Source organism: Shimia fortis (assembly GCF_040225985.1).
GTDB lineage: Bacteria > Pseudomonadota > Alphaproteobacteria > Rhodobacterales > Rhodobacteraceae > Shimia.
In genome coordinates, this window is the sequence record NZ_JBBPEU010000004.1 from 168,087 (window position 1) to 276,378 (window position 108,292).

97 protein-coding genes and 2 riboswitches (1 of these 99 running past the window's edge) are annotated in these 108,292 nt (G+C 61.0%); of the genes, 43 read left to right on the forward strand and 54 right to left on the reverse strand.

Annotated elements, in window-relative coordinates:
- Window positions 1-150: the 5' portion of a tryptophan--tRNA ligase gene (gene trpS, locus WNE31_RS08775; protein ID WP_349979359.1), read on the reverse strand. It extends 888 nt beyond the left edge of the window; the window shows 150 of its 1,038 coding nt (coding positions 1-150); the start codon lies at window positions 148-150; its stop codon lies beyond the left edge, outside the window.
- A 72-nt stretch (window positions 151-222) separates the two neighbouring features.
- Here trpS and WNE31_RS08780 point away from each other — a divergent pair, with 72 nt between their 5' ends.
- Window positions 223-909 (forward strand): rhomboid family intramembrane serine protease, encoded by a 687-nt coding sequence (locus WNE31_RS08780; protein ID WP_349979360.1) that lies wholly within the window; start codon window positions 223-225, stop codon window positions 907-909.
- A gap of 73 nt (window positions 910-982) precedes the next feature.
- Here the strand turns inward: WNE31_RS08780 and WNE31_RS08785 are convergent, their stop codons facing one another.
- The 4 genes from WNE31_RS08785 to WNE31_RS08800 form a co-directional block, all read right to left on the reverse strand.
- A complete protein-coding gene (locus WNE31_RS08785; RefSeq protein ID WP_349979361.1) occupies window positions 983-1,495 on the reverse strand; it encodes an HdeD family acid-resistance protein in 513 nt (170 codons plus the stop codon).
- 90 nt (window positions 1,496-1,585) lie between these two features.
- Window positions 1,586-3,130, reverse strand: a complete 1,545-nt coding sequence (gene murJ / locus WNE31_RS08790) for a murein biosynthesis integral membrane protein MurJ (RefSeq protein ID WP_349979362.1) — start codon at window positions 3,128-3,130, stop codon at window positions 1,586-1,588.
- Complete coding sequence (locus WNE31_RS08795) at window positions 3,127-5,886, reverse strand: [protein-PII] uridylyltransferase (protein WP_349979364.1); 2,760 nt, start codon at window positions 5,884-5,886, stop codon at window positions 3,127-3,129. The genes murJ and WNE31_RS08795 overlap by 4 nt, the downstream gene beginning before the upstream one ends.
- A 10-nt stretch (window positions 5,887-5,896) precedes the next feature.
- Window positions 5,897-7,066 (reverse strand): penicillin-binding protein activator, encoded by a 1,170-nt coding sequence (locus WNE31_RS08800; protein WP_349979365.1) that lies wholly within the window; start codon window positions 7,064-7,066, stop codon window positions 5,897-5,899.
- A 95-nt stretch (window positions 7,067-7,161) separates the two neighbouring features.
- On the opposite strand from WNE31_RS08800, the gene rsmI reads away from it, so the two are divergent.
- The 4 genes from rsmI to WNE31_RS08820 all read left to right on the forward strand — a co-directional run bounded on the left by rsmI (window position 7,162) and on the right by WNE31_RS08820 (window position 10,366).
- Entirely contained in the window at window positions 7,162-8,019 is an 858-nt protein-coding gene (gene rsmI / locus WNE31_RS08805; protein ID WP_349979367.1) for a 16S rRNA (cytidine(1402)-2'-O)-methyltransferase, read from the forward strand.
- Window positions 8,020-8,027: 8 nt separating this feature from the next.
- Window positions 8,028-8,420 (forward strand): YraN family protein, encoded by a 393-nt coding sequence (locus tag WNE31_RS08810; protein WP_349979368.1) that lies wholly within the window; start codon window positions 8,028-8,030, stop codon window positions 8,418-8,420.
- Window positions 8,421-8,495: 75 nt separating this feature from the next.
- Window positions 8,496-9,431 (forward strand): glutathione synthase, encoded by a 936-nt coding sequence (gshB, locus tag WNE31_RS08815; RefSeq protein ID WP_349979369.1) that lies wholly within the window; start codon window positions 8,496-8,498, stop codon window positions 9,429-9,431.
- 8 nt (window positions 9,432-9,439) lie between these two features.
- Entirely contained in the window at window positions 9,440-10,366 is a 927-nt protein-coding gene (locus WNE31_RS08820; RefSeq protein WP_349979370.1) for an alpha/beta hydrolase, read from the forward strand.
- On the opposite strand, the gene WNE31_RS08825 is transcribed toward WNE31_RS08820, so the two are convergent.
- From WNE31_RS08825 to cobU, 4 genes are all read right to left on the reverse strand, one after another.
- Window positions 10,332-11,846, reverse strand: a complete 1,515-nt coding sequence (locus WNE31_RS08825; RefSeq protein WP_349979371.1) for a YifB family Mg chelatase-like AAA ATPase — start codon at window positions 11,844-11,846, stop codon at window positions 10,332-10,334. The two genes, WNE31_RS08820 and WNE31_RS08825, sit on opposite strands and share 35 nt — an antisense overlap.
- 82 nt (window positions 11,847-11,928) lie before the next feature.
- The gene (locus tag WNE31_RS08830; RefSeq protein ID WP_349979373.1) at window positions 11,929-12,804 is read right to left on the reverse strand and encodes a glutathione S-transferase; all 876 of its coding nucleotides are present in this window, start codon (window positions 12,802-12,804) and stop codon (window positions 11,929-11,931) included.
- Between the two features lie 59 nt (window positions 12,805-12,863).
- Window positions 12,864-13,439: a histidine phosphatase family protein gene (locus WNE31_RS08835; protein ID WP_349979374.1), complete on the reverse strand. Its 576-nt coding sequence runs from the start codon at window positions 13,437-13,439 to the stop codon at window positions 12,864-12,866.
- Window positions 13,436-13,957 (reverse strand): bifunctional adenosylcobinamide kinase/adenosylcobinamide-phosphate guanylyltransferase, encoded by a 522-nt coding sequence (cobU, locus tag WNE31_RS08840; RefSeq protein WP_349979375.1) that lies wholly within the window; start codon window positions 13,955-13,957, stop codon window positions 13,436-13,438. Before cobU ends, WNE31_RS08835 begins: the two co-directional genes overlap by 4 nt.
- 80 nt (window positions 13,958-14,037) lie before the next feature.
- Between cobU and WNE31_RS08845 the strand changes: the two genes are divergently transcribed.
- The 6 genes from WNE31_RS08845 to WNE31_RS08870 all read left to right on the forward strand — a co-directional run bounded on the left by WNE31_RS08845 (window position 14,038) and on the right by WNE31_RS08870 (window position 20,649).
- Window positions 14,038-14,916: an RNA polymerase factor sigma-32 gene (locus WNE31_RS08845; RefSeq protein ID WP_349979376.1), complete on the forward strand. Its 879-nt coding sequence runs from the start codon at window positions 14,038-14,040 to the stop codon at window positions 14,914-14,916.
- Window positions 14,913-15,713 (forward strand): ChaN family lipoprotein, encoded by an 801-nt coding sequence (locus WNE31_RS08850; protein WP_349979377.1) that lies wholly within the window; start codon window positions 14,913-14,915, stop codon window positions 15,711-15,713. Before WNE31_RS08845 ends, WNE31_RS08850 begins: the two co-directional genes overlap by 4 nt.
- A gap of 70 nt (window positions 15,714-15,783) precedes the next feature.
- Window positions 15,784-16,977: a bifunctional phosphopantothenoylcysteine decarboxylase/phosphopantothenate--cysteine ligase CoaBC gene (gene coaBC / locus WNE31_RS08855; protein WP_349979378.1), complete on the forward strand. Its 1,194-nt coding sequence runs from the start codon at window positions 15,784-15,786 to the stop codon at window positions 16,975-16,977.
- Window positions 16,978-17,027: 50 nt separating this feature from the next.
- On the forward strand, window positions 17,028-17,489 hold the full coding sequence (gene dut / locus WNE31_RS08860) for a dUTP diphosphatase (protein ID WP_349979379.1): 462 nt from the start codon (window positions 17,028-17,030) through the stop codon (window positions 17,487-17,489).
- Window positions 17,489-18,538 carry a HesA/MoeB/ThiF family protein gene (locus tag WNE31_RS08865; RefSeq protein WP_349979380.1) on the forward strand — a complete coding sequence of 350 codons (1,050 nt, stop codon included), beginning with the start codon at window positions 17,489-17,491 and terminating at the stop codon, window positions 18,536-18,538. The genes dut and WNE31_RS08865 overlap by 1 nt, the downstream gene beginning before the upstream one ends.
- A 98-nt stretch (window positions 18,539-18,636) precedes the next feature.
- Entirely contained in the window at window positions 18,637-20,649 is a 2,013-nt protein-coding gene (locus WNE31_RS08870) for a M3 family metallopeptidase (RefSeq protein WP_349979381.1), read from the forward strand.
- Between the two features lie 24 nt (window positions 20,650-20,673).
- Here WNE31_RS08870 and WNE31_RS08875 read toward each other — a convergent pair whose 3' ends face one another.
- The 8 genes from WNE31_RS08875 to WNE31_RS08910 form a co-directional block, all read right to left on the reverse strand.
- Window positions 20,674-21,246 (reverse strand): NYN domain-containing protein, encoded by a 573-nt coding sequence (locus tag WNE31_RS08875; protein WP_349979382.1) that lies wholly within the window; start codon window positions 21,244-21,246, stop codon window positions 20,674-20,676.
- 11 nt (window positions 21,247-21,257) lie between these two features.
- The gene (locus tag WNE31_RS08880; RefSeq protein WP_349979383.1) at window positions 21,258-22,754 is read right to left on the reverse strand and encodes a phosphomannomutase/phosphoglucomutase; all 1,497 of its coding nucleotides are present in this window, start codon (window positions 22,752-22,754) and stop codon (window positions 21,258-21,260) included.
- A gap of 20 nt (window positions 22,755-22,774) precedes the next feature.
- Window positions 22,775-23,608 carry a 3-deoxy-8-phosphooctulonate synthase gene (kdsA, locus tag WNE31_RS08885; RefSeq protein ID WP_349979384.1) on the reverse strand — a complete coding sequence of 278 codons (834 nt, stop codon included), beginning with the start codon at window positions 23,606-23,608 and terminating at the stop codon, window positions 22,775-22,777.
- A 3-nt stretch (window positions 23,609-23,611) separates the two neighbouring features.
- Window positions 23,612-25,306, reverse strand: coding sequence for a KpsE/RkpR family capsule polysaccharide export protein (locus WNE31_RS08890; protein ID WP_349979385.1), 1,695 nt, complete (start codon window positions 25,304-25,306; stop codon window positions 23,612-23,614).
- Entirely contained in the window at window positions 25,284-25,943 is a 660-nt protein-coding gene (locus WNE31_RS08895; protein ID WP_349979386.1) for an ABC transporter ATP-binding protein, read from the reverse strand. The genes WNE31_RS08890 and WNE31_RS08895 overlap by 23 nt, the downstream gene beginning before the upstream one ends.
- A gap of 235 nt (window positions 25,944-26,178) precedes the next feature.
- On the reverse strand, window positions 26,179-27,426 hold the full coding sequence (locus WNE31_RS08900) for a Na+/H+ antiporter NhaA (RefSeq protein WP_349979387.1): 1,248 nt from the start codon (window positions 27,424-27,426) through the stop codon (window positions 26,179-26,181).
- 139 nt (window positions 27,427-27,565) lie between these two features.
- Window positions 27,566-28,600, reverse strand: a complete 1,035-nt coding sequence (locus tag WNE31_RS08905; RefSeq protein WP_349979388.1) for a permease — start codon at window positions 28,598-28,600, stop codon at window positions 27,566-27,568.
- Window positions 28,593-28,937, reverse strand: coding sequence for an ArsR/SmtB family transcription factor (locus WNE31_RS08910; RefSeq protein WP_349979389.1), 345 nt, complete (start codon window positions 28,935-28,937; stop codon window positions 28,593-28,595). The genes WNE31_RS08905 and WNE31_RS08910 overlap by 8 nt, the downstream gene beginning before the upstream one ends.
- Before the next feature lie 105 nt (window positions 28,938-29,042).
- Here WNE31_RS08910 and WNE31_RS08915 point away from each other — a divergent pair, with 105 nt between their 5' ends.
- Together WNE31_RS08915 and WNE31_RS08920 are read left to right on the forward strand one after the other, a co-directional pair.
- On the forward strand, window positions 29,043-29,624 hold the full coding sequence (locus WNE31_RS08915) for a uracil-DNA glycosylase family protein (protein WP_349979390.1): 582 nt from the start codon (window positions 29,043-29,045) through the stop codon (window positions 29,622-29,624).
- Entirely contained in the window at window positions 29,621-30,415 is a 795-nt protein-coding gene (locus WNE31_RS08920) for an SseB family protein (RefSeq protein ID WP_349979391.1), read from the forward strand. Before WNE31_RS08915 ends, WNE31_RS08920 begins: the two co-directional genes overlap by 4 nt.
- Window positions 30,416-30,437: 22 nt before the next feature.
- On the opposite strand, the gene WNE31_RS08925 is transcribed toward WNE31_RS08920, so the two are convergent.
- From WNE31_RS08925 to WNE31_RS08965, 9 genes are all read right to left on the reverse strand, one after another.
- On the reverse strand, window positions 30,438-31,367 hold the full coding sequence (locus WNE31_RS08925; protein WP_349979392.1) for a 2-hydroxyacid dehydrogenase: 930 nt from the start codon (window positions 31,365-31,367) through the stop codon (window positions 30,438-30,440).
- An 89-nt stretch (window positions 31,368-31,456) separates the two neighbouring features.
- Window positions 31,457-32,596: a rod shape-determining protein RodA gene (rodA, locus tag WNE31_RS08930; RefSeq protein WP_349979393.1), complete on the reverse strand. Its 1,140-nt coding sequence runs from the start codon at window positions 32,594-32,596 to the stop codon at window positions 31,457-31,459.
- A complete protein-coding gene (gene mrdA / locus WNE31_RS08935) occupies window positions 32,593-34,539 on the reverse strand; it encodes a penicillin-binding protein 2 (protein ID WP_349979394.1) in 1,947 nt (648 codons plus the stop codon). The genes rodA and mrdA overlap by 4 nt, the downstream gene beginning before the upstream one ends.
- The gene (locus WNE31_RS08940) at window positions 34,536-35,075 is read right to left on the reverse strand and encodes a rod shape-determining protein MreD (RefSeq protein ID WP_349979395.1); all 540 of its coding nucleotides are present in this window, start codon (window positions 35,073-35,075) and stop codon (window positions 34,536-34,538) included. The genes mrdA and WNE31_RS08940 overlap by 4 nt, the downstream gene beginning before the upstream one ends.
- Window positions 35,068-35,988, reverse strand: coding sequence for a rod shape-determining protein MreC (gene mreC / locus WNE31_RS08945; protein WP_349979396.1), 921 nt, complete (start codon window positions 35,986-35,988; stop codon window positions 35,068-35,070). The genes WNE31_RS08940 and mreC overlap by 8 nt, the downstream gene beginning before the upstream one ends.
- 67 nt (window positions 35,989-36,055) lie before the next feature.
- Window positions 36,056-37,096 carry a rod shape-determining protein gene (locus tag WNE31_RS08950; protein ID WP_349979397.1) on the reverse strand — a complete coding sequence of 347 codons (1,041 nt, stop codon included), beginning with the start codon at window positions 37,094-37,096 and terminating at the stop codon, window positions 36,056-36,058.
- A gap of 261 nt (window positions 37,097-37,357) precedes the next feature.
- Window positions 37,358-38,899 (reverse strand): arylsulfatase, encoded by a 1,542-nt coding sequence (locus WNE31_RS08955; RefSeq protein ID WP_349979398.1) that lies wholly within the window; start codon window positions 38,897-38,899, stop codon window positions 37,358-37,360.
- A gap of 313 nt (window positions 38,900-39,212) precedes the next feature.
- Window positions 39,213-40,787: a 2-isopropylmalate synthase gene (locus WNE31_RS08960; RefSeq protein ID WP_349979399.1), complete on the reverse strand. Its 1,575-nt coding sequence runs from the start codon at window positions 40,785-40,787 to the stop codon at window positions 39,213-39,215.
- Window positions 40,788-41,099: 312 nt separating this feature from the next.
- Window positions 41,100-42,443, reverse strand: coding sequence for an MORN repeat-containing protein (locus WNE31_RS08965; RefSeq protein ID WP_349979464.1), 1,344 nt, complete (start codon window positions 42,441-42,443; stop codon window positions 41,100-41,102).
- Window positions 42,444-42,660: 217 nt separating this feature from the next.
- Here WNE31_RS08965 and WNE31_RS08970 point away from each other — a divergent pair, with 217 nt between their 5' ends.
- Complete coding sequence (locus tag WNE31_RS08970; RefSeq protein ID WP_349979400.1) at window positions 42,661-44,319, forward strand: NAD+ synthase; 1,659 nt, start codon at window positions 42,661-42,663, stop codon at window positions 44,317-44,319.
- 82 nt (window positions 44,320-44,401) lie between these two features.
- On the opposite strand, the gene WNE31_RS08975 is transcribed toward WNE31_RS08970, so the two are convergent.
- The gene (locus tag WNE31_RS08975) at window positions 44,402-45,364 is read right to left on the reverse strand and encodes a 1-phosphofructokinase family hexose kinase (protein ID WP_349979401.1); all 963 of its coding nucleotides are present in this window, start codon (window positions 45,362-45,364) and stop codon (window positions 44,402-44,404) included.
- Window positions 45,365-45,378: 14 nt separating this feature from the next.
- Window positions 45,379-46,311 (reverse strand): MBL fold metallo-hydrolase, encoded by a 933-nt coding sequence (locus tag WNE31_RS08980; protein ID WP_349979403.1) that lies wholly within the window; start codon window positions 46,309-46,311, stop codon window positions 45,379-45,381.
- 213 nt (window positions 46,312-46,524) lie between these two features.
- On the opposite strand from WNE31_RS08980, the gene gltX reads away from it, so the two are divergent.
- Complete coding sequence (gene gltX / locus WNE31_RS08985; protein WP_349979404.1) at window positions 46,525-47,850, forward strand: glutamate--tRNA ligase; 1,326 nt, start codon at window positions 46,525-46,527, stop codon at window positions 47,848-47,850.
- 118 nt (window positions 47,851-47,968) lie between these two features.
- Here gltX and WNE31_RS08990 read toward each other — a convergent pair whose 3' ends face one another.
- On the reverse strand, window positions 47,969-48,535 hold the full coding sequence (locus WNE31_RS08990) for a gamma-glutamylcyclotransferase family protein (RefSeq protein ID WP_349979405.1): 567 nt from the start codon (window positions 48,533-48,535) through the stop codon (window positions 47,969-47,971).
- Window positions 48,536-48,629: 94 nt separating this feature from the next.
- Here WNE31_RS08990 and WNE31_RS08995 point away from each other — a divergent pair, with 94 nt between their 5' ends.
- The 4 genes from WNE31_RS08995 (at window position 48,630) to gcvP (ending at window position 53,853) form a co-directional block, all read left to right on the forward strand.
- The gene (locus WNE31_RS08995) at window positions 48,630-49,076 is read left to right on the forward strand and encodes an RrF2 family transcriptional regulator (RefSeq protein ID WP_349979406.1); all 447 of its coding nucleotides are present in this window, start codon (window positions 48,630-48,632) and stop codon (window positions 49,074-49,076) included.
- Between the two features lie 84 nt (window positions 49,077-49,160).
- Window positions 49,161-49,247: riboswitch (glycine riboswitch) on the forward strand.
- Window positions 49,248-49,325: riboswitch (glycine riboswitch) on the forward strand. It abuts the riboswitch before it with no gap.
- Between the two features lie 85 nt (window positions 49,326-49,410).
- Window positions 49,411-50,535, forward strand: a complete 1,125-nt coding sequence (gene gcvT / locus WNE31_RS09000; protein ID WP_349979407.1) for a glycine cleavage system aminomethyltransferase GcvT — start codon at window positions 49,411-49,413, stop codon at window positions 50,533-50,535.
- A gap of 22 nt (window positions 50,536-50,557) precedes the next feature.
- Window positions 50,558-50,917 carry a glycine cleavage system protein GcvH gene (gcvH, locus tag WNE31_RS09005; protein WP_349979408.1) on the forward strand — a complete coding sequence of 120 codons (360 nt, stop codon included), beginning with the start codon at window positions 50,558-50,560 and terminating at the stop codon, window positions 50,915-50,917.
- Window positions 50,918-51,027: 110 nt separating this feature from the next.
- Complete coding sequence (gene gcvP, locus WNE31_RS09010; protein WP_349979409.1) at window positions 51,028-53,853, forward strand: aminomethyl-transferring glycine dehydrogenase; 2,826 nt, start codon at window positions 51,028-51,030, stop codon at window positions 53,851-53,853.
- Between the two features lie 61 nt (window positions 53,854-53,914).
- Here gcvP and WNE31_RS09015 read toward each other — a convergent pair whose 3' ends face one another.
- Both WNE31_RS09015 and WNE31_RS09020 read right to left on the reverse strand, forming a co-directional pair.
- Window positions 53,915-56,440, reverse strand: a complete 2,526-nt coding sequence (locus WNE31_RS09015) for an ABC transporter permease (RefSeq protein ID WP_349979410.1) — start codon at window positions 56,438-56,440, stop codon at window positions 53,915-53,917.
- A complete protein-coding gene (locus WNE31_RS09020) occupies window positions 56,437-57,120 on the reverse strand; it encodes an ABC transporter ATP-binding protein (protein ID WP_349979411.1) in 684 nt (227 codons plus the stop codon). The genes WNE31_RS09015 and WNE31_RS09020 overlap by 4 nt, the downstream gene beginning before the upstream one ends.
- A gap of 19 nt (window positions 57,121-57,139) precedes the next feature.
- Between WNE31_RS09020 and WNE31_RS09025 the strand changes: the two genes are divergently transcribed.
- Entirely contained in the window at window positions 57,140-57,802 is a 663-nt protein-coding gene (locus WNE31_RS09025; RefSeq protein ID WP_463407427.1) for an arylesterase, read from the forward strand.
- 72 nt (window positions 57,803-57,874) lie between these two features.
- On the opposite strand, the gene WNE31_RS09030 is transcribed toward WNE31_RS09025, so the two are convergent.
- Complete coding sequence (locus WNE31_RS09030) at window positions 57,875-58,081, reverse strand: cold-shock protein (protein ID WP_349979413.1); 207 nt, start codon at window positions 58,079-58,081, stop codon at window positions 57,875-57,877.
- Between the two features lie 307 nt (window positions 58,082-58,388).
- Between WNE31_RS09030 and WNE31_RS09035 the strand changes: the two genes are divergently transcribed.
- Window positions 58,389-59,711: an NAD(P)-dependent oxidoreductase gene (locus WNE31_RS09035; RefSeq protein WP_349979414.1), complete on the forward strand. Its 1,323-nt coding sequence runs from the start codon at window positions 58,389-58,391 to the stop codon at window positions 59,709-59,711.
- 19 nt (window positions 59,712-59,730) lie between these two features.
- Window positions 59,731-61,035, forward strand: coding sequence for an NAD-dependent dihydropyrimidine dehydrogenase subunit PreA (gene preA, locus WNE31_RS09040; protein WP_349979415.1), 1,305 nt, complete (start codon window positions 59,731-59,733; stop codon window positions 61,033-61,035).
- 228 nt (window positions 61,036-61,263) lie between these two features.
- Here preA and WNE31_RS09045 read toward each other — a convergent pair whose 3' ends face one another.
- Together WNE31_RS09045 and WNE31_RS09050 are read right to left on the reverse strand one after the other, a co-directional pair.
- Complete coding sequence (locus WNE31_RS09045; RefSeq protein ID WP_349979416.1) at window positions 61,264-61,881, reverse strand: TetR family transcriptional regulator C-terminal domain-containing protein; 618 nt, start codon at window positions 61,879-61,881, stop codon at window positions 61,264-61,266.
- Window positions 61,882-61,946: 65 nt separating this feature from the next.
- Window positions 61,947-62,582, reverse strand: coding sequence for a TetR/AcrR family transcriptional regulator (locus WNE31_RS09050; RefSeq protein WP_349979417.1), 636 nt, complete (start codon window positions 62,580-62,582; stop codon window positions 61,947-61,949).
- A gap of 141 nt (window positions 62,583-62,723) precedes the next feature.
- On the opposite strand from WNE31_RS09050, the gene WNE31_RS09055 reads away from it, so the two are divergent.
- From WNE31_RS09055 to trxC, 7 genes are all read left to right on the forward strand, one after another.
- Window positions 62,724-63,974, forward strand: coding sequence for a Zn-dependent hydrolase (locus tag WNE31_RS09055; protein ID WP_349979418.1), 1,251 nt, complete (start codon window positions 62,724-62,726; stop codon window positions 63,972-63,974).
- 97 nt (window positions 63,975-64,071) lie between these two features.
- Window positions 64,072-65,529, forward strand: a complete 1,458-nt coding sequence (gene hydA / locus WNE31_RS09060; RefSeq protein WP_349979419.1) for a dihydropyrimidinase — start codon at window positions 64,072-64,074, stop codon at window positions 65,527-65,529.
- Window positions 65,530-65,601: 72 nt separating this feature from the next.
- The gene (locus WNE31_RS09065; protein WP_349979420.1) at window positions 65,602-66,387 is read left to right on the forward strand and encodes an ABC transporter ATP-binding protein; all 786 of its coding nucleotides are present in this window, start codon (window positions 65,602-65,604) and stop codon (window positions 66,385-66,387) included.
- A complete protein-coding gene (locus WNE31_RS09070) occupies window positions 66,387-67,274 on the forward strand; it encodes an ABC transporter permease (RefSeq protein ID WP_349979421.1) in 888 nt (295 codons plus the stop codon). Before WNE31_RS09065 ends, WNE31_RS09070 begins: the two co-directional genes overlap by 1 nt.
- The gene (locus tag WNE31_RS09075; RefSeq protein WP_349979422.1) at window positions 67,271-68,110 is read left to right on the forward strand and encodes an ABC transporter permease; all 840 of its coding nucleotides are present in this window, start codon (window positions 67,271-67,273) and stop codon (window positions 68,108-68,110) included. The genes WNE31_RS09070 and WNE31_RS09075 overlap by 4 nt, the downstream gene beginning before the upstream one ends.
- Window positions 68,111-68,153: 43 nt before the next feature.
- Window positions 68,154-69,143 (forward strand): ABC transporter substrate-binding protein, encoded by a 990-nt coding sequence (locus WNE31_RS09080; protein WP_349979423.1) that lies wholly within the window; start codon window positions 68,154-68,156, stop codon window positions 69,141-69,143.
- A 131-nt stretch (window positions 69,144-69,274) separates the two neighbouring features.
- A complete protein-coding gene (gene trxC, locus WNE31_RS09085) occupies window positions 69,275-69,706 on the forward strand; it encodes a thioredoxin TrxC (protein ID WP_349979424.1) in 432 nt (143 codons plus the stop codon).
- A gap of 1 nt (window position 69,707) precedes the next feature.
- On the opposite strand, the gene WNE31_RS09090 is transcribed toward trxC, so the two are convergent.
- Window positions 69,708-70,859 (reverse strand): geranylgeranyl reductase family protein, encoded by a 1,152-nt coding sequence (locus tag WNE31_RS09090; protein WP_349979425.1) that lies wholly within the window; start codon window positions 70,857-70,859, stop codon window positions 69,708-69,710.
- Between the two features lie 86 nt (window positions 70,860-70,945).
- On the opposite strand from WNE31_RS09090, the gene WNE31_RS09095 reads away from it, so the two are divergent.
- Entirely contained in the window at window positions 70,946-71,338 is a 393-nt protein-coding gene (locus WNE31_RS09095; RefSeq protein ID WP_349979426.1) for an acyl-CoA thioesterase, read from the forward strand.
- Here the strand turns inward: WNE31_RS09095 and WNE31_RS09100 are convergent.
- The 3 genes from WNE31_RS09100 to WNE31_RS09110 all read right to left on the reverse strand — a co-directional run bounded on the left by WNE31_RS09100 (window position 71,335) and on the right by WNE31_RS09110 (window position 73,463).
- On the reverse strand, window positions 71,335-71,928 hold the full coding sequence (locus WNE31_RS09100) for a sugar transferase (protein ID WP_349979427.1): 594 nt from the start codon (window positions 71,926-71,928) through the stop codon (window positions 71,335-71,337). The genes WNE31_RS09095 and WNE31_RS09100 overlap by 4 nt on opposite strands.
- The gene (locus WNE31_RS09105; protein WP_349979428.1) at window positions 71,922-73,067 is read right to left on the reverse strand and encodes a DegT/DnrJ/EryC1/StrS family aminotransferase; all 1,146 of its coding nucleotides are present in this window, start codon (window positions 73,065-73,067) and stop codon (window positions 71,922-71,924) included. The genes WNE31_RS09100 and WNE31_RS09105 overlap by 7 nt, the downstream gene beginning before the upstream one ends.
- Before the next feature lie 147 nt (window positions 73,068-73,214).
- Window positions 73,215-73,463, reverse strand: coding sequence for a hypothetical protein (locus tag WNE31_RS09110; RefSeq protein WP_349979429.1), 249 nt, complete (start codon window positions 73,461-73,463; stop codon window positions 73,215-73,217).
- Between the two features lie 336 nt (window positions 73,464-73,799).
- Between WNE31_RS09110 and WNE31_RS09115 the strand changes: the two genes are divergently transcribed.
- Entirely contained in the window at window positions 73,800-74,000 is a 201-nt protein-coding gene (locus WNE31_RS09115; RefSeq protein WP_349979430.1) for a YgaP family membrane protein, read from the forward strand.
- A 697-nt stretch (window positions 74,001-74,697) separates the two neighbouring features.
- On the opposite strand, the gene WNE31_RS09120 is transcribed toward WNE31_RS09115, so the two are convergent.
- The 3 genes from WNE31_RS09120 to ettA all read right to left on the reverse strand — a co-directional run bounded on the left by WNE31_RS09120 (window position 74,698) and on the right by ettA (window position 76,972).
- Window positions 74,698-74,913 (reverse strand): hypothetical protein, encoded by a 216-nt coding sequence (locus WNE31_RS09120; RefSeq protein ID WP_349979431.1) that lies wholly within the window; start codon window positions 74,911-74,913, stop codon window positions 74,698-74,700.
- A gap of 16 nt (window positions 74,914-74,929) precedes the next feature.
- A complete protein-coding gene (locus WNE31_RS09125; RefSeq protein WP_349979432.1) occupies window positions 74,930-75,139 on the reverse strand; it encodes a hypothetical protein in 210 nt (69 codons plus the stop codon).
- Window positions 75,140-75,304: 165 nt separating this feature from the next.
- On the reverse strand, window positions 75,305-76,972 hold the full coding sequence (ettA, locus tag WNE31_RS09130) for an energy-dependent translational throttle protein EttA (RefSeq protein WP_349979433.1): 1,668 nt from the start codon (window positions 76,970-76,972) through the stop codon (window positions 75,305-75,307).
- Window positions 76,973-77,161: 189 nt separating this feature from the next.
- Between ettA and WNE31_RS09135 the strand changes: the two genes are divergently transcribed.
- Window positions 77,162-78,121 carry a hypothetical protein gene (locus WNE31_RS09135; RefSeq protein WP_349979434.1) on the forward strand — a complete coding sequence of 320 codons (960 nt, stop codon included), beginning with the start codon at window positions 77,162-77,164 and terminating at the stop codon, window positions 78,119-78,121.
- Here the strand turns inward: WNE31_RS09135 and WNE31_RS09140 are convergent, their stop codons facing one another.
- The gene (locus WNE31_RS09140; protein ID WP_349979435.1) at window positions 78,122-78,997 is read right to left on the reverse strand and encodes a bifunctional helix-turn-helix transcriptional regulator/GNAT family N-acetyltransferase; all 876 of its coding nucleotides are present in this window, start codon (window positions 78,995-78,997) and stop codon (window positions 78,122-78,124) included.
- 114 nt (window positions 78,998-79,111) lie between these two features.
- On the opposite strand from WNE31_RS09140, the gene WNE31_RS09145 reads away from it, so the two are divergent.
- Window positions 79,112-79,711 (forward strand): nicotinate-nucleotide adenylyltransferase, encoded by a 600-nt coding sequence (locus WNE31_RS09145; RefSeq protein ID WP_349979436.1) that lies wholly within the window; start codon window positions 79,112-79,114, stop codon window positions 79,709-79,711.
- On the opposite strand, the gene WNE31_RS09150 is transcribed toward WNE31_RS09145, so the two are convergent.
- Complete coding sequence (locus tag WNE31_RS09150; protein WP_349979437.1) at window positions 79,704-80,549, reverse strand: DMT family transporter; 846 nt, start codon at window positions 80,547-80,549, stop codon at window positions 79,704-79,706. The two genes, WNE31_RS09145 and WNE31_RS09150, sit on opposite strands and share 8 nt — an antisense overlap.
- 86 nt (window positions 80,550-80,635) lie before the next feature.
- Here WNE31_RS09150 and dacB point away from each other — a divergent pair, with 86 nt between their 5' ends.
- Entirely contained in the window at window positions 80,636-82,126 is a 1,491-nt protein-coding gene (gene dacB / locus WNE31_RS09155) for a D-alanyl-D-alanine carboxypeptidase/D-alanyl-D-alanine endopeptidase (RefSeq protein ID WP_349979438.1), read from the forward strand.
- Between the two features lie 88 nt (window positions 82,127-82,214).
- Here dacB and WNE31_RS09160 read toward each other — a convergent pair whose 3' ends face one another.
- Both WNE31_RS09160 and WNE31_RS09165 read right to left on the reverse strand, forming a co-directional pair.
- Entirely contained in the window at window positions 82,215-82,655 is a 441-nt protein-coding gene (locus WNE31_RS09160) for a tellurite resistance TerB family protein (RefSeq protein WP_349979439.1), read from the reverse strand.
- 51 nt (window positions 82,656-82,706) lie between these two features.
- A complete protein-coding gene (locus WNE31_RS09165) occupies window positions 82,707-83,159 on the reverse strand; it encodes a cupin domain-containing protein (protein WP_349979440.1) in 453 nt (150 codons plus the stop codon).
- Window positions 83,160-83,250: 91 nt separating this feature from the next.
- On the opposite strand from WNE31_RS09165, the gene WNE31_RS09170 reads away from it, so the two are divergent.
- The 4 genes from WNE31_RS09170 (at window position 83,251) to WNE31_RS09185 (ending at window position 88,802) form a co-directional block, all read left to right on the forward strand.
- On the forward strand, window positions 83,251-84,150 hold the full coding sequence (locus WNE31_RS09170) for a LysR family transcriptional regulator (RefSeq protein WP_349979441.1): 900 nt from the start codon (window positions 83,251-83,253) through the stop codon (window positions 84,148-84,150).
- Between the two features lie 114 nt (window positions 84,151-84,264).
- The gene (locus WNE31_RS09175; RefSeq protein ID WP_349979442.1) at window positions 84,265-85,908 is read left to right on the forward strand and encodes a lysine--tRNA ligase; all 1,644 of its coding nucleotides are present in this window, start codon (window positions 84,265-84,267) and stop codon (window positions 85,906-85,908) included.
- A gap of 106 nt (window positions 85,909-86,014) precedes the next feature.
- A complete protein-coding gene (locus WNE31_RS09180) occupies window positions 86,015-86,410 on the forward strand; it encodes a DUF4864 domain-containing protein (RefSeq protein ID WP_349979443.1) in 396 nt (131 codons plus the stop codon).
- Window positions 86,411-86,519: 109 nt separating this feature from the next.
- Window positions 86,520-88,802, forward strand: a complete 2,283-nt coding sequence (locus WNE31_RS09185; protein ID WP_349979444.1) for a glycosyl hydrolase family 28-related protein — start codon at window positions 86,520-86,522, stop codon at window positions 88,800-88,802.
- Between the two features lie 12 nt (window positions 88,803-88,814).
- Here the strand turns inward: WNE31_RS09185 and WNE31_RS09190 are convergent, their stop codons facing one another.
- The 6 genes from WNE31_RS09190 to WNE31_RS09215 form a co-directional block, all read right to left on the reverse strand.
- Entirely contained in the window at window positions 88,815-88,991 is a 177-nt protein-coding gene (locus tag WNE31_RS09190; protein ID WP_349979445.1) for a glyceraldehyde-3-phosphate dehydrogenase, read from the reverse strand.
- A gap of 58 nt (window positions 88,992-89,049) precedes the next feature.
- Entirely contained in the window at window positions 89,050-90,048 is a 999-nt protein-coding gene (gene gap, locus WNE31_RS09195) for a type I glyceraldehyde-3-phosphate dehydrogenase (protein WP_349979446.1), read from the reverse strand.
- A 149-nt stretch (window positions 90,049-90,197) separates the two neighbouring features.
- Complete coding sequence (locus WNE31_RS09200; RefSeq protein ID WP_349979447.1) at window positions 90,198-91,583, reverse strand: cryptochrome/photolyase family protein; 1,386 nt, start codon at window positions 91,581-91,583, stop codon at window positions 90,198-90,200.
- A 75-nt stretch (window positions 91,584-91,658) separates the two neighbouring features.
- On the reverse strand, window positions 91,659-92,051 hold the full coding sequence (cueR, locus tag WNE31_RS09205; RefSeq protein ID WP_349979448.1) for a Cu(I)-responsive transcriptional regulator: 393 nt from the start codon (window positions 92,049-92,051) through the stop codon (window positions 91,659-91,661).
- Between the two features lie 3 nt (window positions 92,052-92,054).
- Window positions 92,055-94,511, reverse strand: coding sequence for a heavy metal translocating P-type ATPase (locus tag WNE31_RS09210; RefSeq protein WP_349979449.1), 2,457 nt, complete (start codon window positions 94,509-94,511; stop codon window positions 92,055-92,057).
- A gap of 100 nt (window positions 94,512-94,611) precedes the next feature.
- Window positions 94,612-95,610 (reverse strand): helix-turn-helix domain-containing protein, encoded by a 999-nt coding sequence (locus WNE31_RS09215; protein WP_349979451.1) that lies wholly within the window; start codon window positions 95,608-95,610, stop codon window positions 94,612-94,614.
- 175 nt (window positions 95,611-95,785) lie between these two features.
- Here WNE31_RS09215 and WNE31_RS09220 point away from each other — a divergent pair, with 175 nt between their 5' ends.
- The 3 genes from WNE31_RS09220 to WNE31_RS09230 all read left to right on the forward strand — a co-directional run bounded on the left by WNE31_RS09220 (window position 95,786) and on the right by WNE31_RS09230 (window position 99,639).
- A complete protein-coding gene (locus WNE31_RS09220) occupies window positions 95,786-96,244 on the forward strand; it encodes a (2Fe-2S)-binding protein (RefSeq protein WP_349979452.1) in 459 nt (152 codons plus the stop codon).
- Between the two features lie 2 nt (window positions 96,245-96,246).
- On the forward strand, window positions 96,247-98,487 hold the full coding sequence (locus WNE31_RS09225) for a xanthine dehydrogenase family protein molybdopterin-binding subunit (protein WP_349979453.1): 2,241 nt from the start codon (window positions 96,247-96,249) through the stop codon (window positions 98,485-98,487).
- Between the two features lie 108 nt (window positions 98,488-98,595).
- Entirely contained in the window at window positions 98,596-99,639 is a 1,044-nt protein-coding gene (locus WNE31_RS09230) for a hypothetical protein (protein ID WP_349979454.1), read from the forward strand.
- Window positions 99,640-99,647: 8 nt separating this feature from the next.
- On the opposite strand, the gene WNE31_RS09235 is transcribed toward WNE31_RS09230, so the two are convergent.
- Together WNE31_RS09235 and WNE31_RS09240 are read right to left on the reverse strand one after the other, a co-directional pair.
- Window positions 99,648-100,256: a trimeric intracellular cation channel family protein gene (locus tag WNE31_RS09235; RefSeq protein WP_349979455.1), complete on the reverse strand. Its 609-nt coding sequence runs from the start codon at window positions 100,254-100,256 to the stop codon at window positions 99,648-99,650.
- Between the two features lie 101 nt (window positions 100,257-100,357).
- Window positions 100,358-103,798: a pyruvate carboxylase gene (locus WNE31_RS09240; protein WP_349979456.1), complete on the reverse strand. Its 3,441-nt coding sequence runs from the start codon at window positions 103,796-103,798 to the stop codon at window positions 100,358-100,360.
- A gap of 236 nt (window positions 103,799-104,034) precedes the next feature.
- On the opposite strand from WNE31_RS09240, the gene WNE31_RS09245 reads away from it, so the two are divergent.
- A complete protein-coding gene (locus WNE31_RS09245) occupies window positions 104,035-104,496 on the forward strand; it encodes a rhodanese-like domain-containing protein (protein WP_349979457.1) in 462 nt (153 codons plus the stop codon).
- Here WNE31_RS09245 and WNE31_RS09250 read toward each other — a convergent pair.
- Window positions 104,493-105,626: an alpha-hydroxy acid oxidase gene (locus WNE31_RS09250; protein WP_349979465.1), complete on the reverse strand. Its 1,134-nt coding sequence runs from the start codon at window positions 105,624-105,626 to the stop codon at window positions 104,493-104,495. The two genes, WNE31_RS09245 and WNE31_RS09250, sit on opposite strands and share 4 nt — an antisense overlap.
- 141 nt (window positions 105,627-105,767) lie before the next feature.
- Between WNE31_RS09250 and WNE31_RS09255 the strand changes: the two genes are divergently transcribed.
- Window positions 105,768-108,203: an ATP-dependent helicase gene (locus tag WNE31_RS09255; RefSeq protein WP_349979458.1), complete on the forward strand. Its 2,436-nt coding sequence runs from the start codon at window positions 105,768-105,770 to the stop codon at window positions 108,201-108,203.
- Window positions 108,204-108,292 lie beyond the last annotated feature (89 nt).

The following is a 108,292-nucleotide window of genomic DNA, read 5'->3' on the forward strand; positions in this document are numbered from 1 at the left end:
GTAAACGGTTTCGAAACTGCCTTCGTTCTGCATGTCGACAAAGCGCTTCATCGCGCCAAGGTAATTGCCCAGCGTCAGGCCGCCCGAGGGTTGAATCCCGGAAAAGACGCGTGGGGTAAAGGTGGAGGACGTTTGGACCGCCTCGTTCATGATGTTTCTCCGTCTGGATTTATAGCTGCCGTTGCCTTACCCATGACCCAAATCGCCGTCAAGGAGAGCAGTATGTCCGTGCCCGATCACAACAGCCCCGTGAACCCCCTGCCGCCAGTCATCGTGGCGCTGTTCCTGCTGATCGCGGGGGTCGAGGTCACATTCTGGCTGGGGGCGCAGGGGATGGTCGGGGATGCCTCGGCCATTGGCTGGCGGATTGCTGCCTTGCAGAAATACGCCTTTTCCGGCGAAATCTTTGACTGGATGCTGTCCAGCGGAGTCTGGCCACCTGAGCACGTGATGCGCTTTGTCACCTACCTGTTCGTGCATGGCAATTTCACCCATGCTGCCTTTGCCTGCGTGATGCTTCTGGCGCTGGGCAAGATGGTGGGCGAGGTCTTTTCGGCCATCGCCACGCTTGCGGTGTTTGTGGTGTCGGGGATTGTCGGGGCGCTGGTCTTTGCCGTGATCCTGTCCACACCGGCCCCGCTGATCGGGGCCTATCCGGGCGTTTATGGGCTGATCGGGGCCTTCACTTTTTTGCTTTGGACACGGCTTGGGCAGATGGGCGAAAATCAGGCCCGCGCCTTCAGCCTGATCGGGTTTTTGGTGGGGCTGCAACTCTTGTTCGGGCTGATCTTCGGCGGCAATGGCGACTGGGTCGCCGATGTGGCCGGATTCGCGACCGGATTCCTGATGTCCTTTTTCCTCGTGCCCGGCGGCTGGCAAAAAATTCGCAGCAAGATCCGGCATGACTGATCCAGACCCCTGAACATTAAAAAAGGCGCAGGTGTGAAAGCCTGCGCCTTTTGCGTTTTCCGTGTCGTTGAAATCAGGCTTTGATCTGTTTCACCGCAAAAGCCATGGCGATCATGCTGATGCCGTTCGACAAAAGCTCGACCGCCAGAAGCGTGCCAAGAGCCACGACGGCAGACCCCGGAATGTTGGTCAGAACCATGCCACCCAGGATCAGCGAGATCACGCCGGACAGGACCACGGCCCATTTCATGCCGCCTTCAATGCCGAAGCCGAAGATGATCTTGAACACGCCCGACATCACGAACATGATCCCGACCACGATGGTCAGCGCGATCATGCTCGACAGCGGTTCGCCGAGGATGTTCACACCAAGGAACACCGCGATGATCCCCAGCAAAAGACCCCAGATCTTGCCACCCCAGCCTTCGGCGCCAAAGGCGGCAAAGACTTGCAGAATACCCAATATCAGGAACGACCATCCCGCGATGGCGGTCGCGACCAGCGAGGCACCAAACGGGTTTGCCAACGCGACAAACCCTGCGACCACCGACAGAAGGCCGGCGATCAACATGATAATCCAATTCATAGTACTTCCCCTCGAATTGTTGATCCCCCGAGCAAACGCCGGAAAAGGGCGTTTGGCAACAAAAACGCAAGGTCGTCGCGCAGGTTTTTCTCAGGTGTTGCGACGCGAGGCGCGTTTGAAATCCGAGATATGGAAGGCACCGATGAGGTGACCCACTCCGAAATAGGTGATGCTGCCTGACAGGATCAGCAACGCCAGCGCCAGCACACGCCAGTAATCCGTGCCCAGCATCGGCCCCAGCACAATCGTGGCCAGCCAAAGCTCTGCCCCCATGACGACCGAGGCCACACAAATCCGCGGCAGTCGTTTCTGGAACCGCGCGTCAAAGCGGGCGACATATCCCATCGGCTGCGCGCCACGCAAAAGGAAGGCCACCATCACCCACCCTGCCAGAGTGGTGGCAATGGCGGGTGCAACCCAGCCGATGAAAGGGGCGAGGCCAATCGCCACAACCGCATTCACAATCATGGCCCAGACCGCATAGCGAAACGGGCTTTTTGTATCCTCGCGGGCAAAGAACAGGGGCTGAAGAATTTTCTGCAACACAAAGGCGGGTAGCCCAAGGCCGTAGATCGCGACTGCGACCGCAATTGCCGCCGTGTCATCCGAGGTTGCCAGACCTCTTTCGAACAGGACTGATACTAGTGGCATCGGAATAACCATCAGCGCAATGGCACAGGGGATGGTCAGCGCCAGGGCGATTTCGCCCGCGCGGGAAAACGCAGTGCGCGCGCCTGCCTCGTCATGGGCCTTGAGCCGGCGCGACAGGTCCGGCAAGAGCACGATCCCTACAGCGATGCCGACGACACCCAGCGGCAGTTGGTACAGACGGTCCGCAGTATAAAGCCAGGCCACCGCGTGCTCAAAGTAGGAGGCGACTTGCTGACCGACCAAAAGGTTGACCTGCACGACTCCGCCGGCCAAGGCCGCTGGGACCGCCACCTTGACGAGATGTTTCATGTCGGGCGACCAGCGGGGGCGCTGCAAGGTCATCGGGAATCCGGCCTTGGCGGCCGCGACCCAGACCAGAAGCAATTGCGCGACACCGGCCACTGGGATCATCCAGATCAGGGCGCGCGCTACATCCCAGCCCGCATATTGCGCCGTGAGAATCCCGCCTACAAGCAGCACGTTCAGCAAAACCGGCGCTGCCGCCGCGGCGGCAAACCGCCCCGTGGCGTTCAGGATGCCCGAAAGCAAGGCCGCCAACGAGATGAACAGGATATAGGGAAAGGCAATGCGGCCAAACTCGACCGAGAGATCAAACTGTTCCTGCCCTGAAAACCCCGAAGCCAGCCCCCAGACCAACCACGGCATGGCGACCTGTGCCAGCAAGGTCAGCACAATCAGGATTGTGGCCAGCCCGGCAAAGGCCTCTCGCGCGAAACCCAGTGCGTTTTCTTCGCCTTCGAGGCGCTTGGAGAACATAGGCACAAACGCCATGTTGAAAGCGCCCTCGGCAAAGAACCGGCGGAACATATTGGGCAGGCGGAAGGCCACGACATAGGCTTCGTAAAGCGGCCCCGTACCAAGCATGGCAAAGATCAGTGCATCCCGCACGAACCCCAACACGCGGCTGGCCATTGTCCAGCCGCCCACCGTCAGAAAACCACGGATCAGGCGGATCTGTTTCACGAATTGGCCCTTTCGGCACCTTCTTCGATCGCCTCGCGCAGTTTTTTCTCAAGCGTGCGCTGCTTGTTCTGGGCGTGGAATTTCAGGCCGAACATGTCCTTGACATAGAAACTGTCGACAACCTGTTCGCCGAAGGTCGCGATCACCGCGCTGGCGATATAAACGTTGTTGTTGGCCAGCGTGCGGGTCAGGTCGAACAACAGGCCGGGCCGGTCGCGGGTGTCCACCTCGATGATAGTGTAAATTTCGGACCCTTCGTTATCGAAGGTGATCGTGGTTGGCACGCGGAACGCCCGTTCGCGCTTCTTGATCACATCGCGCGAGCGCATGGCCTCGGTCGCGATTACCTCGCCTTTGAGCGTCTTATGGATCATCTGCTCCAGACGTTTGAGGCGGCTTTTCTCGTAGGGTTTGCCCTCGATATCCTGAATCCAGAACGCGGCGGTGGCATAGCCATCCTTTGAGGTGAAGGTGCGCGCGTCCACGATATTGGCCCCGACAAGGGCCAGCGCCCCGCACATCCGGCTGAAAATACCGGGGTGGTCGGTCATTGCGAAACAAGCGCGGGTGGCGTCGCGGTCATCGTCCGGGTGCAGGTCGATACGGATTTCATCATCCTCGATCCCACGCAGAAGTTCGGCAAAGACCTTGTGCGCCGTCACATGCAGACCCTGCCAATAGGGGTCATAGTGGCGGCCGGTCTCTTTCTTGATGTCCTTGGGTCTCCAGTCCGAAAGTTCGGCGCGCAGGCGTTTCTTTGCCTCGGCACCGCGGGTTTCGCGCGTCAGCGCCTCCATGCCGTTTTCAAGCACGCGGCGCGTCTGGTTATAAAGGCTGCGTACCAGCGTGGCCTTCCAGTTGTTCCATGTATCCGGCCCGACGCCGCGGATATCGCAAACGGTCAGCACGGTCAGCAGGTTCAACCGGTCCACTGTCGAAACCGCCTTGGCGAAATCGCGCACTGTGCGCGGATCGGCGATATCGCGTTTCTGCGCGGTATCCGACATCAGCAGGTGGTAGCGCACCAGCCACTCGACCGTGTCACAATCGGCCTTGCTCAGACCAAGGTTCGGCGCGACTTTGCGCGCGATCTGCGCCCCTAGGATCGAGTGGTCAATATCCCGGCCCTTGCCGATGTCATGCAGCAGCATCGCCACCATCAGAACCTTGCGGTTGACCCCGTCCTTGATGATGCCCGAGGACACGGGCAATTCGACCTGCAACTCTTCGCGCTCGATCTGGGCATAGTTCGAGATCACCTGGATCGTGTGTTCGTCCACCGTGTAGGAATGATACATATTGAACTGCATCATCGCGACGATGGGTTCGAATTCTGGGATAAAGGCCGACAAAACGCCGAGTTCGTTCATGCGCCGCAGCGCGCGTTCCGGGTTGCCGTGCTTGAGCAACAGCCCGAGGAAAATCCGGCGCGCCTCTTTGTTGGCGCGCATGTCGTCATCAATCAGGTGCAGGTTGGCCGTGACAAGCCGCATCGCGTCCGGGTGAATCAGAAGTCCCGTGCGCAACCCTTCCTCGAAAAGCCGAAGAAGGTTCAGCTTGTCTTCGAGAAACGCCTCTTCGTCGTCGATGGCAAGGCGATTGTGAATGACCTTGTAGCCCTTCTTGATGCGGGGGCGCCGCCGGAACAGGCGTTCGTAGAGGGGGGCCGCCTTGGCGTGGTCGGCCTCCAGCTTGGTCAGAAGGATGCGGGTCAGGTCGCCAACCGATGTGGCATGCCGGAAATAGTCCTGCATGAAGTGTTCAACAGCGCGGCGCCCGCCTTTGTCGGCATATCTCATGCGTTCGGCCACATCGACCTGAAGGTCAAAGGTCAGTTGTTCGACAGGACGTTTCGACAGGATGTGGATGTGCCCGCGCACGGCCCAAAGAAAATTGTTAGCCTGCGCAAAACGGTCATATTCATCGTCGCGCAGCAGTCCCTTTTCCAGAAGGTCACTGGAGTTCTGAACATGGTAGACGTATTTCGCGATCCAGAACATGGATTGCAGGTCGCGCAAGCCGCCTTTGCCCTCTTTCACATTGGGCTCGACCATGTAACGCTCGCCCTGTTTCTTGTGGCGATTGTCACGTTCTTCCAGCTTGGCTTCGATGAACTCGCGTTCTGACCCCTTGAACAGGTCCGCCTCGAGCCTCTGGTCCAGTTCGTTGGACAGAGCCTCGTCCCCGCGCAGAAACCGGTGCTCAAGCAGTGCGGTGCGGATGGTAAAATCCTCGGCACCAAGACGCAGGCAGTCTTTGACCGTGCGCGAGGCGTGTCCGACCTTGAGCCTCAAATCCCACAGAATGTAGAGCATCGATTCAATGACACTCTCGGCCCATGCGGTGATCTTGTAGGGCGTCAGGAACAGCAGGTCGACGTCGGACTGGGGCGCCATTTCTCCGCGTCCATAGCCGCCCACTGCCATCAGGGCGATACGCTCACCCTCGGTCGGGGTTGGCAGCGGGTGCAGCCAGGTCGTCGCGACATGGAAGGCCGCGCCGACAAGGCAGTCGGTCAGCCACGTGTACGAGGTCTTCATCTCGAGCGCGTCAAACGGGTGTTCGAGAAACGCCGCCTCGATGGCCGCGTTGCCGGATTTGCGCGCCTTTTGCAGAATCGAGACCACCGCAGCCCGCAGCGCCATGGCGTCCGTTGTGTCGCCCGCCACGCGGGCCAACTCGGCACCGATTGCGGCCCGGTCAAAGATGTCGTCTGTGGGGCAGATCAGATCTGCCGCCGGATCAGGAAGATTCATCGGGTTCCGATCAGAAGCCGATTCCGCCGAAACTTGTTGGGGCTGGGTCAATGACAACCACCTTCTTGTCGCGCACAGTGGCTACCGCCAGTCCGCGTTCGTTTGTACCGTCGGCATGAAGTCGGAAGATTCCGTTCACACCCTGAAAACCTGCACCCTGTGTCAGGGCGCTTGTTGTCAATGCATCGCTTTTGCCTGCCTTGACCAGAGCACCGATTGCCGCAATGCCGTCATAGGCAAGGCCGCCAACCGGGTGAGGCAGGCCGCCATAGGCCTGTGAATAACGTTGCTGGAACTGTTGTGTCTTGATCGGATCGGGCATCGCGAACCACCCGCCCTGAACCCCCGGCAATTCCAGCGTTTGCGGCGGGATATCCCAGCGCGACAGGCCCACATACTGGATCGTGGTCTGGTCGATCCCGGCCTCTGGCAAAAGTTGCGAAAACAGGGGCAGCGCGCCCGAGGTCTGGGCCGTCAGAAACAGCGTATCCGCCTGACCGCCCGTGACGGTGGTCTTGACCTGGTCCACGGCGGCGATCACGCCTTGCTGCGAAAACTGATAGGCAACCGTTCCGACGTTATTCAGCCGTGAATTGGCGATTGCCTGGTTGGCCGCATTGCGGGCCAGCTGGCCGCTGACGGTGTCGGCATGCACGGTCACGACCCGCGATTTGCCCTGCTTTGAGGCAAAAGACATCAGACGGTCTGCGGTATTGTCGAAGGTCGGCCCCAGAACAAAGACGTTACCCCCTGCGATGGTCGTGTTGTTCGAGAAGGACAGGACATTGATGCCTTTGCCGGCCACGGCCACGCCGGCGGCATTGGCAGCTTCGCCATACAGAGGGCCGAGAATGATCTTTGCGCCTTCGTTCACTGCTTGTGCTGCAACCTGCTGGGCTACATCGGCGCGTCCTGCGGTGGCATAGACCCTCAGATCGATTTGAACGCCACTCAGGTCTGAAATCGCCAGGCGCGCGGCATTCTCAAGGCTTTGTGCCAGAACCGCATCCCCCGAATCGGCCGATCCTTTGGGCACCAGAAGGGCCACCGGCACCGGTGCCGAGGTGTTCACCGAAGGCCCGCCGCCGACCGTGGGTTCACAGGCGGCCAACCCCAGAAGGGCAAGGGCTGCGACAGCCCCTTTCAGAAATGTGCGGGCAGGGTTAAAACGGTTGAACATAAAACTCTCCTAACTCCCTTTTGGGGCGTGTTGCCGGATTGGGCGGCGGTCCTGTTGGTCGGGAATAATAAACGTCAGAAAAAGCGGGTCCAGCTTTGAATCACCAAATCCTGAGATTGCAACCGGGGTTGCACTTTGTCGCAACACCGATTGGTACGGCGCGGGATATCACGCTGCGCGCGCTTGATATTCTGGCCAGCGCCGACGTGATCGCCGCCGAGGATACGCGGTCGATGCGTCGCCTTCTGGAAATTCACGGGGTGCCGCTCGGGGATCGGCCTCTTGTGTCTTATCATGACCACTCGGGCGCGAAAGGACGTGAAAAACTGCTGTCTTTGCTCGCCGAAGGGAAATCCGTCGCCTATGCGTCCGAGGCCGGCACACCGCTGATTGCTGATCCGGGGTTTCACCTCTCGAAAGAGGCGCAAGAGGCTGGTCACACCGTGACCTCGGCCCCCGGGCCTTCGGCGATCATCACCGCGCTGACACTGGCCGGTTTGCCGACAGATGCGTTTTTCTTTGCGGGGTTCCTGCCCAATGCAAAGGGCGCGCGCCGTTCTGCGCTCGAGGCGGTCAAGGACGTGCCGGGCACGCTGGTTTTTTACGAATCCCCTAAGCGGGTTGGAGAGATGCTGCGAGATGCGGCCCGCGTTCTGGGCGGCCAGCGTGCTGCCGTCGTATGCCGCGAGTTGACCAAGAAATTCGAAGAGGTGCGGCGCGGCACGCTTGAAGGGCTGGCCACGGACATCGACGGGGCGCTCAGGGGCGAGATCGTTGTTCTGATTGACCGGTCCTCTGGCGAGGACGTGGCCGAAGGAGATATTGAAGAGGCGTTGCGCGGTGCGCTCGAAAACATGTCGGTGCGGGATGCGGCGGATAGTGTTGCCAAAGCCTTTGGCGTGAATAAACGGAAAATTTATCAATTGGCGCTTACCCTCTCTGCAAAGAAATAGGAGAGCCCATGTCACACCCGCCCCAAGCGGATGGTCAGACCCAGGCCCGGCAGGATCGGGGGCGGCAGGCATGGCATGCGGGGCAGGCAGCGGAACATGCAGTGGCCCGGCACTATGAACGCGCTGGATTGTCTATTGCCGCGCGCCGATGGCGCAAGGGCGGCGGGGAACTCGACCTCGTGATGCGCGATGGTGACAGTCTGGTCTTTGTCGAGGTCAAGAAATCCCGTGATTTTGATCGCGCGGCGGCCTCTCTCTCGGCGCGCCAGATGGCGCGGTTGCACGATGGGGCGGCCCTGTTCCTGGCCGGGGAATCCCTGGGTGAACTGACCGACTGTCGCTTTGATGTTGCGCTGGTCAACGCCCATGGCGAAATCTGCATCGTTGAAAACGCTTTCTGACAGGGCATTGCAAGGGGGCGTAGCTTGGGCCATGTAAGGGGCAACACCTGCATGAACTTGGCCAAAGGACTGCCCATGAAAATCGCCTTCCAGATGGACCCGATCGGGTCGGTCGACATCAACGCCGACAGCTCTTTCCGTATCGCCGAAGAGGCGCAGGCGCGCGGCCACGACTTGTTCTATTATTCGCCGGATCACTTGGCGTATGAAGAGGGGCAGATCACTGCCAAGGGCCACGCGATGACCCTGCGCCGCGAACAGGGCAACCATGTTGATCTGGGGCCGATGACCCATGTGAACCTGCGGGATTTTGATGTGGTCTGGTTGCGTCAGGACCCGCCGTTCGACATGCATTACATCACCTCGACCCATCTTCTGGACCGGCTGGCGCCAGACACGCTGGTGGTGAATGATCCGTTCTGGGTTCGGAATTACCCTGAAAAACTGCTGGTGCTGGATTTTCCCGACCTCACACCGCCCACCACGATTGCGCGCGATCTCGACACGATCAAGGCTTTCAAAGAGAGACACGGCGATGTCATCCTGAAGCCGCTTTACGGCAATGGGGGGGCGGGCGTGTTCCGTCTGGATGCCAATGACCGTAACCTGACATCGCTGCATGAATTGTTCACAGGGTTCAGCCGCGAGCCGCTGATCGTGCAGAAATTCCTGCCAGATGTCAGCAATGGCGACAAGCGCGTGATCCTTGTTGATGGCGAACCCGTGGGCGCGATCAACCGCGTGCCCGCCGCTGGCGAAACCCGCAGCAACATGCATGTGGGCGGCCGTCCCGAGAAAATCGGGCTGAGCGAACGCGATCTGGAAATCTGCGCCGCCATCGGGCCGTTGCTGAAACAAAAGGGCCAGATTTTTGTCGGGATCGATGTGATCGGCGACTATCTGACCGAAATCAACGTGACCTCGCCCACCGGCATTCAAGAGCTTGAGCGCTTTGACGGTGTGAACATCGCCGAGAAGATCTGGCAGGCGATCGAGGCCAAACTGGCCTGAGCGCCGCGATGAGTTGGCAAAAAGGACTTCTGAACACCAGTCTGCGCTGGATGGAGAAACCTCATTTGGCGCGGGTGCAAAGCCCCGTCTTTCTGCGCCGCAGTGCGGATGCAAAGGCGGCCTTCTGGTTTCATCCGCCGCGCGGCACGCGCTATTCCGTGAAGACGATTCCGACCGCGGCAGGTGATTTGCCTATCACCCAAGCCGTACCGCCGCATGCGAAGGCAGGGCGGGTGCTGCTTTATGCGCATGGGGGCGGGTATGTGTTTGGCTCGGCACGCACTCACCGGGCGCTGGTGGCACAGATCTGTGCGCGGATCGGGGCGGTCGGAATGCTGCCCGATTATCGCCGCGCGCCGGAGCACATCTTTCCAGCCGCGTTTGACGACCTGCGCGCCGCCTATGATCATTTGCTTGCCTCGGGGATCAAATCTGAAAACCTTCTGCTGGCTGGCGACAGTGCGGGCGGAGGGCTGGCGCTGGGGCTGCTAGGCGATCTTCTGAAACGGAACCACTCCTTGCCGGCGGGCGTTCTGGCCCTGTCACCCCTGACCGACATGACCTTTTCTGGCGACAGCTTCATTAGAAACCGCCACCGCGAGGCCCTGTTGCCCGCACATCGTGCGCGCGAAGCTGCTGAAATGTACCTGCAAGGCCATGATCCGACCGATCCGCGCGTGTCGCCTCTTCTGGCCGACTTTCGCGGGGCGCCACCGGTGTATCTGGCGGCGGGCACGACCGAGATCCTGCGGGATGACAGTTTGCGAATGGCAGAAACCCTGCGGGCGCAGGGCGTGAGGGTCGTGATGGAGTTGCAAGAGGATCTGCCCCATGTCTGGCCTCTGTTTCACGGGCTGCTGCCCGAGGCGCGCCAGACGCTTGACCGGATTGCAGGCTGGGTCAAACCTCTTTGGACATCTGCAGGCGGAAGCTGACCGCCTCGGCGACATGGGGGCGGCGCACGTCCTTGCTGCCCTCAAGATCGGCGATAGTGCGGGCGACGCGCAGAACACGGTGGTACCCGCGCGCGGACAGGCCGAATTTCTCGGCGACTTTCAGCAGGAACGACCGCCCTTCGGCATCTGGCGCTGCCACTTCTTCCAGCGCGGCGCCGTGAATGTCGGCATTGACGCGCGCGCCCTTGACCGTTGCGTAGCGCCGGGTTTGCAAGTCACGCGCGGCCGCCACGCGGGATGCCACCATGGCCGAGCTTTCGCCATCAGCGGGCAGATCTAGATCGCGATAGCTGACCGGGGGCACTTCGAGACGCAGGTCGATCCTGTCCATCAAGGGGCCGGAAATCCGCCCAAGATAATCCTCACCGCAATTGGGGGCACGCGAACAGGCGCGGGCAGGGTCGTACATCTCGCCGCAGCGGCAAGGATTGGCGGCGGCCACCAGAAGAAACCGGCAGGGATAACTGACATGGGCATTGGCGCGCGCCACCATCACGGTGCCTGTTTCAATGGGTTGGCGCAGGGTTTCCAAAACTGCGCGGGAGAACTCGGGCAATTCGTCAAGGAATAACACACCATTGTGGGCTAGACTGATTTCGCCGGGGCTGGCCCGCCGCCCGCCGCCCACAATCGCCGCCATGCTGGCCGTGTGGTGGGGTTCGCGAAAGGGCCGTGTGCGCGAGATGCCGCCCTGATCCATCAACCCCGCGACAGAATGGATCATCGAGGTTTCCAGTGCCTCTGGTGGAGACAGCGGCGGCAGGATGGTCGGTAGGCGCGCGGCCAGCATGGATTTGCCCGATCCCGGGCTGCCTTGCATGAAAAAATGGTGGCGTCCGGCTGCGGCAATTTCGAGCGCACGTTTGGCGCGCTCTTGTCCTTTGACATCCCGCAGGTCGCTGGCGGCGGCGGCGGCGGTCACCTCGCCGGGCTGGGCGGGGGGCAGAGGGGATTGTCCGGTGAAATGGCGCACCACTTCGGCCAAACTCTTGGCGCCGATCACCTGTGTATCACCCACCCATGCGGCCTCGGCGCCAGATGCTTCGGGGCAAAGCAGGATCCGGTTGCCTTCGGAGGCGGTCATGGCCGCAGGCAGCGCGCCGGTGACGGCCACCAACGTGCCGTCAAGCGACAGTTCACCAAGCGATACAGTGCTTTCTGTCGCGTCCTCGGGGATGATTTGCAGCGCGGCCAGGAGGGCCATCGCCACGGGCAGGTCAAAATGGCTGCCCTCTTTGGGCAGGTCAGCCGGGGACAAGTTTACCGTGATCCGCTTGGAGGGCAGCGCGATCGCCATGGCGTTTAGCGCGGCGCGCACCCGGTCGCGCGCCTCGGACACGGCTTTGTCCGGCAGACCGACGATGGAAAAGGCCGGCAAGCCGGGGGTTACGGCGCATTGCACCTCGACCTGATGGGCATCGACCCCTTCAAAAGCAACGGTATAGGCACGCGCGACCAATCGGAAACTCCCTGACCCCTTGCCCAAGGGTTAACGAGCCATGGTTAGCAAATCGTAAACCTGTCAGTGTTCGCGGTCGGCTTTAACCTTGGTAAATCGCCATGAACGCAGGCCAGGCGGCAGGGTCAGCCACGGTTTTGTCGCGGCAGAACCGGTTGCAGAACCCGATCCTGCGCCCGTCGATTTCCAGAACATGTGTCACCGGCGCGCCCGAATATGGACATGTGTCGTTTTCCGCTTGGTCCCCTTCGACAGCCTTGGCCTGCAATGGAACCGGCCCGGGCCACTTGGTCACGGTAAAGGGCTTGGCATACCAAGGCAGGGTCTCGCCCCGTACCAGCCCCATCGCGCGCCATTGGCGAAAAGCGGTGTCGTTCAGGTGGGTCTGCACATAGGCGGCGGCTTGCAGTCCGACCGGCAGGTTATACCCCGCAATCCGCGCCGCTACCGGGGCGTAAAAGGCATCGACCGCAGAATACGTTCCGAACAGCCACGGTCCGTCCTGAGCGCGGGTCGCAAAGGCGTGCGCCCAAAGGGTTTCGATCCGTGTCACATCCGCAAGAACATCTTCCGAGGGGGCGCTGTCGGCATAGGCGGTGCGCAGGTTCATCGGGCAGTCCCCACGCAGGGCCCCGAACCCGGAATGCATTTCTGCGGTCAGGCTGCGGGCCGTAGCGCGATCACGTGTGTGGTCGGGCCAAAGTGCAGCCTTGGGATGACGCGATGCCAGTTCTTCGGCAATGGCAAGTGAGTCCGATACGATTGCACCGTCCGGCATGATGACGGTTGGCACGGTTTTGGCCGGGGCAAATTCGGCCAGTTGATCGGCGACCGCCGCCTCTCCGGCAAAATCGAGCATGCGCGCGCTGCGTGCTATGCCGAATTTTTCAAACAAGAGCCAGCCACGCAAGGACCAGGATGAATAGGCGTAATCGCCAAGAATCAGTGTATAGGACATGGTCAGAAGCCTAGATTATTATGAATCATCACCAAAGTGAATGTTATTTATGGAGCCTATCATAAAACGTGATTTATTTTTTCGGCTTCCCAAGTGGGCAGTGTTCGCAAGATAGAAACGGAAAGGTTGTCGATCTTGTGCCCGAATGCCTCGGATCCGGTCATCTGCTCGGCACGGGCGATCTGGGTCAGGATCGCGCCAAAATGGGCCACAATGACAAGGTCACGCCCCGCATGTGCGGCCATCAAGCGATCCACCGCAGATGAGACACGCCGCACCACTCCGTTCCAGCTTTCGCCACCCGGCGCGGCGATATCGCCGGGCGTTTCCCAGAAGGCGCGCACATGATCGGGGTGGGTTTCATTCACTTCGACCCAGCGTTTCAACTCCCACTCTCCGAAATGAATTTCCCGCAGATCTGGATCATGTGGCAGGCGGACCCGATCGCGCTGGATCGCATCCGCAGTATGCACCGCGCGTACCAGGTCGGAACTCACCACCAGCGCATCTTTTGGCAGGGCCGCCTCAAGACGATCCAGTGCGGCGGTGTCGGACAGGTCGGCGGGCAGGTCCGACCAGCCCACCATGGATTTCGCATGTGTCGGCCCGTGGCGGACAAGGTAAAGGTGGCTCATGGCAGGGTTCCTTTCAGGACAAGTGGCAGGCCCGCTACGACAAACACGGCCAGATCGGCGCGGGCGGCAAGGCGCTGGTTCAGCTTGCCCTGCAGATCGCGGAATTGGCGGGCAAGCTTGTTTTCCGGCACGATCCCCATGCCGACTTCGTTCGAAACCACGACGACCCGTCCCTTGCAAGAAGACAGCGCCTCAAGCAGCCGCTCGGTTTCCTGTTCGATATCGTGTTCTGCAAACAAATGATTGCTTAGCCACATGGTCGCGCAGTCAAAAAGAACCACGTGATCCTCGGGCACATCCCCAAGCGCGCGGGCGGCTTCAAGCGGGCTTTCTACGGTATGCCAGTCTGGCCCGCGCATGGCGATATGGGCGTCGATCTTGCCGCGCATTTCCTCGTCAAACGCCTGTGACGTCGCGAGATAGATACGGGCCGCGTCGTTTTCCAGCACGAGCTTTTCCGCGAAGGCCGATTTGCCCGAAGCGGCCCCCCCAATCACAAAAGTCAAATGCGGTAGCAATTTTTTTCCGTCCGAAAGTGATCCAAGCCGAAGCAGGGTGCGTAATTCATGACAAAAGCGCAAGGAGGAAGGAAGACGTCATGGCACTGCAATCACCACAGACCATCAATATGACTCGCCGCATGATGCGCGCAGAAATGCTCGACGCCGAGACCGAACAGCAACTGGCCCGCGCGTGGCGCGACGAACGCGACCACGCCGCGTTGAACCGTCTCGTTCAGGCTTATATGCGGCTTGCCATTTCGATGGCATCCAAGTTCCGCCGGACCGGCATCTCGCAATCCGACCTGATCCAGGAAGCCTCGCTTGGCCTTATGAAAGCTGCTGACAAATTCGACCCAGATCGGGGTGTGCGGTTCTCGACCTATGCGGTCTGGTGGATCCGCGCCGGGCTTCAGGATCACGTGATGCGCAACTGGTCGCTGGTGCGCACCGGTTCGACCACCTCGCAGAAATCGCTATTCTTCAACCTGCGCCGCGTGCGTGCCCAGATCGAACGCGAGGCCATGGCCGCAGGCGAACATCTCGACAGTTATCAGATTGCGGAACGTATGGCGTCCGAAATCGGGGTGTCTATCTCGGACACCCAGATGATGATGGGGCGCCTGTCGGGGGCGGACATGTCGCTGAACGCGCAGCAATCGACCGAGGAAAACGGACGCGAGTGGATCGAACTTCTCGAAGATGAAAACGCGATTGGCGCGGAAAGCGTTGAACGCCGTCAGGATGGCGCCTATCTGAGCGAGCAACTCGCCAAAGCAATGGAGAACCTGACCGAGCGCGAGAAATACATTCTGCATGAACGCCGCTTGGCCGACGAAACCCGCACGCTGGCGAGCATCGGTGAAGAGATGGCGCTGTCCAAGGAACGTGTCCGGCAATTGGAGGCCAGCGCCTTTGCCAAGATGCGCGCAGCTCTTGAGCGACAGGGGGTTGGGGTGCATGACTTAGTGTCATGAAGCACCTGATTCTGGCGATTGCCGTCGTAAGTTCCCCAGCTTTGGCCGATGAGATCACGCCCGATCTGGTCGCGGGACTGCCCCCTGTCGACATCCTCTACCTGGGGGAGTTGCACGATAATCCGTGGCATCATGAAACACAGGCCGCCGTTGTTGCCGAAATGGCTCCGGCGGCCATTGTGTTTGAAATGCTGACTCCGGACATGGCCGGGCGCGTCGCGTCCGATTTGATTGGCAACAAGGATAAACTACAGGCCGTGTTGGAATGGGATCAGAGTGGCTGGCCTTCATTCGACATGTATTACCCGATCTTCGCGGCTGCATCGGGTGCGGCGTTTTACGGCGCGCAGGTCCCACGCGACGCCGTGCGGGCGGCAATCATGGACGGGGACGTGATTGATGCATTCGGACCAGACGCGGAACGCTACGGTCTGACCGATCCGCTGCCCTTGGAAGAGCAGCAGATGCGCGAGGCCAAACAGTTCGAGGCACATTGTAACGCCCTGCCGGAACACATGCTGCCTGGCATGGTTCTGGGCCAACGGTTGCGCGACGCGACCATGGCACAGGTCGTTGACCGGGCCCTTGCCGATACTGGCGGACCGGTCGTGGTCATCACGGGCAACGGGCATGCGCGTCTGGACTGGGGGGCGCCTGCGCTTGTGTCATCCGGTGCCACGCAGCGCAGCATCGCGCAGGTCGAAGCCGCGCCTGATGGGCCGGTGCCTTACGATTTTTACATCGTGACACCCGCCACAGACCGCGCGGACCCGTGCCTTGCCTTCAAGAAGGAATAGCGCCTGCCTGCTTGTGCGTTGGCGCGCCGCAGACTAGGGTCGGACAGACCTTATCCCAAGGGATGCCAAGATGCTGACAGATAAACGCATTCTCCTGATCATCGGGGGCGGAATTGCCGCCTATAAATCGCTGGACCTGATCCGCCGCCTGCGCGAACGCGGGGCTTGGGTCACGCCGGTCTTGACCAAGGCGGGGCAGGAATTCGTGACGCCGCTGTCGGTGTCGGCCCTGGCGGGCGAGAAAGTTTACCGCGATCTGTTCGACCTCACGGACGAGGCCGAGATGGGCCATATCCAGCTTTCCCGATCGGCAGATCTGATCGTCGTGGCGCCAGGAACGGCCGATTTCATGTCCAAGATGGTCACTGGGCAGGCCAATGACCTGGCCTCGACGCTGGTTCTGGCGACCGATACGCCGGTTCTGGTGGCGCCCGCGATGAATGTCCGCATGTGGGAGCACCCCGCGACGCGCCGGAATGTTTCGACCTTGCGTGGCGACGGGGTGATGTTCGTCGGCCCGAACGAAGGCGACATGGCCTGTGGAGAATTTGGTCCGGGGCGCATGTCCGAACCGCTTGAAATCGTGTCGGCCATTGAAACCGCACTGGCCGAGGGCCCCCTGACCGGGCGGCGCATCCTGGTGACTTCGGGGCCGACCCATGAACCGATTGACCCCGTGCGCTATATCGCGAACCGGTCGTCGGGTGCGCAGGGCAGTGCCATCGCGCGTGCCCTGACCACGATGGGTGCGGACGTGATTTTCGTGACCGGCCCGGCCGATGCAGAACGCCCCGAAGGCGCCCATGTCGTCGAGGTGGAAACTGCCGCGCAGATGCTCGAGGCGGTGCAGGCGGTTCTGCCGGTCGATGCTGCCATCTTTGCCGCCGCCGTGGCGGACTGGCGGGTAACAAGCGCGTCGGACAGCAAGATCAAGAAACAGGCCGGCGCGATCCCGTCGCTCGACTTTGCCGAAAACCCCGACATCCTTGCCACGGTCAGCCAGATGGCCGAAGGGCGGCCGGGTCTGGTCGTGGGGTTTGCCGCAGAAACCGATGACGTGATTGCCAATGCCACCGCAAAGCGCGCGCGCAAGGGGTGTGACTGGATCGTTGCCAATGACGTTAGCCCCGAGACTGGAATCATGGGCGGCAGCGAAAACGCCGTGACCCTGATTTCCGATGCAGGGGCCGAACATTGGCCGCGCATGGGCAAGCACGAGGTCGCACATCAACTGGCTGAACGTATTGCCGAACAGCTTGGGTGATGTATCTGGTCTGGTGGACCTGCGTTTCCAGCACGGGAAAGGACTGAGACTTGGTGGAAATCTGCCTGACATGGCTTGAGGACGCGGACCGGTCCGTCGCCTTGCCGTCTTATGAAACCGCAGGGGCGGCGGGGGCAGATGTGCGCGCCAATTTTCCCGCGTCCGAACGCAATGGCCTGACCCTGCAACCGGGCGCGCGTGCGCTGGTGCCCACGGGTCTGCGGATCGAGATACCGGCAGGATACGAGGTGCAGGTCCGCCCGCGCTCGGGGCTGGCCCTGAAACACGGCATCACACTGCCCAACACTCCGGGCACCATCGATAGCGATTATCGCGGCCCCCTTGGGATCATCGTCATGAATGCCGGCAATGCGCCCTTTCACATCGAACATGGCGCGCGTATTGCCCAGTTGATCGTGGCGCCGGTGTTCCAGGCATCCTTTACAGTGACAGAAAAACTGAGTGAGACCGAACGCGGCAGTGGCGGATTCGGCTCGACCGGGGTGGGCTGATGTTGTTGGTGTTCATCATGGCGGGCGTGCTTTACGGCATTGGCGCGGTCATGGGCGCGCCGAAGTCCGCGCGCTGGACGATGATCTTTATCCTTTATCTTGCCGTGCTCGGGGCCAACCTAGTGCTGCCCGAGGGCAACGGGCTGCGTATGGCCACAGGGGAGAGTCCTGCGCTCTGGCTCATGATCGGCGGATTTGTGGCGCTGGCGCTGGTGTATGGCGCGGGCTTGAATTGGTTGCGGTCACGGGCCCAGCCTGCGGAGGCCCCTGACGCCCCGGAAGACGACCGGTTGTTCAGCGACACGGAGTTGAACCGCTATGCCCGCCATATCGTTCTGCGCGAGATTGGCGGGCTTGGGCAAAAGCGGCTCAAGGATGCGCGGGTTCTGGTGATCGGGGCAGGGGGGCTGGGCTCGCCCGCGCTGCTTTATCTTGCGGCGGCAGGCGTCGGGACGATCGGCGTGGTCGATGACGATGTGGTGGACAATTCCAACCTGCAACGGCAGGTGATCCACAAGGACGCAGGGATCGGAACGCCCAAGGTGTTCTCGGCGCAAGAGGCCATGCAGGCCCAGAATCCGTTTATCACGGTGCTGCCCTATAACCGGCGCCTGTCGGCCGAAGATGCCAGGGTCTTGATCGCCGATTATGACCTCGTGTTAGATGGCACCGACAATTTCGACACGCGGTATCTAGTGAACCGGGCTTGCGTCGCTGCGGGCAAACCGCTGATTTCCGGCGCGCTGTCGCAATGGGAAGGGCAACTCAGCGTGTTTGACCCTGCCAACGACGCCCCGTGTTACCAATGCGTGTTCCCCGAGGCCCCGGCTGCGGGTCTGGCCCCGAACTGCGCCGAGGCCGGGGTTCTGGGGCCGTTGCCCGGCGTGATCGGCACGATGATGGCCGCCGAGGCAATCAAGCAGATCACGGGCGCGGGCATGGTTCTGCGCGGCGACATGCTGATCTATGACGCGCTTTACGGAGAAACCCGCAAGATCGCGATCAAAGCCAATCCGGCCTGTCCTGTCTGCGGCAGAGACACGGCCTGAGATCGGCCTGCGCGACGCTCTGAGAACGTAATTTCCGAGCAGTCTGGCGTTGAACATATCCTGCAGGCGCTTAGGTTGATTTGCAAAGGAGAACCTGCATGACGAACCCGCTTTTGTCCGACTGGAGCACGCCGTTTTCGCTGGCCCCGTTCGACGCCATTTCAGACGATGATTTTGCCCCCGCGCTGGACGTGGCCCTTGCCACCCACACGGCAGAAATCGCGGCCATTGCCGAAAACCCTGACGCCCCCAGTTTTGCCAACACGATCGAGGCGATGGAGGCCGCTGGCGAAGATCTCGACAAGGTCCTGTCAGTGTTCTTCACCGTGGCCGGTGCCGACAGCAACCCACAGCGCGAGGCATTACAGCGCGAATTTTCCCCCAAACTCGCCGCGCATTTCTCGGCGATTTCCTCCAACAAGGCGCTGTTCCGCCGCGTGGCCGCCGTCTGGGAGGCGCGCGATGGTCTGGGGCTGGACGACGAACAAGAGCGGGTTTTGATGCTGACACATCGCGGCTTTGTCCGTTCGGGGGCTGCGCTGGAAGGGGAAGCCGACACGCGGATGCAGGCCATTATGGGCCGGCTTGCGGAACTGGGCACAGCCTTTACCCAGAATCTACTGGCGGATGAACGCGACTGGTTCATGCCGCTGGCCGAAGGGGATCTGGAAGGGCTGCCAGGGTTCGTGGTCGAGGCTGCGCGTGCCGCGGGCAAGGAAAAGGGCGCAGGCGGGCCGGTGGTGACCTTGTCGCGGTCGCTGATCGTGCCCTTCCTGCAATTTTCGCCCCGCCGTGACCTGCGCAAGAAGGCCTTTTCCGCCTGGGCCGCGCGTGGCGCCAATGGCGGCGAGACCGACAACCGCGCGATCACTGCAGAAATTCTTGCCCTGCGCGCAGAACGCGCCAAACTGCTCGGCTATGACAGCTTTGCGGATTTCAAACTTGAAACCGAAATGGCAGGCACCCCTGCGGCAGTGCGCGAGCTGTTGATGGCGGTCTGGGAACCGGCCAAGGCCCGTGCCGAGGCCGATGCCAAAATTCTGACCGACATGATGCATGCCGACGGGATAAACGGCGATCTCGCCCCGTGGGACTGGCGCTATTATGCCGAGAAGCGGCGCAAGGTCGAACATGATCTCGATGAGGCGGCACTCAAGCCCTATCTGCAACTCGACCGGATGATCGAAGCCGCCTTTGCCTGTGCCAACCGCCTGTTCGGGCTGGAATTCGCACCACTACAGATCACACTGTATCACCCGGATTGCCGTGCGTGGGAAGTCACCCGCAACGGCGAACATGTGGCGGTGTTCATCGGAGACTATTTCGCGCGCGGTTCGAAACGGTCGGGGGCTTGGTGCTCGGCGATGCGTTCACAAGCGAAATTCCCCAAGTTTCAGGCCCCGGTGGTCATCAATGTCTGCAACTTTGCCAAGGCGGACCCGGCCCTGTTGTCCTATGACGATGCGCGCACCCTGTTCCACGAATTCGGCCACGCCCTGCATCAGATGCTGTCAAACGTGACCTATGAACGGGTCTCGGGCACGTCGGTCGCGCGAGATTTCGTCGAACTGCCGTCGCAGCTTTATGAACACTGGCTGGAAGTGCCCGAGGTTCTGTCCGAATTCGCCACCCATGCCGAGACCGGTGAGCCCATGCCGCAGGACATGCTCGACAAGGTTTTAGGGGCGGCCAATTTCGACATGGGGTTCCAGACTGTTGAATACGTTGCCTCTGCGCTGGTGGATCTGGCCTTTCACGAAGGGGCGGCCCCCGCCGATACGATGGCAAAACAGGCCGAGGTTCTGGACAGCATCGGGATGCCCGCGGCGATCACCATGCGCCATGCTACACCGCAATTTGCCCATGTCTTTTCCGGTGATGGCTATAGCTCGGGCTATTACAGCTACATGTGGTCCGAGGTTATGGACGCCGACGCCTTTGCCGCCTTTGAAGAGGCAGGTAGCGCCTTTGACCCCGAAACCGCGAAATCGCTTGAGGACAACATCCTTTCAACCGGTGGCTCGGTCGAGGCGGAGGACCTGTATAAACAGTTCCGTGGACGGTTGCCGGGGGTCGATGCCTTGCTGAAAGGGCGGGGGCTGGCGGCCTGATCGGTTGCCAGTGGTGCGTTACCCTTACGGGGTGGTTTTCAGATAGGGTGCACCGTTCTGAACACCGCCCCGGATCAGTTTTCCCGCTCTGGCCACTTCGGAAAAACTGTCCTGCCAGTCGCGGAAACGGTCATTGGTGATGATCGGGGCGTCCATGTCCCGCGCGGCCTGTAACAGGAATTCGTCCGCAGGAGTGCCTTTGGGCGAAACCATGACCTGTTTCACCGGCAAGTCCAGAAGGCGTGCCATCGCTGCATCGCCCAAAAAACGGTTAGACAGTTTATAGCCAACATTCGCATCAAAGATGACGCCGGGCCGATACCCCTTGGCGCGCAGTGCCTGAACCAATTGGTCGACAACCGCGATATTCGGCTTTCCATCCTGCCAATGCATGACGTTGGACCCGTCGATCAGGATGGGTTCGCTGGGGGCAGATCTGCGCTTGCTGAAAACCGCGCGCAGCCAGATCGCAGCACACAGCGCCGCCAGACCAATCAGGATCGGTTGCTGCGATGCCTCCCACTCGGGATCGAGGGGAGGCATCAAAACCGCCAGCATGGCACAGGCCACGCCGATCACGAGCCAAAGATGACCCATGGTGTCGGGCCTCAGATCGTCTGGTCGTAGTCGCCAACCTGGTCTTCGGTGCGGATGACCGCGTCGATATCGGCAAAGATCGCGCGCATTTCAGCTTCGCTCTCCGAGCTTTCACAGACCACCACAAGGTTCGGCGTGTTCGACGAGGCCCGCACCAGACCCCACGATCCATTGTCCAGAATGACACGGGCGCCATTCACAGTGACAACCTCTTTGATAGCGCGCCCTGCAAACGTCTCTCCGGCTTCGTGCTTGGCGACCAGTTTCTGTACCAGACGATCAAGCACGTCGTATTTCTCGGTATCGGCGCAATAGGGCGACATGGTCGGGGTCGACCAGGTTTTCGGCAGGGCCTTGCGCAGATCCGACATGGACATATCGGGGTTGCGGTCCATCAGTTTGCAGATTTCCACGGCCACGCGCATGCCGCAGTCATAGCCACGCCCCACGGGTTCCGCGAGGAAATAGTGGCCAGATTTCTCGAACCCGGCGAGGGCGCCGATTTCCTTGACCCGACGCTTCATGTGGCTGTGGCCGGTTTTCCAGTAATCCGCCGTCACACCGTGTTTTTGCAGCTCGGGATCCGAGGCAAACAGGCCGGTCGATTTCACATCCGCCACAAAAGTGGAATTCGGATAGAGTTTCGAGAGGTCACGCGCCATGATGACACCCACCTTGTCGGCAAAGATCTCTTCGCCTTCGTCATCGACCACGCCGCAACGGTCGCCGTCGCCATCAAACCCCAGCGCGAAATCCGCGCCCGAGGCTTTGACGCTGTCCGACATGTCGTGCAGCATTTCCATCGCTTCGGGGTTCGGGTTGTAATGCGGGAAGGTGTAATCCAGCCTGTTGTGGCTCTCGACCACTTCGACACCGATCCGTTTAAAAATTTCCGGCGCGAAGGCCGCCGCCGTGCCGTTGCCCGTGGCGCAAACGACCTTGAGCGGACGGGACATTTTGAAATCACCGACAAGGTCGTCGATATAAGCTTCTTTCACACCGTCCACGAATTCATACGAACCGCCGGCGACCTCTTCCCAGTCGCCGTTCAGCACGATGTCACGCAGTTCGCCCATTTCGTCCGGTCCATGGGTCAGCGGGCGGTCAAAGCCCATCTTCACCCCGGTCCAGCCATTGGGGTTGTGCGACGCGGTGATCATGGCGACGGCGGGCACGTCCAGGTGGAACTGGGCGAAATAGGCCATCGGCGACAGGGCAGGTCCGATATCCTTGACGTGGATCCCCGCGCGCATCAGGCCCTGGATCACGGCCAGTTTGATCGACAGGGAATAGTCGCGATAGTCGTTGCCAACCGCGATCACGGGCGCGATCCCGCGGCGGCGCATCTGCGTGCCCAATCCCATGCCAAGGGCAGTCATGCCGGGCAGGTTGATTTCCTCGGGGAAACGCCAGCGGGCGTCGTACTCGCGAAAGCCGGTCGGCTTGATCATCGGGTCGCGCAGAAATTCCCAGGTGTTCGGCGTCACCGTGGCAGCAGGTTTGGTCATTAGGTATCTCTTTAATTCGGTCAGATGTGAATCGGGTTTGCTTTAGCCAGCCTGTCAAAGGCCATCAACGTGTCAATTAGCGCGGGCATATGATGCAAATGTATCATGTTGGGCCCATCCGAGGGGGCGTTGTCCGGGTTTTCATGGGTTTCGATGAAAACGCCGGCAATTCCAAGAGACACTGCCGCGCGCGCCATCACCGGTGCAAATTCACGCTGCCCGCCGGAAGATCCGCCCTGGCCGCCCGGTTGTTGCACGGAATGGGTTGCGTCCATGATCACCGGATACCCTGTCTGCGCCATGCGGGGCAGGCCGCGCATATCGGTGACAAGGGTGTTATAGCCAAAAGACGTGCCGCGTTCCGTCAGCAGGATCTTGTTATTGCCGGTGCTTTCCACCTTGCTCACGACATTGTCCATGTCCCACGGGGCCAGAAACTGCCCCTTTTTTACATTCACGGCGGCGCCGGTCTGGCCCGCAGCCAGCAACAGGTCGGTCTGACGGCACAGGAAAGCAGGGATTTGCAGGATGTCGCAGACCTCGGCCGCCGGGGCGCACTGGGCCTCGGTGTGGACATCGGTCAGGACTGGCACCCCAATTGCGTCTTTCACGCCTTGCAGAACCTTCAGCCCCTCGTCGATGCCAAGCCCCCGTTTGCCAGAGACACTGGTCCGGTTGGCCTTGTCGTAAGACGCCTTGAACACATATTGCGCGCCGGCGGCATCGCAGGCTTCTTTCATCTTGCCCGCGATCATCTGCGCATGATCGGCGCTTTCAAGCTGGCACGGTCCGGCAATCACGGTCAGCGGCAAGTCGTTCGCCACCTTCAGGTTGGCAATATCGATGTGTTTCATTGTCTACGAAGATACCTGTTCACGAAGGATCGAGGCCGTTAGCGAAATCATCAGATAGATACCCGAGAAGATCAGGAAGGCCAGAACCGTGTTCTCGAAGGCCCGTGGATAACTCGGGTCCTCTGAGGCGACGGGCTCGACGCTGATGGTCAGGTAACGCACTTGTCGATTTGCTTCCAGCTCGGTCTGTTTCAATGTCTGCAGCGATGTCTGCATCATCATGTCAGCCGTGGCAAGGTCGGCCTGTGCCATCTGGATCTGCGCAGTCTTCTGGGCCAGCGAAGAATCGCCGGCAGTGGCGTCGGTCATCCGGTCTTCCAGCCCTTCAAGATAGGCGTTCAGGCGTCGGATATCGCCCCTGACGCCTTCGACGCGGGCCTTGTTTGGGCGCGGGTTGTCCTCAAGTGCGGCCAGTTGCAATTCCTTTTCCTGCAATTGGATCTGCACATTGTTGATCTGCGAGCGCAGGCTGGCGATCACGCCTTCCGGGTCTATGATGGACCCTTCCTGCATTTCAACCAGACGGCGTTGGGCATCGCGGCGTTCCTCGCGCGCTTCTTCAAGGCTCTTGCGGGCATCGCGCAGCTGGTCTTCGCGCTTGCGCTGTGACAGGTCGTCGACCCGGTCTTCCGCATAGGAAATCAGCTTGCTGGAGAAACGCGCTGCCACTTCGGGATCGGGGGCGACCACTTCCATGCGGATCACGCCCTCGGTCGGGTCATAGCCAAGTTTGACGTTTTTCTTGTAGACCTTGTAGGCTTCTTCGTTCGACGGGTTTTCTGGCAGGCGCTGAATCGGGTCGATGGTCTGGTCTGCAAAGACGCCCTTGAAATTCTCGTCCTGATCCAGCCGAACCATGGCGTCCTTGGATTGCAGGTAAGACTGTGTCGCAATTGAGTCTTGGTTGGTGGCGAACTGTGTGCCGGACAAGAGCGAGCTGAACCCCCCCGCAGTAGCCGTATCGGCCTGCAGGATCAGGAACTCCGACTTGGTGGAATACATCGGCGTGGCGATCACATAGAAATACCACCCCGTCAGCAGCGTCGGCAGAAACACGAAGACCGACAGGCGCGTAAAGAGCAGCAGCAGTTTGCGGCGGCGGCGGCGGGCGATGTCGCGCTGGATGTCGGCGATTTCGCGCGCGCGGCTTTCCATGGGTGACGCCATTTCGGTCGAGGGCAGGTTTTCCTTACCCATTGGCATGGTCTGGGGCAGCTGTACGCGCCCCTGCGCGCCCTGTTGACCCGCACCGGATTGATCCATGTTGACCAGTTCAAGCATGTTGGTGCGCTGGAAAGGATCAATCCCGTTGGCGCGCAACAGGCGCACCGCGTCATAGTCCGAGGTGGCCGCCAGCCCGTTTTTCTGGGCCACACGGCGGGCCATGCGCAACTGGCGCCCGGTCAACCCCTCGCGCTTGATCGCGTCGATTTCCTGTTCTGGGGACATGGCAGCGCTTTGCGCAGGCTGCGGCGGTGTCGGGGCGGCGGCCTGTTGGGGTTGGCGCGGTTGTTGCGGCGTTGGTTGTGCTGGTTGTGCCGGTTGGCTGGCCGCGGCAGAAGCCGCAGCTTCGCCCGTGAAGCGGTGATCAGGCAGCGCGCCGCCTGCATTGGCGGCAGGGCGAACCTCGCCCTGCGCGGCCCCGGCCTGGGGGCTGCGGCGGATACGGAACTTCTTAGCCTTGGGTTTGGTAGTCATAGAGCTGCTTTGCCTCTTCCAAGGTGTCAAACATATACAATTGCCCGTTCAGCAACACCGCGGCGGAACGGGCGAACTTTTCAAGCACATCGGGTTTGTGGGACACGATGATGATCGTCGTGGTGCGCAGGCGTTCTTTCAGGATGGCGCCCGCTTTCTTGTTGAATTCGACATCGGTCGACGCGGGCATGCCTTCGTCGATCAGGTACATGTCAAAGTCGAGCGCCAGCATCAGCGCAAAGGTGAACCGTGCCCGCATTCCCGAGGAATAGGTGCCCAGCGGTTGTTCGAAATACTCGCCCAGATTGCACAGCCAGCGGCAGAACGCCTCGACATAATCAGGATCCAGACCATACAGGCGCGCGATAAAGCGGCTGTTATCCACGGCATTGTGCCGGTTGACCACGCCCCCCATAAAACCCAGAGGAAAGCTGATCCGGCAATTGCGTCTGATCTCGCCCTCGTCGGGCTTCTCAAGTCCGGCGATCATGTTGATCAGGGTCGTTTTGCCGGTCCCGTTCGGGGCCAGAATGCCAAGCGAATTGCCCCAGTCCACGCGGAACGAGACGCGATCAAGGATCACCTTGTGTTGGGTGCCCGTCCAGAAGGACTTGCTGACATTATCAAATTCGAGCATCGTTCGCTCCGGCTCTGCTCTGCCCCTCCCTGTTACAGGAGTTTTCTTAACGCTCTGTGTGGCGCCTTTGGGCGTAATATGTCGGATTGACCCCCTTGATAGCAACGCCTTGCGGCGAGAATTTGGCGACAGGTGGTAAAAAAACCGACGCAATTGCGCGGGTTTCCGCGAATTCGGGTGTATTGCGCGGTGTTGCTACGCCTCTGCGTTGTGCGATGGGACGCCAGATGTGGGGTCAGAGCTGGCGTTTTTCGACCTTGAACACCTTGCCGGCCAGGATGGACACCCCTGCCGCCGCAAACGAGAACAGTGCGCCCATCTTGGCGGCATCCTGCACCGGACCTGCGTCAAACGCGACCGAGGCCACGAACAGCGATACGGTGAACCCGATGGCTGCGACACAGCCGATCACCACAAGATCCACAATCCGCATCCCCTCGGGAATACCCAGCCGCAATGGCACCGCCGCCAGCCAGCCGAAAATCAGGATGCCCACGGGTTTGCCCACAAGAAGCCCCGCCAGCACCAGCCATGTCGCGTCACCAATAGCCGACATCTGGACCCCGGCATTGCATAGACCAAAGAAGAACAGCACAATTTCAACCGGATGTTTCAGCGCATGTTCAATCACGTTTAGCAGGTCATGCAGGTGTGTTTCCGCCTCGGAAAAGACCCCGAAGCCTCGGTCGGCATGTGGGATGGCGGGGACAATCGGCAACAATCCCAGCGCCGGATGCAGGCCCGAACGCATGAAAGCGTACCAGCTGATCGCGCCCCCGACGAGATAGGGCAGGAAATGCAGGTTCTTGCGTACCCATGTCGAGTTGGGGCGCGCCTGGTTGTGCCGGTCCAGACGGCGCGGCAGCCAGTTGAACAGCAGGAAAATCGCGAAACAGGCCCCAAAGGACACCAACAGCCATTCGGGGGCCAATTCTCCGGACGGATAAAAGATCGCCAGAATGATCAGACCCGCGGCATCATCGGCAATGGCCAGCAACAGCAGGAAGCGCACCGCCGGGTGCCCGGCCCCAAAGACAAGCCGCCCGACCAGATAGGAAAACGCGATATCGGTCGCCGTGGGGATGGCCCAGCCATTCGCAACCGCGTCATAGGTATCGGACCCCAGCAGCATCGCCAGTCCAAGGTAGATCCCGATCGGACCAAACATGCCGCCCGCCGTTGCAAACAGGGGCGTAGCTGCCTTGGACCCGCGCAAGGATCCGTTCTTGAGAATCACGGCCTCCCACACTTCTTTGGCAGCGATGGCAAAGAAAAAGGCCATCAACAGGTCATTGACCAAATAGTGCAACGTCAGCGTCCGGTGGCCATGGTGATAATGGCCGATCGGGGCATGGTCCCAGATCTTGAACTCAACAAAGTTGTGATAACTTTCGTAATCGGTATTGGCCCAGACCAAGGCGATCAGCGCCCCAAGGATGAGCAATAGCGAGTAGTTCGTCAGAAAATTCCAGACGCGATACATCCCGTCGTGCCCCTCCCGTTGGCGCGTTTTTTCTTAGGCCTAGCGGAAAAAAGGAAACCGGGCAACGAAAGAGGGGGCGCGACATATCGCGCCTCCTGAATGTGTGCCGTGCAAAGAACGGACCGTGAGTGGGTTCGTGTTAGGCCACAACCTGCCAAGACATACCGGCCAGCACGGCCCCCAGCATGGCAAATCCGAGATAGGCCGCAAAGACGCGCGGCTTGACCAGCGCCCAGACCGCGATGGCTGCGGGGATGCAGCTCACGCCGCCGGCCAGAACGAAACTCATCGCCGCTCCGTTCGACATGCCCTGTTCCAACAGCGCATCCACCAGCGGCACCGCCGCATAGCCGTTCAGATAGGCAGGCGCGCCGACAAGGGCCCCCAGCAGGATGGTGCCCACCCCGTCGCCCCCCAGAACGCCTGCGATCATGTCGGCGGGGATGTAATGGATCATCAGCGCCTCGATCACATAAGCCAGTGTCAGCCATTTCAGAAGAAACGCGCCATTTTCAACAATCGCATCGCGGAACATGACGCGACGGTCAGCGTCTTGCCAAAAGGCCCATTTCGGCTTGCCCGAGAAAGGCTGCTTGACGCCACAGCACCCGCCAACCTGCGGCTTTTCCCGCAACGGATCGACAAAGACCGGCGATTTGGCAAAGGCCATTGTCAGGAACCCGCCCAAAAGGCCAAGCCCCACCGCCGACAGCGTTTTAGCCACCGCAAAATCAAAGCCCAGCGTGCCCGAGGTGATCGCGAACATTGCCGGGTCCATCAGGGGCGAGGCCAGCCAAAAGGCCATAACTGCCGAAAGCGGCGCCCCGACGGCCAGAAGGGCCGCGATGAAGGGAATGACCTCGCAGGAACAGAAGGGCGACAGCCCACCCAAAAGCGCGGCGAACAGGATCATCCGCGTTTCACGCCCAACAAATGCTTTGGCCAACAGGTTTTCGGCCCCAGTTGCCTTGAGATACCCAATGGCAAAAATGGCAAACAGGATGAATGGCGCGGTCGACAAAAGAGCCTTGGACCCGAAAACCACTGTGGGTGCCAATTGCGGCGGGTCCAGAAGGGCCACCGCGACCAGGATCAGCACCAGCGCCAGCCACGCCTTGTCGATCCGGGACCAGAGCGCGCCAAAAGGCGACGGAGATTGTGTGGTATCAGCCATGGTCATGGTCCTTTCCGGGGGTGGCGCAATCCGCGCAGCATTCCTTGAGCAGGAATTCCGACAGGGCGCGCACTTCGTCATAGGCCACGGCAGCACAGATGATCGAACGCCCCTGTTTGCTTTGTGTGACAAGCCCAGCCTGGGCGAGCACTTTCATATGATGGGTCAGGGTTGATCCGGTCACGCCCGTGCGCTGCCCCAGTTCCCCGATGCTCAGGCCCTCGTGCCCGGCGCGCACCAACGTGCGCAGCACGGACAGCCGCTGCTCTGACCCCAGCGCTGCAAAGGCTGTGGCGGCGAGAGTGAGAGAGATATCGTCTGTCGAATCATATTTCATATTTCTAGAAATATAGAAATAAAAAGCGTGCACAAGTTTTATTTCGAAACTTGTCGAAATAAAGCGCACCTTTCCCTTGGCACCGGATTGGCCCACTGTGCGGGCATGACGCTTGAACAGGACATTCGCGCCTGTCGGCTGTGCGCCGACCGGTTTGCCGCCACCGCCACAGCGCATCGCCCGCGCCCCGTGGTGTGGTTCAAGCCCGGCGCGCGCCTTCTGATCGTGGGTCAGGCCCCGGGCGCGCGCGTACATGACAGCGGCCGCCCCTTCACCGACCCCTCGGGCGACCGATTGCGCGACTGGATGGGCGTGGACAGTGACACGTTCTATGACCGGTCGCGGATTGCGATCCTGCCGATGGCCTTTTGTTTTCCGGGATATGACAACAAGGGCAGCGACCTGCCGCCCCCCAAGATTTGTGCCGCAACCTGGCGCGACCGGGTGATGGGCCAACTCGGGCAGGTCGATCTGACCCTGCTTGTTGGTGGATATGCCCAGAAATGGCATCTGGGGCACGGGGCAGGGGTGACCGACACTGTGCGGGGCTGGCGCGACCATGCGCCCAATCTCTTTCCCTTGCCTCATCCGTCCTGGCGCAATACGGCATGGTTGAAGAAAAACCCATGGTTCGAGGCGGATCTGCTGCCCGACCTGAGACGCCGCATCAAGGAGTGCCTTTCATGACGGATAGTGCGACCCCCCTCGATATCAGCCATGCCGCGATGGAGGCCGCGCCGGGCGATGATACCGCGCGTTTGCGGTTCTATGAACGGCTGGCGGATGCAGAACTGTTCCTGCTGCTTAGCAAAGAGGCCGAAGGCGACCGGATTGCGCCGGAACTGTTTGACCTGTCAGACCATTCCTTCGTTCTGGTCTTCGACACCGAGGAACGGCTGGCCGAATTTGTCGGCAAACCTGCGCCCTATGCCGCCTTGTCCGGGCGCGTGATCGCCGCGATGCTGGACGGGCAAAATATCGGGCTGGGGGTGAACCTCGAAGTGGCTCCGTCCTCGATCCTGATCCCGCCCGAGGCGGTCAGCTGGCTGTCGCAGACCCTGACCCATGCTCCCGACCAGGTTGAGGCCCGCCCCGAGGAATTCACCGCACCTGCGGGCTTGCCGGAAACGCTGGTCACGGCATTGGATCAGAAGCTGTCAACAGCGGTGGGGCTGGCGCGCATGGCCTATCTGGTCGGCGTTGCCTATGACACTGGCGCGCGCAGCCATTTGCTGGGGTTTGTCGATGCCATCCCCGATGCGCAGGGCGCGCTTGCCAAGGCCGTGTCCGAAGCACTGACCTTTTCCGGGATCGAGGCCGGAGCTCTGGATGTGGGTTTCTTTGCCGCCTCTGATCCGGTAGCCGCCCAACTGGCGCGTGTGGGGCTGCGGTTCGACCTGCCGGAACCGGCGAAACCGTCCGAATACATCCCCGTAACCCCTGGCAGCGACCCGGACAAACCGCCCAAGCTGCGCTAGGTCGGGCGCGCGTCCGGTAAGTTTAGTATCCCGCCGACCGGTCCACGAGATGCAGGAAGGGTTCGCCCGCCTCACCGCGTCGGACATTCTCGGCAATCACCCGCGAGGCTGACTCGGGCCGCGTTTCCGAGGCGATGTGCGGTGTGACCGTCACGTCCGGATGCGCCCAATAAGGATGATCCGCCGGAAGCGGTTCCACCCGGAACACATCAAGCGTCGCATGGGCGATCTGTCCCCTGTCCAGCGCCGCGAGCAGCGCATCATCGTCGATCAACGGGCCACGACCCGGATTGACGATAAAAGCCCCTTTTGGCATTCGCGCCAGCGCGGCCGCATCGACGGTATTCTCGGTTGCGGGCGTATTGGGCAGTAGCAGGACAAGGATATCGGCCCGTTCCAGCGCCTTGGCCAACCCGTCGGCTCCATGCAGGCAGGTAATGCCGTCGGCCTCTTTCGGTGTGCGGCTCCAACCGGTCACGGTAAAGCCCAGCCCACGCAAAGCCTTGGCGCAGGCCATCCCCAACGCCCCAAGCCCGAGGATGGTCACGCGCCGGTCTTCGGCCAGCGGCGGCACATAATCCCGCCACACGCCGTCCTGCCCCTTGATATGCAAATCCATCCCAAGGTGGTGACGCAGCACGTGCCCCGTGACCCATTCGACCATGCCTTGGGTCAGGCCGTAATCAACCATCCGCGCCAACGGCTGTGTCAGGGTGTCGTTTCCGACCACCGCCTCGACCCCAGCCCAGAGGTTCAGCACCGCCTTGCAGCGGGTGTAGGGGGTGAAATCCTGCACGTCGCTGTTTGGGGCGTAGACGATATAATCCACCTGTTCCTGCGCAAACTCCGTGCGCAGGTCCACATCAAGGCCCAACTCTGCAAAGGCGGCCCGCAGCGGCGCCTCGTAAGTGTCCCAGCGTTCTGCCTTGGCGGCAAACAGCACGTTGATCATGGTCTGGCTCCTTCTTGGGGCGGGGATGGGCGTTCCTGCGCAGTCAGGCCACAAGACAGGGACGGGTGCAAGGGCCTGTGATCGGCGTCTTATCGGGGGCGGTGTACAGCAGCACTCTGGATCAGGCCGAAAGCCAGCATCAGCACAAGCATGGCCGACCCGCCGTAAGACACCAGCGGCAGCGGCACACCGACCACGGGGGCCATGCCCATGACCATCGACATGTTCACGGCAAAGAACAGGAAGAAGGTAGAAATGATGCCATACGTCATCAGCGACGAGAACCGGTCTTTGTTGACGACCGCTGCGCCCAGACCGAACACGATCACCAACCCGTAAAGCGCCAATAGCGAGATGCCCCCGACAAACCCGAACTCTTCGGCCAGGGTCGTAAAAATGAAGTCGGTGTGCTTTTCGGGCAGGAAGTTCAGGCGCGATTGTGTGCCCTGCATGAACCCGCGCCCCGTCCAGCCGCCCGAGCCAAGCGCGATCTTGGACTGGGTGATGTGATAGCCCGCGCCCAACGGGTCGCTTGATGGGTCCAGAAACGTGTCGATCCGGCGGTACTGGTAGTCCTTGAGCAACTGCCAACTGGTGCCGCGCGACTGGAACACGGCAAAGACCAGGCCGGACGCCATGCCGCCCACCGCCGCAAAATAGGCCCAGTGGACACCCGCCATGAACATCACCATCGCCCCGCCGATCATCAGCAAAAGCGATGTGCCAAGGTCGGGCTGGCGCAGGACCAGCGCGGTCGGAATCAGGATCAGCGCCACCGGCAAAAGCACCCAAAGTGGACGCGAAGTTTTTTCTGTGGGCAACCAGTCGTAATAGGCTGCAAGCGCCATCACCAGGGTGATTTTCATGAGTTCCGAGGGCTGAAGTCGCATGAAGCCAAGGTCGATCCAGCGCTGCGCGCCCATCCCGACACTGCCCATGATTTCGACCAGAACCAGCAACAACAGCGATCCGAGATAGGCTGCGCCGGACACGCTGCGCCAGAACCAGATCGGCACCATGGCAATTGCGATCATCACCGCGAATCCCAGCAGGAACCGCTTGATCTGGGGTTCGGCCCAGGGCGAAAACGATCCACCCGCCACCGAATAGAGCATGGTGAAACCGACCCCGCAGATCGCCGCGAGCAACAACAACAGTGGAAAGTTCAGATAGAGAACCTTGCGCAGCCCGGTTGGCGCGGATTTGACGGAATACTCAAGATAACTCATGCGCGTCCCCCGTTCCGGTTGCCCTGCCGGTCGGGCATCATGGCGCGGATGCGTTCCTGCTGGGTTTCGATCTTGCGCCGATCTTTGGTTGGATAGGCCGCCAGCGGCGGGTCGCCTTGGTACAGGGCCTGCAACGTGATGTCGCGCGCGATGGGCGCTGCGGCGGTTGATCCGCCCCCGCCGTGCTCGACCACGACGGCCACGGCGATTTCCGGGTTTTCGTAGGGCGCGAAATTCACGAAAAGCGCGTGGTCGCGCCGTTCCCATGGCAGGTCCTCGTTGCGGAACACGCCCTGCGCGCGTTCGGCGGCAGTAATGTTGCGCACTTGGCTGGTGCCGGTCTTGCCGGCCATGCGATAGGCGTCTTCGATGATGCGGCTGCCATAGGCCGTTCCGCGCCGGTTGTTCGACACGGTGAACATGGCCTTGCGGATCTGGCGCAGGTTGTTTTCGTTCAATCCCAAAGATTCGGCCGGTGCGCCGCCCTGTTCGATGCCGTTGACCGACTTGACCAGCCGCGGCACAAGATCCAACCCCGAGGCTAGCCGCGCCGTCATCACGGCCAGTTGCAGGGGCGAGGCCAGCACAAAGCCTTGCCCGATCGAGGCGTTCACCGTATCGCCAACCACCCAGTCTGCGCCGCGCACCTGTTTTTTCCACTCTTTCGTGGGGTTCAGGCCGCGCGCGATCCCCGAGAGCGGCAGGTCGAACTTGTGCCCCAGACCCAGCTTGTCAGCCATCGCCGAAATCCGGTCGATCCCAAGCTCGAGCGCGATTTCATAGAAATAGACGTCACAGCTTTCGCGCAGGGCAGTTTCCAAATTCACATGCCCGTGACCTCCTCGTTTCCAGCAGTGGAAGCGGCGGTTTGATACCTCAAGGTGTCCCGGGCACCAGACCGTATCCTCGGCATCAAAAAGACCGGCCTCAAGCGCGGCAAGCCCTGTCACCATCTTGAAGGTGGACCCCGGCGGATAGGCCCCTTGAATCGATTTGGCGGCAAGCGGGCGGTACTTGTTTTCGGTCAGCGCGCGGTAGTCGGACACCGAGATCCCGTTCACGAACAGGTTCGGGTCGAAGGTGGGCGAGGAATTCACCGCCAGAAGGTCACCGTTGCGGCAATCCATGACTACGGCTGCGGCGCTTTCTTCCCCAAGGCGCAGTTGGGTATAGGATTGCAGGCGCTGGTCAATGGTCAGTTGCAGATCCTCGCCTGCCTCGCCTTCACGGCGGTCCAGTTCGCGCATTACACGCCCGACCGAGTTCACCTCGACCCGTTTTGTGCCTGCACTGCCGCGCAGTTCGGCTTCCTGTTTGGCTTCGACACCGACCTTGCCGATCTGGAACCGCGGAATGCGCAGCAACTGGTCGGGGTTCTCGATCTTGGACAGGTCATAATCGCTGACTGGTCCCACATAGCCGACCACATGGGCAAAATCCCCGGCCAGCGGGTAGATCCGCGAAAGCCCCACTTCGGGCGTGATACCGGGCAGGGCAGGGCTGTTGACGGCGACGCGACTCATTTCCTCCCAGGACACGCGGTCGGCCACGGTCACGGGCAGGAAAGGGGCTGAACGTTTCATCTCGGCCACGGCGCGGTTCACTTCGTCTTCGTCCAGTTCGACCAGCGTGGACAGGCGTGCCAGCGCCGCGTCGATGTCGCCCGCATCTTCGCGCACAATCGAAATGCGATAGGACTGCACGTTGCGGGCCAGCGGCACGCCGTTGCGGTCAAAGATTTCACCCCGCGCCGGTGGGATCAGGCGGATATTGATCCGGTTTTCCTCGGCCAAAAGGCGGTACTGGTCGGCCTGTTCCACCTGAAGATGGCGCATCCGCAGCCCAAGCAGGGCCATGAACCCGACCTGCGCCCCCCCAAGCAACAGGGCGCGGCGCGTGAACTTGCGCTGGGTATCCGCGATATCCGAGGGGGCGCGTCTCATGTAGCACCTGCCAGCGTATCATCATCCCCTGGGCCGGGCTTGCGCAGGCCCAACAGCAACTGCGACAGGAACACTACGGCGGGAAACAAAAGGATATTGGCGAAGGCTTGCATCAGGTTCAGCCCCAGCGGCGGTTGATCGACCAGAAAGACCGCGAGAAACAAACGGTTCAGCAAGGCAATCCCGAGGAAGGCGGCGCTGGCCGTCAGCCATTCGTTCGCAAAGGTGCCGTCGCGCAGCCCCTGTGACTGGCGTTTCATCATCTGGCGGGCCACAACCATGATCGCCGCCATCAGGCCGGGGGGGCGCATCAGGATGAAATCGGCCAAAAGGGTCACGCCCGCCACGGCCAGAACCGGTACGAATTCGGGTCGCCGGATGGCCCATGTCACAGTCAACACCACCAGCCAGTCTGGCCCGGCCCATCCGCGGGGCACATGGTTCAACGGCAAGAGTTGCAGATAAAGAATGACCAGCGCCAACAGGCAGTACATCACCCGCATCCGCCATTTCCGGCCTGTCCCGACGCTACCCATCCTGGGCCTCTTCGGGCATCGGGCCGATCAGATCAGTCTCGTCCGGCAACAGTGTCGAGGGGCGCACGATTCCGCCGGGTGTGTCGGGGCGGTCCTGTCCGTGATCCCGCAGAACCCGCAGGAATTCCAGTCGTTCATAATCGGCCGCCAGACGTACCCGCAGACGACCGCCGGGGTCGGTGGCCACTTGTCCGATCAGCAGGCCGCTGGGAAAGACGCCGCCGTCACCCGAACTGACCACCCGGTCGCCGGGGCGCACCTTGTCGGGGTTCTCAAGAAAATCGATATAGGGGGCAACCGTATTGTCGCCCACGATCAGCGCGGTCTGGCCCGAGGGCTGGATCAGCGCCGGAATGCGGCTTGAACTGTCCGACAGAAGGATCACGCGGCTGGTGGATTTGCCCACGCCGGAAATCCGCCCGACAAGACCGATCCCGTCCATCGCCGCCCAGCCATCCACGATCCCGTCGCGTTCGCCGATATTCAGCAACACCGACTGGCGGAACGGTGATCCGCTGTCAGCCAGCACAACGCCGGTGACATAGGTCAGGCGCGGATCAAGGCGCACGTTGTTGAGGTCCAAGAGGCGCGCGTTTTCTTGCTCAAGCTGCAAGGCGGCCTCTTTCCACGCTTTCATCTGCTGCAGCTCGCGGCGCAGTTCGGCGTTTTGCTCGCGCATCCGCTGATAGCTTTGAAAATCGCGGAACAGGCCCACCGTGGCCGTGACGGGCGTCATTGTCCAGTCAAACGAGGGCACCACCGCGTCCACCACCTGTGCGCGGAACCGTTCGACGCGCGGGCTGTCGATCCGCCACAACAGGAAAATTCCCAACAGACACAACAGAAGAACGGCCAGCAGAAGGCGTTTCAGCGGGCCGATATAATCTTCGCCTTGTGTCCGATCCTTGGCCACAGTGCCCCCTGGTCAGGAATGATACGGCAACCCTAGCACGGGCGATTTGCCCGCGCCAATCACGGGTTTAGCTGTCATAGTCGATGGCGTGACGCAGCTGTTTTTCGTATTCCAGCGCCTTGCCGGTGCCCATGGCCACACAGTTCAGCGACTCATCGGCGATCGACACGGCCAGACCTGTCTGTTCACGCAGCGCAAGGTCCAGATCGCCCAGCAGCGCGCCGCCGCCGGTCAACATCACGCCCCGGTCAACGATATCGGCGGCCAGATCGGGCGGGGTGGCTTCCAGCGCGGTCATGACCGCTTCACAGATCTGCTGTACGGGTTCGGCCAGCGCCTCTGCCACCTGGGCCTGGCTGATCTCGGTTTCTTTGGGCACGCCATTCAACAGGTCACGGCCGCGGATCTGCATCGAGGTGCCGCGCCCGTCATCGGGCATGCGGGCGGTTCCGATCTGGGTCTTGATGCGTTCGGCTGTAGATTCCCCGACCAGAAGGTTCTGGTTGCGGCGCAGGTAGTTGATGATCGCCTCGTCCATGCGGTCCCCGCCCACACGCACCGAACGCGCATAGACGATGTCGCCCAGCGACAGAACCGCCACTTCGGTGGTGCCGCCACCGATATCGACAACCATGTTGCCGGTCGGGTCGGTGATCGGCATGCCGGCCCCGATGGCGGCCGCGATCGGCTCTGCAATCAGCCCAGCGCGGCGTGCGCCTGCCGACAGCACGGACTGGCGGATCGCGCGCTTTTCAACCGGGGTCGCGCCATGCGGCACGCAGACGATGATCTTGGGTTTCGAGAAGGTCGACCGTTTGTGCACTTTGCGGATGAAGTGCTTGATCATTTCCTCGGCGGTGTCGAAATCGGCAATCACGCCGTCACGCATGGGGCGAATCGCCTCGATCGAGCCCGGTGTCCGGCCCAGCATCAGCTTGGCGTCCTCGCCCACGGCCAGAACCTTTTTCACGCCGTCCTTGACGTGATAGGCGACGACCGAGGGTTCGGACAGGATAACGCCCTTGCCCTTGACATAGACCAGCGTGTTCGCCGTTCCGAGGTCGATTGCCATGTCAGAGGTGAACAGGCCGCCCAGATTTCCCAGCATGTGATTTCAGTTCCCGCAGAATATCAGAATAAACCCGCGACTCTGCCGAGTTGCGGGCGATCTTCTTATAGGGACGGGACGCGCGTTGTGAAAGCCCCGCATAGGGGCAAATCAGCGTGAATCCGCCATGTTGCGCAGATTGTTTGCACCCCGCCCCCCTTCGGCTGCGAAAAGGTGGTCTTAAAGGGATGCGCGCGGTGGTTTCCAAATGAAAACGGGCGCCTCCAATGGGCGCCCGTTGAAGAGTCAGATGATGGAAAATCAGCCGCCCTGATTGGTTTGCAGGGTTTGCAGAACCTGGTCGATCGAGAAGCTCGCCGGTTTCTGGCGTGGCGGGTAATCCTTGAAGGTTTCAAGGAACTGCGCCACGAAGGCCTGCGCCGGCACCAGAAGATAGGCCCGTTCCAGACGCCATTGCGAGTAGCCGATAGATTCATGTTCGGCGCGTTCGAATGGATCGCTGTAAAGGTTCATGACCTTGGGCAGACGCAGCGGTGTCAGCGGTTCCTGCCAGACGTCGAACCCGTGGGCGCGCTGTTCTGCAAAGACCACTTTCCACTGGTCAAAGCGCAAATTCATCAGGTCGCCACCATCCGAGAAATACAGGAACTCGCGACGCGGCCCTTTCTCGGTTTCCCCGCGGAAATAAGGCATGAAATCATACCCGTCGAGGTGCACAGGCTCGTTCCCTTCACCAAACGGGGCTTCGGTCAGCATGCGCTCTTTCATGTCCGGTTCGCCAAGGGCCGACATGAAGGTCGGGAACCAGTCGAGATGGCTGATGATCTGGTTCGACTTGCGGCCCGGTTCGATGACGCCCGGCCACTTGATCATCATGGGCACGCGGAAGCCGCCTTCCCAGTTGTCGTTCTTTTCGCCACGGAACGGGGTGGTGCCGCCATCGGGCCAGCTGAACACCTCGGCGCCGTTGTCGGTGGAATACATCACGACCGTGTTGTCGGCGATGCCCAACTCGTCCAGTTTGTCGAGCATCTGGCCGACCATGCCGTCATGTTCAACCATCCCGTCGGGATAGACGCCCAAACCGGTGACGCCTTTGCTTTCTTCCTTGAGGTGGGTGAAGATGTGCATCCGCGTGGTGTTGTACCACAGGAAGAAGGGCTTATCCTGTTCGACCGCACGCTCCATGAAGTCAAGCGCACCTGCGGTGACTTCCTCGTCAATGGTTTCCATGCGCTTGCGGGTCAGCGGACCGGTGTCTTCAACCGATCCGTCAGCCGAGGATTTGATCACGCCACGCGGGCCAAAATTCTCGCGGAATTCAGGGTTCTTGGGGTAATCTTCGTTCTCGGGCTCTTCCTCGGCATTGAGGTGATAGAGGTTGCCGAAAAATTCGTCAAAGCCATGGTTGGTTGGCAGGTGTTCATCCAGATCGCCCAGATGGTTCTTGCCATACTGGCCGGTCACGTATCCTTTGGACTTCATGAACTCGGCGATGGTCGGGTCTTTCTCGGACAGCCCTTCCTTGGCGCCCGGCAGGCCCACCTTCAACAGGCCGGTGCGGAAACCCGATTGCCCCGTCACGAACGAGGCACGCCCTGCTGTACAGGACTGTTCGCCATAGCCGTGGGTGAACAACATGCCTTCCTTGGCGATGCGGTCGATATTGGGGGTTTCATACCCCATCATGCCTTGGTTATAGGCGCTGACATTCCAGTAACCGATGTCATCGCCCCAGATAATCAAAAAGTTCGGCGTATCTGCCGCCATCGCCACAGAGGATGTCATCATCCCTATGGATAGCGTCGCGGCCGCCGCCGCGCGTCTTGCAAAATTTATCATTGCCGTATTCCTTCAATCTCTCCCTGAAGTGCGGGACGATGTTCTTTTGGCCCGCCAGTTCAGTCTGCGTCCGAACCGGATTTCAATCAAGGGCGGCGTCGAATAGGAAAGTCAAAATATCCGAAAGAGAAAATATTCATTTTTCAATGTTTTATGCAGGTTTTCCCGAGGTGACGCCGGGCAATTGACGTTAGGGCAGGTATCCTCTCGGAAAAGTGAAAGACCAAAGCGTCCTTTTGGCGGTTCCAAACCGGGCCTTTTCACGAAAAAGGGCCCCGTACACGGGGCCCTTCCGGTCACTGTTCCCTTGGGATCAGGTGATATCGCGATAGGAAATCTCTTTCGCGTCAACCCCTTCGCCAAGCTTGGCGCGGCGCACCAGCAAGCGGTTCAGCGCGTTAATATAGGCCTTGGCCGACGAGACCACCGTATCAGTATCCGCCGATTGCCCGGTCACGACGACGCCATCTTCCTCGACCCGCACCGACACCGTGGCCTGTGCGTCCATGCCTTCGGTCACGGCATGTACCTGATACAGTTGCAGGCGCGCCTTGTTTGGGTGCAACTCGCGGATCGCCTTGAAGGTGGCGTCCACCGGCCCGTCGCCATAGGCGGTGGCCGAGATGTCCTTGCCTTCGATTTCCATTTCCACGGTCGACTCGGCCTGACCACCGGTGCCACAGATCACCTTCATCGAAACCAGTTTCAGCGCGTCATTGGCATCGTCGCCACCCACACGCATAAGCGCGATCAGGTCATCGTCCAGCACCTCTTTCTTGCGGTCGGCAAGGTCCTTGAACCGCACAAAGACATCTTTCAGCTGGTTGTCGCCCACTTCAAAGCCCAGATGTTCCAGCTTGTCGCGGAGCGCGGCCCGGCCCGAGTGTTTGCCCAAGGGCAGCGAGGTGCCGGCCAGACCGATATCCTCGGGGCGCATGATCTCGAAATTCTCGCGGTTCTTGAGCATGCCGTCCTGGTGGATGCCGCTCTCATGGGCAAAGGCGTTCTTGCCGACGATGGCCTTGTTCGGCTGCACGATAAAGCCCGAAACAGTCGAGACCCGGCGCGAGATGGCCATGATCTTGGTGGTGTCGATGCCGGTGGTCCAAGGCATGATGTCGTGTCGGGTTTTCATTGCCATCACGACTTCTTCCAGCGCGGTGTTGCCCGCGCGTTCACCAAGGCCGTTGATCGTGCATTCGATCTGACGCGCACCGCCCGCGACCGCGGCCAGCGCGTTGGCCGTCGCCATGCCCAGATCGTTGTGGCAATGGGTGGCAAAGATCACCTCGTCCGCGCCGGGCACGGTTTCGATCAGGCGCTTGATCAGGTTGGCACTCTCTTCGGGCGCGGTATAGCCCACGGTGTCGGGGATGTTGATCGTGGTGGCACCGGCCTTGATGGCGATCTCGATCACGCGGCACAGGTAATCCCACTCGGTCCGCGTTGCGTCCATCGGTGACCACTGCACGTTTTCGCAAAGATTGCGTGCATGGCTGACCGTTTCATGAATCTTGTCGGCCATTTCGTCCATGGTCAGGTTCGGGATGGCGCGGTGCAGCGGCGAAGTGCCGATAAAGGTGTGAATGCGGTTCTGTTCGGCGTGTTTCACGGCCTCCCAGCAACGGTCGATATCGGCGAAATTGGCGCGAGCCAGACCGCAGATGCGGCTGTTCTTTGAACGCTTGGCGATCTCGGACACTGCGGCGAAATCGCCTTCGGACGCAATTGGAAACCCTGCCTCGATGATGTCGACGCCCATCTCGTCCAGCATTTCTGCAATCTCGAGCTTTTCGTCATGGGTCATGGTTGCGCCGGGCGACTGTTCGCCATCGCGCAGGGTCGTGTCAAAAATCAAGACGCGGTCTTGGTGTGCGGTATCGGTCATTTGGAAGTCTCTCTTATCTCTCCTGAAGGCCTTGCGGCGGCTTGGGCGCGAAGCGGCAATCCTCTGAGCGGTCGCGCCAAGGCTGGCACGCTCAGAGGCGGGCTAGGAGAAGAAGGTCGGCCAGAATCGCAACAGGCGTCGCAGCGCGGGTGCGCTGTGCGGGTGCTGCGATATGGGCCTTGGTCATCATGGGGCGGATTTATACATGCCCCTTGGTAAATGAAAACCCCTTTTCGGGAAATTCTCGGGGCGGATAAGGGCATGAAAAAAGGCGGGGCAAACCCCGCCTGTTCCATGGACCTGTCGCCAGGTTCAGCCGTCGGTTTTCAGCGATCCGTCTTCCCAGTCGCCGGTGGCCTCTTCGCCCGTGGCATAGCGCATCGTGCCTTCGCCCTGGCGTTTGCCGGCCTTGAACATGCCCTCATAGACATCGCCATTGGCATAGGTGGCCACACCCATGCCGCTGATTTCGCCCTTGGACCATTCGCCAGCATATTTGAACCCGTCGGGCATGCGTATTTCCCCGATCCCGTCGCGCTGGCCGTTGGCGAACTGGCCTTCATAGGTCGTGCCGTCGGGATAGGTTGCCTTGCCCATTCCGTGACGCTGGCCATCCTGCCAATCGCCCTCGTACCGGTATCCATCGGCATAGGTCATGACACCCTTGCCGTGGTTGCGGGCATCCTTGAATTCGCCGGTATAGACCAGTCCGTTGGCATAGGTCGCAGTGCCTTCGCCCTCGATCACGCCGTTTTTCCAGCCGCCTTCATAAGACGACCCGTCGGGATAGGTGATCTTGCCGATCCCGTCGGCAAGGTCCTTGCGGAACTGGCCGACATAGATCGACCCGTCCGGATAGGTGACACGGCCTTCGCCTTCGATATGCCCGTTCACCCAGCTTCCGACATAGGTATAGCCGTCTGCGCCGGTAAAGGTGCCCTCGCCGTGGCGTTTGTCGGCCTTGAACGTGCCGATATAGACATCGCCATTGGCATAGGTGACCTTGCCGGTGCCTTCACGTTGTCCGGCCACCAGTTCGCCTTCGTAGACGTCGCCGTTTGGCTGGGTCAGCACCCCGGTGCCTTCAATCTGGCCCGCTTGCCACAGGCCCTCGTAAATCAGACCGTCGGGCATGGTCAGCTTGCCTTCGCCTTCGCGTTCCCCGCCGACGATCTGGCCGTTGTAAATCGCTCCGTCGGCATAGGTGATGCGCCCCATGCCTTCCTTGACGCCATTGACCCAGTCGCCTTCATAGACATAGCCGTTCGGGCTGGTCATGACGCCCTTGCCGTGGTGCATGGCGTTCAGGAATCCGCCCTCGTAGCGCACCCCGTTGGCATAGATCGCAACGCCCGTGCCATTGATCTTGCCGTCTTTCCATTCGCCCTCATACGTGCCGCCATCGGTAAAGGTGATCTTGCCGATGCCTTCGGGTTTGCCCTTGGCGAACTGGCCCTCATAGATCGATCCGTTGGGAAAACGGGCCTGTCCGTCGCCGCGGATTTCGCCATCGACCCATTCACCGACATATTCATACCCGTTGGGCAGGCGATAAGTGCCGATTCCGTGCTGGAGGCCGCCCTTGAAGGTCCCTTCATAAACGCCGCCATCATCATACTGCTTGGTCAGGATTTCCCCGTCCTGGGCGGTCGCCATCGTTGCCGTTCCAAGCAGCAGCGCAATCGCCGCGATCCTGAATGCCTGTTTGTTGCTCATTCGTCTTGCCCCCGAGGGTCCATCCCATGCCGGCTTACAGCCTTGGGGAGAAACCTAAATCAGCAGATCGTTCGGGGCAACGTCTTTTGAGGGTTTGGACTTTTCCTCGCGGCGCGTTCTGCTAAATCTTCACCGTGAAACGCCACAGGAGCGCATGATGTCCGACAGATTCCGGCTGACAATGGCCCAGGCCAACCCGACAATGGGCGACCTTGCAGGCAATGCGGCCAAAGCCCGCGCCGCGTGGGCGCAAGGCAAAGAGGCGGGGGCCGATCTCGTGGCGCTGCCGGAAATGTTCATCACTGGATACAACGCCCAGGATCTGATCCTGAAACCCGCGTTCCAACGGGCAGCGATGGCCGAGATCGCCAAGCTGGCCGAAGACTGCGCTGATGGGCCTGCGCTGGCCATTGGTGGACCGCTTGCCGAGGATGGCGCGCTCTACAACGCCTATTTCATCTGCCGCGATGGCAAGATCGTGCACCGCCAGCGCAAACACCACCTGCCGAACTATACCGTGTTCGACGAAAAACGTCTGTTCGACCAGGGGCCGCTTGGCGGGCCTTACGACGTGCATGGTGTGCGCGTCGGGTCACCCATCTGCGAGGATGCATGGTTCGAAGACGTGGCCGAGACCATGGAAGAAAGCGGTGCAGAAATCCTCGTGGTGCCAAATGGTTCGCCCTATTACCGGGACAAGTTCGACCGTCGCATGAATCACATGGTTGCCCGCGTGATCGAAACAGGTCTGCCGCTGGTCTATCTGAACATGGTTGGCGGGCAGGACGATCAGGTGTTTGACGGCGGGTCTTTCGTGCTGAACCCCGGTGGAGAGCTGGCCGTGCAATTGCCGGTCTTTGACGAGATGACCGTGCATGTGGATTTTGAACGCACGCCCGAGGGCTGGCGCGCGCTGCCTGGGGACAAGGCGCTGTTGCCTGCGGGCGAAGAACAGGATTACCGCGTCTGTGTCGAGGCGCTGCGCGATTACATGTGCAAATCGGGGTTCCAGAAGGTGTTGCTGGGCCTGTCGGGTGGGATCGACTCGGCGCTGGTGGCCACGATTGCCGTCGACGCTCTTGGCGCCGAAAACGTGCGTTGCGTGATGTTGCCCTCGGAATATACCTCGCAGGGGTCGCTGGACGACGCCAAGGATATCGCTGAACGTCTGGGCTGCCGCTATGATTTCGTGCCGATCGCCGAGGGGCGTGCTGCGATCACCAATACGCTGGCCCCGCTGTTCGAAGGCACCGAACCCGGTCTGACCGAAGAAAACATCCAGTCCCGCCTGCGCGGGCTGTTGCTGATGGCGCTGTCCAACAAATTCGGCGAGATGCTTTTGACGACCGGCAACAAGTCCGAGGTCGCGGTGGGCTATGCCACGATCTATGGCGACATGGCCGGGGGGTACAATCCGATCAAGGACATGTACAAAACGCGCGTATTCGAAACCTCGCGCTGGCGGAATTGTACAAAACGCGACTGGATGAAAGGTCCCGAGGGCGAGGTTATCCCCGTGTCGATCATCGACAAACCCCCGTCCGCCGAACTGCGCCCTGACCAGAAAGACGAGGATTCGCTGCCGCCCTATGATGTGTTGGACGCGATCCTCACGAGGCTGGTGGACGAAGAAAAATCGGTGGCTGATTGTGTCGCCGACGGGTATGACCGCGCCACGGTGAAACGGGTCGAGCACCTGCTATATATAAGTGAATACAAGCGGTTCCAGTCCGCCCCCGGCGCGCGCCTGTCGAAAAAGGCCTTCTGGCTGGACCGGCGTTACCCGATCGTGAACCGGTTCCGCGACGAAAGCTGAGGGGCGCGGCCGCGCCTTTGGCGCGGATGGGGGCGCTGCCCCCAAACCCCCGAGGTATTTTGCCCAAGAAAAAGCAAGGGGGTCAGTCGAAAGACCCTGTAAGATGGGTGATCTGGCAGCCAGGTGTCAGCCGGTCGACATCTTCCGCACGACAGAGTTCCGTGGCTTCGGTCATCACGGCCGCAGCGGCGGCTGCCGTGCCGCGCTGCATGGCGTAGGGCAGGGGGGCATCTTGTGCCAGTGCCAGTGAAAACGCCCCGACAAAACTGTCGCCGGCGCCGACTTTGCTCTGCACAGGTACCTTTGCCGGGGCGACGTGCAAGGTTGCCTCGGCGCTGGCCAGAACCGATCCTTCGGCCCCGCGCGCAATGATCACAAGATGCGCGGCATTGCGGCGGGCGAGGGCGCGGGCGAAAACGGCTGTGTCCGCACGGGTGGGCAGAGGTGCGCCGTTCAGGGTTTCGGCCTCGTGCTGGTCCATGCGCAGGATATGGGTGGTCACGCTCGGGTCATTGGCCAAGCGCACCAGCGGCGCGCCAGAGAGATCGGCCAGCAACTGGCCGCCGCTGCGGTCGACCGCTTCACATAGGTCAGCGAGAAAATCCTCGGGGATGCCCGGCGGCAGGCTGCCGCTGAGCACAACAATTCCGCCGGGGTGCAAAAGGTCCGAGACACGTGTCAGCATGGCGTCGGCTTCGTGCTGGGCCCAGTCGGGCCCGGGCAAGACAAACCGGTATTGCGCGCCGGTGCTCTGGTCGGTGACGGCAAGGCTCTGACGGGTTTCCCCCGGCCCCTTGAAGGTCAGGCACTGGATGCCTTCGTCCAGCAGCATGTCGAGCAGCCGGTCGCCCGTATGTCCGGCCAGAGCTACGAAACAACGGCTGTCGCCCCCGAGAATCCGGATTGCGCGGGACACGTTGATGCCGCCCCCGCCGGGATCGGTGCGCGGGCGTGCGCAGCGCAGTTTGGGGCCGGCGGACACAAAAGAAGCGGCGGTGGAGAAATCCACCGCCGGGTTCAGGGTAATCGTCAGGATATCGCGCATTGCGCCTCGTTTTGTTACAGCATCAGTTGGTATGATGCCGGAACATAATGGTATCCGTCGCCTTTTGTCTCGACATATCCGACCGCCGGCCACGGCATGTGATAGCCGACAAAAGGCACCTTGTCGGCGGCCATCATGTCAAGCATCTTGCGGCGGGTCGCGGCGGCCGCGGCTTTGTCCATGTCGAACTTTACTTCCCAGTCGGGATAGGCCAGCGACCAGACATAGTGGTTCGCGAAATCGGCACAGAGGTGCAGCTGCTGGCCTTCGCTTTCGATGCGATAGGTCATGTGGCCCGGTGTATGTCCAAAGGCCCCCATGGCGGTGATGCCGGACGCGACCGAGGCGCCGTCGTCGATCATGTCGAACCGTTCGGCATTGGGGCGGATCTTGGCCTCGAACGCCTTGTTGCCGTCGGTCTTGCTCCAGGCGTCGAATTCGACCGCGCCCGTGACATGGCGCGCATTGGCAAAGGTCACGCCGTTTTCACCGGCAACCCCGCCGATGTGGTCGCCATGCATGTGGGTGATCACGACGGTATCAATCTGGTCGGCGCTATAGCCCGCTGCCTCGAGCGCGGCGGTGATGCCCTCGGGGTTGAGGCCGGTGTCGAACAGGACGAGTTCCGAACCGGTGTTTACGACCGTGGGCGTGAAGAAGAACTGCGCCTTGTCGGTCGGGATGTTGGCCGAGGCCGATGCGCTGGCGAACGCTTCCTCGGACACGTTCATGCCGAAGATGTTCTGCGGGCCTTCCACGGTGCGGGTGCCGACCAAGAGTGTGGTAACCTCGAACGCGCCGAGTTTCATCCGGTTGAAGCGGGTCGCGCCGACCCCCATCATCTCGGCTCCGGCGCGGGCGGGCGCGGCTAGCAACGAAGCCAGCGGAAGGGCGGCGGCCCCCATCAGGATGGATCGGCGGTTCAGGCGCGGCGAAGAAATGGACATGTGTATTGCTCCCTGTTTGTGGTGCCACCTACGGTAGGGGGCGCGCGGGCTTCGCACACAGAGATCGCGCAAACGTGAAGGTTTCGGGGGAAATGCTACAGGTTTTCTTCCCAGAGGTGATGTGAGTGACCGTGCCAAGGGTACCTTTCAAAGTTCCTTTGCTGGACAAACGCAGCCACTTGTGGAAAGGGAAGCCGCAACAGGAGAACACCCATGACCACCACCCGTTTCGCGCCCTCTCCCACGGGCTATATCCATGTTGGCAACCTGCGCACCGCGCTGATGAACTATCTCATCGCGCGCAAGGCGGGGGGCACTTTCATCTTGCGGATTGACGACACCGACCCCGAGCGGTCGAAACAGGAATACGTGGATGCGATCCAGCAGGATCTGGAATGGCTGGGCATTACATGGGACCGGATGGAGCGCCAGTCCGACCGTCTGGACCGTTACGAGGACGCGGCACAGAAGCTGCGCGACATGGGCAGGTTCTATGAATGTTTCGAGACCCCGACCGAACTGGACCTCAAGCGCAAGAAACAGCTGAACATGGGCAAGCCGCCGGTCTATGACCGCACCATGTACCGCCTGTCGGCCGAGGAAAAGGACGCCTTGCGCGCCGAGCGTGGCAATGGGCATTGGCGTTTCCTTCTGGATCAGGAGCGGATCGAGTGGACCGACGGCATCCTCGGAGATCTGTCGATTGATGCGGCCTCGGTCTCGGACCCGGTGCTGATCCGGGGCGACGGTCAGATGCTTTATACGCTTGCCTCGGTGGTGGATGACACGGATATGGGCGTGACCCATGTGGTGCGCGGGTCGGATCACGTGACCAACACGGCCACGCAAATCCAGATCATCGAGGCGCTGGGCGGGACCGTGCCGTCCTTTGCCCACCATTCCCTTTTGACCGGCCCGCAGGGCGAGGCATTGTCGAAACGCCTTGGCACCCTGTCGCTGCGTGACCTGCGCGAGTCCGGCGTCGAGCCGATGGCGCTTTTGTCGCTGATGGCGCGTCTCGGGTCGTCTGACCCGGTCGAGCTGCGATCGTCGATGGAAGCGCTGGCAGAGGGGTTCGATCTGACGCATTTCGGATCCGCGCCGACCAAGTTCGACGAACAGGATCTTTACCCGCTGACCGGGCGTGTGCTGCATGACCTGCCGCTCTCGGAGGTGGCCGGAGATGTGGCCGCTGCGGGCGTGCCGGATGCACTGGCCCAGCAGTTCTGGGACGTGACCCGCGAGAACATCACCACCCGCAAGGACCTGGCGGCATGGTGGAAACTGTTCTCGGAAGGGGCCGAGCCGGTCATTGACGAGGAAGACAGGGAATTTGTCGCCGAAGCGATGGCGCTGTTGCCCGAGGGGCCGTTTGACGGTGACACCTGGGGCAGCTGGACCAAGGCCGTGAAAGAAGCGACGGGCCGCAAGGGGCGTGGGCTGTTCATGCCGCTGCGCAAGGCGCTGACCGGACAGAGCCACGGCCCGGACATGTCGGCGGTGATGCCGTTGTTGCAGGTGGTCAAGGCGCGGGGCTAAGGCCGGTGCAATGAAAATGTGCGCCTGCGGCGCGCAGGTTGAGCCGGCCCTTGACGGGCCGGCGGCTCTGTCTCCGGCGGGCGTGTTTTCGCAAAGGTGAAGAACGGGCTTTGGCGCGTCATGCCCGGTGCAGCGTGACCTTGAGAGCCGCCAGGTGGTCGTCGACCATTTGTGTTTCATCTGCGCTCAGGGACTGGTGGCGCGGATAGACTGGGGCGGCGCGGTCATCCAGAACAGGGGCGGTCCATCCGGCGGTGGTGTTGAAGAAATGGGCCACGCCCGCCTCGCCGAATTCCCGCAGATAGCCTTGGGCGACCACGTCGATATAGCTCAGAAGCACCGGATGCTCGACCGTCGGGGCGCCGTGTTTGCCATGGGGCACGGTGTAGACCGAGATGTTGACCGGATCGGGTTTCGGATGGGTCACGGCGTGGCACACCCGTTCACGATCATAGGCGTGTTCACGCCCGTCCAACGCGGCCCAGTCGTCTCCGGGGACATGCGCGATCAGCCCGTCAATCGCGGCGCTGTTGTCCGGCACGACTGTCAGATAGGCGACCGGGCGCAGGTCGGTATGCCGCCAGACCCGCCGCCAGCCACGCAAGCGGGCCGGGTGAATGTCGGTGTAATCGTGGGTGTTGCGGTTGACGAGGCTGCCATAGCCAAAGAAATAAGGGGTACTCATGCGTTCAGGGATCAAATCTGTTGATCCATGTCAATTCCCGTTGCACCTTAAATGCGCATAATGCGTAAACCTTTGAAATGGATGGACCGCCAGCGTGCGCATTACAAAAAGAACAAATATCGCGATCCGTGTGCTCATGTATTGTGCCGCGCATCAGGACAGGCTTGTGACCAAGGCCGAGATCGCCGAGGTCTGCAAGGCGTCGGAAAACCATCTGGCGCAGGTGATCAACCAGTTGGGCCAGATGGGCGTGATCCATACTCAGCGCGGTCGCAACGGGGGGTTGGAACTGGCCCGCTCGACCAAGGAAATCGAGATCGGACCGATCTTCCGCGAGATGGAATCACCGGTGCCTCTGGCCGAATGTTTCGCCGATGCCGACAGTTCCTGTCCGCTGGTGTCGGCCTGTCGTCTGCGCCTTGCGCTTCAGGACGCGGCCGAGGCATTTTACGACCGTCTTGACGGGGTGACGCTGGACGGGCTGGTCTGCAACAACACCGCTTTGCTGAGCATCCTTGCGCCGGAACCCTGCCATAGCTGATTGAAATCCCTAAATCTTTCATAAGGGTGACATGGCGAGAGCTTTGGGGCTTGTCAGCCGGATTCCTGCACACTACCGTATGCAGCAAGTGAGTCGGGAGAACCGGATTGTCCGGTGCCGAAGGAGCAACCGCCCCGGAAACTCTCAGGCCGACAGGACCGACTCGCCGTCAAAATGAACTCTGGAGAGTGGTGCGAACGCACCCGCCGAAGGGATAACGATCTCAGGCCAAAGGACAGAGGGGGCATCGCCCGCACGGGGCTTTTTCGTGCGAAAGGTTGATGCCGGATGTTTTCCAGAACATGGACTGCTCCGGGAAGGAAGGAGTAACACCATGGGAGAGCTGCATCGCACGCCCCTCTATGATTTGCACGTGGCGCTGGGGGCCAAGATGGTGCCCTTTGCCGGATACGAGATGCCCGTGCAGTACAAGTTGGGCGTGATGAAAGAACATCTGCACACCCGCGCGGCGGCGGGATTGTTCGATGTCAGCCACATGGGGCAGGTGATTCTGCGCGGTGACAGTTATGCAGCCGTGGCTGCGGCCTTCGAGACGCTGGTGCCCATGGATGTTCTGGGCCTTGGTGTGGGCCGCCAGCGCTATGGGCTATTCACGAATACCAACGGCGGGATCGACGATGACCTGATGTTCGCCAATCGCGGCGATCATCTGTTCGTGGTGGTGAACGCGGCCTGCAAGGAGGCCGATATCGCCCGCATGAAGGCGGCGCTTGAGCCGGATATATCGGTCGAGGTCATCACGGACCGCGCTCTTGTCGCGCTTCAGGGCCCGGTGGCCGAGGTCGCGCTGGCCCGGCTGGCCCCGGCGGTGGCAGAGATGCGGTTCATGGATGTGGCCGCGGTCGACCTGATGGGCGTCGAGGCATGGGTGTCGCGGTCGGGATATACCGGCGAAGACGGTTATGAAATCTCGATCCCCGCCGCACAGGCCGACACACTGTGCCGGGCGCTGCTGGACATGGACGAGGTCGAAGCCATCGGCCTTGGCGCGCGTGACAGCCTGCGCCTCGAGGCGGGGCTTTGCCTCTATGGCAATGACATTGACGCCATTACCTCGCCCGTCGAGGCGGGGCTGACCTGGGCGCTGCAAAAGGTGCGCCGTGCAGGCGGTGACCGCGCAGGCGGATTTCCCGGTGCCGAACGGATCCTTGGCGACCTTGCAGAAGGCGTCGCCCGCAAGCGGGTCGGACTGGTGCCCGAAGGCCGCGCCCCGATGCGCGCCGGTACCGAGATTTACGCGGGCGCAGAAGACGAAACCCCCATCGGCGCGGTGACTTCGGGCGGGTTTGGCCCGAGTTTCGAGGGACCGGTGGCCATGGGGTATGTCGGTGCGGCCTATGCCACCGACGGCACAGAGCTTTTTGGCGAGGTAAGGGGCAAACGCCTGCCCCTCAAGGTGGCGAAACTGCCGCTTGTGCCCGCAAACTTCAAACGTTGATACCATCAGGGAGACCCCAGACATGAAATTCACCGAAGAACACGAATGGTTGCGCATCGAGGACGATATCGTCGTGGTGGGCATCACGGCGCACGCCTCCGAACAGCTGGGCGATGTGGTCTTTGTAGAACTGCCCGAAGCAGGCAGCGAAGTCACCAAGGATGACGAGGTTTGCGTGATCGAGTCGGTCAAGGCGGCGTCGGATATTCTTGCCCCGCTGGACGGCGAGATCGTCGAGGTGAACGAGGCGCTGGTGGACGAGCCGGGCAAGGTCAATGACGATCCCATGGGCGATGCGTGGTTCTTCAAGATGAAGCCGGCCGATCTGTCCCAGATGGACGATTACATGGACGAAGCGGCCTATAACGCCTTTATCGGCTGACGCCGCGCGGGGCCGCCAGCGCGTCCCCGCATTTTGAGAGTTTGGGCAAACAAGAAGCCCGGATGGCGCGTGAGTCAGAGCGCGCCACAGGACATGTGTTGGAGGATGCCATGCCTTTTGAACCGACAGACTATCTGCCTTATGATTTTGCCAACCGCCGGCATATCGGTCCCTCGCCCGAGGAAATGGCCGAGATGCTGGACACGGTCGGCACCACCGATCTGGACGCGCTGATTGACGATACGGTGCCGCAAAGCATCCGCCAAAAGGGCCCGCTGGATTTCGGGCGCCCCATGTCCGAACGCGAATTGCTGCATTACATGCGGGTCACGGCCTCGAAGAACAAGGTGCTGACCTCGCTGATTGGACAGGGCTATCACGGGACGGTGACGCCGCCCGCGATCCAGCGCAATATCCTTGAAAACCCGGCGTGGTATACGGCCTATACCCCCTATCAGCCCGAGATTTCCCAAGGCCGCCTCGAGGCGCTTTTGAACTTTCAGACCATGATCTCGGACCTGACCGGTCTTGAGGTCGCCAATGCCTCGCTTCTGGATGAGGCGACGGCTTGTGCCGAGGCGATGGCCATGGCGCAGCGCGTGTCGAAATCCAAGGCCAAGGCGTTCTTTGTCGACCGTGACTGCCACCCTCAGAATATTGACGTGATCCGCACGCGTGCGAAACCGTTGGGGATAGAGGTGATCGTCGGCAACCCTGACAAGATGGATGCCAGCGCCGTGTTCGGCGCCCTGTTCCAGTACCCCGGCACCTATGGGCATGTCCGCGACTTTACCAACCACATTGCCGCCTTGCATGAGCACAAGGCCATTGGTGTGGTGTCGGCCGATCCGCTGGCACTGACCCTGCTGAAGGAACCGGGCGCGATGGGGGCGGATATCGCCGTCGGCACGACCCAACGGTTCGGTGTGCCTGTCGGCTATGGTGGGCCGCATGCGGCCTATATGGCGACCAAGGACGCCTACAAGCGCAACATGCCGGGCCGCATCATCGGCGTTTCGATCGACAGCCACGGCAACCGCGCCTACCGCCTGTCGCTGCAAACCCGTGAACAGCATATCCGCCGCGAAAAGGCGACCTCGAACGTCTGTACCGCGCAGGCGCTACTGGCTGTGATGGCATCAATGTATGCGGTGTTTCACGGGCCCAAGGGGCTCAAGGCCATCGCCCAGCGGATTCACCGCAAGACCGTGCGTCTGGCCAACGGGCTTGAGGCAGCGGGGTTCAAGGTGGACCCGCAGGCGTTCTTTGACACGATCACCGTGGATGTCGGCCCCCTTCAGGCAGCTGTGATCAAATCGGCGGTGGATGAAAAGATCAACCTGCGCAAGGTGGGTGAAACTCGTGTGGGGATCACGCTGGACGAGGCCACACGCCCTGCCACGATCGAGGCCGTCTGGCGCGCCTTCGGGATCGAAAAGGCGGATGACGATTTCACCCCGGAATATCGCGTGCCCGACAAGATGCATCGCCGGACCGAGTATCTGACCCACCCGATTTTCCACATGAACCGGGCAGAAACCGAGATGATGCGCTACATGCGCCGTCTGGCAGACCGCGACCTTGCGCTTGACCGCGCCATGATCCCGCTCGGGTCTTGCACGATGAAGCTCAACTCGGCGGCGGAAATGATGCCGGTCAGCTGGCGCGAGTTCTCGCTGATCCACCCGTTTGTGCCTGACGATCAGGCCGAAGGTTATCTGCACCTTATCAATGACCTTTCGGACAAGCTGTGCCAGATCACGGGCTATGATGATTTCTCGATGATGCCGAACTCGGGGGCACAGGGCGAATTCGCGGGTCTTCTCACGATCGCGGATTACCATGAGAAACGGGGCGAGGGGCATCGCAATGTCTGCCTCATCCCGATGAGCGCACATGGCACCAACCCGGCCTCGGCCCAGATGGTCGGCTGGAAAGTGGTGCCGGTGAAATCCGACGACAACGGCGACATCGACCTCGACGATTTCCGTGCCAAGGCCGAGCAGCATTCCGACACGCTGGCGGGGTGCATGATCACCTATCCCTCGACCCATGGCGTGTTCGAGGAAACCGTGATCGAGGTCTGCAAGATCACCCATGACCACGGCGGACAGGTCTATATCGACGGGGCCAACATGAACGCCATGGTCGGTCTGTCGCGCCCCGGCGATCTGGGCGGGGATGTCAGTCACCTGAACCTGCACAAGACGTTTGCCATCCCCCATGGCGGCGGGGGGCCCGGCATGGGGCCGATCGGGGTCAAGGCGCATCTGGTGCCGCACCTGCCCGAGAAATCCGGTGCAGTCAGCGCCGCGCCCTATGGATCGGGGTCGATCCTTCCGATTTCTTGGGCCTACTGCCTGTTGATGGGGGGCGAGGGTCTTACGCAGGCGACCCGCGTTGCGATCCTGAACGCGAACTATATGGCCAAGCGGTTGGAAGGCGCGTTTGACGTTCTGTACAAGGGGCCGACGGGCCGCGTCGCACATGAATGCATCATCGATACCCGACCCTTTGCCGAAAGCGCGGGCATCACGGTCGAGGATATCGCCAAGCGCCTGATGGATTGCGGCTTTCACGCCCCGACGATGAGCTGGCCCGTGGCGGGCACACTGATGATCGAGCCGACCGAATCAGAGACCAAGGCCGAAATCGACCGGTTCTGTGACGCCATGCTGGCCATCCGAGCGGAAATTCGCGAGATCGAAGAAGGGCGGATGGATGCGGAAAACAACCCGTTGAAAAACGCGCCCCACACGATGGAAGACCTCGTGCGCGACTGGGATCGGCCCTATAGCCGCGAACAGGGCTGTTTCCCGCCGGGATCGTTCCGCGTGGACAAATATTGGCCCCCGGTCAACCGCGTGGACAACGCCTATGGCGACCGCAACCTTGTCTGTATCTGCCCGCCAATGGATGACTACGTGGAAGAGTGAACTGAAAAAGGCGCCCCGCGGGGCGCCTTTTGTTTTTGAGTATTTATGGAGAAGATGAAGCCTATTCCCGCGCGCGCAGGATACGGGCGGGGCGCGCAGCAAGTGGCGCGGCGGCAAAGACGAGGCTTGCCAGCAGCGTTGCAATGATGCCGCCACCGATGATGGCCACGGCATTGGGCCAGATCACCGCGAACTCTGTTTCCAGCACAAAAAACGTGACCGCCCAGGCCCCTGCGATCCCCGCCAGCAACGCGACGCTGCCTGCCGCCGCCCCCGTCAGGGCCGCACGCAGGGCAAAGGAGGTCAGGATGCGTTTGCGCGATGCCCCCAGTGTTTTCAGGATCGCGGCCTCGTAGATGCGGCTGGTCTGGCTGGCCGCTGCCGCTCCGATCAGCACAAGGAACCCCGTTACGAGCATGACAGATGCCCCGTAGGAAGTGGCATCCGCCAGCCCCGACAACAGGTCCGACACGCGCGAGATCGCATCGCGCACGCGGATCGCCGTGATGTTCGGATAGGCGTTGGACAGATCGCGCAGGATCGCGGCCTCGGCCTCTTCCTCGGCATAGACTGTGGCGATGAAACTATGCGGCGCACCGGACAGGGCCGCCGGGTTCATGACCATGACAAACCCCATGCCTGCAGTCGAAAAATCCACCTCGCGGAAGCTGGTGATCGTGCCGGTGATGTCGCGCCCCAGGATGTTGATGGTGATCGTATCTCCCAGCTTGAGGCCCATCTCCTCGGCCTCTTCCGCGGCAAAGCTGATCTGGGGCGGGCCGGTATAGTCTTCGGGCCACCACTCCCCGGCGGTCACGGTGGTGGTCTCTGGGATCGAGGCGGCATAGGTCACGCCCCGGTCGCCCTGAACGACCCAATGTTCGCCCGCGACCTCGGTGGCGGGGCGGTCATTGATACGGGTGATCAGCCCGCGCAACATCGGCGCGGTTTCAGTATCCGATACGGCGGGGTCTTCGGTCACGCGCCTCAGGAAGCCGTCAATCTGCGTCTTCTGGATATCGACAAAGAAATAGGACGGTGCGACATCCGGCAGGTCACGCGCAATCGCCGTGCGCAGGTTGCCGTCGATCTGTCCAACCGCTGAAAGCACACTCAGGCCCAGACCCAGCGACAGTACCACCGGAAGGGCCGGTTCATGCGCCGAGGAAATGGCATTCAGCGCCCATCGCAGTGCTGGCCGGCGCCGTGTGCGCGGGGCCGTCACCTTGGCGACGCGTCCGGTCAGGGCGGCCGCCACGGCCAGAAGGACCAGCGCCCCGAGAATGCCCACCGCCGCCCAAAGCGTCAGCTGTGCCGACCCCGAGAACCAGCTGGCCAGCGCCAGCAACACCGCCAGCAAAAGCGCCGTCACACCCAGATACCGGACTGCGGGCAGGGCACGCGCGGCCCCGGCGGCATCGCGGAACAGGGCGGCCGCGCGCACGTCTTCGGTGCGCGCCAGCGGCCAGAGTGTGAAGATCAGCGCCGTCAGCACGCCGTAAAGCGCCGCTTCGACCAGAGGGGCAGGATAGAGGGTAAAGATCGCAGGAACCGGCAGGCTCGATTGCAGGATCGGGCCCAGCAGAACCGGCAGGCCCGCCCCGAGCACAAGGCCCATCGCGATACCAATAAGGGACAGCACACCGATCTGGAAGAAATACGTCAGAAAGATCGTCTGCCGGTCGGCACCAAGGCTGCGCAGGATGGCGATCACGGTGGTTTTGCGCGACAGGTAAGCCCGGATCGCCGCCGACACGCCGATCCCGCCCACGGCAAGGCCGGACAACCCGACCAGGATCAGGAACGCGCCCAGCCTCTCGACAAACTCGGCGACGCCCGGCGCGCCGTTGCGCGAGTCCCGCCAGCGTACGCCACTTTCGGCGAACCGAGTCTGCATCTCGGTCTTGACCGCCTCAAGATCGGTCCCGTCCGGCAGGTCCAGCCGATACTTGCTCTCGTAAAGAGTGCCGGGTTGCAAAAGGCCCGACTCTTGCAGCGCCGCGGTCGCCACGATGCTGCGCGGGGCCAGCCCGAATCCGCCGGCATTGTCCGGTTCATTCGTCAAAGCCGCCGTCAGGCGAAATGTTTGTGTACCCAGTTTGAACCGGTCTCCGATCTGCAATCCCAGCCGGTCGATCAGGATCTGTTGCATCACCCCGCCGGGCAGCCCGTCTTCCACCGCCAGGGCAACCTCAAGTGGAATGTCCGGCACCAGTGTCACCGCCCCGATCAGTGGATAGGCGCCGTCCACCGCCTTGACCTGAGTCAGGCCACGCTCAGCGGTTTCGCCGCGGTCGACCACGGCCATCGACCGGAAATCAATGATCTCTGACATCCGCTCCGAGGTTTCGAGCATCCACGCGCGCTCTGCATCTGACGCAAAGCGATAGGTGAACTCCATCTCGGCGTCCCCACCCAAAAGTGCGGCACCCTCGGCAGCCAGACCGGCCTCAATGCTGGACCGCACGCTGCCGATGGCCGCGATGGTGGCGACCCCAAGGGCAAGACAGGCAAGGAAAATGCGAAACCCGGCAAGCCCGCCGCGCAGTTCCCGTTTGGCAAACCGCCAGGCCAGCGCGGCGCTCATGCCGCCGCCTCGTGCTGGTCGACCCGGCCATCGCGCAGGCGCACCACGCGGTCACAACGGCGGGCCAGCTCATTCGAGTGGGTGACAAGAACCAGTGTTGCCTGATGCCGGTCACGCAACTGGAACAACAGATCGATGATTGCCTGCCCGTTGCTCTGGTCAAGGTTGCCGGTCGGCTCGTCCGCCAACAGGATGTCGGGGCGCGGCGCGACCGCCCGGGCCAAGGCCACGCGCTGCTGTTCCCCGCCCGACATCTGGCGCGGGAAATGGTCGGCCCGGTGCCCCAGCCCCACCGCCTCGAGCTCGGCCATGGCGCGGTCGAACGCATCCTTGTGCCCGGCCAATTCAAGCGGGGTCGCCACGTTTTCAAGCGCGGTCATGGTCGGGATCAGGTGGAAGCTCTGGAACACCACGCCCATATGGTCGCGCCGGAACCGCGCCAGCGCGTCCTCGGACATGGTGCCAAGGTTCTGCCCCAGCGCCATGATCTCGCCCCCGGTGGCCAGTTCCAGCCCCCCCATCAGCATGAGGAGCGACGATTTCCCCGATCCCGACGGCCCGACGAGGCCAAGGGTTTCCCCCTTTGCCACCTCAAGCGAGATCCCGTGCAGGATTTCGATCCGTCCGGCATTGCCATCCAGCGCCAAACGCGCATCTTTAAGGGAAAGAACTGTGGTCATGAAATAAGGAGCCCCGATGATGTGGTGTTCAAGGCTATATGGTGGCGTGACGGGCATGGGCAAGGCACTGGCACTGGTTTTCGCAGTTGCGTCGCCGGTTTCGGCGGAACAGATCGGTGTCGTGGCCTTTGGCGACAGCCTGACCCAGGGCTATGGCCTGATCGAACAGAACGGCTTTGTCCCGCAGATGCGGAAATGGCTGGCCGAGAACGGCGTCGATGTGCGTCTGGTCAATGCGGGTGTCTCGGGTGACACCACTGCGGGTGGCCTTGCGCGGATCGACTGGACCCTGACCGAGGATGTCGACGCGATGATCCTGACGCTTGGCGGTAATGATATGCTGCGCGGGCTGGACCCGGCCGTGTCTCGCGCGAACCTCGCGAGCATCCTCGACGCAGCCCGTACCCGCGATGTCGAGGTTCTTTTGGTGGGGATGACTGCGGCTGGCAATTACGGGCCCGATTACAAACAGGCCTTTGACGGGATGTATCCCGCTCTGGCCGCTGAATACGGCACACTGTTTCACGAAAATTTCTTTGCCGCTTTCGACAGCAGCGACCCCGCCGCCGTCGCTGGCCTCATGCAGCCGGACGGTATTCATCCCAACGCCGAAGGGGTGGCGCTGATCGTGAACGATCTGGGTCCGGATGTGCTGAAACTGCTGGAACGGGTGGCAGAGTAACGCTCTGCTCTTTTTCTTGGGTGAAATACCTTGGGGGTCCGGGGGCAAAGCCCCCGGCACGCGTAATGCGTCTTATACCAGCGACAGGTTGGTCGCGGCTTCACGGCCATTGCGGCCGGTTTCGAGTTCAAACTCGACTTTCTGGTTGTCGGCCAGGCCGGTCAGACCCGAACGTTCTACGGCCGAGATGTGTACGAACACGTCTTTGCCGCCGTTATCGGGCGCGATAAAGCCATAGCCTTTGGTGGTGTTGAACCATTTGACGGTACCTGTGGTCATCGTCATGTCTCCTGTTAATCAGCTGCCCACGGAATTGCGGCAGGTCGGCATAGTCAGTATTTGATCGAGTGACTGAGCCGGTGGGAACAGAAGGTCGAGTAACTTAACGCTGCACCGTGGATATGGGGCAGACTCGCCCTGTCTTCAACTGTTTTCTGATCTCCTTCGCGACATTTTGCTGGCCGCGTCGATCAATTTTTAGGCAGTCTTTCCCGCCAATTGCAAATTTTAATTTTTACCAGTTGATAAAAAAATAGAGTCATGAGAGCCTGATTCCAATAGCCAAACGATGAAATGGGGAGAAACCATGACCGCATCACCGTTGAGCGAAGGTGTCACAGCCGGGCGACTGACGTCCGAGCAACTGGCCGAAAACTTCGCGGATTTGCACCCGCGTCTGGACGATCACGAGGCCCTCGTGGCGGCGGATCGTTGCTACTTTTGCCATGACGCGCCCTGTATGACCGCCTGTCCGACCGATATTGATATCCCGCTGTTCATTCGCCAGATCGCCACTGGCACGCCCGAGGCGGCGGCGAAAACGATCCTGAGCCAGAACATCCTTGGCGGCATGTGCGCGCGGGTCTGCCCGACCGAGACCCTCTGCGAAGAGGTCTGCGTGCGCGAAGTGGCCGAGGGCAAGCCGGTCAAAATCGGTGAACTGCAGCGCTATGCCACCGACACGCTGATGGACGCTGGCGTACATCCGTTTGAACGTGACGCCCCCACCGGCAAGAAGATTGCCGTGGTCGGGGCCGGACCCGCCGGTCTGTCTGCGGCGCACCGCCTGGCGATGTATGGTCATGATGTGACCGTGTTCGATGCACGCCCCAAACCGGGCGGGCTGAACGAATTTGGCATCGCGTCCTATAAATCGGTCGACAATTTCGCCGCGCGCGAGGTCGACTGGCTCTTGTCCATTGGTGGCATCACGGTGGAAACCGGCAAGGCGCTGGGTGATGGCCTGTCGCTCGACAACCTCCAGGCCGAATTTGATGCCGTGTTCCTTGGCATCGGCCTTGGCGGCGTGAATGCGCTGCGCGTCGACGGGGAAGACAAGGACGGTGTCGATGACGCAGTCGATTTCATCGCGGACCTGCGTCAGGCTTCTGATCTGGGCAGCGTGCCCATCGGGCGCGACGTGGTGGTGATCGGCGGTGGCATGACCGCAGTGGACGCCGCCGTTCAGGCCAAACTTCTGGGCGCGCTGAATGTCTCGCTGGTTTATCGCCGTGGCCGTGACCGCATGAATGCCAGCGTCTTTGAACAGGATCTTGCCGCGTCCAAGGGCGTGCGGATCATCACCAATGCCTCGCCCAAGGCCGTAATCGGCAACGGGGCGGTGCGCGAGATCGAGTTTGAATATACCGACGACAACCTGACCCCGACCGGCCAGACGTTCCGGCTTGCCGCCGATCAGGTGTTCAAGGCAATTGGCCAGACGCTTGAAGGGGACGGGTTGCCCGATCTCGACGGGGGCAAGATCGCCGTCGATGGCACCGGGCGCACCAGCATTGATGGCGTCTGGGCAGGGGGGGACTGCGCCAGTGGTGGCGATGACCTCACCGTGACCGCCGTTGCCGAGGGCCGCGACGCGGCCGAAGACATCCACGCCGCGTTGTCGGCGTAAGCAGAGGGAGATCAGCAAAATGGCCAATCTCGAAAGCGATTTCATCGGGATCAAATCCCCCAACCCGTTCTGGCTTGCCTCGGCGCCGCCCACGGACAAGGAATACAACGTGCGCCGCGCCTTTGATGCGGGCTGGGGCGGTGCTGTCTGGAAAACCCTTGGCGAAGAAGGCCCGCCGGTCGTGAATGTCAACGGCCCGCGCTATGGCGCGATCCACGGCGCCCACCGCCGTCTTCTGGGGCTGAACAATATCGAACTCATCACCGACCGCCCGCTCGAGGTGAACCTCGAAGAAATGTTGCGGGTCAAGCGCGACTATCCCGACCACGCCCTGATCGCCTCGGTCATGGTGCCCTGTGAAGAAGACGCGTGGAAAAAGATCCTGCCGATGATCGCGGAAACCGGCTGTGACGGGTTCGAACTGAACTTTGGCTGCCCGCACGGCATGGCCGAACGCGGCATGGGCTCGGCTGTGGGGCAGGTGCCTGAATATATCGAAATGGTGACCCGCTGGGCCAAAGAGTCGACGGGCCTGCCGGTGATCGTCAAGCTGACGCCCAACATTACCAACATCCTTTATCCCGCCACGGCGGCGATGCAGGGCGGGGCCGATGCGGTCAGCCTCATCAACACGATCAATTCGATCACCTCGGTCAATCTCGACGTGATGTCGCCCGAACCCATGATCGACGGCAAGGGCACCCATGGCGGCTATTGTGGCCCGGCGGTGAAACCCATTGCCATGAACATGGTCGCCGAAATTGCCCGCAACCCCGAGACCGCGAAACTGCCCATTTCCGGCATTGGCGGCGTGACCACATGGCGTGACGCGGCCGAATTCATGGCGCTGGGCGCGGGTAATGTACAGGTCTGCACCGCGGCCATGACCTATGGCTTCAAAATCGTACAGGAAATGATCTCGGGCCTATCGCAGTGGATGGACGAAAAGGGCTATACCAACACCGCCGACTTTGTCGGCCTGGCCACGCCGAATGTCACCGATTGGCAGTATCTGAACCTCAACCACGTGACCAAGGCGGTCATCAACCAAGATGACTGTATCAAATGTGGCCGCTGCTACGCTGCCTGCGAGGACACCAGCCATCAGGCCATCGCAATGTCCGAGGACCGCGTCTTCACGGTCAAGGATGACGAATGCGTTGCCTGCAACCTGTGCGTCAATGTCTGCCCGGTCGATAACTGCATCACCATGCGGACGCTGGACGCGGGTGAAATGGACGAACGCACCGGCCAGCCGGTGTCGGCCGATTATGGCAACTGGCTTGCCCACCCGAACAACCCGTCGGTTCAGGCAGCAGAGTGAGGTCTCTGCCCGACCGATAGGCCTGTGCCCCTCGGGGCGCGGCCACTGCGAGACTCCTCCCGTGTCTTGCAAGACACCCGCCGCAGCCCGCCGCTGCGGCGGGTTCTTTTTGGGGGCAGATGGGGCGTGGGCATTAGGTGTTTCGAAAGGTATGGCGGCGCTGAGTTTTGTACAAACTGCACAATACCCCGCCCAGCTTGGTACAATCCGGACCAAACCGCCCCGTCGTCAGGGTGTCAGCAGTTTCCGGAACAGCGTGTCGAGATAGGCCTCGGCCCCGTCAAGACCACCGCTTTCGGCAGGCATCAGTACACGGACCTGCGCGTCGAAATCGGCGTAATGCTGTGTAGTGGACCAGATCGAAAAGATCAGGTGGCGCGGGTCGATCGTGGCGATCCGCCCGGCGTCGATCCAGCTTTGGATCAGGGCGGTTTTCTCGTCGAACAGCGGTTTCAGCCCGCTTTCCAGATGCGGCGCCATACGCGGCGCGCCCTGAAGTATCTCATTGGCAAACAAGCGGCTCTCCCGCGGAAAGGCGCGGGTCATCTCGACCTTGCGGTGCACATAACGCAGGATTTCGTCCAGGGGTGCGCCCTCGGGGTCAAGCTGTTCCAATGGCTCAAGCCAGCTTTCCATCAACTGGTTCAGCAGGGTGACGTGGATTTCTTCTTTTCCACTGAAATAATAAAGAATATTTGGCTTCGACAGCCCCGCCTCCTCGGCGATCTGGTCCAGCGTCGCGCCGCGATACCCATGCCGCGAAAACACCTCGAGCGCCGCATCCAGAATGCGTTTCCGGTTGCGCACCTGTATCCGGCTGGGCTTTTTCGCTTGTGTTGTAGGCATTTGGCGGGCGTCCTTCGGGGTTGAATGCGGACTTTACGGCAGCCGCAATGTGGCGTCCAGCACTCTCAGGAAGTGACGCCGATCCCGCGCAGGATGATCTCTTTGACGCTTTGCTTGGCTTCTTCCCATTGCCCGTCCGAAAGCGGCGCGCCCCCGTTGAGGGTTTCGATCTGGTGGCCGAAATCGGCATAATGCTGGGTCGTGGCCCAAAGCATGTAAAGCAGGTGGTTGGGGTTGACCGGCGCCATGCGGCCTTCGGCGATCCAGCGCCGGATAATGGCAGCGCGGCCCTCGGTCCACTCCATCAGCGTGGTCTCGAGATAGTCCTGGATCACCGGCGCGCGGTGCATGACTTCGCTGGCCCAGACCTTGGACCCTGCGGGATGGCGACGAGAGATTTCCATCTTGGCGTCGATGTAAGCCCCGATTCCCTCGGCCGGGCCGTCGGCATTGTCAAAGGTGTCGGCGGCCTGAAGCCAAATCTGAAAGATGTTCTGCACCACCTGCCGGTAGAGCGCTTCCTTGGTGGGAAAATAGTAGTGCAGGTTGGCCTTGGGCAGGCCCGCGACATCTGCGATCAACTGCATGGTGGCCCCGCCAAACCCCGCCTCGGCAAAGACTTTTTCCGCTGCTGACAAAATAAGCGTTTCGCTTTCCTGGCGGCGTTCTTTTTTGCTGTTGCTGCGCGATGCTTGTGGCATGTCAAAAATCCGTTTCAGAAAAATCTTGACCGGTTGGTCAGACTGTGGTGCCCTGAACTTGACCATACGGTCAGGATCAATCTGATGGCAAGAGGCCCACTGAGAAAGGGCCCGCATCACGACAGACAAGGGAGTGTCGACATGGCCGCACCAGGCGAGAACCTCAAGATCAACGGCGATCGGCTGTGGGACAGCCTGATGGAGATGGCCAAGATCGGCCCCGGCGTGGCGGGCGGCAACAACCGCCAGACCGTGACCGATGAAGACGGTGAAGGCCGCGCGCTGTTCCAGACCTGGTGTGAAGAGGTCGGCTGCACCATGGGGCTGGATACCATGGGCAACATGTTCGCCGAATATCCCGGCACCGACCCCGAGGCTTTGCCGGTCTATATCGGATCACATCTGGATACGCAGCCGACGGGCGGCAAATATGACGGGGTACTGGGTGTTCTTGGCGGGTTGGAAGTGTTGCGCACGATCCGCGACCTTGGAATCAAGACCCGTCGCCCCATCGTGGTGACCAACTGGACCAACGAGGAAGGCACGCGCTTTGCCCCGGCGATGCTGTCCTCGGGCGTGTTTGCGGGCATTCATACCGAGGATTGGGCCTATGACCGCGAAGACGCGGAAGGGCTGAAATTCGGGGACGAGTTGAAGCGCATCGGCTGGTGCGGGGATGAACCCGTGGGTCAGCGCAAGATGCACGCCATGTTCGAGTTGCATATCGAACAGGGCCCGATCCTTGAGGCCGAAGGTAAGGATATCGGCGTTGTCACACATGGTCAGGGCCTGTCATGGACGCAAGTCACGATCGAGGGCAAGGACGCGCATACCGGTTCGACCCCGATGCCGATGCGCAAGAATGCGGGGCTTGGCATGGCGCGCGTGTTGGAAAAGGTGGACGAGATCGCGCTTAGCCATGCGCCCCACGCGGTGGGCGCTGCGGGGCATATCGACGTCTATCCCAATTCGCGCAACGTGATCCCCGGCAAGGTCGTGTTCACGGTCGATTTCCGCAGCCCGGAACTGGACGTGATCACCGACATGGAAAACCGTCTGCGGGTCGAGGGCCAGAAGATCGCCGATGAAATCGGGCTGACGATTTCCTTCGAAAAGGTCGGCGGGTTCGACCCCGTGAAATTCGACGAGGGCTGTGTGACGGCTATCCGCAGCGCGGCAGAGCGGCTGGGTTATTCGCATATGGATATCATTTCCGGCGCGGGCCATGATGCCTGCTGGATCAACCAGGTGGCACCGACCGCGATGATCATGTGCCCCTGTGTCGATGGCCTGTCTCATAACGAGGCCGAGGAAATTTCCAAGGACTGGGCCGCGGCGGGCACGGATGTGCTGATGCATGCGGTGCTGGAAACGGCGGAAATCGTGGAGTGATCGCATAGGGCCGGAGCGGGGGCCAGCCCCCGCGCCCCCGGAGTATTTTTGACAAGATGAAGCATGGGGTGGACCCTTGCCGACAGGGAGAGAATAGATGGGAAGCAAAGTCATCAAGGGCGGCACCGTCGTGACCGCAGACCTCACATATGAAGCGGACGTTCTGGTCGAGGGCGGTGTCATCACCGAGATTGGCAAAGATCTGAAGGGCGACGAGGTGCTGGACGCAACAGGCTGTTACGTGATGCCAGGCGGGATCGACCCCCACGTGCACCTCGAGATGCCGTTCATGGGCACCTATTCCAGCGACGATTTCGAGTCTGGCACGCGGGCCGGTCTGGCGGGCGGCACCACGATGGTGGTTGATTTCTGTCTGCCCAACCCGGGCGAAAGCCTGCTGGATGCCATCAAGCGGTGGGACAATAAATCGACCCGCGCGAACTGTGACTATTCCTTCCACATGGCGGTGACCTGGTGGGGCGAGCAGGTTTTCAATGACATGAAAACCATTGTCGAGGATCGCGGCATCAACACTTTCAAGCATTTCCTCGCCTATAAAGGTGCGTTGATGGTGAATGATGACGAGCTTTACGCCAGCTTCAACCGTCTGGCCGAGTTGGGCGGGATCGCCATGGTGCATGCCGAGAACGGCGATGTCGTGGCCGAGATGACCGCAAAACTGTTGGCCGAGGGCAATACCGGCCCCGAGGCGCATGCCTATTCGCGCCCCAGCCAGGTCGAGGGCGAGGCCACCAACCGCGCGATCATGATTGCCGATATGGCGGGCGTGCCGCTTTATGTGGTGCATACTTCCTGCGAAGAGGCGCACGAGGCGATCCGCCGGGCGCGTATGCAAGGCAAACGCGTCTGGGGCGAGCCGCTGATCCAGCATCTGACGCTGGACGAGAGTGAGTATTTCAACAAGGATTGGGACCACGCCGCGCGTCGCGTGATGTCGCCCCCGTTCCGCAACAAGAAGCATCAGGACTCACTTTGGGCGGGCCTGCAATCGGGGTCACTCTCGGTTGTGGCTACCGACCATTGTGCCTTTACGACCGAACAGAAACGCTATGGCGTGGGTGATTTCAGCAAGATCCCCAATGGGACCGGTGGTCTTGAGGACCGTATGCCGATGTTGTGGACCCATGGCGTGGCGACCGGGCGTCTGACCCCGAATGAATTCGTCGCTGTGACTTCGACCAATATCGCCAAGATCCTGAACTGTTACCCAAAGAAGGGCGCCGTTCTTGTTGGGGCGGATGCCGACCTTGTGGTGTGGGATCCTGAGAAAGAAAAGACCATTTCGGCCGGCAGCCAGCAATCGGCGATTGATTACAACGTGTTCGAAGGCCACCACGTGAAGGGCCTGCCGCGCTTTACCCTGACCCGCGGTCAGGTCGCGGTGAATGACGGGGCGATCCAGACGCAGGAAGGCCACGGCAAATTCGTGGCGCGCGAGGCCAACACCACCGTGAACCGTGCGCTGTCCACCTGGAAAGAGCTGACCGCACCACGTCCGGTCGAACGCTCTGGCATTCCTGCGACGGGCGTATAAACAACCAGCACCCCGGCCAAACGTGCGGTCGGGGTGCCAACAAGCAAGCCACAAGGCCAGCGGAGCGAGATTTTGACGAACGACCCCGTAATCAGCGCGAAAAACCTGTCGCTGACATTCCAGACCAACGATGGCCCTGTCCATGCGTTGAAAGACGTGACCCTTGATATCAACAAGGGCGATTTCGTGAGCTTTATCGGCCCGTCAGGCTGTGGCAAGACGACGTTCCTGCGGGTGATGGCCGATTTGGAGAAACCCACCGCTGGCGAGATCACCGTGAACGGGGTCAGCCCCGAGGAGGCGCGCAAGGCGCGGGCTTATGGGTACGTGTTCCAGCACGCGGGGCTGTATCCGTGGCGTACGATTGGCGGCAATATCCGCCTGCCGCTTGAAATCATGGGCGTCAGCAAGGACGAACAGGATGCGGCGGTCAAAGAGGTGCTGGAGCTGGTCCATCTGGACAATTTCGAGAACAAGTTCCCTTGGCAACTGTCGGGCGGGATGCAGCAGCGCGCCTCGATCGCGCGGGCGCTGGCCTTTCATGCCGATATCCTCTTGATGGACGAACCTTTCGGGGCGCTGGACGAAATCGTGCGCGATCACCTCAACGAACAGGTGCTCGAACTCTGGGCGCGGACCAACAAGACCATCGGTTTCGTGACCCACTCGATCCCCGAGGCAGTGTATCTCTCGACCAAGATCGTGGTGATGAGCCCGCGTCCGGGCCGGATCACGGACGTGATCGAAAGCACGCTGCCGAAAGAGCGTCCGCTGGAAATCCGTGACACGCCGGAATTTATCGAGATTGCCCACCGCGTGCGCGACGGGCTGCGCGCCGGGCACGAGGATGACGCGTAATGGCGGCGCTTTGGTATAGGGTGGGGCCGGTGATCGCGGTGGTGATCGCGATTTTCGTCCTCTGGTATGCGGGCGCGGTCGCGCTCAATTCCGCATGGGCGCATGACAAGGCCAAACGGGCCGGGGTGGAGTTGACCACCTCGGAACTGATTGCCGACACGATGAGCCAGAAAAAACCCAAGCTGCCCGCGCCGCATCAGGTGGGGGCAGAGATCTGGAAAACTACGGGGGCCATGGTCGCCCGGGGCAAAGCGTTTTCGAAACGGTCCCTGATCTATCACAGCTGGATTACGCTCAGTTCGACCTTGTTGGGCTTTGCCATGGGCACGGCGCTGGGCATCGCGCTGGCGGTCGGGATCGTCTATAACCGCACGATGGACATGAGCGTGATGCCGTGGGTCATCGCCTCGCAGACCATTCCGATCCTCGCGATTGCGCCAATGATCATCGTTGTGCTGAACGCTGTGGGCATTTCCGGGCTGATCCCCAAGGCGGTGATCTCGATGTATCTGTCCTTTTTCCCCGTGGTCGTGGGCATGGTGAAAGGGCTGCGCAGCCCGGATCACATGCAACTGGACCAGATGAAGACCTGGAACGCCAATGCATCGCAGGAATTCTGGAAGCTGCGGCTGCCGTCGTCGATGCCGTTCCTGTTCACGTCACTGAAGGTGGCGATGGCCGCATCGCTGGTTGGGGCCATTGTGGGTGAACTACCCACGGGGGCTGTTGCCGGACTAGGCGCGCGTCTGCTGGGCGGCAGTTACTATGGCCAGACGATCCAGATCTGGAGTGCCCTTCTGGTGGCCGCGGCCCTAGCGGCGGCGCTGGTCGGGCTGATTGGGTGGATCCAGAACATCGTTCTGAAACGCATGGGGATGGCGCGATGACTCTGGTAATTCTTGGTTTTGTCACGTGGTTTGCCGGCTGGCGCCTGAATGTCTGGCTGGCCAACAAGCCCCGCACATCCTTTACCCGTCTGGCGGTGCCGATCATCTTTGGCGTGACCCTGATCCTTATGTGGGAACTGTTCGTGCGCGGTCTCGAGATTTCTCCGGTGCTGTTGCCACCCCCGTCGATGATCGCGACCGCCTTTGCCGAGTCGACGGACATTCTCTGGGAAGATTTCGTCCAGACCGTCATAAAGGGGGCCCTGTCGGGATATGTCATCGGGTGCGGTTCAGCCTTCCTGACTGCGATTGCGATTGACCGGTTCCCATTCCTGCAGCGGGGTCTGCTGCCGGTGGGCAATTTCGTGGCCGCGCTGCCGATCATCGGCATGGCGCCGATCCTTGTAATGTGGTTCGGGTTCGACTGGCAATCCAAGGCGGCGGTGGTCGTGGTGATGGTGTTCTTCCCGATGCTGGTGAACACGGTGCAGGGGCTTCAGGCGACGGACCACATGCAGCGCGACCTGATGCGCACCTATGCGGCCAGCTATGCCCAAACCTTGATCAAACTCCGTCTGCCTGCGGCGATGCCGTTCATTTTTAATGGTCTGAAAATCGCGTCGACCCTTGCCTTGATCGGGGCAATCGTGGCTGAATTCTTCGGGTCGCCCATCAAGGGCATGGGGTTCAGGATTTCGACGTCGGTCGGACAACTGGCGCTGGATCTTGTCTGGGCAGAGATCGTGGTCGCCGCGGTCGTGGGCTCGGCCTTTTACGGAGGCGTGGCCCTTTTGGAAAAAGCGGTGACCTTCTGGCACCCATCACAACGAGGCTGACAACAGCCCGCAACACATGAAGTTCAACAAGGAGAGTGTAATAATGAAAACCCTAGCAAAAACCCTTGGCGCCGCCGCGCTTGGCTTTGCAGCCAGCATGGCCCAGGCCGCCGATGACGTCACGCTTCAGCTGAAATGGGTCACCCAATCCCAGTTTGCCGGCTATTACGTCGCACAGGACAAAGGCTTTTACGAAGAAGAGGGCCTCAATGTCACTATCAAGCCCGGTGGCCCGGATATCGCCCCGACGCAGGTGATCGCAGGGGGCGGGGCCGATGTGACCGTCGAATGGATGCCGGCCGCTTTGGCCGCGCGTGAAAAAGGTCTGCCTCTGGTCAACATCGCGCAGCCTTTCAAGTCGTCGGGCATGATGCTGACCTGCCGCAAGGATGCCGGCATCGCGTCGACCGACGATTTCAAGGGCAAGACCCTTGGTGTCTGGTTCTTCGGCAACGAATTCCCGTTCCTGAGTTGGATGAGCAAACTGGGCTACTCCACCGATGGCGGTGACGATGGCGTGACCGTGCTCAAGCAGGGCTTCAATGTGGACCCGATCCTGCAAGGCCAGGCCGCGTGTGTTTCGACCATGACGTATAACGAATACTGGCAGGTGATCGACGCGGGCCTGACCCCCGATGACCTCATGGTGTTCAAATACGAAGATCAGGGCGTCGCCACGCTTGAAGACGGTCTTTACGTTCTGGAAGAAAAGCTGGCCGATCCTGCCTTTGAGGACAAGATGGTTCGCTTCGTGCGGGCTTCGATGAAAGGTTGGAAATGGGCCGAGGAAAACCCTGAAGATGCCGCGATGATCGTTCTGGACAACGACGCCTCGGGCGCACAGACCGAAGAGCACCAGATCCGTATGATGGGCGAAGTGGCCAAGCTGACCGCAGGGTCGAATGGCGCACTGGATCCAGCCGATTACGAGCGTACGGTTGAAAGCCTGCTGTCCGGTGGTTCGGACCCTGTCATCACCAAGAAACCGGAAGGCGCATGGACCCATGCGATCACCGACAAGGCGCTGAACTAAGCGTCAGACCGCGGGGAGCAACGCGGGGATGGGCCAGGGGGAAACCTCTGGCCCATTTTTGTGGCAGGGGTTCCATTCGCGGGGGCGCTTCATATATAACGAAAAATGAATATATATGCGGAGTTTCAGATATGAGCGGCAAAAAACTGACCTGTCTTGAGTGTGGGCAAGTGAACCGCGTGCCCGCGGACAAGCTGGGCGCAGGTCCCAAATGCGGCACCTGTGGGGCCGGATTGATGTCCCCCAAGGTGGCCGAAGTCGATTTGGCCACGCTGCAAAAGGCGGCGCGCCATGACGATGTGCCGCTTGTCGTGGATTTCTGGGCCCCATGGTGTGGCCCGTGTCGGCAGATGGCGCCTCAGTTCAAGCAGGCGGCGCAGGAGTTGAGCGGGCTGGCGCGTCTGGTCAAGCTGAACACCGAAGATCATCCACAGGCTGGCATGAAGTACGGCATCCGTGGAATCCCGACCATGGCCGCCTTTGCCGGTGGGCGAGAAAAAGCCCGTCAATCCGGGGCAATGCCTGCGGCCAATATCGTGTCTTGGGTGCGCCAGAGCGTGTGATCTAGCGCCGGAAGCGGTTGAGCACGTAGCGAGGCAGGCGCCGCGCGACAGCCAACGCCAGTTCGGGATATTCCACCTCTCCGGCCAGAAGACGCATGTACATCATGCGTACGGTGCCCGAGCGCCGGAAGGTGCCTGTAAAGGCGCCTTGCCACCGGGGCGCGAAAATGATCCGTCGCAGCCGCCGCGCAATCCGCAAGGACCGATGCATCTCGCGCAGGGATGTCTTGTAGCGGTCCAGCGCGGTTGACGGGGCGTTGTCGGTCAGCGCGTCGATTGCGGCCTGCGCCGCCAGCTGACCGCTTTTCATGGCAAAGGCGATGCCCTCTCCGGTGATCGGATCGACCAGCCCCGCCGCATCCCCCGTCAACAGGATATTGTCGCGTCCGGGCGTCTCGCGGAAATCGCCAAAGGGCAGGTGGTGCCCCTTGAACCGCTTCTGGTCAGGGTCCAGCCCAAGGCTGTCCAGGTAGTCGGACATGCGCGCCTTCAGATCGGGGTTTGGGTCGCGTAATCCGCCCACGCCCACGGTGGTTGACCCCTGCTTGGGAAAAGACCAGCCATAGCCCCACGTCGCAGCAGCAAAATCAATGCGCAAAGGGTGCTCGGCCGGGTTTTGTTCATCTGGCGTAGCCTCGATTTCAAGGCCAAAGCCGATGGTCTGCGTGTCGAACGCCTTGCCAAACAGATGCCGTGCTGTGATCGAATTGACCCCGTCCGCCCCGATGATCACGCGCGCGCCAAATCGCGTGCCGTCGCGCAGCGTGACGCTGGTGTCGTCTATCCCGGAAATGGCGCGCCCTGTGAGGTCCGTGGCCCCGGCCGCACAGGCATGTTCGAACAGCGTATTGTCGAGGTCTTTGCGCATGGTCAGATTGAAAGCAGGCACGTCTTCAAGCCGGGCCAGTCGCACACCGTCATGCCAGAACTCGATCGCATCGCGCGTCACGGTACAGCTGGGATCAAAGGGGCGGCCGAAAATCTCTTGGTAGTAGGTCCGGCTGCGCCCCGTAAACAGCCCGCCACACAGCTTGTCACGCGGAAAACGCGCCTTGTCGAGCAACCCCACGCGCAGGCCCGATTTCGCCGCCCAGCACGCCGCCGCACTGCCCGCCGGTCCGGCACCGATCACGAGGATGTCGAAATTCTGCATGGCCTACCTTTCGTCCCCGTGCTTCTACCAGCTTTTCGCTCGCAATCCAGCAGGTTAGGATGGGTCAAAGACAAGAGGATCGTGTCATGACAGAAGAAATCTATCCCAGCGGAGAGGCGACCTTGCGCACCGTGGCCATGCCGTCGGATGTGAATGTCAACGGAGACATATTCGGGGGCTGGGTTCTGGCGCAGATGGACATTGCCAGCGGTATAATCGCGGCGCAACGGGCGCAGGGGCGCGTGACCACCGTGGCGGTTGATGCGATGAAGTTCATCCGCCCCGTCGCCGTGGGGGATATCCTCTGCGTCTGGGCTTGGGTCGAACGGATCGGGCGCAGTTCGATGGGGATCCGCATCGAAGCTTGGGTCGTCCGCCATCGCAATCGGGCCAAGGAAAAGGTGACCGAGGCGGTGTTCACCTATGTGGCGATTGACGAAGAGGGCAAGCCACGTCCGGTTCCGCCAGAGGCGTCCTAGTTAAAAATCTTGCCGATTGTGCGCAGGATCAGTGAGAGGTCGGTGAAAAAACCCTGCTGGTCGGCATATTTGCGGATGTAGACGGCTTTTTCCGGCAGCACCTGTTCGAGATAAGCGCGTTCGGGGTCATCGCTATTCGCGATCAGGCTACTTTCGTCGATATATTCGAGCGAGGCAAAGTCGGTGATTCCGGGACGCAGGCCTGCCATAACCTCTTGCAGGTCGGGCGGGTATTGCGCGAACAGATGAGGAACCTCGGGGCGCGGGCCGACCATGCTCATCTGTCCGAACAGGACGTTGACCAACTGCGGCAACTCATCCAGCTTGGTTTTGCGCAAAAACCGGCCGCTCTGGGTGATGCGATTGTCCTCCCCCGTTGTGATCGCGCTGTCATTCCCATGTGGCCGGTTACGCATGCTGCGGAATTTGAAAATGCGAAAGGTCTTGCGGTCCTTCCCGACGCGTTCTTGCCGGAAAAAGATGGGCCGTCCGTCATCGATCAGAATGAACAGGGCCGCACCGATCAGAAGGGGTGAAAACACCACAAGGCCAAATAGTGAGGAAAGAATGTCGAATATGCGCTTCAGCACGCCAGGGCCTCTTTCAGGGCACCAACCACCTCGTCCACCTCGGCGCGGGACATAGTCGGAAACAGCGGCAGGGTCAGGCATCCTTCGAAATAGGCATCGGCGGCTGGATAGCCCTCGTGCGCAAGGATCGCCGCCCCGGACCAGTAGGTCAGCTTATGCAGCGGCGTGTAATGCACCGAGTACCCGATCTGGCGGGCTGCGAACAACTCGGTCACCTGCCGGCGCGCTTCGAGCCCGCCATGCAGGCGCACCGGATAGATGTGCCACGAATGGGTGTCTTCCGATGACGGGCGCGGTGGCAGGTCAAGCGGCAACCCCTGCAAAGCGGCGTCATACCAACCTGCGGCTCTTGTCCGGCCCAGTCGCATCGCGTCCACGTGGGCCAGTTGGTGCCGTCCAAGCGCAGCCGCGAAATCGGTCATGTTGTATTTGAACCCGGCCTCGATCACGTCATAGCGCCATTGGTCGTTTCGCGTGGTGAAACGCGCAAAGGAATCCCGGTCGATGCCATGGGTGCGCATGGTGCGAATACGGGCGGCAACGGCCGTGTCCCGCGTGACAACCATGCCGCCTTCTCCGGTGGTCATGGTCTTGTTCGCATAGAAGCTGAACACCGCCACGTCCGAGGCAAAAGACCCGATATGTTTTGGACCGATCCGGGACGGGATGGCGTGGGCCGCGTCCTCGATCAGGGGAATGCCGCGCGCCGCACAGGTCTCGGCCAGATCGGTCAGGTCAACGGGATAGCCGCCGAAATGCACGAACATGACCGCCTTGGTGCGCGGGCTCAGCGCGGCTGTGACCTTGTCCAGATCCGCCCCCAGCGTGTTCGGATCCATATCCACCAGAACGACGCGCGCGCCAAGGTAAGCGGCAACTTCTGCCGTGGCGGTAAAGGTCAGGGTCGGCACGATGACCTCGTCACCGGGTCCAACACCCACCGCCTCAAGTGCAAGATGCAGTCCGGCGGTGGCCGAGTTGACGGTCACGGCATGGGTTTCACCCCCGACATAGCTGGCAAATTCCGCCTCGAATGCCGCGCATTGGGGGCCGGATGTCAGCCAGCCCGAGCGCAGCACATCGGCCACGGTGTTTACGGCATCTTCGGAGAGGTCGGGGCGGAAAAAGGGTACGGGCATGCGTTGCATCTCCGGGGGTGGGAGTCTGCCGATAACCTAACTGAATGCATGTGCGGGTGCACCCCGTTTGTGCGGGCTTGTTCTGTTTTCGTTGTAGAGGAAGGGGAATGTCTGCGGCGAAAGGGGACGGGAACGCCGCAGACATTTTCAGTATCCAGCAGCCTGTCTTGTGGCTGCGGGGTCATGGCTGTCGGCCTCGTCACCGGGGGGCGCGGTCAGCGCGTGGCGAGCAGTGTCCAACAGCCAGAGGAAGAGGAAAAAGGCAATTGGATAGCCGACAGCAAAGCCGAGATAGGTCGTAACCGCCTGCAAGACGCCATTTTCCAGAACCACGATCTGAACAGCGGCCATGAAAAGGCCGATCATGCTGCAGATGAAGATCAAAACAATGGCCATCAAAGCCTCCTGCCTTCGACGCGGGGACAGATGCGTCGTTCCTGTGTGTCCAAGCCACCAGCAGAATGCGTCAACAATAAGGCGCCCCTGCGGCGTGAATTGGTCAGTCCGTGAATGAGCGGTTTTCCGCAACTTCGCAGCCAGAAGTTAACCTAGGGTAAATTTCTTTGAGGGCCAGAGGAAAATTGTCCGTTTTGTACAACCTCTGGGGCGGGATTGTACAAAACGGTCAGGGGTGATCAAAAAGCATTCTTTTTATTGAATGTGTTTTCGAAATATCGTAAACCACCCTGGAACACGCCGCGCCGCCGCGGCCACCAGATAAGGAAGTTTCTCATGTCTCTTGATCGCACCGTCATGGCCTTCGCCGGTTTCATGGTCCTGCTGAGCGTCGTGCTCACCGTTTATGTGTCACCGCTGTGGATGTGGTTCACGGTCTTCATCGGCGCCAACCTGATCCAGTCGGCCTTTACCGGATTTTGCCCCGCAGCCATCATCTTCAAAAAGCTGGGCGTGAAAGAAGGCACCGCGTTTTAAGCGAACCGACACCTGAATTGGAAAGGCCCTGCCAGTTGGTGGGGCTTTTTTGTTGGGAGAGTTTTAACCTTTGCCAGCGATGATCGGGTATGTCCCGGCATCTGCGCTCCAAGGTCTGCCCATTTTCTTCACCGTCGCGCTGACATAGCGGGGTGGACGGTTGTTGGTGGGCGAGGTCGGGATATTGCGAGAGGCCGTCCGCGTGACGCGGGCGCGCCCGCTGTTCGAAATTGATGCGTGAGTCGTGTTGCCGAACGACATGCAGGCGGTGTGTCGGTTGCCGGAGGGGGATGGGAACTCTTCGCACCGTTGTGATGCTATCAAGGCGCAGTTTGCAAAAATGTGCGCCGCATGGTGGGGTGCAAAACCGGCCTACAACAGACGGGTCGCGTGGGTAGCGCGTCCTATCGAGTTGGACAGACTGTGAAACGCGCGAAGCAGGATGCCGACGTCTGGAACGCCGGGTCTGAGAACACCAGATCCGAGACGCGGATGATTACGCGGCCCGTATCCGGTATTGCTGGTCCAATCCGGTGAAACACGGATTGGTCCCCCGCGCGGTGGCTTGGCCCTATTCCTCGCTTCACCGAGATATCCGTTTGGGGCAGGTCGAACCGGAGTTTACCGGAGAAAAGGCGGCCGGGCATTGTGAGGAATCTATGTAGAGTCGGCTGGCAACCTACCTGTGGCTGGTTCGTTACTCTGTCAATTTTCTCAGTTTCGATTGATCCAAGAGTTTCGCGAATTCCTGCATATATTTGTTAACAGATCTATTTTGCATCAACTCGACTGCAGCCATCTGTCCCACCGCTGAAAACGCTGCTTCCCAAGCTTGAGCCCCGTTTTCCTTGAACGCCTGTTTCGATTCTTCAAAACAGCGGTCGGCCAATAGTGCTTCGACCAAGTCTGCCATTTTTCTGTTTAGTGAGTCAGCGGTTCCCTGAGTGAGGGAAACCACCTTGCCAGCATCCGGATGTTTCGAAGAGTGACGAGCTCCATTGTGCCATGTCGATGCGATCCAGATCTGTTGTTTGCTTGACCAGGCGGTCTGACATCTTGGCTGAGGCAGGTTCTGCAATCGCTTCTTTACAAAATACAAAAACCGCAGCGGTTAAGATCGATGGAAAAAGCTGATTCATGGTTTCGCCTGTAGCTTTGGAAATAAGATACGTGCAGCCATGGGAAACAATGCGCGTGAAATATCTCCTTGCAGTGTGGTTTATTCTAGTTTGTGTGCAAGGTTTGTTACGCCATTGCATTGCCAGACGACAAAAAAAGGGCGGCCCTTGAGCCGCCCTTTTGAATTACCGCGTAAACTTCTTGTGCTTCAAGCGCTTGGGCTCCAACGCATCCGGTCCCAGTCTCCGCTTTTTGTCCTCTTCATAATCTTCGAAGTTGCCTTCGAACCACTCCACGTGGGCGTCGCCTTCGAAGGCGAGGATGTGGGTACAGATCCGATCGAGGAAGAAGCGGTCGTGCGAGATGACGACGGCGCAGCCGGCGAAGTCAACAAGCGCGTCTTCGAGGGCACGCAGGGTTTCGACGTCCAGATCGTTGGTCGGTTCGTCGAGCAACAAGACGTTGCCGCCTTCTTTCAACAGACGCGCCATGTGGACTCGGTTGCGTTCCCCGCCCGACAGCAGGTTCAGTTTCTTCTGCTGGTCGCCGCCCTTGAAGTTGAAGGACGAGCAATAGGCGCGGCTGTTCACTTGCGCGTCGCCCAGTTCGATGATCTCGGCGCCGCCCGAGATGGCCTCCCACACGGTGTCGTTGTCGTTCAGGTCATCGCGTGACTGGTCGACATAGGAGAGTTGTACCGTGTCGCCATAAGTGACCGAGCCGCTGTCGGGCTGTTCCTGACCGGTCAGCATCTTGAACAGGGTCGATTTACCGGCGCCGTTGGGGCCGATCACGCCGACGATGCCGCCGGGGGGCAGGCTGAACGAAAGGTCTTCAATCAGTTGCTTGTCGCCATAGTGTTTGGCGATGTTTTCGACCTCGATCACCTTGGAGCCAAGGCGCGGGCCGTTGGGGATGACGATCTGGGCGCGGGTGATTTTCTCGCGCTCGGATTGCGACGCCAGTTCGTTATAGGCGTTGATCCGGGCCTTCTGTTTGGCCTGACGGGCCTTTTGACCCTGACGCATCCATTCAAGTTCGCGTTCCAGCGTTTTCTGCTTGGACTTGTCCTCGCGGGCCTCTTGCTCAAGCCGTTTGGCCTTTTGTTCGAGCCATGCGGAATAGTTGCCCTCGTAGGGAATGCCGCGGCCGCGGTCGAGTTCGAGGATCCAGCCGGTGATGTCATCAAGGAAATACCGGTCGTGGGTTACGCAGAGGATGGTGCCCTTGTAGTCGATCAGGTGCTGTTGCAGCCATGCGATGGTTTCGGCGTCGAGGTGGTTGGTCGGTTCGTCAAGCAACAGCATGTCAGGCGCTTCGAGCAGCAGCTTGCAGAGCGCGACGCGGCGTTTCTCACCGCCCGAGAGTTTCGAGACATCGGCGTCATCGGGCGGGCAGCGCAGGGCCTCCATCGAAACATCGACCTGTGCGTCGAGATCCCAGAGGTTTTCCGAATCGATGCTGTCCTGAAGGGTAGTCATCTCTTCCATCAGCTCGTCCGAGTAGTTCTCGGCCATTTCCATGGCGATCTGGTTGAAGCGGTCGACCTTGGCCTTTTTCTCGGCCACACCCAGCATGACGTTTTCGCGCACGGTCAGCGATTCATCCAGCTGCGGTTCCTGCGGGAGATAACCGACCTTGGCGCCCTCGGCGGCCCATGCTTCACCGGTGAAATCGGTATCGAGACCGGCCATGATCTTCATCAGGGTCGATTTACCGGCGCCGTTGACGCCGACAACACCGATCTTGACGCCGGGCAGGAACGACAGGTGAATGTTCTCAAAGCACTTCTTGCCGCCGGGATAGGTCTTGGAAACCCCCTGCATGTGGTAGACGTATTGATAGGATGCCATGGGTTGCGACTCCGCTTGGGTAAAACTGTGTTGCCGGTTGTGATAGCGAATGGTCGCACGAGGGGCAATGCAGGGAAGGGCGCGCGGTGTCTTTCCGTGCGGGGCGGGCTGCGCTGCTTCGCCGATTGACAACGCGCCGGTGCCACGCCACACCGTCCCGAACCTTCAATTGACGAGATACATTACGCAATGCGCCGGCTTTGGATCCATATCGGTCACGACAAGACGGGATCGTCGTATCTGCAGGCGCTATTTGCGCGCAACCTTGATTTGCTGGCCGCGCAGGGGATCGGATATCCGGTGCGCAAGGAGCTGATCGAACCGGCGATTATGGGGATCACGACCTCGGGCACGGAACATGGTGACGATCTTGAGGACCGGATCGCGGCGATCCCCGACGGGCAGGATGTGTTGCTGAGTTACGAAGGGTTCTTCAATAGCCTGGCCGAGCAGCATGAAACGGAACTGGCGCGCTGGCGCATGTGGTGTGACCGGTTCGGCTTTGCCTCGGTGCATGTGCTGCTGTTCACGCGCAATCCCATCGGGCATGCGACTTCGTCCTACATGCAGATCGTGCGCGCGCACGGGGGGACAGGGCCGCTGGACACCTATGTGAGCCGGTACAACCGTCCGTTCATCGTTATGAAGGTGCTGCAGCGCTTACAGGCCGAGGCCTGCGTCGGGTCGATCACGGTGCGCAATTATTCGCAGGTGCGCGGGAGCCTGGCCGACGAGGTGATTGCATGGTTGCCGGTCGAGCCCGGGGTGCGCTTTGAAGAAAACAAAGGTGAGGTCATCAACCGGGGCCTGACCGATGCCGAGATGATCGTGACGCGCTGGATCAATAAACGGTCCCCGGGACTGGGGCGTCAATTTGCAATCCAGGCGCAGCGGTCTTTTCCGGATCTGAAACCGTCCAAGGTTTGGCCCAGCTATGTCGCGCAACAACAGTTGCAGCGCAAGAATGCCAAGGCGATGGCGGCAGTGAACCAGATGGCAGGGGATATGGGACGGTACGAGTTCGACGTGCGCGAGCCCCATGAAGAGGACCGCAATCCGGTCCAAATCACCTTGACGGCCCTGCGGATGAGCGGAGCATGGGCCTTTGCGCGGTTCAAGGCGAAGGTAGGCCGGCTATTGCGGCGCTGATCACAGGTGTTTTTCGAAAAAATGGTCGGGATAGGGATCGTCGTTAAAGCGGTCGATTTCCGTCCAGCCGGTGTTTCGGTACAGGGCAACCGCCTCGGGCAGAGCCGAGTTTGTGTCGAGCCTGAGCGTTGTGATGCCAAGGTCACGGGCCACCTCCTCGACCCGGTGCATCAGACGGTGCGCCATGCCAAGACCGCGCGCCGACGGAGACACCCAAAGGCGCTTGATCTCGGCAAAATCCTTGTCCGTGCCTTTGAGACCGACGCAACCAAGAGGCATGCCGTCTGAAAACGCCACGATGAAGGTGCCGCGCGGGCGCAGCATGTCGGCGGCGTCGGGATCGCGACTGAGATTCACGTCAAAGCCAGTCTTAAAGCGGCGCGCCAGTTCATCGTAATAGGCATGCAGGCAAAAGAGTGCATCAGGACTGCGCGGGTCGGTTTCGCGCAGCACCACTTCGTCTTGCCCCAGCGCCGAGGCGATCAGGTCCATGGCCTGTAGCAGGGTTTCCGACGACACGTGCCGATCAAGAAGGTCGCGCGCCTGTGCGTTTGACAGGGCGTCATAAGCTGCCAGTTCGGTCTGTCCTGCCTTGGTCAGTTCGGCGACGCGGCGGCGCCCATCCTGGGGTGCTATGTGCAATGTAATCAGGCCCTCGTCCTGTAGCGATTTGAGAAGTCGGCTGAGCACGGTTTTGTCGAGCCCCAGATAAACCCGCAGCGTTTCGAGATCGCCGCCCTTGTGGCCGATGGCGTGAATCACACGGGCCGGACCCAGTGGACGCCCGCGCCCCAGAAAAGACTGGTCCAGCGCCCCGGTGGCACGAGTGACGGCCCGGTTAAAGCGGCGGATACGTGCAATCGGATCAAGAGACATTTGTTTACCTGTGTCAACTAATTTGGTCACACTACGAAATTTCCTATCTGCGTCAATAGGCAAAGCGCCGTTGTGTTGTTGTCACGCGCGGGGCAGCGCAGTACATCCGGTGCCATGCTTGGCGCAACGGGGAAATATCGGGGACTGTCCATCGGGTTGCTTGGGGGGTCGTTCGACCCGCCGCACGAAGGCCATGTCCACATCACGCGCGAGGCCCTGCGCCGGTTTGATTTGGATCGCGTGTGGTGGCTGGTCTCTCCGGGCAACCCGCTGAAATCCGAGGGGCCGGCCGCTTTGTCGCGGCGGATAACGGCGGCGCAGAAGATGATGCAGCATCCCAAGGTCGAGATTTCCGATTTCGAAAGCCGCGCGGGCACACGGTATACAGCCGAGACCGTGGCGACCCTGCAGCAGGCTTATCCAAGGGTGCGCTTTGTCTGGTTGATGGGGGCGGATAACCTGGCGCAGTTTCATCTTTGGAAGGACTGGCGCGAGATCATGGCGCGGGTGCCAGTGGGGGTGTTGGCCCGCCCCGGTGACCGGATTGGCGCCCGCAGTGGCATGGCGGCGCGGATCTATGCGCCCTATCGCTTGAAGGCGCGTGAAAGCCGGTTGCTGGCGCATGCAGAGGCTCCAGCTTGGTGTTTCGTGAATATGCCGATGCAGGATGTGAGTTCCACGGAGCTGCGCAAGACCGGCCGCTGGGTCAGGTAGCGGCGCGGCGGGGCCGGTTCAGCAGGGCCGAGGCCAGACCTGCTCCGATGATCAGGCAAAGGCCGGTGACGGTCAGAAGATCGGGCAAGTCCGCGAAGACAAGCCAGCCAAGCGCGACCGCCGAAATCAGTTGGAAATAGACGTAGGGTGCAAGCGTTGTTGCATCCGCCTTGGCATAGGCGAACAGCAAGAGAAAGTTTCCGCCCATCGAGAATATGGCGCTGGCAAAGGTCAGCCCGATGATGGCAGGGGTGAGGTCGGGCACCAGCGCGAAACAGAAGGGGGTCATGACCAGGGCGCTCAGGAACAGTTGCGTGAACAACAGGCTGCCGGGGCGGCCCACGGCGGCAAGCCAGCGCGAAGAGGTCAGGAAGGCCCCGTAGAACAGCCCTGCCAGCAGAGCAAAGCCGATACCGGGAACGGGGGCATATCCGGGCCGGACCACCAGCAAAACCCCCGCAAACCCGAGCACCATCAGGGCCGAGCGCGCAAACGTGACACGTTCGCCCAGAAACAGGATCGACAGCACATAGCTGAAAATCGGTCCGACGAAAAAGGCCGCAAACACATCGGCCACGGGGGCGGTTTGAAGCGCGAACTGGATCGAGGTGATGCCGCCTGTCAGCAGGAGCGCGCGAAACCAGATCCGCCAGTCCCGCATCAGGCGGATTGTGTCAGCCCGCACCAGCGGCAGGGCGATCAGGCTGCCCAGAAGAAACCGCGACCACGCCACGTAGAGCGGGCTGGCCTCGTGCGCAGAGGTCAGCAGCTTGCCCGCAGTATCGCCCGCGGGGATCATCGACATGGCGACGAACATGATGAGAAGGGCTTGCCACATGACGCGACCGCTAACACGTTCTTTCGGGACGGAAAATGCTTTTCCCCGTCTTGTCTGAAACGGGTGCGCGGGGTTAGGGTCGGGTTATGACCAAAGGCATTTCAAGACGTCTGTTTTTAGGAGGGATTTTGTCCGGTGCGGCGCTGCCGCTTTGGGCCAATCCGCCCAGCACATCCTTGCGCCCGGTGGCGCGCCCATCCGATCTTCAGAAACGCGCCGCGCCGGGGGTGAATACTCTGATCCGGTCGCTTGGGTTGCGCGGGGATGTGGGGTTTGCCGTGGCGGATGCCAAGACAGGCCGTGTGCTTGAGGGACAACAGGCGCAATCGGGCCTGCCGCCGGCCAGTGTAACCAAGGCGCTGACAGCGATGTATGCGCTGGATGTATTGGGGGCGGACCACCGGTTCGAGACCACGCTTGTCACCACCGGGACCGTGCAGAACGGCGTATTGCGGGGTGATCTTGTTCTGGTCGGTGGGGGAGACCCGACGCTGGACACCAATGCGCTGGCCGCGATGGCGGCGCAACTCAAGGCGTTGGGCGTGCGCGAGGTCAGGGGGCAGTTCCTGGTTTATGGCGGGGCGTTGCCCTTCGTGCGCAAACTGGACCCGTCGCAGCCCGACCATGCCGGGTACAGCCCGGCGATTTCGGGCCTCAGCCTGAATTACAACCGTGTCCATTTCGAGTGGAAACGCAGCGCAAAAGGCTGGGTCACAGCGATGGACGCGCGCAGCAACAAGTATCGCCCGGCGGTGAGCATCGCGACGATGAAAGTCAAGAAGCGCAATGTTCCGGTCTATACCTATGAGGGGCGCAACAATATCGACCATTGGACAGTCGCCTCAGGCGCGCTGGGCAATGGCGGCGCGCGGTGGTTGCCGGTGCGGCAACCGGAGCTTTATGCGGGGGATGTGTTCCGAACGCTTGCGCGGTCCCATGGCATCGTTCTGAAACCGGCCCGCAAGACCGCGAACCGGCCCGCAGGCAAGGTTCTGGTGCGCCACCAGAGCGGGCCGTTGCAGCCGATCCTGAAAGCGATGTTGAAATATTCCACCAACCTGACCGCGGAAATGGTGGGGCTGGCGGCATCACAGCACCGTGGCGCGCCGCTTGGGTCGTTGAAGGACAGTGCCAACGAGATGAACCGCTGGGCGCGGCAGCGGCTGGGCATGCCCAATGCGGCCCTCGTGGATCATTCGGGGCTGGGGGCAGCGTCGCGTTTGCGGGCGGACGAAATGGTGACGGCCCTGACGCAGGCAGGCACGAAAGGCGCGTTGCAGCCCATTCTGAAAGAGTTCAAGTTCCGCGATTCCAAAGGGCGGGTTCTCAAACAGCAGAACATCCAGGTGGCGGCCAAGACAGGCACGCTTAATTTCGTGAGTGGTCTTGCGGGCTATGCCACGGCACGGGATGGCACCGAACTGGCCTTTGCGATTTTCGTGGTGGATTCGCAGGCCCGCGCGGCGATCAAGGCGGCGGATCGTGAACGTCCGCCCGGCGCCCGGACCTGGAACCGCAAGGCCAAGCAGTTGCAGCAGAAGTTGATCGAACGCTGGGCGTTGCTCTACGGGGTATGACAGAAGAGAGGGGCGTCGCCCCTCTTGGCCCCGGACGGGGTCCGGTGCCAATTCACCCCAAGGTATTTTGCCCAAGAAAAAGACCGGGTCAGGTCATGTGACGTGCGCGCGCGCCCCGTTCGATGGCGGCGGCGTGCAGGCGGTCGATGTCGAGTTCGTAGCGGATTTCCTCGAGCAGGCGCAGCTCTGATTCGGCGAGAGATCCGTCGGCTGCGGCCACATCGCAGGCCAGCGCGTAGGCGGTTTCAAACAGGCGGTCAGGCAGGCTTTCGCGGATCAGCCCGAACAGGGCGGCCAGCCCGTCTTCCTGTTCGAACAGGTCAAACACGGTTTGCGACACGAATTTCAGGCGGTCCAGATCATAATCGGCAAAGACCGGCAGATTGTTGACGGCCGACTGGATCTTGACCAGTTCGGCGGTACGGATCTGTTCGTCCGAGGCCGAGATGGCCACCATGACGGCAACAAGGCTGTCTTGCGGGGTAAGCGGGTTCGGGATGTCCTGAGGCAAGAGCGAAGTCCTTTGCATAATCTCTTGCTTCCGAGAATAGGGGTGTGCCCGCCCGCCAGCAAGGGGCGATCAGCCAGTTTGCGCGCTGAAACGATAGGTGATGTCGGCGAAGCTGGATTCCGCAAACCCGTAAGAGAAGCGCAGCCCCTCGGGGCCCGCCACGGTGCCGTGTTCGGCATTGGCGGGGACGTAGATGGCGACGCCGGGTGCGATCTCGTGGGGGATGCCGTCGATCGTGACGGTGCCGCGGCCTTCCAGGCCGAAATAGAACTCGGCGGCGTCGTGACGGTGCGGGTGCAGCATGCCGTGGGGATCGAATTCGGCGATGCCGAGCACAAATTCCTTTGGCGCGTCGCTATTGCCGTTGATCAGGGTGCGCCAGCGGACGGTGCCGTAGGCCGGATCGGTGCCGCCTTCAAGCGGGACATTGGCTGCGTCGAGCGAAAACGCCGTGCTGGATGGTTCGGCAGGGATATTGTCGGCGATCAGGCCAACGGTGTCATATGCGGTTTGCGTGGTCATGCGCGCCTCCTGTTGTGTGCAGCCATCTAAGTGGCTTGGAGGTGGCGCGACAATGCGCTAAAACTGCACTGTAATATACACTGAGGTTATGATGTCAGTGCGCTTGCCCGCCTTTTCCGGTCTGACCGCCTTTTACGCTTCTGTGCGTCATGGCACGCTTACGGGGGCGGCCAGAGAGTTGAATGTGTCGCAACCGGCGATTTCGCGGCGAATAGCGGCCCTGGAGGCGGATCTGGGGTGCCATCTGTTCGATCGGAGCCGGAAGCCCGTGAAGTTGACTCAACAGGGCAGGGATCTGGCGCATGTGTTGCGCGCGAGCTTTGGTCAGATCGAAATTGTTACAGAGCGGCTGCGCAGGGGGGGTGCACAGGGCGTTGTGACCGTGTCTGCCCCGTCGGGGTTCGTCGGATCATGGCTGATCCCCAAGCTGGCAGAACTGGAAGCAGAGTTTCCGGAGGTCACGATTCGTATCATCAGCCAGGAGTATGGTGATCCCGAGCGGCCGGGCGATGTGTCTGTGCGTTTTGGTCTGCCGGATGAAGGAAACGCCGGCGAGGCGCGAATCCTTGGGACGGGGGTGTTTCCCGTGGCAAGCCCGCTGTATCTCGCGCGGCGTCAGGGTAGAACAGACGGGTTTGGTGGAATGACCCTGTTGACGATGGAAGCAGCGCGGCGGCATTGGCATGACTGGCCCAGCTGGTTCCGCGCCCAAGGGCAAGACATGCCGGATGATGTGCGGCTTATGGATTTCAACTCCTATGCCATGATGGTGAACGCCGCGTTGGCCGCGCAGGGTGTGTGCCTGTGCTGGTCCGGATTGCTGAACGATTTCCTTGAAAGCGGGGCCATGGTGCGGCTGGGGCAGGCCGAGGCGCAATCGGCGCGCGGCTATTACGTGGCCGCCCGAGAGGGGCTGGCGGCGCGGCGAGAGGTGCGGGACGTCGTGGATTGGATCGTGACGCGCGGCACGGAAGTCGCAGAGGCGGGATAAACCCGTTCAACAGGGCATGTTTTGCAGCTATATGTTGACCATGCTGCAACGGCATAATAGCAAGCCGCGGTCCGTCCTGCATAGGGCAGGCGGTCCCCTCTGATGGAGTTAATAATGTCTGAACTGCGCGAAGCTGCACTCGTTTCGAAAGCCTGGCCCTTTGAAGAAGCGCGCCGGGTGCTCAAACGGTATCAAAAGCAGCCCCCCGAGAAGGGGTTTGTGTTGTTCGAGACGGGCTATGGGCCGTCGGGGCTGCCGCATATCGGCACCTTTGGCGAGGTTGCGCGCACGACGATGATCAAGACCGCCTTCGAAGTGATTTCGGATATTCCGACCAAGCTGATCTGTTTTTCGGACGATCTCGACGGGATGCGCAAGGTGCCCGGCAACGTGCCGAATTCGGAAATGCTCTACGATCACCTGCAAAAGCCGCTGACCTCGGTCCCCGATCCGTTCGAGGAATTCGAGAGCTTTGGCCACCACAATAACGCCATGCTGCGCCGGTTCCTGGATACGTTCGGGTTCGAATACGAGTTTTATTCGGCGACCGAATTCTATGGCACGGGCCAGTTTGACGAGATTCTGAAGCGCGCGGTCGAAAAGTACGACGAGATCATGGCCGTGATGTTGAAATCGCTGCGCGAAGAGCGTCAACAGACCTATTCGATCTTCCTGCCGATCCATCCGGAAACCGGTCGTGTCCTGTATGTGCCGATGAAAAACGTCGATAAGGAAAACCACACGATCACCTTTGACGACGAAGACGGTAAGGAATGGACGCTGCCTGTCACCGGCGGCAACGTGAAACTGCAGTGGAAGCCGGACTTTGGCGCGCGCTGGGCGGCGCTGGAAGTCGATTTCGAGATGTATGGCAAGGACCACAGCACCAACACACCAATCTATGACAGCATCTGCCGTATTCTTGGCTGGCGCGCGCCGGAACACTTTACTTACGAACTGTTCCTTGATGAAAACGGGCAGAAGATTTCCAAGACTTCGGGCAACGGGGTGTCGATCGACGAATGGCTGACCTATGCCTCGACCGAGTCTCTGGCCTACTTCATGTACCAGAAACCCAAGACCGCCAAGAGGATGCATTTCGACGTGATCCCCAAGGCGATGGACGAGTATAACCAACAGCTTGTCGCCTATCACAAACAGGACCTTAAGCAGCAGCTGAACAATCCGGTCTGGCACATCCACGGCGGCGATGTTCCGCAGTCTAACATGGTGGTGCCGTTCTCGATGCTGTTGAACCTTGCCTCGGCGGCGTCTGCGCATGACAAGGAAACGCTGTGGGGCTTTATCCGCCGCTATGCGCCGGATGCGACGCCGGAAACCCACCCCGATCTGGACGCGGCGGCGGGGTATGCGGTCAAGTATTTCGAGGATTTCGTCGAACCTGCGAAAACCTTCCGCCTGCCGACGGATCAGGAGCGCTCCGCGCTGGAAGAGCTGGCAGCGGCATTCCGCGATGGCGACACCGCGCTGGACCTCATCGTGCGCAAGAACGAGATGATGGGCAACGAAGATCCGCTGCCCGAGGTCGACTTCGGTTCGGATGAGTTCCTGCAATCTGTCGTGTTTGCCGTGGGCAAGCTGCACGGGTTCGAGAACCTGCGTGACTGGTTCAAGGCGCTGTACGAGGTGCTTCTGGGTGCTTCGCAGGGGCCGCGGTTCGGTGGCTTTGCGGCCCTGTACGGGGTCGAGGAAACCGCGGCGCTGATCGACAAGGCGCTGGCGGGCGATCTCGCTTAAGGCGGACATTTGCGATGATTTTGGGGGCACGGGGCCAGCGGTCTCGTGTCCCTTTCTTTTGAAGCGATCCTTGCGCGCGCTATCTGGTGCAGCGGGAGGATATGTTATGCGCTTTCTTACAACGATTGTTCTGATGGTTGCGGCGGGGATGGCCTCGGCGGACACGTCAAAGGTCAAGTCGGTAATCCAGAACCAGATCGCGGCCTTTGGTGTGAACGATTTTGACCGGGCCTTTCAATATGCGAGTCCGTCCATCCAGGGCCTTTTCGGATCGCCGGACCGTTTCGAGGTCATGGTCAAGGAAGGATACCCGATGGTGTGGCAGGCTGAGGCCGTGCAGTTCCTTGACCTGCGCGTAATTTCGGGCCGGTTGTGGCAAAAAGTGGCGGTGCGCGATGCAGACGGCGTGGTGCATCTGCTGGATTATCAGATGGTCACGGTGGACGGTGTCTGGCGCATCAATGCCGTGCAGAAACTTCCGCAGGCGGGCGCAGGGGCGTAAGGCGGCACCGTCACGGTGGGGTCGGCCTGCGTTAACAGGCGTTTGATATTTCCCTTTGCCAAGGTTCGGGCCGGTTGTGGCCGGATGGGCAAGCTTGGAAAGGGACTTCATGAACAAGGCAATTACGGATGGCGTGCTGTTTATGCCGTCAACATTCAGGGACGGTCTGGATGTCTGGTCGCGAGGCGACGGGACGCAAGGGTCGGACACCTATGAAAACGCGGTGAACGCGGCATTTGTGCCCAGCGATCAGGACTTTGCGGGCTGCCTTGAGCTGCAGAAAACCGCGACGACCCAGAAATTGCGGTACATGGGGCAGACGCCGATGCTGCCCGGTTGCTATCTGCGCATCACGGCGCGGGTCAAGGCGATGAGCGGGGCCCTGCCCGCGGTGCGGATTGCGGGCTATGCTGCCTATAATAACGCGTCGCACGTGTCTGGATTGGTCGAAACCGGCCCCGAGACCCAGTTGACCAGCTATGGCGAGGTGGTCGAGGTCAGCGCGATTGTCGGCACGGGCGCGCGGGGGGGCGTGGACATGGTCTGGGGGCGTGCACCTGTCTATGGCCATTTCGGACTGGATCTGACGGGGCCGACCGGCGGGATCGTTCGGATCGACGATATCGTGATCGAGGATATCACCGGCGCCTTCCTGCGTGACATGATGAACTGGGTGGACGTGCGCGATTTCGGTGCTGTCGGGGATGGTGTCGCCGATGATGCACCGGCCTTTGCGGCGGCCAACGCTGCCGCAGACGGGCGCGAGGTTCTGGTGCCTGAAGGCCTGTTCCATCTGGCAAGCAGTGTCACGATGGATGTACCGGTCCGATTTCAAGGCACGGTCACCATGCCCGAGAACCGTTATCTGACGCTGAACAAGAATTTCGACCTACCGGCCTATATCGCGGCCTTCGGTAACGAAGAACTTGGCTTCAAAAAGGCATTCCAATCCCTGTTGAACAATGCGGATCACGAGTCACTGGATCTGGGTGGGCGGCGCATCACCGTGACCGAACCGATTGATCTGCAGGCCGTGGTCGCAACCAAGGACTCATATGCGCAGCGCCGCGTGATCCGCAACGGGCAGTTCTATGTGTCGGGCGATTCTGCGTGGAATCCGGACGTGGTGACATCGCAGGCGACCTATGATTCGGCTCAGGCCCGCACGCTGCGCAATGTGAGCAATGTCGCGAATATTCCGGTGGGCGCGCTGGTGTCGGGTAATGGTGTCGGGCGCGAAGTCTATGTCGAGCGCAAGAATGTCTCGACGCAGGAGTTGACCCTGTCGCAGCCGCTTTATGATGCGGAGGGGACGCAGAATTTCACCTTCACCCGTTTCAAGTACATTCTGGATTTCAGCGGCTTCGAGCGGGTCAGCATGATCAACATCGAAGATGTGGATTTCCAGTGCAACAGCATGGCCAGCGGGATTCTGCTGTCGCGTTCCGGGGTCGCCTTTCATGTGCGGGACTGTTTCTTTACCCGTCCCAAGCATCGCGGGATCACCTCGCCCGGAACGGGGTGTCAGGGCATGCTGATTGACCGCTGTAATTTCATCACCGCCGAAGGGGGCGCAAGGGCGCAGGACCGCATTTCGGTGGCGATCAACACCAATGCGAACGACGTCAAGGTGCGCAACAACCGCGCCAGCCAGTTCCGGCATTTCCTAGTCATCGGCGGGATGAATGCGGTTGTCACCGGCAATCATTTCTTTCAGGGCGACGGAGAGGATGCAGGCGTGCGCACGGCCGGGGTACTGATGGCGCTGTCGCATATTTCAATGAATTTCGACAGCAATTATGTCGACAATGCCACGATTGAGTGGACCAATGAATACGACGCGACACCCGATTTCACCGGTGGATACTCTTTCAGCGCGCTGAGTGTAACGGACAACGTGTTCCTGTCCGGCGACGTGGCCCCTTGGGTCGCATATCTCGTGATCAAGCCCTATGGCACGGGGCACTACATCACCGGCCTGACAGTAACGGGCAACAAGTTCCGTAGCATTCACGGCAGTATGAACCGGGTGGATCGGGTGGATACGAGCTTTGCCAATCTCGATATGAGCAAGGGCAAACATGTGCTGGTGGAAGGCAATACCTTCCACGCGATTGCAACGCCCTGTTACAACCCGCTGCAGGTGGATTTCGAACAGTCCACCCCCCAGCGCACATGGGTCGTCGATCTTGAGGACAAGCTGCCCTTTGGCGGGCGGGCCCGGACGGTCGAGGCGGTGGTGCCGATCTCGAAGATCGAAACCTCAAGCAATGTCGGGGTCTACACGATGCCTTATGCGCGCACGGAACAGGGCAGCAACAATGACGAACTGCATCTGAAATGGGAGCGTGACGTCAGGGGCGAAGTCTCGGTGACGGTGCGTATGGACTAGGGCGCGCGGTGGCTAGCGCCAGAAGGCCATCCATTCGATGAGGTCGACCAGTTTGCGCATCAGCATCAGCGTCGCCTGACCGTCCAGCCAGATCAGATCATAGGCCAAGCCGCCGAAAATGATCAGGGCCAGGAAAACTGCGATCGGATTGGTCATAAAGAAATGCGCCTTCGGATGCGTGTCGGTCATCAAAGGATATGCCCGACAGCGTCCGAAGGCGCAAGATTGGTTCAGGAGATCGGGACGATTACATCGAGCCCATCTTCTGGGCCACGTCTGCCATGCGGCAGGAGAAGCCCCATTCGTTGTCGTACCACGCAAGAACGCGAACCAGACGCCCGCCGATGACTTTGGTCTGGTCGGCGGCGAAGATCGAGCTTTCTTCGGTATGGTTGAAATCTGTCGAAACCAGTTTCTCTTCGGTGTAGCCCAGCACGCCTTTCATCGGGCCAGCGGCGGCTTCGGCCATGACGGCGTTCACGTCTGCCTCGGTGACGTCCTTCTTGGCGACAAATGTTAGGTCCACGGCCGAGACATTCGGGGTGGGGACGCGCACGGCGGACCCGTCCAGTTTGCCTTTCAGTTCGGGCAGAACTTCACCGAGTGCCTTGGCTGCACCGGTCGAGGTCGGGATCATCGACATTGCGGCCGCGCGGGCGCGGTACAGGTCTTTGTGGCGACGGTCGAGCGTCGGCTGGTCACCGGTATAGGCGTGGATCGTGGTCATGATGCCCGACTCAATGCCAAACGCGTTGTTCAGAACCTTGGCGACAGGGGCCAGACAGTTGGTGGTGCAGGACCCGTTGGAGATCATGGTGTCCGAGGCTTCGAGCATTTCGTCGTTCACACCGAACACGATGGTCTTGTCGACGTTCTTGCCGGGGGCCGACAGCAGCACTTTCTTGGCGCCACGCTCGAGGTGGGCCTTGGCCTTTTCACCGTCGTTGAACTTGCCGGTACACTCCATGACAACGTCGACACCCGACCAGTCGAGTTCGTCCATGTCATAGGTCGAGAACATCTGCATCTCGCCCGCGCCAAGATCCATCATGCCTTCGCCGATCTTGACCTCATTGCGGAAGCGGCCATGGACCGAGTCATAACGGATCAGGTGCGCCGCGGTTTCCAGCGGGCCGGTGGCGTTGACCTTGACGACCTTGACGTCGTCGCGTGCGCTTTCGGCAATGTGCATGAGAGTGCAGCGGCCAATGCGGCCAAATCCGTTGATACCTACAGTGACGGTCATGGTTGACGTATCCCTTTGTTCAGAATTTGCGGGCGGTATACGGGGGATGTTTCCTTTCGGAAAGGGTAAAGGGCGACGTCATCCGTGGTGTTAGCGGTAAATGTGACGCCGTGGCATCGGTACACTGCAGATCGCGGCGTCGCAGCCGGTCACAATGCCTTGAACGCGTCCAGCGCACGCACCCGCGATTCCTTGAGATCTGCCAAGGGATGGGGATAGGTTTTGCCCAAAGCGACATCCGCCGCCTTCAGAACCAGCGCAGGGGCCGCCCATGGTGCATGGATAGAGCGGTCGGGCAAGGCGGCAAGTTCGGGCACGTAGCGGCGGATATAGCTGCCTTGTGGGTCGAACTTCTCGCTTTGGGTCACGGGGTTGAAAATTCTGAAATAGGGGGCGGCATCCGCGCCGCTGCCCGCCACCCATTGCCAACTGGCCGCGTTGTTCGCAGGGTCCGCATCAAACAACGTGTCATCAAACCAGGCAAGGCCGTGGCGCCAGTGGATCATCAGGTTCTTGATCAGGAAAGACGCCACGATCATACGCACGCGGTTGTGCATGTAGCCGGTCTGCCAAAGTTCCCGCATGCCCGCATCGACGATGGGAATGCCAGTTTGCCCTGTCTGCCAGCGGCGCAGCTCCTCTGGCGCGTCGCGCCACGGGAAGCTGTCGAATTTCCGGTTCAGATTGTGGGTCGCAATGTCGGGATTGTGGAACAGGATGCTGTAGGAAAACTCGCGCCAGCCCAGTTCCGAGAGAAAATGGTCGCGGTCGCCCGAGGCATCCCGCGCCCGCGCGGCGTGCCATACGGTATTGGGGGAAACTTCCCCGAAATGCAGGTGCGGCGACAGGCGCGAGACATTTTCCTGCGCCGGAATGTTGCGGCCTTCCTTGTAGCCGTCCAGCCCGTCGGACAGGAACGCCTCAAGCCGTGCCCCTGCGCCCGCTTCGCCCGGGGTCCAGTCCGACATAACATCGGTGTCCCAGCCGATCCCGTCGCGCAGACCTAATTCGTCAAGCGCGCAGCCGTCCACGGTGTCGGCAAAGGATATCTCTGGCGCGGGCAGGGGTGTCCGCGGCGGCGGGGCCGCCATGCATCCCTTTCGGAAAAACGGCGTGAATACCTTGTAAGGCGTGCCGTCCGCCTTTTTCACATCCATCGGCTCCCACAGAAGCGTGCCGTTTTCGCTATGCACCTCAAGCCCTTCGGCCTTCAGCGTCGATTTCAACGCAGTGTCTACGGTGATGCCCGCGGCATCATAGCGGCGGGTCCATGTCACCACCGATGCGCCGGTCTGGTGGGCCAGATCCGGCAGGCAGGTCAGGGGATCGCCCAACATCAGCACCAGACGCCCATCCAGCGCCGTGTTCAGGGCCGTGAGAGAGCGATGAAGCCACGCCGCGCTGGCCCCGCCAAGCGGCACCTTGTCGTCGTGGATATAGACGGGAATAACCTTGCCCGCACGGGCGGCACGGGTGAGGGCAGGGTTGTCGTACAGCCGCAGGTCGCGGCGAAACCAGTGGATCGCAATAGTCATGCCCGGAACCTAGTATGCGGCGCTCTCTTGTCGAGGGGAAAGACATAAGATCCGACGCAAAATGGACGTTAGAGCTCAGGTTTTGCCGCAGGCCAGGTCGTTCAGGATTGGACAGTCGGGGCGGTTGTCCCCTGCGCATTCCGACACCAGAAGCGCGAGGGTTTCGCGCATCGACTGCAACTGGGCAATCTTCTCGTCGATGCGGATCAAATGTTCCTGCGCCACTTTCTTGACGTCGGCGCTGGCGCGGCTTTCGTCCTCGTACATCGCCATCAGTGTCCGGCAGTCCTCGATCGAGAACCCAAGCGCCCGTGCGCGCCCCAGAAAGGTCAGTTTGTGCAAATCATTCTGACTAAAGCGGCGATAGCCGTTCTCGGACCGGTCGGGCGTGATCAGGCCGATATCTTCGTAGTAGCGGATGGTTTTGGCAGGAAGGCCGGACTTGCCTGAAATCTCTCCGATATTCATGGCTTACTCCTGTGAAGTGATGGGCATGGCAGGGGATATGCGGCGCAGGCGCAGCGCGTTGGTCAACACGAACACCGACGAAAGCGCCATCGCGCCAGCCCCCAGCATGGGCGAGAGCTGCCAGCCGAGCAGCGGATAGAACAGCCCGGCGGCTACCGGGATCAGGGCGATGTTGTAGATGAAGGCCCAGAACAGGTTCTGGCGGATGTTCTTCATCGTGGCGATCGAGACATCCAGCGCGTTTACCACACCAGCAGGGTCGCCCGAGACCAGCACCACGTCGGCGCTTTCGATGGCGACATCCGTGCCGGTGCCTATGGCGATGCCGGTTTCAGCCACGGCAAGCGCTGGCGCATCGTTGATGCCGTCGCCGACAAACGCGACCGGCCCCTTGGCCTGAAGCTTGCGCACCGCGTCGGCCTTGCCCTCGGGCAGCACGTCAGCCTGTACGTTGCGGATGCCCAGTTCGGCAGCAATCGCCGCCGCTGTGGTCGCGTTGTCCCCGGTGATCATGGCGACCTCGATCCCCGCCGCTTCGAGAGCCTGGAGGGCAGGGCGGGCGCTGGGCTTGATCGGGTCCGCGACCGAAAATACTCCGGCCAGTTGGCCGTCGATGGCGACAAAGAACGGGGTTTCGCCTTTGGCGGCGGCTGCCTGAGCGGTGCCTGATAGCGGCGAGAAATCCACGTTTTCGCGGATCATCAGCCGCGGGTTGCCGATCAGGACGGTTTGCTCCCCGACACAGGCCGTGACGCCGTGGCCTTCGATCGCCGTGAAATTAGTGGCTTGCGGCAGATCTAGGTCTTTGGACAAGGCCGCGCGTTCCACCGCAAGGGCAATCGGGTGTTCCGACTGGCTCTCGACCGCGGCGGCCAGTCGCAAGACCGTGTCCGCGTCAAAGCCGCTGGCGGGGGCCAGCAGGACGAGTTCGGGCCGCCCCGCCGTAAGCGTGCCGGTCTTGTCGAACGCGACGGTCGTAATCTCGTCCAGCTGTTGCAGCGCCTCGCCCTTGCGGAACAAGACCCCCATCTCTGCGGCGCGCCCGGTGCCGACCATGATCGAGGTCGGCGTGGCCAGCCCCATAGCGCAGGGGCAGGCAATAATCAGCACCGAGACCGCCGCCACAAGCGCGTGCGCCAGCCTTGGCTCCGGCCCGAACAAAAGCCAGCCCGCCAGCGCAAGCAGCGCAACACCCATGACAACCGGCACAAAGATCAGAACGATCCGGTCCACAAGCGACTGCACCGGCAGCTTGGCGCCCTGCGCCTGTTCCACCATGGCGATGATCCGCGCCAGCATGGTATCGCTGCCCACGCCCGTCGCCCGGAATGTCAGCGCGCCCGTGCCGTTGATCGTGCCCGCGATGACCGTGTCGCCTGTGCCCTTGGCGACAGGCAGCGGTTCACCCGAGATCATGCTTTCGTCGATATGGCTGGTGCCGGTCAGAACTTCGCCGTCCACTGCCACCTTTTCGCCGGGGCGCAGGTGCAGCGTGTCGCCGACATGCACCTCGTCCACGGGCAGTTCGATCAAGGCGCCATGGCGTTCCACCCGTGCCGTTTGCGCCTGCAGGCCGACAAGCTTGCGGATCGCGTCGCCCGTGTGCCCTTTGGCCCGTGCCTCGAGCCAGCGGCCCATCAGGATCAGGGTAACGATCACTGCTGCCGCCTCGAAATAGACATTGCGAGCGCCCTCGGGCAGCAAGGCCGGCGCAAACAGGGCCACGGTGGAATAGCCCCACGCCGCCAGCGATCCCAGCGCCACCAATGAATTCATGTCAGGCGTGCGGCGCCAGAGCAACGGTATGCCCTTGCGATAGAACACCTGCCCGGGCCACAGCATGACCAGCGTTGTCAGCACGAACTGGAGCGTCCAGGATGTCTGGACCCCGATATTCATATGCACCCAGTGGTGAAAGGCGGGGATCATGTGTCCGCCCATTTCCAGCACAAAGACGGGCAGGGTCAGAACTGCCGCCAGCGCAAAGGCATTGCGGGCCGGTGTGATCTTGTCGGTTTCGGACCCCGCGGGCGTGTCACCCCGGCGCGGGGTTGCGGCATAGCCACTGTCTGTGACCAAATGGGCGAGCTCGGCCGCGCTGACCGCGCCACGCAAAGTCCGGATCGTTGCGGTCTCGCTGGCAAGGTTGACCTGCGCCGCGATCACGCCCGGCTGCGCGGTCAGGGCTTGTTCAACCCGCGCCACACAGGACGCACAGCTCATATCCGCGATGTCCAGCACGATCACGTCCTCGCGCGCCGGATAGCCGGCGGTCTTGAGGGTCTGGCGAATGTCGTCGGCAGTTGCGGTGGTCAGTGTGACATATCCGCTGGCCGCAGCGAGGTTCACTGTGGCTTCGGTCTGTCCCGGCATCGCTTGCAATGCGCGTTCGGCCCGTCCGGCGCACCCGGCGCAGCTCATCCCGTCGATCTCAAAACGCAATTTGGCGGCGGCAGTCATGGGCGCAGCCCTCCGTTACAGTTGTTCTTTCCTTATAAAGCTTCCTGTTTTGGGAAGGTCAAGGCTTCCTGTGGCTGGATGGTTGTCGATTTTTGCGCCGCTAGTGCGCGGGTGTCAGGCGCGCCTGCATCGGGGTCATGCCGGTCCATCCGTGAAAAGCGCGGTAAAACGAGTTCGGATCGCGATAGGCCAGCAGATAGGATATTTCCTCGATGCTCATGTCGTCCTGACGCAGGTAATGCAACGAAAGTTCCGAGCGGACCTCGTCCAGAACCGCCTGAAAGGTGGTGGCTTCGTCCTTGAGTTTGCGTTGCAGGCTGCGGCGCGACATGCACAACCGTTTGCACGCGGCATTGACCGAAGAGTCGCCCGCCGGAAGCATCTCGAACAGGGTCTTGCGCAGGCGATCGGTGGTCGGGGTGTCCGGCAGTTTTTCCGCCAGTTGGCGTTTCAGGTCCCGTTCAAACCCGGCCAACAATTCGGCATTCTGCGAGATCAGCGGGCGCGTGGCGTCTTCGTCACTGAGATGGATCGCGGCGATTCCCGTGCCCGATGGCGTGACGCCAAAGTAGTCGAAAAGATCGGGTGTCATCCGCGCCCCGACCGGCAGGGTGATGTCGCGCGGGATGATATGTTCGGCGGTGAAGGTCCGGCTGCATTCAAGGAAATAGACCAGTTCGAACAGCGCCATCTGGGCGGGCATCTCGACCGTCGGATCACTGGACTGAAAGGTCAGGGATACCGTGTCGCCCGCGCGCAGCACCTCGAGCTTGCACGGTGCGATAAGGGGTTTGAACAGTGCCATGCGTTTGACGCCGCTTTCGATGTCGGGGCTACAGGAAAAGGCAAAGACCGGCGGCACGAACGGTCCGTGGGCGTAGAATTTTCCGAGAAACAGCGGCAGGTCATCGCGTTTGGCCTCGTCAAAAACGGCCTGAAAGATCGCAAAGAACTGCTCTGCCGTACTGCCTTTACCCTCGTGTTCGATATGGTCCGCAGGCAGGCCGGCGCGGCGCAGAACCCGCACTGGATCAATCTTCAGAACCCGGCACAGCTGATAGAATTTTTCGCCGCTGGCATAGAGAAGTTTCTGGGTCATGGTCCCCACCATGTTTCGGATCTATCGCGCGCAGGATGGGGCAGCAACGCGGCCCAATCCACCGCACTTGGCGACTTTGGCACCATCTGAATGAATTTTGGCACAATCTGCAAGTTGTAATGGCGGATTTAATGCTAACCTTTAATGCAACGGATAAGCCAGCAGGAGAAAGCGCGTGAAACTCGTTGTGGATGGAAAGACGCATGACGTGGATGTCGAAGACGACATGCCGCTGTTGTGGGTGCTGAGAGATGAGATTGGCATCAAGGGCGTGAAATACGGCTGCGGCGTTGCGGCCTGCGGCGCCTGTACCGTGCATATCGACGGGGTGGCCGTGCGCTCTTGTCAGACGGCTGCGGGTGATGTGACCGGAGAGGTGACCACCATCAACGGGCTGGGTCAGCCGGACGCACTGCACGCGGTGCAGGAAGCATGGATCGAACATCAGGTGGCGCAGTGCGGCTATTGCCAGTCGGGCCAGATCATGCAGGCGGCGGCGCTGCTGGCGGAAACGCCGAACCCCACCGACGACGAGATTGACACGGCCATGTCGGGCAACCTCTGCCGCTGCGGCACCTATCCGCGCATCCGCGCCGCCGTGAAAACCGCCGCCACCAAGGTGCAGGGAGCGTAATCATGGGCAAAGTTGGAAAAATTGCACGCCGTACCTTTCTGATCGGGTCCGCTGCCGTCGTGGGCGGCGTCGCCTTTGGGGTCTACAAGGCAAAAACCCCCTATGCGAACCCGAATGAAACCGACCTCGCCTCGGGCGCGGCGAGCTTCAACCCCTGGGTCGTGATTGACGGCGACACGATCACGTTGATTGGCCCGCACGGGGACAAGGGGCAGGGCGTGGCCCATTCGCAGGCCATCCTGATCGCCGAGGAAATGGATCTTGATCTTGGCCAATTCGAAACCAGTTTTGGCAAGCCGGACAAGGCTTATTGGAATTCCGCGCTAGCGGATGAGGGCGTGCCGTTCCCGTCCACGGATGACGGGTTCACCGCCGAAACCATGCGCAGCATCATGGGGGGGGTGGTCAAGCTGATGGGGATGCAGATCACCGGTGGCTCGACCACGATCCCAGACAGCTTTGACAAACTGCGCCGGGCAGGGGCCGTGGCCCGCGAAACGCTCAAGGCGGCGGCGGCCGAGAAATCGGGTATCAACACCACCGCGCTCAAAACCGAGTCGGGCCATGTCATTCTGCCCGACGGCACGCGTCTGAGCTATCAGGAGCTTGCCCCGATTGCAGCGGGTCTTGAGCCTGTGACCGACGTCACCCTGCGCGACCCTGCCGAATGGCGCCTGATTGGCAAGCCGACCCAGCGGATCGACATCGTGGCCAAATCCACCGGCACCCAGACTTACGGGATCGACCTTGATATTCCGGGGCAGGTGCATGCCGCGGTCAAGGTAAACCCGCGTCAGGGCGGTGTGATGAACGGGTATGACGCCACTGCCGCCCTAGAGATGCGCGGTGTCTCGAAGGTGGTCGAGATCACCAACGGCGTTGCCGTGATTGCCGACAATACCTGGCGAGCGATGCAGGCTGCCGAAGCGATTGATTTTGACTGGGGTCCGGCGCCCTATCCGGCAGAGCAGGCGCAGCACTGGGAGGAGATCGGCCGTTCTTTCGTCGCGGATCGTCTGGACAAGACATGGCGCGATGACGGCGACACGGCGGCGGCCCTGTCGGCGGGCACGCCGATGAACGCCGAATACCGCGCGCCCTATGTGGCCCATGCTCCGCTAGAGCCGCTGAATGCCACCGTTCTGGTGGAAGGCGGCGGTGTGACTGTCTGGGCCGGGCATCAGATCCCGCGCCAGCTTCAGGTTCTGGTTGCGCAGATCACGGGGCACGATCCCGAACAGGTGACGTTTATCAACCAGTATATGGGCGGCAGTTTCGGGCACCGGCTTGAGTTCGACAACATCAAGCAGGCCGCCGAGATCGCGAACCAGATGCGCGGCACGCCTGTCAAGCTGACCTATTCGCGGGAAGAGGACTTTGCCCACGATTACCCGCGGCATATCGGCATGGCGCGCGGCGCAGGTACCGTCAAGGATGGCAAGGTCGAGGCGATTGACCTTCAGGTTGCAATGCCTTCGGTGATCGAATCCCAGATGGGGCGCGCGCAGATGCCTGTGCCCGGCCCCGACAGCCAGATCGTTGCCGGGTCGTGGAACAACCCTTACAATCTGCCGAACTACCGGATGCGAGGCTATCGCGTGCCGCAACTGGCGCCGGTGTCCTCTTGGCGTTCGGTCGGGGCGTCGGCCAACGGGTTCTTTTTCGACAGCTTTCTGGATGAACTCATCCACGAGGCTGGTGCCGACCCGATGGAAGAGCGTATCCGCCTGATGGGTCACGACGTCAGCCGCAAGGTGCTTGAGGCTGTCGCCGAGATGTCATCCTGGGGCGGCGAGCTTGGCCCGAACAAGGGGCGCGGCGTCGCCTTCGTCGAGAGCTTTGGAGTTCCCACGGCCGAAGTGATCGAGGTGACCAATACCGACGACGGGATTCGCATCGACAAGGTCTGGATTGCCGCCGATGTCGGCACTGTCGTCGATCCTGTGAACTTCGAAAACCTGATGCAGGGCGGGGTCGTGTTTGGCCTTGGTCACGCGATCAACAGTGAAATCACCTATGCTGGCGGCATGGCCGAACAGGCCAACTACTGGGACGCCGAAGGTATGCGCCTGAACCAATGCCCCGAGATATTTGTCAAAGGGCTTGAAAACGGCACCAAGGTGCGTGGTATCGGCGAACCCCCGATCCCGCCTGCGGCCCCGGCGCTGGCCAACGCGATCTTTGCCGCCACCGGCCAGCGCATCCGCGAGATGCCGTTCAACAGGCATATCGACTTTGTCTGACAAGCGTGACGACAGGGCCGCCGATCCGTCGGCGGCCTTGTGCCAAAACAGGCGGTAATCACGGAAATCTGTGTCGTCGCCTGTTTGGGAATCTGCTAGAAAGGGGCCATGATCAAAGCCATCGCTCTTGCATCCGGTCTTGCACTGTCCACCTTCGGCGTCGCATGGGCCTGCGGGTTCCACAACTATGCGCCCAAGCCCGGCATTGTGGACCAGATGTTATCTGCCGAGCGGATCGTTCTGGCGCGGGCGGATACGGCAAACCCTTTCCGCTATGCTGTGACACAGGTTCTGCACGGGCCTGCGGGCGATGCAGGTATTCCCTTTCTGGTCGATTCGACCACCCGTCAGAAACTGTCGCGCATGGCCAGCGATGCGGTGCTGTTCGTGACCGATCCCGAGACCGGCGACTGGAAGCGTATTGCCTATGTCGATAGCGCCATGGCACCGGTGCTGGAGAGCATCCTCACCCGCTTGCCCGCTTGGCGCTATGGCGGTGATCTCGAACGGTTCCAGATGTTTGCCGACCTCGTGCGCCACCCCGACCGTCAGGTGCGCACTTTGGCGCTGAGAGAACTGGATCAGGCGGACTACGCCGTGCTGTCACAGCTTTCCCTTTCGCTGGATGTGCCCACGATGGCGGCCCGCCTTGGCCAGACGACTGAACGGGATCTGACGCCGATCCGTATCCTGCTTTTGGGGTTCAGTGAAGACCCGCTGGCCCAAGAGATCGTGCAAACCGGGATGGAAGCGAACCTTGCCTTTGCGGGTCTGTCGCTGGGGCCGTTTGCCACCGCTTATGTCGAGGCGTTCGGGGTCGATGCGGTCGGCCTGTTTACCGGATCCCTGCTTGCCGCACCCAACGTGCCCATGGCCAACAAGGAATCCCTGATCGAGGCACTTGCCATTCATCGTCAGTCCGGCGATCTGGCGCTGGGGCACCAGATCATCACGGCAGTGGAAGACGTGCTGGACGCCCATCCGGAACTGGCCCCGCTGGTTGCCCGCCAGTTCGGGGCGCGCCACGAATGGGCCTTTCGCCACGCGTTGGCAAAGGCCCTGCACGCGGGCACGGGTTTTGGCGAACAGGACAGGCTGGACGTGGCCGATTACCTTGCCTTTGCTGGGCTGGGCGGCGACCCCCTGCAATAGTGCGCGGTTTACCAGTTCCGGCGCAGCAACAATCCAACCCGCATGAAAAGGATCAGGCCAAAGCTTGCAATCGTGGCCACGGGATCGGCGTAAACGCTGACCAGTCCGTAATAGACCGCCCCCCCGATCAGTGAGATCGTCGCGTAAAGGTCTTCTTTCAACACGCTTGGGGTGATGTTGCACAACAGGTCGCGGATCATACCGCCCGCCGTGCCTGTCACACAGCCCAGAACGATGGCAATCACGGGCGCCGCGCCCGCCCCAAGCGCCACCTGCACGCCCGTGATCGTGAACAGGGCAAGGCCAATCGCATCAAGATACATCAACAGCGCCAACCGCTGCCCGTTGCCCGCCGGCATCTTGGCCGCGACCCAAAAGCTGAGGATCGAGGCAGGCACCGCGACCGAGATATAGCGCAGGTCGGTGATCCAGAAGGCCGGTGTCAGACCCAGAAACACGTCGCGCAGCGTGCCGCCGCCCATGGCCGTCGCGACCCCGAGAACCGTCGCACCGAACAGGTCCAGCTCGAACCTGCGCGCCTGAATAGCAGCCGAGGCGGCCATGACGGCCGTGGCGATCAGCGCCAGCGAGGAAAATGTGAGCGTCAGTATATCCATGACATCACCCTAGAGCGCCCTGTGGGTAAGATCGACACCCGCCGCCACGAAAAACGCCCCCCGCAGGGCAGGGGGCGTTTTCCTTGGAATGCAGCTTGCTCTTATTCGAGCTCGATCATCAGGTCCTTCGCGTCGATTTGGCCACCGGCCTGCACATGCACCGCCTTAACCGTGGCGTCACGCTCGGCGTGGATACCGGTTTCCATCTTCATCGCTTCGATGGTCAGCAGCAGATCGCCTTCCTTGACCTGCTGGCCCACGCTGACGGCAACACTGGCCACCACGCCGGGCATCGGCGCGCCGATGTGGTTGGCATTCCCCGCTTCGGCCTTGGGCCGCGCCGCGGTCGAGGATTTCACCAGACGGTTGGGCACGCGGATCACGCGGGGTTGGCCGTTCAGTTCGAAAAACACTTTGACCTCGCCGTTCTCGTCGGTCTCGCCAATCGCTTGCAGGCGGATTTCCAGCGTCTTGCCGGGGTCGATTTCGGCCGAAATCTCTTCGCCCGGCTCCATGCCATAGAAGAAAGTCTTGGTCGGCAGGGTGCGCACCGGACCATAGGTGCGGTGGCGGCCCATGTAATCAAGGAAGACCTTGGGATACATCAGATATCCGTTCAGGTCCTCGTCATCGACCTTGTAGCCTTCCAGCTCTTTTGACAATTCGGCGCGGGTCGTCTCAAGGTCAACCGGCGCGAGGTGTTTGCCGGGGCGTTCGGTGTTGGGTTGTTCGCCCTTCAGCACCTTGTCGATGATCGCCGAGGGGAAACCGCCCGGGGGCTGGCCCAGATTGCCGCGCATCATGTCGACCACCGAGTCCGGGAAGGCCACGTCATGCGACGGATCTTCGACCTCGGCGCGGGTCAGGCCTTGGGATACCATCATCAGCGCCATGTCGCCAACCACCTTGGAAGACGGCGTTACCTTGACGATATCCCCGAACATCTGGTTCACGTCGGCATAGGTCTGTGCGACGTCCGGCCATTTCTCTTCCAGCCCCAAAGACCGGGCCTGTGCCTTGAGGTTGGTGAACTGGCCACCGGGCATCTCGTGCAGGTAAACCTCGGAGGCGGGAGCCGCGAGGCCGCTCTCGAACGCCACGTATTGCGCCCGCACGCCTTCCCAGTAATCCGAGATTTCACGCACAGCTTCGATATCCAGACCGGTGTCGCGGTCGGTATGGCGCAGCGCCTCGACGATCGAACCAAGGCAGGCTTGCGAGGTGCCGCCACTGAACGCGTCCATGGCTGCATCCACCGCGTCGACACCCGCATCGGCCGCGGCCAGAATGGTCGCTCCCGCGATGCCGCTGGTGTCATGGGTGTGGAAGTGGATCGGCAGCCCGACCTCTTCCTTCAGCGCCTTGATCAGAACCGTGGCCGAGGCCGGTTTCAACAGGCCTGCCATGTCCTTGAGACCCAGCACATGCGCGCCTGCCGCCTCAAGCTCTTTGGCCATCGCCACATAGTATTTCAGGTCATACTTCGCACGGTCGGGGTTCAGAATGTCGCCGGTGTAACAGACCGTGCCTTCGCAGATCTTGCCGGACTCCACCACCGCATCCATGGCGACGCGCATGTTTTCGACCCAGTTCAGGCTGTCGAACACGCGGAACACGTCCACGCCGGTTTCCGCAGCCTGCCGTACAAATTCCTGCACCACGTTGTCGGGATAGTTAGTATAGCCCACGCCGTTCGAGGCGCGCAGCAGCATTTGCGTCAGAAGGTTCGGCATCCGCTCGCGCAGGTCGCGCAGGCGCTGCCACGGGCATTCCTGCAAGAAGCGATAGGCCACGTCAAAGGTCGCACCGCCCCAGCATTCGACGCTGAACAGCTGCGGGATGTTCGCGGCATAAGCAGGCGCCGCCTTGATCATGTCGATCGAGCGCATCCGCGTCGCCAGCAGCGACTGGTGCCCGTCCCGCATCGTGGTGTCGGTGAGCAGCAGTTGTTTCTGCGCTTTCATCCAGTCGGCCACCGCCTGCGCGCCCTTGTCCTCGAGAAGGTTACGGCTGCCATAGGCCGGTTCCGCGCGGTTTGCAGGCGGGCGCGGTGCCTTGAGGTCGGCCGGCGGCATTGGGCGATCGGTGGTCTCGGGGTGTCCGTTCACGCTGATATCGGCGATATAGGTCAGAACCTTGGTGCCCCGGTCCTTGCGCTTGGCGAACTGGAACAGCTCGGGCGTCTCGTCGATGAACTTGGTGGTGTATTGGTTGGTTAGGAAGGTCTTGTGCTTCAAGAGGTTCTCGACGAACGCAATATTGGTGCTGACACCGCGAATCCGGAACTCGCGCAGGGCGCGGTCCATGCGGGCGATGGCCTTTTCGGGCGTCGGTGCCCAGGCGGTCACTTTCGTGAGCAGCGAGTCATAGTAACGCGTGATCACCCCGCCCGCATAGGCCGTGCCGCCATCAAGGCGGATGCCCATGCCCGTGGCTGACCGGTACGCGGTGATACGGCCATAGTCGGGAATAAAGTTATTCTGCGGGTCTTCGGTCGTGATCCGGGTTTGCAGAGCATGGCCATTGAGGCGGATGTCATATTGCGAGGCTTTGCCGGTGGCTTCGGCAATGCTCTTGCCTTCGGCGATCAGGATTTGGGCCTGAACGATGTCGATGCCGGTGACTTCTTCGGTGACGGTGTGTTCAACCTGCACGCGGGGGTTCACTTCGATGAAATAGAACTTGCCGGTCTCCATATCCATCAGGAATTCGACCGTGCCGGCGCATTCATAGTTCACATGGGCGCAGATTTTGCGGCCAAGCTCGCAGATTTCTTCACGCTGTGCCTCGGAAAGATACGGAGCAGGGGCGCGCTCGACAACCTTCTGGTTGCGGCGCTGGACCGAGCAGTCGCGTTCGTAGAGATGATAGATGTTGCCCATCTTGTCGCCAAGGATCTGAACCTCGACGTGGCGGGCGCGGGTGATCATCTTTTCCAGATACCCCTCGCCATTGCCGAATGCGGCTTCGGCCTCGCGACGGCCTTCCAGTACCTTTTCCTCGACCTCGTCTGGACCAAAGATCGGACGCATGCCACGGCCACCGCCGCCCCAGCTTGCCTTGAGCATCAGGGGATAGCCGATCTCGGCCGCCTCGGCGCGGATCGCGTCCATGTCATCGCCCAGAACTTCGGTCGCAGGGATCACCGGCACACCGGCCGCGACGGCGACCTTGCGGGCCGATGCCTTGTCGCCAAGGGCGCGCATGGTTTCGGCTTTGGGGCCTATGAAAGTGATACCGTTCGCTGCGCAGGCATCGACGAATTCGGGGTTCTCGGACAGCAGGCCATAGCCCGGGTGGATCGCATCCGCCCCGCTTTCCTTGGCGACGCGGATGATCTCGTCAATCGACAGGTAGGCCGCAACCGGCCCCATGCCTTCGCCGATGCGATACGCTTCGTCCGCTTTGAAACGGTGCAGGCCGAATTTGTCTTCTTCGGCAAAAACGGCGACGGTCTTTTTCCCCATCTCGTTTGCGGCGCGCATCACGCGAATCGCGATTTCACCGCGGTTGGCGATTAGGATTTTCTGAAAGTCAGGCATGGGCAGGCTCCCCTCTTTTGTGCTCTGTCCAAAAAGTGACCAATGCCTAAGGCATGGGCTGCTTTGCGCGCAATACCAAGGACTGCGTAGTCTTGTTACATTTTCGCAAGGTTTTGTTCATTTTTTGGACATGAGCATAATTTGAACGGTCACGCGTTTGTGCGCAGCGACGTATTGCAACGCGAAACCGTCCGTGGCAGTAAAATCATGTTACATCAAAAAATCGGAATGTGAACATGTTAACTCGCCGCTCGTTTCTCTGGACCGCCACCGCTGCGGCGTTCATGCCCGCGTTGGCCCATGCCAACCCCGCCAAGATTAGCGCCGCTGACGCGCTGGAACAGGTCCGGGCGGGCAAGCTGATCCTGATCGACGTGCGCACTCCCGGTGAATGGGAACAGACCGGCGTTGCCAAGGGCGCGTGGCCGCTGGACATGACCCAGCGCGATTTCGGGCCGAAATTCCTGGCCGTGCTGGAACGCAATCCGGACCATGAGGTCGCCATCATTTGCCGCACAGGCAACCGGACGGGATACTTGATGGAAGTGCTGGAAAAGAACGACATCAAGGGCGTTCTGGACGTGTCGGAAGGCATGGCCGGCGGGCCGAATGGCAAAGGCTGGATTCCTTCAGGTCTGCCTGTTGTGCCCGGTCGTGAAGCGGTCGACAACCTGCCTGCAGACCTCAAGGCGCTCTAGGTCACAACGCACGTGTGCAGATCGGCAAGGCTGGCTGCTCCGATCTGCCCCATATTGGCCTGCATGTCCTGACGCAGAATATCCACCAGATGATCGGGTCCCTTGGCGCCAAGCGCAGCAAGGGCATAGTGGAATCCCCGCCCCAACATCACGAAATCTGCGCCTAACGCCATGGCGCGCAGAATATCCAGACCTGTCTCAACGCCGCTGTCCAGAATGAGCGGCAGTGATGTGGCTGCGCGGATTGCGGGCAGGGCCTCGATCGTGGCAGGGGCGGCGTCGAACTGGCGCCCGGCATGGTTCGAAATCCAAAGCGCATCCACACCCATCGCCTCCAGTCTCGGCGCGTCTTCTGCCCTCAGCACGCCTTTGACCAAAAGCGGCCCGTCCCAGTGGTCGCGTAGCCATTGCAGATAGGCCCAGTCCGGCGAGGTCCGCAAAAGATAGCCCGCATGGGCGGTCGAACTCAGCCCCGTCACCTGCCCGGCATATTCGTCGATCAGGCGCATACGCGGCATCCCGCTGCGCAAGATGGCCAGCGCCCAGGACGGACGCCGCGCAACCTGAGCCAGAAGGCGCGGGGTAAGGCGGGGCGGGGTGGTCAGGCCGGACCGCACCTGCCGTTCGCGGCGGCTCGCCACCGGTACGTCCACGGTCAGAACCAATGTCGTAAACCCGGCGGCCTTGGCCCTCTGCAGGATATCGCGGCGAATGTCCGCGTCCCGCGGCGGGTACAGCTGGAACCACGCATGGTCTCCGATATGCGGGGCCAGATCATCGGGCGTCTGCGTGGCAACGGTGGATAGGCAAAAGGGAATGTTCAGACGCTTGCCCGCCTCGGCCAGCATCTGTTCCGCACCGGGCCAGATAAGACCCGACATGCCCACGGGCGCGATCCCGACGGGCAGGGGGTGGTCTGCGCCCAGAAAGTGCACCGCTGTGTCACAGGCAATATCGCCGTGCAGGATCGACGGCAGAAACAGGATCTCGTCCAGCTTGGCACGGTTGCGGGCCTTGGTTCGCTCATCCCCGGTGGCGCTGTCCAGATATTCCCAGACAAATTTGGGCAGGCGCGCCTGTGCTTTCTGGCGCAGATCGGACAGGGCGGGATATGTGGCGTGAAGGTCCATGCCCCCGTTTTCCGCCGCATCCGCAGCTTTGTCCAGAGACCGCGCAGCCGCGCCACACGCAACAGTGCGCGCTGGCGGGAAATGCACTTGGAACATAAAGAGAACTTTTCTTCACGCTTTGCAAGGGCTACATTGCGCCGCATGAGCAGTTTTGACGAATCCGACGCTTTCGAGAGCGCCTCTCTCTCGGCCCGCGCGATGGCCGCGCGGCCTGTGTCCACACCTTATCTGGACGAGTTGAACCGGGCCCAACGCGAAGCCGTTGAACGGCTGGACGGGCCTGTCCTGATGCTGGCCGGGGCGGGCACGGGCAAGACCAAGGCCCTGACCGCGCGGATTGTACATCTTCTCAACACCGGTCGCGCGCGCCCCAACGAAATTCTGGCCGTGACTTTTACCAACAAGGCCGCGCGCGAGATGAAAAACCGTGTGGGCGGTATGCTGGGCCACACGGTTGAGGGCATGCCGTGGCTGGGCACCTTCCACGCGATCTGCGTGAAACTGTTGCGCCGTCATGCCGAGCTGGTGGACCTCAAATCGAACTTCACCATTCTGGACACCGACGACCAGATCCGCCTTCTGAAACAACTCATCGTCGCCAACAACATCGACGAAAAACGCTGGCCTGCCCGCTTGCTTGCCAACCTCATTGACGGCTGGAAGAACAAGGCGCTGACCCCGGCCAAGCTGCCCGCAGCGGATGCGGGTGCGTTCAACCATCGCGGCGGGGAGCTTTATGAGCAATACCAGTCCCGCCTGCGCGACCTGAACGCGACCGATTTCGGCGACCTGTTGTTGCACATGGTCACGATCTTTCAGGACCATCCCGACGTTCTGGCCCAGTATCAACGCTGGTTCCGCTATATTCTTGTCGACGAATACCAGGATACCAACGTCGCCCAGTATATGTGGCTGCGCCTTCTGGCGGGCGGGCACAAGAATATCTGCTGCGTCGGCGATGATGACCAGTCGATCTATGGCTGGCGCGGAGCCGAAGTGGGCAATATCCTACGCTTTGAAAAGGATTTCCCCGGCGCCCATGTGGTGCGGCTCGAACAGAACTACCGATCGACCCCGCATATCCTCGCCGCCGCCTCGAACGTGATCCGCGGCAATGCCGACCGTCTGGGCAAGGAACTCTGGACCGAGGCGGATGAAGGCGAAAAAGTCCGTCTGATCGGCCATTGGGACGGCGAAGAAGAGGCCCGCTGGATCGGTGAGGAGATCGAAACCCTGCAACGCGGTGTACGTGAACGTCGCCCGCTGTCGCTGGATGACATCGCCATCCTCGTGCGCGCCTCGCACCAGATGCGCGCCTTCGAGGACCGCTTTTTGACCATCGGTCTGCCCTATCGTGTGATCGGTGGGCCACGCTTCTATGAACGGCTCGAAATCCGTGATGCCATGGCCTACTTCCGCCTCGTCGTCTCGCCCGAGGATGACCTCGCCTTCGAGCGGATCGTGAACACCCCGAAGCGCGGCCTTGGCAATGTCGCCCAGCAGAAAATCCAGACCTGCGCCCGCGACAATGGCGTGTCGCTGATGGAAGGGGCCCGTATCCTGATCGCGGAAAAGGGCATCGGCGGCAAAGGCGCCAAGGAACTGGCGCTGCTGCTCGACAACCTCGACCGTTGGCGCGCCATGATGGCCCGCCCGCAACCGACGCTGGCGGATGACGATGCCATTCTTGATGATGAAACGGGCCCTATGGCCCAGCCCCTGCCGCTCGACGCCCCCGATGTCAGCCATATCGAACTGGCCGAAATCATCCTTGATGAATCCGGCTACACCACCATGTGGCAGAATGACAAAACACCCGAGGCCCCGGGCCGCCTTGATAACCTTAAGGAACTGGTCAAGGCGCTGGAAAGTTTCGAGAACCTGCAAGGGTTCCTCGAACATGTCAGCCTGATCATGGACAACGAATCAGACGAGGCCGAGGAAAAGGTCACCATCATGACCCTGCATGCGGCCAAGGGGCTGGAATACCCCGCCGTGTTCCTGCCCGGCTGGGAAGACGGGCTTTTCCCCTCCCAGCGCAGCATGGATGAAAGTGGCCTCAAGGGGCTCGAGGAAGAACGCCGTCTGGCCTATGTGGGCATCACCCGCGCCGAGGAACTCTGCACCATTTCCTTTGCCGGAAACCGGCAGGTTTATGGCCAGTGGCAATCCCAGATGCCCTCGCGATTTATCGACGAACTGCCCGAGGATCATGTCGAGGTGCTGACTCCGCCGGGGCTCTACGGGGGCGGGTTTGGCGCCGCCGCGCGGCCCTCGGCCTCAGCGCTGGATGATCGGGTGGCCAGCGCCAACACCTATAATTCGCCGGGCTGGAAACGGATGCAGGCCCGCGCCGGCGAACGCGGCCTGTCACAGCCCCGCGAATCGCGCAATTCCGTCATCGACGCAAACGCGATCTCGAGTTTCACCGTCGGCGACCGCGTGTTCCACCAGAAATTCGGTTATGGCACTGTGATCCATATCGAGGGCGACAAGCTGGAAGTGGCGTTTGAAAAGGCGGGCACCAAACATGTCGTCGCCAGCTACGTCACCGCGCCTGACGACATCCCGTTCTAGGGCATTCGGGGGCGGGTACACACCATCGCCCAATCTTCACCTTCGAAAAATACTCCGGGGGAGTCGTGCAAATTCAGCGAATTTGCACG

Excerpts from the sequence above, each read along its gene's own strand:
- gcvT (WP_349979407.1), top strand. The coding sequence starts at position 49,411 with ATGGGAGAGCTGCATCGCACGCCCCTCTATGATTTGCACGTGGCGCTG.
- WNE31_RS08925 (WP_349979392.1), bottom strand. The coding sequence starts at position 31,367 with ATGATCAACGTGCTGTTTGCCGCCAAGGCAGAACGCTGGGACACTTAC.
- gap (WP_349979446.1), bottom strand. The coding sequence starts at position 90,048 with ATGACCGTCACTGTAGGTATCAACGGATTTGGCCGCATTGGCCGCTGC.
- WNE31_RS09170 (WP_349979441.1), top strand. The coding sequence starts at position 83,251 with ATGTCAGTGCGCTTGCCCGCCTTTTCCGGTCTGACCGCCTTTTACGCT.
- WNE31_RS08940 (WP_349979395.1), bottom strand. The coding sequence starts at position 35,075 with ATGGGTAGCGTCGGGACAGGCCGGAAATGGCGGATGCGGGTGATGTAC.
- gcvH (WP_349979408.1), top strand. The coding sequence starts at position 50,558 with ATGAAATTCACCGAAGAACACGAATGGTTGCGCATCGAGGACGATATC.
- WNE31_RS09210 (WP_349979449.1), bottom strand. The coding sequence starts at position 94,511 with ATGACTGCCGCCGCCAAATTGCGTTTTGAGATCGACGGGATGAGCTGC.
- WNE31_RS09075 (WP_349979422.1), top strand. The coding sequence starts at position 67,271 with ATGACTCTGGTAATTCTTGGTTTTGTCACGTGGTTTGCCGGCTGGCGC.
- WNE31_RS08895 (WP_349979386.1), bottom strand. The coding sequence starts at position 25,943 with ATGCTCGAATTTGATAATGTCAGCAAGTCCTTCTGGACGGGCACCCAA.
- WNE31_RS09235 (WP_349979455.1), bottom strand. The coding sequence starts at position 100,256 with ATGGATATACTGACGCTCACATTTTCCTCGCTGGCGCTGATCGCCACG.
- WNE31_RS09025 (WP_463407427.1), top strand. The coding sequence starts at position 57,140 with ATGTGGTGTTCAAGGCTATATGGTGGCGTGACGGGCATGGGCAAGGCA.
- WNE31_RS08975 (WP_349979401.1), bottom strand. The coding sequence starts at position 45,364 with ATGCGCGATATCCTGACGATTACCCTGAACCCGGCGGTGGATTTCTCC.
- kdsA (WP_349979384.1), bottom strand. The coding sequence starts at position 23,608 with ATGAAACACATCGATATTGCCAACCTGAAGGTGGCGAACGACTTGCCG.
- WNE31_RS09240 (WP_349979456.1), bottom strand. The coding sequence starts at position 103,798 with ATGCCTGACTTTCAGAAAATCCTAATCGCCAACCGCGGTGAAATCGCG.
- WNE31_RS08850 (WP_349979377.1), top strand. The coding sequence starts at position 14,913 with ATGAAGCACCTGATTCTGGCGATTGCCGTCGTAAGTTCCCCAGCTTTG.
- WNE31_RS08880 (WP_349979383.1), bottom strand. The coding sequence starts at position 22,754 with ATGACCAAACCTGCTGCCACGGTGACGCCGAACACCTGGGAATTTCTG.
- WNE31_RS09055 (WP_349979418.1), top strand. The coding sequence starts at position 62,724 with ATGGCCGCACCAGGCGAGAACCTCAAGATCAACGGCGATCGGCTGTGG.
- WNE31_RS08785 (WP_349979361.1), bottom strand. The coding sequence starts at position 1,495 with ATGAATTGGATTATCATGTTGATCGCCGGCCTTCTGTCGGTGGTCGCA.
- gshB (WP_349979369.1), top strand. The coding sequence starts at position 8,496 with ATGAAAATCGCCTTCCAGATGGACCCGATCGGGTCGGTCGACATCAAC.
- cueR (WP_349979448.1), bottom strand. The coding sequence starts at position 92,051 with ATGAATATCGGAGAGATTTCAGGCAAGTCCGGCCTTCCTGCCAAAACC.
- WNE31_RS09190 (WP_349979445.1), bottom strand. The coding sequence starts at position 88,991 with ATGACCGACACGCATCCGAAGGCGCATTTCTTTATGACCAATCCGATC.
- rodA (WP_349979393.1), bottom strand. The coding sequence starts at position 32,596 with ATGAGTTATCTTGAGTATTCCGTCAAATCCGCGCCAACCGGGCTGCGC.
- WNE31_RS09230 (WP_349979454.1), top strand. The coding sequence starts at position 98,596 with ATGATCAAAGCCATCGCTCTTGCATCCGGTCTTGCACTGTCCACCTTC.
- WNE31_RS09020 (WP_349979411.1), bottom strand. The coding sequence starts at position 57,120 with ATGACCACAGTTCTTTCCCTTAAAGATGCGCGTTTGGCGCTGGATGGC.
- WNE31_RS08820 (WP_349979370.1), top strand. The coding sequence starts at position 9,440 with ATGAGTTGGCAAAAAGGACTTCTGAACACCAGTCTGCGCTGGATGGAG.
- WNE31_RS09165 (WP_349979440.1), bottom strand. The coding sequence starts at position 83,159 with ATGACCACGCAAACCGCATATGACACCGTTGGCCTGATCGCCGACAAT.
- WNE31_RS08920 (WP_349979391.1), top strand. The coding sequence starts at position 29,621 with ATGACGGATAGTGCGACCCCCCTCGATATCAGCCATGCCGCGATGGAG.
- WNE31_RS09090 (WP_349979425.1), bottom strand. The coding sequence starts at position 70,859 with ATGCAGAATTTCGACATCCTCGTGATCGGTGCCGGACCGGCGGGCAGT.
- WNE31_RS09125 (WP_349979432.1), bottom strand. The coding sequence starts at position 75,139 with ATGAATCAGCTTTTTCCATCGATCTTAACCGCTGCGGTTTTTGTATTT.
- WNE31_RS09140 (WP_349979435.1), bottom strand. The coding sequence starts at position 78,997 with ATGTCTCTTGATCCGATTGCACGTATCCGCCGCTTTAACCGGGCCGTC.
- WNE31_RS08875 (WP_349979382.1), bottom strand. The coding sequence starts at position 21,246 with ATGGGTCATCTTTGGCTCGTGATCGGCGTGGCCTGTGCCATGCTGGCG.
- WNE31_RS09070 (WP_349979421.1), top strand. The coding sequence starts at position 66,387 with ATGGCGGCGCTTTGGTATAGGGTGGGGCCGGTGATCGCGGTGGTGATC.
- ettA (WP_349979433.1), bottom strand. The coding sequence starts at position 76,972 with ATGGCATCCTATCAATACGTCTACCACATGCAGGGGGTTTCCAAGACC.
- WNE31_RS09150 (WP_349979437.1), bottom strand. The coding sequence starts at position 80,549 with ATGTGGCAAGCCCTTCTCATCATGTTCGTCGCCATGTCGATGATCCCC.
- WNE31_RS09175 (WP_349979442.1), top strand. The coding sequence starts at position 84,265 with ATGTCTGAACTGCGCGAAGCTGCACTCGTTTCGAAAGCCTGGCCCTTT.
- WNE31_RS09120 (WP_349979431.1), bottom strand. The coding sequence starts at position 74,913 with ATGGCAGACTTGGTCGAAGCACTATTGGCCGACCGCTGTTTTGAAGAA.
- WNE31_RS09080 (WP_349979423.1), top strand. The coding sequence starts at position 68,154 with ATGAAAACCCTAGCAAAAACCCTTGGCGCCGCCGCGCTTGGCTTTGCA.
- WNE31_RS09160 (WP_349979439.1), bottom strand. The coding sequence starts at position 82,655 with ATGCAAAGGACTTCGCTCTTGCCTCAGGACATCCCGAACCCGCTTACC.
- WNE31_RS09095 (WP_349979426.1), top strand. The coding sequence starts at position 70,946 with ATGACAGAAGAAATCTATCCCAGCGGAGAGGCGACCTTGCGCACCGTG.
- hydA (WP_349979419.1), top strand. The coding sequence starts at position 64,072 with ATGGGAAGCAAAGTCATCAAGGGCGGCACCGTCGTGACCGCAGACCTC.
- WNE31_RS09225 (WP_349979453.1), top strand. The coding sequence starts at position 96,247 with ATGGGCAAAGTTGGAAAAATTGCACGCCGTACCTTTCTGATCGGGTCC.
- WNE31_RS08910 (WP_349979389.1), bottom strand. The coding sequence starts at position 28,937 with ATGAAATATGATTCGACAGACGATATCTCTCTCACTCTCGCCGCCACA.
- WNE31_RS08905 (WP_349979388.1), bottom strand. The coding sequence starts at position 28,600 with ATGGCTGATACCACACAATCTCCGTCGCCTTTTGGCGCGCTCTGGTCC.
- WNE31_RS08795 (WP_349979364.1), bottom strand. The coding sequence starts at position 5,886 with ATGAATCTTCCTGATCCGGCGGCAGATCTGATCTGCCCCACAGACGAC.
- WNE31_RS08845 (WP_349979376.1), top strand. The coding sequence starts at position 14,038 with ATGGCACTGCAATCACCACAGACCATCAATATGACTCGCCGCATGATG.
- gltX (WP_349979404.1), top strand. The coding sequence starts at position 46,525 with ATGACCACCACCCGTTTCGCGCCCTCTCCCACGGGCTATATCCATGTT.
- trxC (WP_349979424.1), top strand. The coding sequence starts at position 69,275 with ATGAGCGGCAAAAAACTGACCTGTCTTGAGTGTGGGCAAGTGAACCGC.
- WNE31_RS09185 (WP_349979444.1), top strand. The coding sequence starts at position 86,520 with ATGAACAAGGCAATTACGGATGGCGTGCTGTTTATGCCGTCAACATTC.
- WNE31_RS08835 (WP_349979374.1), bottom strand. The coding sequence starts at position 13,439 with ATGAGCCACCTTTACCTTGTCCGCCACGGGCCGACACATGCGAAATCC.
- WNE31_RS08980 (WP_349979403.1), bottom strand. The coding sequence starts at position 46,311 with ATGTCCATTTCTTCGCCGCGCCTGAACCGCCGATCCATCCTGATGGGG.
- WNE31_RS09030 (WP_349979413.1), bottom strand. The coding sequence starts at position 58,081 with ATGACCACAGGTACCGTCAAATGGTTCAACACCACCAAAGGCTATGGC.
- WNE31_RS09200 (WP_349979447.1), bottom strand. The coding sequence starts at position 91,583 with ATGACTATTGCGATCCACTGGTTTCGCCGCGACCTGCGGCTGTACGAC.
- WNE31_RS08780 (WP_349979360.1), top strand. The coding sequence starts at position 223 with ATGTCCGTGCCCGATCACAACAGCCCCGTGAACCCCCTGCCGCCAGTC.
- WNE31_RS08890 (WP_349979385.1), bottom strand. The coding sequence starts at position 25,306 with ATGACTACCAAACCCAAGGCTAAGAAGTTCCGTATCCGCCGCAGCCCC.
- WNE31_RS09105 (WP_349979428.1), bottom strand. The coding sequence starts at position 73,067 with ATGCCCGTACCCTTTTTCCGCCCCGACCTCTCCGAAGATGCCGTAAAC.
- preA (WP_349979415.1), top strand. The coding sequence starts at position 59,731 with ATGGCCAATCTCGAAAGCGATTTCATCGGGATCAAATCCCCCAACCCG.
- dacB (WP_349979438.1), top strand. The coding sequence starts at position 80,636 with ATGACCAAAGGCATTTCAAGACGTCTGTTTTTAGGAGGGATTTTGTCC.
- WNE31_RS09180 (WP_349979443.1), top strand. The coding sequence starts at position 86,015 with ATGCGCTTTCTTACAACGATTGTTCTGATGGTTGCGGCGGGGATGGCC.
- WNE31_RS08955 (WP_349979398.1), bottom strand. The coding sequence starts at position 38,899 with ATGATAAATTTTGCAAGACGCGCGGCGGCGGCCGCGACGCTATCCATA.
- WNE31_RS08810 (WP_349979368.1), top strand. The coding sequence starts at position 8,028 with ATGTCACACCCGCCCCAAGCGGATGGTCAGACCCAGGCCCGGCAGGAT.
- WNE31_RS09145 (WP_349979436.1), top strand. The coding sequence starts at position 79,112 with ATGCTTGGCGCAACGGGGAAATATCGGGGACTGTCCATCGGGTTGCTT.
- WNE31_RS09015 (WP_349979410.1), bottom strand. The coding sequence starts at position 56,440 with ATGAGCGCCGCGCTGGCCTGGCGGTTTGCCAAACGGGAACTGCGCGGC.
- WNE31_RS09135 (WP_349979434.1), top strand. The coding sequence starts at position 77,162 with ATGCGCCGGCTTTGGATCCATATCGGTCACGACAAGACGGGATCGTCG.
- WNE31_RS08915 (WP_349979390.1), top strand. The coding sequence starts at position 29,043 with ATGACGCTTGAACAGGACATTCGCGCCTGTCGGCTGTGCGCCGACCGG.
- WNE31_RS08865 (WP_349979380.1), top strand. The coding sequence starts at position 17,489 with ATGTTGTTGGTGTTCATCATGGCGGGCGTGCTTTACGGCATTGGCGCG.
- WNE31_RS08830 (WP_349979373.1), bottom strand. The coding sequence starts at position 12,804 with ATGTCCTATACACTGATTCTTGGCGATTACGCCTATTCATCCTGGTCC.
- WNE31_RS09255 (WP_349979458.1), top strand. The coding sequence starts at position 105,768 with ATGAGCAGTTTTGACGAATCCGACGCTTTCGAGAGCGCCTCTCTCTCG.
- WNE31_RS09245 (WP_349979457.1), top strand. The coding sequence starts at position 104,035 with ATGTTAACTCGCCGCTCGTTTCTCTGGACCGCCACCGCTGCGGCGTTC.
- WNE31_RS08960 (WP_349979399.1), bottom strand. The coding sequence starts at position 40,787 with ATGACCGATACCGCACACCAAGACCGCGTCTTGATTTTTGACACGACC.
- WNE31_RS08990 (WP_349979405.1), bottom strand. The coding sequence starts at position 48,535 with ATGAGTACCCCTTATTTCTTTGGCTATGGCAGCCTCGTCAACCGCAAC.
- WNE31_RS09035 (WP_349979414.1), top strand. The coding sequence starts at position 58,389 with ATGACCGCATCACCGTTGAGCGAAGGTGTCACAGCCGGGCGACTGACG.
- WNE31_RS09045 (WP_349979416.1), bottom strand. The coding sequence starts at position 61,881 with ATGCCTACAACACAAGCGAAAAAGCCCAGCCGGATACAGGTGCGCAAC.
- WNE31_RS08950 (WP_349979397.1), bottom strand. The coding sequence starts at position 37,096 with ATGCTGGGAAATCTGGGCGGCCTGTTCACCTCTGACATGGCAATCGAC.
- WNE31_RS09115 (WP_349979430.1), top strand. The coding sequence starts at position 73,800 with ATGTCTCTTGATCGCACCGTCATGGCCTTCGCCGGTTTCATGGTCCTG.
- gcvP (WP_349979409.1), top strand. The coding sequence starts at position 51,028 with ATGCCTTTTGAACCGACAGACTATCTGCCTTATGATTTTGCCAACCGC.
- WNE31_RS08970 (WP_349979400.1), top strand. The coding sequence starts at position 42,661 with ATGTCCGACAGATTCCGGCTGACAATGGCCCAGGCCAACCCGACAATG.
- WNE31_RS08900 (WP_349979387.1), bottom strand. The coding sequence starts at position 27,426 with ATGTATCGCGTCTGGAATTTTCTGACGAACTACTCGCTATTGCTCATC.
- WNE31_RS09050 (WP_349979417.1), bottom strand. The coding sequence starts at position 62,582 with ATGCCACAAGCATCGCGCAGCAACAGCAAAAAAGAACGCCGCCAGGAA.
- mrdA (WP_349979394.1), bottom strand. The coding sequence starts at position 34,539 with ATGAGACGCGCCCCCTCGGATATCGCGGATACCCAGCGCAAGTTCACG.
- WNE31_RS08800 (WP_349979365.1), bottom strand. The coding sequence starts at position 7,066 with ATGTTCAACCGTTTTAACCCTGCCCGCACATTTCTGAAAGGGGCTGTC.
- WNE31_RS08965 (WP_349979464.1), bottom strand. The coding sequence starts at position 42,443 with ATGGCGACCGCCCAGGACGGGGAAATCCTGACCAAGCAGTATGATGAT.
- coaBC (WP_349979378.1), top strand. The coding sequence starts at position 15,784 with ATGCTGACAGATAAACGCATTCTCCTGATCATCGGGGGCGGAATTGCC.
- WNE31_RS08870 (WP_349979381.1), top strand. The coding sequence starts at position 18,637 with ATGACGAACCCGCTTTTGTCCGACTGGAGCACGCCGTTTTCGCTGGCC.
- WNE31_RS09110 (WP_349979429.1), bottom strand. The coding sequence starts at position 73,463 with ATGGCCATTGTTTTGATCTTCATCTGCAGCATGATCGGCCTTTTCATG.
- WNE31_RS09215 (WP_349979451.1), bottom strand. The coding sequence starts at position 95,610 with ATGACCCAGAAACTTCTCTATGCCAGCGGCGAAAAATTCTATCAGCTG.
- WNE31_RS09250 (WP_349979465.1), bottom strand. The coding sequence starts at position 105,626 with ATGGACCTTCACGCCACATATCCCGCCCTGTCCGATCTGCGCCAGAAA.